This is a genomic window from Stenotrophomonas sp. 01N47 (assembly GCF_056399165.1).
In genome coordinates this window covers 56,996-172,338 of record NZ_JBFTQU010000005.1, presented here as the reverse complement: position 1 = coordinate 172,338, position 115,343 = coordinate 56,996, and the positions used below count along the sequence as shown (strand labels likewise).

Genomic DNA, 115,343 nt, shown 5'->3' with positions numbered 1-115,343 from the left:
ACTTCGATCCCACGCTGGCCTGGGTGCTGGCGTCGGCGCTGCTGGTCAGTGCACTGGGTCAATTCTGGCTGCGGCGGCGGCAGCGGCCATGCTGCGCCGAGCGCTTTCAGCTGCCGACGACGCAGACTGTCGACGCGCGTTTGCTGTTGGGGGCTGCAGTGTTCGGCATCGGCTGGGGCTGGGTCGGCTATTGCCCTGGGCCAGCGCTGGCCGCGTTGGCGGTGGGGGCGCGCGAAGCCCTGTGGTTCGTGCCAGCAATGGCCGCCGGTTTCTGGCTGCATGATCGCTGGTGGCGTTGAGGCTTCACGTTCATCTCACCGTTGCGGGGTTCAGATCACCCTTCCCGGGGAACGGAGCACGACATGGCACGGAAGAAATGGAAAGGCAGCGCGTTGCTGGCGGCGGCGCTGGCGACGGCGGCAATGCCGGCGATGGCCTGCACGCGCGCGGTGTATCTGGGCGACAACGGTGATGTCATCACCGCCCGCTCGATGGACTGGAAAGTGGACGTGGCCACCAATCTCTACGTGTTGCCGCGTGGCATGGCGCGCACCGGAAAGGCGGGGCCGGGGTCGATCGCCTGGACTGCACGCTACGGCAGCGTGGTAGCCACCGGCTATGACATTTCCACCACCGATGGCATGAACGAGAAGGGCCTGGTCGCCAACCTGCTGTGGCTGGTGGAGTCGGAATATCCGGCCCAGCGCAGCGGCAAGCCCGGCCTGTCGATCTCTTTGTGGGCGCAGTACGTGCTGGATAATTTCGCGACGGTGGAAGAGGCGGTGACCGCCCTGCAGCGCGAGCCGTATTCGATCGTCACCGACAAGGTGCCTGGCGAGGACCGCCAGGCAACGCTGCACCTGTCGCTGTCCGATGCGACGGGTGACAGCGCGATCGTCGAATACATCGGCGGGCGCCAGGTGATCCACCACGATCGCCGCTACCAGGTGATGACCAATTCGCCGATCTTCGACCAGCAGTTGGCGTTGAACAGCTACTGGCAGCAGATCGGTGGCACCGTGATGCTGCCGGGCACCAACCGTTCGGCCGACCGCTTCGCGCGCGCGTCGTTCTACATCAACGCGATTCCGAAAGCGGAAGATCCGGTGGAGGCGCTGGCCAGTGTGTTCAGCGTGATCCGCAACGTATCGGTACCGTTCGGCATCACCACGCCGGGCGAGCCCAACATCTCGTCAACCCGCTGGCGCACGGTCGCCGACCACAAGCGGCGCCTGTACTTCTTCGAGTCGGCGCTGACCCCGAACACGTTCTGGGTCGATCTGACCAAGGTCGATTTCGGCGGCAAGGTGCTCAAGCTTGATCTGGGCCGCGACCAGCGCAATACGTTTGCCGGGGATGTGCTGCAGCACTTCGTGCCCAGCGCACCGTTTACCTTCCTCGGCGTGGAGGGTTAGCGCAACATTGCGGCCCGGCAGCGGCGCGCGCACACTGGGCGAATGGGCGCCATTTTCCATCTACGGCACTACGGCCAGGCCACCGGCCTGGATCGCCACGACTATGCGCAGTGGGTGCTGCCACTGCTGGGTGAGCTGCAGTTCGAGACGGAGGGCAGGGGTGGCCGTCTTGACCTTCTGCAGGGGGCATTCGTGGCTGCCGGCGAGGCGCACGACCAGATGGCCGATGGTCCCAACGGTTTCGTGATTGTCGACTGCGGGCCGGGTGTGCTCGATGACGCGACCCAGGAGTATCTGTGCCGGCAGCGCTGGCTGCATCTACCTGCGTCACTGCGGCAGCGGCTTGCCCGGGTGCAGGCAGGGCAGCCGGTGCCTGCGCTGTTGCCGGAACTGCTGAGGACCTTCGCGCCTGCCGGTAGTGGTGCCCGCCTGCAGGGCCTGTGCGCTGCGGTCGAGGCGATGCCGGGTCAGGCGTGGTCGGTAGCGCGCATGGCCGCCTTTGTCGGCATCAGCGAAAGCCGCCTGCATGCGGTGTTCCGGCGTGAGTTCGCGCTCAGCCCGCAGGCGTGGCTCAGTGCCAGCCGGCTGCGCTGGGCCAAGCACCAGTTGCGGGTCAGCCCGGCATCGATCAGCGACATCGCTCTGGCCGCAGGGTATTCCGAGCAGAGTGCACTGACCCGTGCGCTGCGCCGCGAATGCGGGCAGACGCCGGCGGCATGGCGGCGAGCCACGCCCGACGCCGCGGAAGCGAACCGCCAGTAGCCTCGGTCAAGACCGGCGGGCAAGGGGCCGCTTACACTGCGCGGCCCGTTCTTGCTGTGAACCTGCAATGCGCAACAACCCGATTGCCCTGGGCATCGCCAATGGCATCGCCGCCGGTGCGCTGTGGGGCGTGGTCTTCCTCGCGCCCGCCGTGTTGAGCACGTTCAATGCCCTGCAGCTTTCCGCCGGCCGCTATCTGGTCTATGGCCTGATCGCCGTGGTCCTGCTGCTGCCGCGCTGGAAGCGGCTGGCGCCGAAGCTCGGTCGCGCCGAGTGGATCGGCCTGTTGTGGCTGAGCCTGGCCGGCAACCTGGTGTACTTCCTGCTGTTGGCCACGGCGGTGCAGTGGGCCGGTGGCGCCGCTGCTTCGTTGATTGTCGGCCTGATTCCGGTCGTGGTCACCCTGGTGGGCGTGCGCGAGCAGGGTGCGGTGCCGTTGAAGCAGCTGCTGCCGGCGCTGGCGCTGTGCGTGCTCGGCGTAGCGATGGTCGGCTGGGAGGCGCTGATGTCCGAGCATCTGGGCACGCCTTGGCGGCAACGCCTGATCGGCCTGCTGTGCGCGTTCGGTGCGTTGTTCTCGTGGGCGCTGTATTCCATCGGCAACAGCCGCTGGCTGTCGCGGCGGCCCGACCTTTCCAGCCACGACTGGTCGCTGCTGACCGGCGTCACCACCGGCGGGTTGTCGCTGCTGCTGGTGCCGATGGCGTTCAGTGGACACAACGAGGCGCATACGGCTGCGCAATGGGGTGGTTTCTGGGCCATCAGCGCCGGCGTGGCGGTGGTCGCCTCGATCCTCGGCAATGCGTTCTGGAACCGGGCCAGTCGCCTGCTGCCGCTGACCCTGACCGGGCAGATGATCGTGTTCGAGACCCTGTTCGCGCTGCTGTACGCCTTCGCCTGGCAGCGGCGCTGGCCCAGCCTGCTGGAGCTGCTGGCGATCGTGCTGCTGGTGGGCGGGGTGCTGTTGTGCGCGCATGCCCATCGCACGCCGCGCGCAATCACCGAACATGTCGGCTGAATCGACGCACTGAGGCCGACGATCACCTGTTGGTCTCAGTTGCAACCAAATGCCGGCACGTTGGCCGATGATCGCCGCAAAGAAATATTGCGCCGCAACACTTGACAGCGACCATCGCGGCGGTGTTTTCTGTACGCCATGGTCCTTGATGCCGCCACTGCCCGCCTGATCGACTCCGCTGCTGCGGGCCGTTCGACTGCGCCGGTCGCCATCACCACCACCATTACCACCACCACCGTCACCACTGCCCTGGTGCGGCCCGTCGTCTTCGTGTAACTCCCGAAAACAACGGCCCCGCACCATCCAGGTGACGGGGAAACTCGACCACCTGCATGCGACGGGGCCTCCAACCGAGGTCTGCATGTCTTCCATCGCCCCCGCCCATTCGCCTGCCGCGTCCGCACTGGCCGCACCGTCCACTGTCGTGCACAAGTTCGGCGGCACCTCGGTGGCCGACGCCGAGCGCTATCGCCATGTCGCCGGCCTGCTGCTGGCCCGCCCCGAGTCGTTGCAGGTCAGCGTGGTCTCGGCCATGAAGGGGGTTACCGATGCGCTGATTGAACTGGCGCACCTGGCAGCCCAGGGCGATGCCGGCTGGCAGGAGGCGTGGCATGCGCTGCGCGCGCGGCATCGGGGTGCCGCGGTAGCGCTGCTGGGTGAGCAGGTGGGCGATACCGTGGACTGGATCGATGCACGCTTCGATCAGTTGGCCGAGGTGCTGGCCGCGCTGGCGGTGATCGGCGAACTGCCACGCGAGGTGCTCGACCGCGTGCAGGGCCTGGGCGAAGTGTTCTCCGCACAGTTGCTCGGTACCCACCTGCGCGCGCTGGGCGAGGACTGCGCGGTGCTGGATGCACGCGATGTGCTGGTGGTCGGCCACGGCGAACTGGGCGTGGATGTCGACTGGGATGCCAGTGCCGGCCGCCTTGCCGCGTGGCGGCTGCAGCACCCGCAGTCGCGCGTGGTCGCCACCGGTTTCGTCGCCCGCGACCGCCAGGACCGCGTCACCACGCTGGGCCGCAACGGCAGTGACTACTCCGGCGCGATCTTCGCCGCACTGTTCGCCGCCGATGAACTGCATATCTGGACCGACGTCGACGGCGTGCTGTCGGCCGACCCGCGGCTGGTGCCGGAGGCCGTGCAGCTGCACGCGCTGAGCTACGACGAGGCCTGCGAGCTGGCCTATTTCGGGGCGAAAGTGGTGCATCCGCAGACGATGTCACCGGCGATCCGGCTGGGCCTGCCGATCTTCATCCGCAATACCTTCCAGCCCAGCCATCCGGGTACGCGGATCAGCGCCGAGCGCTCGCCACGTGGCCCGGTGAAAGGGCTGACGCTGAGCACGGATCTGGCCCTGCTGAACCTGGAGGGCACCGGCCTGATCGGCGTGCCGGGTACCGCCGAACGCGTGTTCGCCGCGCTGCGCCAGGCGCAGGTCTCGGTAGTGATGATCTCGCAGGGCTCTTCCGAACATTCCATCTGCTGCGTTGTCCGTGCGGGTGAAGCGGCGCGCGGTCGCGATGCGGTGGTGCACGCGTTCTCGCACGAGCTGGCTGCTGGCCAGGTTCAGCGCGTGCAGGTCAGCGAGGGAGTCAGCGTGCTGGCCGCGGTCGGCGATGGCATGGCGGGCCAGCCGGGCGTGGCCGCGCGGCTGTTCGAATCGCTGGGCCGGGCGCAGGTGAATATCCTGGCCATCGCGCAGGGGTCCTCCGAACGCAACATCTCGGTGGCGGTGGCAAGCGCCGACGCGACCCGCGCGCTGCGTGCCGCGCATGCCGGGTTCTGGCTGTCGCCGCAGACGTTCGCGGTGGGGGTGATCGGTCCGGGCAATGTTGGCGCTGCGCTGCTGGACCAGCTGTTGGCGGCGCGCCCGCAGTTGTTGGCCAAGGCCAATGTCGATCTGCGCCTGCGCGCGCTTGCATCCCGCTCGCGCATGCGCCTGGAGGCTGATGGCCTGCATGAAGACTGGCGCCAGGCGCTGCAGGACGTCGGCCAGGCCAGCGATCTGGACCACTTCACCGAGCACCTGTTGGCCGCGCATCTGCCGCACGCGGTGGTGATCGACTGCAGTGGCAGTGCCGAGGTTGCCGAGCGCTATGAAGGCTGGCTGGCCGCCGGCATCCATGTGGTGACCCCGAACAAGCAGGCTGGCGCCGGTCCGCTGGCACGCTACCAGCGCATCCGCGCGGCGGCGGCGGCCAGTGGTGCGCGCTTCCGCTACGAGGCCACGGTGGGTGCCGGCCTGCCGGTGATCACCACGCTGCGTGACCTGGTGGATACCGGAGACGAAGTGCTGGCGATCGAAGGCATCTTCTCGGGCACGCTGGCCTGGCTGTTCAATCGTTTTGACGGCAGCCAGCCGTTCTCGGCACTGGTCACGCAGGCGCGCTCGATGGGCTACACCGAGCCGGATCCGCGCGACGACCTGTCCGGTGTGGATGTTGCGCGCAAGCTGGTGATCCTGGCCCGCGAGGCCGGTCACGCGCTCAGCCTGGAGCAGGTGCAGGTGGAGAGCCTGGTGCCGGCGTTGCTGCGCGAAGGAAGCGTGGATGATTTCATGGCCCGCCTGGGTGCCTCCGATGAGGCGCTGCTGGCCCGGCTGCACGATGCCCGCCAGCGCGGTGCGGTGCTGCGCTATGTCGCGCGGCTGGGGCCGGATGGCGCGTCGGTCGGGCTGCAGGAGCTGCCGGCCGACCACGCGTTCGCCAACCTGCGGCTGACCGACAACGTGGTGCAGTTCCGTACCCGCCGCTACTGCGACAACCCGCTGGTGGTACAGGGCCCGGGCGCGGGCCCGGAAGTCACCGCTGCCGGCGTGTTCGCCGATCTGCTGCGGGTGGCGGCCGGCGAAGGAGCGCGGCTGTGATCGCACGCGCTTTCGCACCCGCATCGGTGGCCAACGTGGCGGTCGGCTTCGACATCCTGGGCCACGCCATCGCCGGTATCGGCGATACGGTGAGCGTGCGCCGCATCGACGAACCGTTGGTGCGCATCGATGCGATCCGTGGCAGTGCGGTCGAACTGCCGCTGGATGCGCCAGGCAATACAGCAGGGGCCGCGCTGATCTCGCTGCGTGCAGCGCTAGGGCTGGGCTTCGGTTTCGCCATCGAGATCGACAAGGGCATTCCGTTCGGCTCCGGCATGGGCGGATCGGCGGCTTCCTGCGTGGCCGCGCTGGTGGCAGCCAATGCACTGCTGGACGCACCACTGCCGCGCGAAGCGCTGTATCCGTTCGCACTGGATGGCGAAGCCGTGGCCAGCGGTGGCCGCCATGGTGACAACGTCGGCCCGCTGCTGCTGGGCGGCGTGGCGCTGTGCACGGCTGATCGCCTGGTGCCGATTCCGGTACCGGCCAGCTGGCACAGCCTGCTGGTGCATCCGCATGCGGTGCTGGAGACCCGGCGGGCACGACAGGCGCTGCAGGGCAGCTATGCGCTGGGCGAATTCGTCGCGCAGAGTGCCCACCTGGCGCTGGTGTTGAGCGGTTGCCATCGCAGCGATGCCGCGCTGGTGCGCGCCGGCCTGCGCGATGTGCTGGTGGAACCGCGGCGGGCGGGCCTGATCGTGGGCTTCGACGCGGCACGCGACGCTGCACTGGCCGCCGGCGCGATGGGCGCAGGCATTTCCGGCGCCGGGCCCAGCGTCTTTGCCTGGTTTGAAGATGCCGACCAGGCGCGCGCGGCAGCGCAGCCGGTGCGTGCGGCGTTTGCCGCTGCCGGCTTCGACAGTGATGCCTGGATCTCGCCGCTGGATGCACCCGGAGCCTGCTTGTGCTGAATCCTTCCTCCCTACCGGATATTGACCTCATGCAATTCGTTTCGACCCGCGGCCAGTCGCCGGCCGTTGGACTCAGTGCGGCCATCGCTGCCGGTCTCGCGCCCGACGGCGGGCTGTACGTTCCGGAGGCGCTGCCGGCGCCGCGGACGCTGCAGGCTGGTGCAGCCCTGGCCGACACCGCCGCTGACCTGCTGGCGCCATTCTTCGCGGGCGATGCGCTGGCCGAGGCCTTGCCATCGATCTGCCGCGAGGCCTTCGATTTCCCCGTGCCATTGCGCGCGCTGCGCAACAGCGGTGACCATGTGCTGGAGCTGTTCCACGGGCCGACGGCGGCGTTCAAGGATATCGGCGCGCGCTTCCTCGCCGGTGTGCTGTCGCGGCTGCAGACCGGCAAGGGACGCGATCTGACCATCGTCGTGGCCACTTCCGGTGACACCGGTGCAGCCGTAGCGGCGGCCTTCCATCGGCAGACCGGTGTACGCGTGGTGGTGCTGTATCCCGATGGGCGGGTGTCGCCGCGACAGGCGCATCAGCTCGGCTGCTTCGGCGACAACATCCAGGCACTGCGGGTGGCCGGTTCGTTCGATGATTGCCAGGCGATGGTGAAGCAGGCGCTGGCCGACCGCGATCTGCAGGCACAGGTGCCGCTGAGCTCCGCCAACAGCATCAGCCTGGGCCGGCTGCTGCCGCAGATGAGCTATTACGCGCACGCGGCGCTGAGCCATCATGCGCAGCATCAGCGGCGCTTGAACCTGGTGGTGCCGACCGGCAACCTCGGCAACGCCATGGCGGCAGTGCTGGCGCGCGCGCTGGGCATGCCGATCGGGCAGATCGTGCTGGCCACCAACGCCAACGCGGTGCTGCCGCGCTATTTCAGTGGCGACCGGTACCAGCCAGCGGCCAGCATTGCGACCGTGGCCAACGCCATGGATGTCGGCGCGCCCAGCAACTTCGAGCGGCTGCGCTGGCTGTACCAGGGCGATGATGCCGAGCTGCGGGCGGCGTTCCGCGCCTTCGCAGTGGATGACGTGACCATCCGCGCGACCATCGCCAGCGCGCATGCCAGCGACGGTGAGCTGTTCTGCCCGCACACGGCCACGGCGGTGAAGGTGCTGCAGGATCTGCGCGCCGGTGGCGCCAAGGGCGACTGGGCGGTGGTTGCTACCGCGCACCCGGCCAAGTTCGAGGCGGTGGTTGAACCGTTGATCGGTGAAGCAGTGGCGGTGCCGCCGGCATTGGATGCATTGCTGCAGCGTCCGGCGCATGCCGAGCCATTGGCGGCGGACTACGCGGCATTGCGTGAGGTGTTGTTGCGTTGATGGAGGGGCTGCGTGGTTGCCGGCCAGCGGCCGGCACTACCCATGATGGGTTGGGGATTTCTGCGGTTGCCGGCCAGCGGCCGGCACTACCCGTGATGCGTGCTTCTGGTAGTGCCGGCCGCTGGCCGGCAACCCCATGACAGGCTGGGCGCTCAGCCCTGCACTTCACCGGCCAGCGAGCGCAGGCCATCCTCGTCGAGGATCTCAACCACGTTCAGATGGGGCAGGGCGATCAACCCCTGCTGGCGCAGCTTGGTGAAGGTGCGGCTGACCGTCTCCATCGTCAGGCCCAGATGATCGGCGATGTCGCCGCGGCCCATCGGCAGCGAAACGCGCAGGCCGTCTCCGCCCAGCTTGGCCTCACGCGCGGCCAGGCGAAGCAGGAAATCAGCGAGTTTTTCCGCCGGTTGCAGGCGTGCCAGCGCCAGCGCGGCATCCTGTGCGGCGTCCAGCTCCTGGCAGGCGCGCTGCAGCAGCTTGCGCTCCAGGTGCGGATAGCGGGCGCGCAGGCCCTTCATCTGCGGCAGGGCAACGCGGCAGACGCGGCTGTCGGCGATGGCCTCGATGTCGTAGCGATGGTGGTCGCTGCCGCTCAGGCCCAGATAATCGCCAGGCAGCACGAAGCCATTGATCTGGCGACGGCCATCGGCAAGCGTGCGTACCAGCCGCAGCGCGCCACCGGTCAATGTATAGACATGCTGGCGCTCTTCGCCGCTGCGGGCGAGGGTACTGCCCATCGTCAACTGCTGCGACACGGTCACCTGTTCCAGCGCCTGCACCTCATCGGGCGACAGTGCAGAGCACACCGCCAGGTGGCGTACCGAGCAGTGCAGGCAGTCCAGCGTGGCGCAGGACGGCGCGGCGGGGTCGTTGGTGGCGGGCGGAGCGCCGGAAGGCCGGGACATGTTGCGTGGGCGTATCGCGGGCGGGGGAGGGCTTTATGATACTTCAAGCGGCCGTTGGACCCCTCATCTGCGGCTGAGCGATGCGGGGCGCTAGAATGTCGCCCCCTCCCACGTCCCCGATTCCGCAGGAGCTCCGCCCGTGATCAAGCCCCGTACCCCGCCCGGCACCCTTGAACTGCTGCCGCGCGAGCAGATTGCGTTCCAGCGCATGCTGGACGTCATCCGCCGCAACTACGAGCGCTTCGGGTTCCTGCCGGTGGAGACGCCGGTGTTCGAGCTGTCCGATGTGCTGCTGACCAAGTCCGGCGGCGAGACCGAGCGCCAGGTGTATTTCGTGCAGTCCACCGGCGCGCTGGCCAACGCTGCTGAGTCCGGCGATCGTTCGCTGCCGGAGATGGCGCTGCGCTTCGACCTGACCGTGCCGCTGGCGCGTTACGTGGCCGAACACGAACACGAGCTGACCTTCCCGTTCCGCCGGTACCAGATGCAGCGCGTGTACCGCGGCGAGCGCGCCCAGCGCGGCCGCTTCCGCGAGTTCTACCAGTGCGACATCGACGTGATCGGCAAGGACAGCCTGAGCGTGCGTTACGACGCCGAAGTGCTGGCGGTCATCCATGCGGTATTTGCCGAACTGCGCATCGGTGACTTCAGCATCCAGTTGAACAACCGCAAGCTGCTGCGCGGCTTCTTCGAAAGCCTGGGCGTGGCCGAGGGCGAACGCCAGCTGGCAGTGCTGCGCGAAGTGGACAAGCTGGACAAGCGTGGCCCCGACTACGTGCGCGAGACGCTGGTGGGCGAGGGCTTCGGCATTCCGGCCGAACAGGTCGAGAAGATCCTGGCCTTCGTCGCCGTGCGTTCGCAGGGTCATGCCGATGCGCTGGCACAGCTGGCAGCGCTGGAAGACGGTGCGGGTTCCTCGGAGATCCTGCGTGCCGGCGTGGCCGAGCTGCGCGAAGTACTGCAGCTGGTGCAGGCACTGGGCGTGCCGGAAAGCGCGTACTGCCTGAATTTCTCCATTGCACGTGGCCTGGATTACTACACCGGCACGGTGTACGAGACCACGCTGACCGACCACCCGCAGATCGGTTCGATCTGTTCCGGTGGCCGTTATGAAGACCTGGCCAGCCACTACAGCAAGTCCAAGCTGCCGGGCGTGGGCATTTCCATCGGCCTGTCGCGCCTGTTCTGGCAGCTGCGCGAGGCTGGCCTGATCGAGGGCATCGAGGCCAGCAGCGTGCAGGCGCTGGTGGCGCTGATGGACGAGCAGGGCATGCCGCAGTCGCTGGACATCGCCCGCCGCCTGCGCGCTGGTGGCATCAACACCGAAGTGCAGATGGAGCCGAAGAAGATCGGCAAGCAGTTCCAGTACGCGGCCAAGGCCGGTATCCGTTTCGTGGTGCTGGCTGGCGAAGACGAGCTGGCGCGCGGCGTGGTGGCGGTCAAGGACCTGCTGCGCGAGCAGCAGTTCGAAATCTCGCGCGACGAACTGGCCAGCACTCTGCAGGTGGAGCTGGAGCAGTCGCGGGTCATGCCGTGAAGTCCGCCGCCGCAGGGGCGCTGATGCTGCTCCTGCTGGCGGGCTGCCAGAGCGATCCGGCGTTGCGCAGTACCCGGATCGGCCCTGCGTATTACCAGCTGGTGGCTGATCGCTGCCATGTGATCGATAGGGCGCAGCTTGAGCAGGACCTGCAGGCCCTTGCCGAGCGGGCGTGCCCGGGCCGGGCAGGGGCGCTGCAGAACCTGCAGTCCCATCCCAGCCGGCAGGGCAGCCTGTTCGGTGAATGCCTGCGGCGCGGCGCGCTGCAGGCAGAGGTCCGCTGCCTGCCCTGATCGGGGCCCTGTCCATCGCCGCATCCGAACGCCCACCGCCCGGTGGGCGTTTTCGTTTCCGCCGCCCGGTTCAGGGGTCAGATGCGTTTTCCCCTGGAAAACGGATCTGACCCCGTGGCCTCACGGTTTGACGCGGTGCGCAAGAATGCGTTAATGTACTAACACGCTATTACATTGATGCAAGAGCCACGCCCGTGAAAGCCCGCCCCGACATCTCCGCCAAAGACCCGCAAGCCGATCTGGACGCTCTGGCCCAGGCCTTTGCCGCGCTGCGCGAGCCGGAGCAGGTGGTCGCCTTCCTGCGTGACCTGTGCACGCCGGCCGAGCTGGAAGCCATGGCCGACCGCTGGAAGGTGGTGCCGCTGCTGCAGCAGGGCGTGCCCTATCGCGAGATCCACGAGCGCACCGGCGTCAGCGTGACCACCACCGGACGGGTGGCACGCACGCTCGAGCATGGCCATCGAGGCTATGCCGCCGCTGTCGACCGCCTTGCTTCGCGCTGATCCGCGCCCCGTTCCAGACTTCGAGACCTCCCCCATGAGTGCAACCCAGGCAGCGCCGGCGCGAGACCGGCTCCGTATCGCCATCCAGAAGAGTGGCCGGCTGGCCGAGCCCGCCCGCAACCTGCTCAGTGCCTGTGGCCTGAGCTGGCGCGAGAGCCGCGACAAGTTGTTCTGCTACGGCGAATCGCTGCCGGTGGACCTGTTGCTGGTGCGCGATGACGACATTCCCGGCCTGATCGCCGATGGCGTCTGCGACCTCGGCATCGTCGGCCGCAACGAACTGGACGAACAGGCGGCCGCGCGTCGCCAGATCGGCCTGGCCGATGCCTACCAGGCATTGCGGGGGCTGGGCTTTGGCCAGTGCCGATTGATGCTGGCGGTGCCGGAAGACTGGCAATGGCAGGGGCCGGCACAACTGGCCGGTACCCGCATCGCCACCAGCTACCCGGCTATCCTCAAGCAGTGGCTGGCCGCGCAGGGCGTGGATGCTCAGGTGGTGGAACTGTCCGGCTCGGTGGAGATCGCGCCGCGCCTGGGCACCGCCGACCTGATCTGCGACCTGGTCTCCAGCGGCGCCACGCTGCGTGCCAACCAGCTCACCCCGGTACACAACCTGCTCGACAGCGAAGCCGTGCTGGCCGGTGCGGTACGCGTTCCCGATGATGCGCGCGGCGCGCTGCGCAGCATGCTGCTGCGCCGCCTGGACGGTGTGGTGCAGCGGCAGGACCGCAAGCTGCTGATGTTCCGCGCCAGCGAGGACCGCGTCGACGCGTTGTCGCAGCTGCTGGCCGATGCCGAACCGTTGGTGCGTTTGCCTGCCGATGGCGGTGCATTGCGCCTGCAGACCATGTGCCCCGGTCCATTGACCTGGCAGCGCATGGAAGAACTGGAGCGCGCCGGCGCCCAGGGCCTGATGGTACTGAGCGTGGAGCGGTCGCTGGCATGAATCGTCTGATCTGGTCGCAACTTGACGAGGCCGCACGCAGCGCGGCGCTGACCCGCCCGGTGCAGACCGTGGCGCAGCAGACCCGTGATGCGGTGGCCGCGCTGATCGCGCAGGTGCGCACGCAGGGCGATGCCGCGCTGCGCGCGATCACCGCGCGCTTCGATGGCGTGGATCTGCAGGATTTCGAAGTTTCCGCAGCCGAGTTCGCAGCTGCCGATGCCGAGGTGCCGGCCGAGCTGCGCCAGGCCATGGTGGAAGCGGCCGAACGCATCACCCGCTTCCACGCGGCCGGCATGGGCCAGGGCTATACGGTGGAAACCGCGCCGGGCGTGGTCTGCGAGCGCATGCTGCGGCCGATCGGCCGGGTTGGCCTGTACGTGCCGGCCGGTAGTGCGCCACTGCCGTCCACCGCGCTGATGCTGGGCGTGCCGGCGCAGTTGGCCGGTTGCCCACAGGTGGTGCTGTGCACCCCGCCGCGTGCCGACGGTACGGCCGATCCTGCGGTGCTGGTGGCCGCGCGCCTGACCGGTGTGCAACGCGTGTTCAAGCTGGGTGGTGCTCAGGCGATCGCGGCGATGGCCTATGGCACCGAAAGCATCCCGGCCAGCGACAAGCTGTTCGGGCCGGGCAACAGTTTCGTCACCGAAGCCAAGCAGCAGGTGGCACAGGACGGTGCCGCCGCCATCGACATGCCGGCCGGTCCCTCGGAAGTGCTGGTGATCGCCGATGCCGGTGCCAACCCTGCATTCGTTGCCGCCGATCTGCTGTCGCAGGCCGAGCACGGCCCGGATTCACAGGTGCTGCTGCTGACCGATGACGCGGCGATGCTGGCCGCCGTCGAGGCCGAAGTTGAACGCCAGGTGGCCTTGCTGCCGCGGCAGGACATCGCCCGCCAGGCGCTGTCGGCATCGCAGTTGATCCAGGTGGACTCGCTGGCCGATGCGTTTGCGATCAGCAACCGCTACGCCCCCGAACACCTGATCCTGGCCTTGCGCGAACCGCGCGCGTGGCTGGACCAGGTGCAGGCGGCCGGTTCGGTGTTCCTCGGCGACTACACGCCGGAAGCACTGGGTGACTACTGCAGCGGCACCAACCACGTGCTGCCCACCGCCGGTGCCGCGCGCGCCTACAGTGGCGTCAGCGTGGCCAGCTTCCAGAACCTGATCAGCGTACAGAGCGCGACCGCCGCTGGCCTGGCCGCGATCGGTGGCTGCGCGCGCATCATCGCCAGCGCCGAAGGACTGGATGCACACGAACGTGCGGTGGCACTGCGCATGGAGGTGGCCGCATGAGCGCGGATATCGACGGCGTGCTGGCCCTGGTACGGCCGGATCTACAGGCCTTTGCCGGCTACAGTTCGGCGCGCAGCAGCGCTGTGCAGGGCGAGGTGTGGTTGAACGCGAACGAATCGGCGTGGGCCAACCCGGCCGACGCCACGGGGGGCAGCCGCCGCTACCCGGAGCCGCAGCCGGCTGCGCTGCGTGATGCGCTGGCGTCGCTGTACGGCGTGCAGCCGCAACAGCTGCTGGTAGGCCGTGGCAGCGACGAGGCGATCGATCTGCTGGTCCGCGCCCTGTGCGTGCCGGGCCGCGATGGCGTGCTGGTGACGCCGCCGGTATTCGGCATGTACGCAGTCTGCGCGCGGTTGCAGGGTGCGCCGTTGATCGAGGTGCCGCTGATTGACGATGGTGAGGGGCTGCGCACGGACCTGGATGCGGTGATTGCCGCTGCGAAGGGGCAGGGCGCCAAGCTCGTTTTCCTGTGCGCGCCGTCCAATCCTGCCGGCAGTGATATCCCGCTGCCCGAGATCGAGCGCGTGGCCCTTGCCCTGCGCGGGCAGGCGCTGGTGGTGGTGGACGAGGCCTATATCGAGTACGCACAGCGCGCTTCGGCGACCACGCTGCTTGCCGCGCACGCCAACCTGGCGGTGCTGCGTACGTTGTCCAAGGCGCACGCACTGGCCGCCGCGCGTATCGGCACCTTGATCGCCGCGCCGGAACTGATTGCCGTGCTGCGCCGATGCCAGGCGCCGTACCCGGTGCCGACGCCGTGCGCCGAGCTGGCCGCGCAGGCGCTGCAGCCGGCCGCGCTTGCGCGCACCGCTGAGCGGGTAGCCACGGTCATCGCCGAGCGCGAGCGCCTGCACCACGGCCTGCAGGGCCTGCCTGGCATCGGCCGGGTATACGCCTCGGCCGGCAACTACCTGCTGGTCCGCTTTGCCGATGCGCAGGCGGCGTTCGACGCGCTGCTTGCTGCCGGCGTGGTGGTGCGCGACCAGCGCGCCGCACCGCAGCTGGGTGACGCACTGCGTATCAGCATCGGCAGCCCCGAAGAGAACGACCGCGTGCTTGCGGCCCTGTCGGCACGGAGGGCCGCGGCATGACGCCGATCCTGTTCATCGACCGCGACGGCACCCTCATCGAGGAGCCGGCGGATTTCCAGATCGACGCCTACGAGAAGCTGCGCTTCGTGCCGCAGGTGATCCCGGCCCTGCTGAAGCTGCGCGATGCCGGCTACCAGTTCGTGATCGTCACCAACCAGGACGGTCTGGGCAGCGAGAGCTACCCGCGCGCCAGCTTCGATGGCCCGAATGACCTGATGCTGCAGATCTTCGAAAGCCAGGGCATCGTTTTCCGTGACGTGCTGGTCGACTGCAGCTGGCCGCACGACAACGCGCCGACGCGCAAGCCGGGCATCGGCCTGATGACGGCCTACCTGCAGGACCGCAGCATCGACTGGGCGCGCTCGGGCATGGTGGGCGACCGCATCACCGACCTGCAGTTCGCCGACAACCTCAACATCCGTGGTTTCCAGCTGCGCACCGAACAGTTCGGCGGCGAGTGGGACTGGCCGGGCATCGCCCACGCACTGGCCGATGCACCACGCACGGCGGTGGTCCAGCGCAATACCAAGGAGACGAAGATCCGCGTCGAACTGGATCTGGACCGTGCCGGCGATGCGCACATCCACACCGGCCTGCCGTTCTTCGACCACATGCTGGAACAGATCGGCAAGCACGGCGGCTTCGCCCTGGACATCCGCGCCGAGGGCGACCTGCACATCGACGAACACCACACCATCGAAGACACCGGCCTTGCGCTGGGCCAGGCCTTGCGCGAGGCGCTGGGCGACAAGCGCGGCATCGGCCGTTACGGCTTCACCCTGCCGATGGATGAAACCCTGGCCAGCGCTGCGCTGGATTTCAGTGGCCGCCCGTATTTCGTGTTCGAAGGCGAGTTCAAGCGCGAGCGCGTGGGCGACATGCCGACCGAGCTGGTCCCGCACTTCTTCCGTTCGCTGTGCGACGCCAGCGGGCTGAACCTCAACCTGCAGGTGCGTGGCGACAACGACCACCACAAGGTTGAAGCCTGCTTCAAGGCCCTGGCACGTGCGCTGCGGCCGGCACTGGCGCGGCAGGGTACCGCCTTGCCGACCACCAAGGGGGCGCTGTGAGCGAGGTCGTGCTGATCGATGCCGGCGGCGCCAATCTGGGTTCGGTGCGCTACGCACTGGAACGGCTCGGTGCCACGGTGCGCCTGGTCCGCGACCCCGCTGGCCTGGCCGGCGCGCAGCGGGTGATCCTGCCCGGCGTGGGTGCGGCCGGCCCCGGCATGCAGCGCCTGCATGCGCAGGGCCTGGTCGAGCCGCTGCGCCAGCTGCAGGTGCCGCTGATGGGTATCTGCCTGGGCATGCAGCTGTTGTTCGATCGCTCCGAAGAGGCCGGCGTGGATACGCTTGGATTGATCCCCGGCGTGGTGCGCAAGCTGGTGCCGGCCTGTGGCATCCGTGTGCCACACATGGGCTGGAACCGACTGCTGCCATTGCGTCCGTCACTGCTGCTGCAGGGGGTTCCCGAGCGCGCCAGTGCGTACTTCGTGCACAGCTACGCCGCGCCGCTGAACAGCCATACCGTTGCCGCCTGCGACCACGGTGGCCTGTTCACCGCCGTGGTCGAGCAGGGCCGCTACTTCGGCGCCCAGTTCCATCCAGAGCGTTCCGGCGATACCGGCTCGCTGATGCTGCGCAATTTCCTTGAGGGCACCGCTGCATGAGTTTCATCGTCTATCCCGCGCTGGATATCCGCGACGGCCGCGTCGTGCGGCTGCGCCAAGGCGACTACGCGCAGGAAACCCACTATGGCGACGACCCGCTGCCGCGTGCGCAGGCATTCGCCACGCAGGGCGCACAGTGGATGCACCTGGTGGATCTGGATGCCGCACGTGCCGGTGGCTACACGTTGGCGCCGCTGTTGGCCGCGATCCGTGCGCAGACCCCGCTGCAGGTGCAGACCGGTGGCGGCGTGCGTGGCCGTGACGACGTGGCACGCATCCTCGATGCGGGTGCCAGCCGCGTGGTGATCGGCTCACTGGCGGTGCGCGAGCCTGCGCAGGTGATCGGCTGGCTGGGCGAGTTCGGCCCGGAGCGGCTGACCATCGCCCTCGATGCACGGCAGGACGCGCAGGGGCAATGGCAGCTGCCGGTGCATGGCTGGACCGAGAACGCGGGGGTGACCCTGGATGCGCTGGCGGAACGCTATGCACAGGCCGGCATGCGTCACCTGTTGTGCACCGACATCGCCCGCGATGGCATGCTGGCCGGGCCCAACATCAGCCTGTACCAGCACCTCGCAGCGTTGCTGCCGGGCGTGGCGGTACAGGCGTCAGGCGGTATCCGCGATGTGGCCGACGTGGCTGCGGCACAGGCCGCCGGTTGTGGCGGCGCGATCCTCGGCAAGGCATTGCTGGAACAGCGCATGGACCTGGCGGAGGCGCTGGCATGCTGAGCCGCCGCATCATTCCGTGCCTGGACGTGCGCGATGGCCGCGTGGTCAAGGGCGTGCGTTTCCGCGATCACGTCGACATGGGGGACATCGCCGAACTGGCGCAGCGCTATCGCGACCAGGGCGCCGACGAGCTGGTGTTCTATGACATCGGCGCCAGCCCGGAGGCACGGTCGGTGGACGTGGCCTGGATCGAGCGCATCGCGCGCCTCATCGATATCCCGTTCTGCGTGGCCGGCGGCATCGACAGCGTAGAGACCGCGCGTCGCGTGCTGTTCGCCGGCGCGGACAAGATCTCGATCAACTCACCCGCGCTGGGCCGCCCGGAACTGATCACCGAACTGGCCGAAGAATTCGGCGTGCAGTGCGTGGTGGTCGGTGTCGACTCGGTACGCGAGGACGACGGCCAGTGGCGCGTGCGCCGTTTCAGCGGCGACCCGGACAAAACCCAGGCAGTGCCGCTGCGCACGCTGGACTGGATCGTCGAGGCGCAGCGCCGGGGTGCCGGCGAGATCGTGCTGAACTGCATGGACAGCGATGGCGTGCGCCGTGGCTATGACGTCGAGCAGCTGCGCCAGGCACGTGCGCTGTGCCAGGTGCCCCTCATCGCATCGGGCGGTGCGGGTACGATGGAGCACTTCGCCCAGGCCTTTGACCAGGCCGACGTTGACGGTGCGCTGGCGGCCAGCGTATTCCACAGTGGCGCCATCGCCATTGCCGACTTGAAGCGCTACCTGCGCGAGCAGCAGATCGAGGTGCGGGATGTCTATTGATGTGCGGCCGTCGCCGCAGGCGCTGGAAACGCTGGACTGGGACAAGGGCGATGGGCTGCTGCCGGCCGTTGTGCAGGACGCCGACACCCTGCAGGTGCTGATGCTGGGTTACGTCAGCGCCGAGTCGCTGGCAGCGACGCTGGCCATCGGCCACATGACCTTCTTCAGCCGCAGCAAGCAGCGTCTTTGGACCAAGGGCGAGCAGTCCGGCAATGTGCTGGCGGTGCAGTCGATCAGCGTCGATTGCGATGCCGATACGCTGCTGGTGCTGGCGCGCCCGGCAGGTCCGACCTGCCACACCGGCGCGGAAAGCTGCTTCGACGGCGCGCCGAAGGACTTCCTCGGTGGCCTGGACCAGCTGGTCGCCGTGCGTGAGGCGCTGCGCCCCTCCGGCAGCTATACGACGTCCCTGTTCGAAGGCGGCATCCGCCGCATCGCGCAGAAGGTGGGCGAGGAAGGCGTGGAGACGGCGCTGGCCGGGGTGGCGCAGGACGATGAGGCCTTGCTGGGCGAGGCGTCGGACCTGCTGTACCACCTGCTGGTGCTGCTGCGCGCGCGCGGGCTGTCGCTGGAAGATGCCCGCGACGTGCTGGAAAAGCGCCATCGTTGAACGAGGTGTGCGGACCAACGGTCCGCACCTACAATATGGGGTCTTCTTTTTCCCGGACCCGCCCCCATGAAACTGCCTGCCGCCTGGCTGTGCTGCCTGTTGCTGACCTCGCCGGCCTGGGCCGCGGACACCGTGGTCAGCGGCAAGGTTTATCTGGAGCGTGACGCCAAGCCAGGCCGCGGTGCGACCGATCCGGGCCTGGCCGGCGTGCAGGTGTCCAATGGCGAAACCATCGTCAAGACCGCTGCCGACGGCAGCTACAGCCTGCCGGTGCGTGACGGCCAGACGGTCTTCGTCATCAAGCCCGATGCCTATACGTTTCCGAAGGCCACCGACGGCCTGCCGTCGTTCTGGCGGCACTACCGGCCGAACGGTTCGCCCGCGCTGAAGTACGGCGGCATCGCGGCCACCAGTGATGTTGCCCGCAACTGGGACTTCGCCCTGCAGAACGACCGGCATGACAGCCGCCGTGGTTTCCAGATGCTGGTGTTCACCGATTCGCAGACCGCCAGCCTGCAGGACATCGGCTACTACCAGCAGTCGATTGTGGCGCCGCTGGTTGGGCAGACCAAGGCGCGCCTGGGTACCACGCTCGGTGACATCGTCAACGATGATCTGACCCTGTACCCGGCGATCAACAAGGTCACCACCGAGCTCGGTGTGCCGTGGTTCCACGTGCCCGGCAACCACGATCTGGACTTCGACGCGGCCAATGACGCGCATTCGCTGGACAGCTGGCGCAACATCTACGGCCCCGATACCTATGCGGTGGAAGAGGGCGGCGCCAGCTTCGTGTTCCTCGACGACGTGGTGTACGACCCCAATGCCAAGCCGAAGTATGTCGGTGGCCTGCGCGAGGATCAGTTCGCCTTCCTGGCTGCGTATCTGAAGGGCCTGCACAAGGACCGCCTGCTGGTGCTGGGCATGCACATCCCGTTGTTCGACGCGGCACCGGGGCGCGAGACCTTCCGCCATGCCGACCGCCAGCGCCTGTTCGACCTGTTGAAGGACTTCCGCAACGTGCTGGTGCTCAGTGGCCACAGCCACACCCAGCAGCACGTCTACCACGGCAAGGCTGATGGCTGGCAGGGCGCCAGGCCGCTGCACGAGTACAACGTCGGTGCCAACTGCGGTGCGTTCTGGTCGGGCGTGAAGAATGCAGCCGGCGTACCGGACAGCACCATGAGCGACGGCACGCCGAAGGGCTATGCGCTGCTGGACGTGGCCGGCAACGGCAGCTACCGCCTGCAGTACCGAGTGGCCGGTGCGGCAGCCAGCGAGCAGATCGGCCTGCATGCACCGAAGGTGCTGCGCAAGGGGGCTTACCCGGCGTGGGGCATCTACGCCAATGTGTACATGGGCGAGGATGCCAGCGTGGTCGAGTACCGCGTCGATGGCGGCGCCTGGCAGCCGATGAAGCAGGTCAGCCAGCCTGATCCGCGCCTGCTGGTGGAGAACGTGGCCGACGACCTGGCCACCACGCTGCGCGGTTACGATCGCTCGCCGGAAGCCACCGCCTCGCCGCACCTGTGGCGTGGCGCGTTGCCGACCGACCTGGCCGTGGGCAGCCACAAGGTCGAAGTGCGCTCCACCCAGCCCGATGGTGCGGTGTTCACCGCCAGCACCAGCTACAGCCTGCAGACCGCGCAGCCCTGAGCGCGGGCCGGGCTTCCATCACCAGCTTCCATCACGAAAGGACGCAGCATGGATATCCGCTTCATGGCCGGCACCACGCCGGTCACCCTCAGCCGCCACTGGTTCACCGGCGCGATGATGCTGCAGAGCGCCAGCGAGAAGGTCTGGGTGCAGCACCCGCTGCATCCGGGCACGCACTTCTCGTTCTCGCTGGTACAGTCGTGGCAGCGCCATATCGCCGGCCATGAAGTGCTGGTGGAGCGGACCCGGCCGCTGCTGTTCGCCGGGTTCCGCCCGCAGCGCCTGCGGGTGCTGGTGGACGGCGTGCAGGTGGCCGAGCAGGAAGGCATGTGACCCCGGACGGCGCTGTCGCCGCGCTAGGCAAAGGCCGTCCAATGCCTGAGAATCGGCACGATTCAATCGATCCAAGCAGGCCAGCGTGAACGTTGCAGCAGTGTCCCAGGCGCCATCCGAGTCCGCCCGCAGCGGCGTCCCCCGCAGCCTGGTCGTCGCCGATGTCGGCGGTACCTTCGCCCGTCTTGCGCTGGCTGAGACCCTGCCGGGGCAGGCGCCGCGGCTGGGCAGCTACCGCACCTACGCCTGTGCCGACCACCCCAGCCTGGCGGCGATCCTGGCCGATTTCACCGCCAGTCTCGGCCAGCCGATGGCCAGTGCGGTGGTCGCCATCGCCGGCCTGCTCGACGGCGATACCCTGATCAATGCCAATCTGCCGTGGACGGTGTCGCTGTCGGCAACACGCCGCGAGTCGGGCCTGCCCGACCTGCAGCTGATCAATGATTTCGAAGCAGTGGCGCTGGCCATTCCCTACCTGCAGGCCGACACGCTGGTGCCGTTGAATGGCGATGCCGATCCGGCCAAGACCTTCCCGGCACTGGTGCTGGGGCCGGGCACCGGCCTGGGCGCCGCGTTGCGCTTCGCCGATGGCGAGCGCCCGGTGCTGGCCAGCGAGATCGGACACGCTGCGTTGGGCGCCGGCAATGCGTTGGAACTGCATGTGCTGGGCCAGCTGCTGCAGCGCTGGCCGCATGTGGACAACGAACGTGTGCTGTCCGGCAGCGGCCTGATGAACCTGTATCCCTGCCTGTGCGAACTGCGCGGCGTGGCTCCGCAATGGACCAGCACCGAAGCGCTGATCGCGGCTGCGCGGCAGGGCGACGACGCGCTGGCAGTGGAAACCCTGCAGGTGTTCTGCGCCTGGCTGGGCAGCCTGGCCGGCGACGCGGCGATCGCCGTGGGCGCGCGCTCGGTGTACCTGGCCGGCGGCATTTCCACCCATGTGCAGGACTTCCTGGCCGACGGCCGTTTCCGTGAGCGCTTCCTCAACAAGGGGGTGCTGACCGACGTGCTGCGCCAGGTGCCGGTGTGGCGGGTCGAACATGGCCAGCTGGGTGTGCTCGGTGCCGCAGCCTGGCACGCAGCGCGGACCCCCGCGCACGATTGATCGGCGCTGCCGGCATCGGGCCGGCGGGCGCAGCATGCAGACGGAGGCGAAGATGGTGGATCGCAGGCAGTTTTTGCAGGCCGGTGCACTGGCCGCAGGCGTGGCAGCGTTGCCGGCGGTGAAGGCGCGTACGCACGGTGGCGCCAAGGTGGTCTCGACCTGGGACTTCGGCGTGCCGGCCAACCAGGCCGCGTGGAAGGTACTGGCGCAGGGCGGCAGTGCGCTGGATGCGGTGGAAGCCGGTGCACGCTGGGCCGAAAGCGAGCTGTGCAATCCCACCGTCGGCCATTGTGGCAACCCGGACCGCGACGGCGTGCTGAGCCTGGACGCCAGCATCATGGATGGTGACGGCCGCTGTGGCGCGGTTGCTGCGCTGGTCGACATCCTGCACCCGGTGTCGGTGGCCCGCAGGGTGATGGAGAACAGCCCGCATGTGCTGCTGGTGGGCGAGGGCGCCCAGCAGTTCGCCGTGCAGCAGGGCTTCCAGCGCCAGCACCTGCTGACGCCGAAGGCCGAAGCGGCCTGGCGTGAGTGGCTGAAGACCGAAAAGTACGCGCCGCAGATCAATGCCGAGCGCCGCGGTCTTCCCGGCAACAGCGACAACCACGACACCATCGGCATGCTGGCACTGGACGCCAAGGGCAACCTGGCCGGTGCCTGCACCACCAGCGGCATGGCCTGGAAACTGCACGGCCGGGTCGGCGACAGCCCGATCATCGGCGCCGGCCTTTACGTGGACAACGAAGTGGGCGCGGCCACCGCCTCGGGTGTGGGCGAAGAAATGATCCGCAACGCGGCCTCGTTCCTGGTGGTCGAGCTGATGCGCCAGGGCCGTTCGCCGGCACAGGCCTGCCGCGAAGCGATCGACCGGGTGGTACGCAAGCGCCCCGAAGCCAGCCGCACGCTGCAGGTCTGCTTCCTTGCCATGAACAAGCAGGGCGAGGTGGGTGCCTATGCACTGCATCGCGGCTTCGTCTATGCGGTGTGCGATGCGCAGCGCCAGGATGACCTGCGCGACTCACCGTCGATCTATACGAGCACGCAGGCGTGAGCGCGCGCCTGACGCTGGAGATCGCCAGCAATTCGGTGGCTTCGGCGTTGGCCGCGCAGGCCGGTGGTGCAGATCGCATCGAACTGTTCGACAACCTTGCCGAAGGCGGTACCACGCCGTCGTTTGCCAGCATCGCCATCGCCCGCGAGCGCCTGGCAGTTCCGTTGTTCGTGCTGGTGCGGCCGCGTCCGGGGGATTTCCACTACGACGCGCTGGAAACCGAGCTGATGCTGCGCGACATCGCCCAGTGCCGCGCGCTGGGCTGCGAGGGCGTGGTGATCGGTGCGCTGGATGCGCAGGGCGATATCGACCTGCCGCTGTGCCGCGAACTGCTGCGCGCGGCCGGCCCGTTGCAGGTGACCTTCCACCGTGCCTTCGATGCCGCGCGCGATCTGCCGGCGGCGCTGGAGCAGGTGATCGGGCTGGGCTGCCAGCGGGTGCTGACGTCCGGCGGCCAGGCCAGCGCCGACGCCGGTGCCGATGTACTGGCCGCGCTGGTCGCGCAGGCGGCCGGCAGGATCAGCGTCATGGCCGGCGCAGGGCTGGGCCCGGGCAACATCGCCGCCGTGGCGCGGAAGACCGGCTGTCTCGAACTGCATGCCTCGGCCAAGGGGCAACGACGTTCGGCCATGCAGTTCCAGAACCCGGCCCTGCGCGGGCTGGACCCGGACTGGAGCCAGACAGACACCGCCACGGTGAGTGCGCTGCGGAAGGCGCTGGACGGCTGAGCGCCGCAGGGGGCGGATCCCTTCGCTGAAGGGCTCCGACCCCGACCAGACGCTATCCGGTCAGAGCGCCTCTGCGAGAGGATCCGACCCGGCTACCAGTTCCCCACGGACAAAACCGTTCTGCGCGCGACTGTCGTGATCGTGTCATTGACATCTGTGCCGCTTCCATAAAGATGTCGTGCAACCCATTGATTCGCTTGGATGCCCTTCGGCGATAACCACGCGCGTCCGCTGGATGCTGCGTCGCCGCATGCTGGGCGTGGTTCAGCTGTGCTTTAGTTTGGATCGATCCACAGGGGAGGGCGGTCGAATCGAGATGGATCGATTCAACGCCCGGGATCGCCATCCGACCGCGCGTCCACCATCCAAGAGCAACCACCCATGGCTCAGTCCGCCCGCAACCGCCGTCATCTGCTGTCCCACGCCCTCGCCCTGGCCCTGCTGCCGTTCGCCGCTGGCGCACAGGAAGCGGCCCCGTCGCCCACCAAGGATCTTGATGCGGTCACCGTCACCGGTTCGCGCATCAAGCGTGCCAGCGTCGAGGGCCCGGCCCCGGTCAACGTGATCAGCGCCGCACAGATCCAGAAGGAAGGCTTCGTCACCGTCTACGACGCACTGAAGACCCTGACCGAGGCGACCGGCACGGTCGAGGCGGCGTCGCAGTGGGGCTCGCACACCCCCAACGCGAGTGGCCTGAACCTGCGCGGCATGGGCCCCAACCGCAGCCTGCTGCTGGTCAATGGCCGCCGCGTGGCCGACTATCCGCTGCCCTATGGCGGCGAGACCAATTTCTCCAACTACAGCAACATTCCGGCGGCGGCGGTCGAGCGCATTGAAGTACTGACTGGCGGCGCCTCGGCGATCTACGGTTCTGACGCCATCGCCGGCGTGGTCAATGTCATCCTCAAGACCAACTACGACGGCGACGAAGTGCGCGTGCGCGGCGGTACCTCCACCGAAGGCGGGCGTGATACCTGGGATCTGTCCTGGGCGGGCGGCAAGACCGGCGACAACTGGAGCGTGACCTACGCCCTGCAGTACACCAAGCGCGATCCGCTGTTCGGCCGTGACCGGCCACAGATGGACGACGCCGACGATGCGCTGTACCCGTCCTGGAACATGGAACAGCGCAAGGTCGGTTTCCGTCCCACCGCTGGTCTGGCGTTGATCGACCCCAGCAACGGCCAGCGCCTGGCGCCGCCGGACGGCACCTGCGAGAAATTCGCTGGCGAGTATTACACCGCCGACCGCCTGGTCTACAACTACAACGCCAATACGGTGAGCAACACCGGCCGCCTCTGCGGCATGAGCGCCGACTACGCCAACTGGCTGTTGACCGGAGGCTCGGAGAACCTGTCGGGCAACCTGTATGCCACCTTCGATTTCGGCAACGATCTGCAGGCCTGGAGCAACCTGGCGGTATACCGTTCCGAAGCGATCTGGGGCACTAATCCGCCGAGCGTGTCGCTGATCGACGATGCCAACGGTTACTACTGGGATGCCAACCGCAATCGACCGGTGCTCGGCGTGCGCCAGTTCACCCCGAACGAAGTCGGTGGCCTGGACACGCTGCGCAATACCAACCGCGAGTTGTCGTGGGATATCAGCGCGGGCCTGCGCGGGCGCCTGGCCGATCGCTTCGACTGGAGCGCCACGGTCGGCCGTTCCTACTACCGCGTCGAGGAGCGGCAGAACGTGGTCGACGAGCAGAAGTCGTACGACTTCTTCCTCGGCCCACGGCTGGGCACCACCGGCGATGGCGAGGCGATCTACGCCTTGAACGAGTCGCGCTGGTGGAACCCGATCACCCCGGACCAGTACTGGCAGATGGGCACGGTAGCGAAGAACCGGGCGTCGTCCTACGTCAACCAGGCCTCGGCCGACATCACCGGTGAACTGTTCCAGGGCTGGGCCGGGCCGATCTCGTTCGCAGCGGTGGCCGAAGTGGCCAAGCAGGGCTATCACCTCAGCCCGGACCCGCGCGCGGGCATCGATTTCGATCTGCAGAACGTCGATCGCGGCGGTGGCGAGCGTACCCGCTACTCGGCCGGTGTCGAATTCAAGATCCCGTTGGCCGACAGCCTGATCGCCACCGCGGCGGCACGCTACGACCGGTACGGCAGCTACAAGGCCGACGGCGGCGGCGAAGCGCTGGATATCGGCAGCCAGAAGGAAACCACCTGGAACGCCGGCCTGGAATGGCGGCCGTTCGAGTCGCTGCTGGTGCGCGGCTCCTACGCGACCAGCTTCCACGCGCCGGACATGCACTACCTGCTGGGCCAGGCCAGCAGTTCCGAAGTGCTGACCTACGATCGCCTGCGCTGCATCGAGAGCGGCGCTTATCTGGTCAACAACTGCGGCGTGGGCAATACCGATGTCTGGTACGCGTTCGATGTGAACCGCCGGGGTACGCCGCTGCTGCGCTCGGAAACCGGCGATTCGTGGACGGTCGGTTTCGTGTGGGACGTGCTGCCGAACCTGTCGATGAGCGCTGACTACTGGGCGATCAAGCTGGAAGACATGATCGTCGACGTCGGTGCGGACGAGGTGCTGGCCAGCGAGGCCGGCTGCCTGACCGGCAAGAACATGGACGGCACGCCGTGGGCGAACCCGGCAGGTGAGGCTTACTGCGCCGGCATCCTGGCCCGGGTGAACCGTGACAGCAGCGGCCGGCTGGTGTCGATCGAGCGCGGGCCGTTCAACCTGGCCAGCCGCGAAGTGCGCGGCATCGACCTGAGCGCGCGCTACCGGCTGGAGACCGCCGCATGGGGCAGCTTCCAGCTGGGGGTGAATTACACCAACCAGATCTCGACGAAGGAGCAGCGCTACGCCAACGACCCGAATCCGGAACGCCGCGATCGTGACCTGCGCAGCAAGCTGCGCGCCAGCCTGGCCTGGCAGGGCGGCAACTGGAATGCGAACGTGTATGCCGACCGCATCGGTTCGGTGCCGGGCGTGCGCTACCACTGGGGCACCGACCGCCTGGACAACCCCGGTGGCTGCCTGCCGTTCGCCGATGGTTACGTGCCCAGCGACAGCCCGTCGCTGAACTGCCTGGAGCCTGCCACGCGCCCGGATGGATCGGCCAATCCGAACCCGAATGCGGGGCAGCAGACGGCGCGCTATTACGGCCGGGTCGGACCGTTCATTACCTGGAACTTCAACGTCGGCTATCAGGTGACCGAGTTCATGAAGGTCAATCTGTACGTGAACAACGCATTCAATGCGACCAGCTGGAACCACAAGGACCCGTACAAGGTCGACTACGATTTCGCCCCGACCCGCCTGCTGGGTGCGGTGGGACGCGAGTTCGCGCTGGAGTATGTGTTCACGTTCTGAGGGAAGGCGGCGCCGGGCATGGCCCGGCGCCAGCCGCGGGTTGACGGGCAGCCACGCATGGCGTGGCTCTACTGCGGCTTTGATGGAACATTGGCGGGAAGGGGTGGATTTGACCTTCCCACGATGGCAAGGTCTAGGCTGGTCACCATCCTCCAGATGGAACCAGGGAAACCAGGCCATGAGCACCTCCAGCCCCACAGCCGTCCACGAGACGGCTTCCACCATCAGCCTGCCGATCGAAGGCATGACTTGCGCCAGCTGTGTTGGCCGCGTTGAAGCGGCCCTGGCCAAGGTCGAGGGGGTCGCCAGCGTGTCGGTCAACCTGGCTACCGAGCGCGCGGACATCCGTTCCTCTGGTCCGGTCGACCGCGATGCGCTGATCCAGGCAGTGGAGAAGGTGGGCTACGAAGTACCCGCCGCGACCACCGAACTGGCCGTGGAAGGGATGACCTGCGCGTCCTGCGTCGGCCGCGTGGAGCGCGCGCTGTTGGCGGTGCCGGGCGTCAGCCACGCCAGCGTCAACCTGGCCACCGAGCGTGCGACCGTGCGCGGCGTTGCCGGCATCGATGCACTGGTGGCGGCGATCGACAAGGTTGGATATGCGGCACGCGCGATCGATGGCGGTACCCAGGTCGACGAGGAAGCGGCGGAAAAGAAGGATGCCGAGCGGGTGGCGCTGAAGCGCGACCTGATCCTGGCCAGCGTGCTGGCGGCCCCGGTGTTCGTATTGGAAATGGGCTCGCACCTGATCCCCGGCATGCACCATTGGGTGATGTCCACGATCGGCATGCAGGCCAGCTGGTACCTGCAGTTCGTGCTGACCACGCTGGTCCTGGCCATTCCCGGCCGGCGTTTCTACCAGAAGGGCTTCCCGGCGCTGCTGCGCCTGGCGCCTGACATGAACTCGCTGGTGGCGGTGGGTACCGCGGCGGCGTTCGGTTATTCGGTGGTGGCCACCTTCATCCCGCGCCTGCTGCCGGCGGGCACGGTGAATGTCTACTACGAAGCGGCGGCGGTGATCGTCGCGCTGATCCTGCTCGGCCGGTTCCTGGAGGTGCGCGCGAAAGGCCGTACCTCGGAGGCGATCAAGCGTCTGGTCAACCTGCAGGCCAAGGTGGCGCACGTCAGTCGCGAAGGGCGCATCGTCGATATCCCGATCAACGAGGTGCTGCTGGGCGACCTGCTGGAAGTGCGTCCGGGCGAGCGCGTGCCGGTGGATGGTGAGGTGACCGACGGTCGCAGCTACGTCGACGAATCGATGATCACTGGCGAGCCGATCCCGGTGGAGAAGTCGGCCGGCAGCAGCGTGGTCGGCGGCACCGTCAACCAGAAGGGCGCGCTGACCCTGCGTGCGACCGCAGTGGGTGGGCAGACCATGCTGGCGCAGATCATCCGTCTGGTTGAACAGGCACAGGGTTCCAAGCTGCCGATCCAGGCCGTGGTCGACAAGGTGACGCTGTGGTTCGTGCCGGCGGTGATGCTGGCGGCCCTGGCCACCTTCCTGGTGTGGCTGATCTTCGGGCCGTCGCCGGCGCTGACCTTCGCGCTGGTCAACGCGGTGGCCGTGCTGATCATCGCCTGCCCATGCGCGATGGGGCTGGCGACGCCGACCTCGATCATGGTCGGCACCGGCCGCGGCGCCGAGATGGGCGTGCTGTTCCGCAAGGGCGAGGCGCTGCAGCTGTTGAAGGACGCCAAGGTGGTGGCGGTGGACAAGACCGGCACCTTGACCGAAGGTCGCCCGCTGCTGACCGACCTGGAAATCGCCGACGGCTTCGATCGTGCGCACGTACTGGCGAGGGTGGCGGCGGTGGAGTCGCGCTCGGAGCATCCGATCGCCCGCGCCATTGTCGAGGCGGCGACGGAGGAGGGCATCGCGTTGCCGGCGATGGTTGATTTCGAGTCGGTGACCGGCATGGGCGTGCGTGCCAGCGTCGACGGTGCGCGGGTGGAAGTGGGTGCCGATCGCTTCATGCGTTCGCTGGGCGTGGACATCGGCATGTTCGCTGCGCTGGCCGACCGCCTCGGCAACGAAGGAAAGTCGCCGCTGTATGCCGCCATCGATGGCCGCCTGGCGGCAATCATCGCCGTCTCAGATCCGATCAAGCCGAGTACGCCGGCCGCCATTGCCGCGCTGCACCAGCTGGGTCTGAAGGTGGCCATGATTACCGGTGACAACGCCGCTACGGCGCAGGCCATCGCCCGCCAGCTCGGCATCGATGAAGTCGTGGCCGAGGTGTTGCCGGAAGGCAAGGTGGAGGCGGTGCGCCGGTTGAAGGCGGCTTACGGGCAGATTGCGTTCGTCGGTGATGGCATCAACGATGCGCCGGCGCTGGCCGAGGCTGATGTGGGCCTGGCGATCGGCACCGGCACCGACGTCGCGGTGGAATCGGCCGACGTGGTGCTGATGTCCGGCAACCTGCAGGGCGTGCCCAATGCCATCGCGCTGTCGAAGGCGACCATCGGCAACATCCGCCAGAACCTGTTCTGGGCCTTCGCCTACAACACCGCGTTGATTCCGGTCGCGGCGGGTGCGCTGTACCCGGTATGGGGCGTGCTGCTGTCGCCGGTGTTCGCCGCCGGTGCCATGGCCCTGTCCAGCGTGTTCGTGCTCGGCAATGCGCTGCGCCTGCGGCGCTTCCAGGTGCCGATGGTCGAGGCGTCCCATGCGGCCCAGTAGTCCCATGCGGCCCAGTAAAGGAGTGATGGCATGAACATCGGTGAAGCATCGAAGGCATCCAGCGTGTCGGCCAAGATGATCCGCTACTACGAGCAGATCGGCCTGATTCCGCCAGCTGACCGTACCGGCGCGGGCTATCGCGCCTATTCGCAGGCCGACGTGCACCGGCTGCGTTTCATCCGTCGCGCGCGTGATCTCGGCTTTTCGGTGGCCGAGATCACCGACCTGCTGGGCCTGTGGAACGACACCTCGCGGCACAGCGCCGACGTCAAGCGCCTGGCCGAGCAGCACATCGATGATCTGGAACAGCGCATCGAGAACATGCGGCAGATGGCCGATACGCTGAAATCACTGATCAGCTGCTGCGCCGGCGATGATCGTCCCGAGTGCCCGATCCTGCAGCGGCTGGGCGAAGGCGAGGAGGGCGCTGCGCCGGTGGCGGCGCCCACCGGGGCGGTACGCAGGCGCGCGCGCAGGACCTGACCAAGACATACGGAAAAGAAAATGCCCGCCCCGGCAGCTGCACGGGGCGGGCATCGTTCATGCAGTGGGTCAGGCGTTCAGACCGGGCGCGGCGGGAAACCTGCTTCGGTCAGCGCTGCAATGATCTGCGCTTCGCTGGCCGAGGTCTGCACCTGCACGCGGCGGCTGGGCGGGTCGGTCGACACCGTCGCCGCCGGGTCGACCAGCTCGATCGCCTTGGTCACGCTGCGCGCGCAGCCGCCGCAGGTCATGCCTTCCACATGGAATTCCATCTGTAGCTCCTTCGATGCACTTGGGGGTGGAGGCAGTGTGCACCTTGCAACGATGGCAGGGTCAAGGGCTCCCTCGGAAGAGGGCCCACGAAAAACGGCAGCCACCTGTACCAGCGCGGCTGCCGTGGAGGAACGTCCCCGCCCGCAGGCGGGGGTAGTGCCTTAGAACTTCCAGTTCACGCCGAAGTACAGCTGGCGCCCGGCATACAGGTTGGACAGCAGTCGGGCCTGGCTGTCGTTGCCGATGTAGCTGCGCAGCTCGGACTTGGTGGCGTTCAGCACTGCCGCGGTCACGGTCCAGTCCGCAGTGATGTTGTAGGCCACGTTCAGATCCAGCTGGCTGTACGGCTTGGTGTAGGTGGTCAGGCCGTTGTTGAGGCCGCCCACCACTTCGCCACGACGGTTGTACGAGGCACGGGCCAGGAACTTCTCGTTCTCGTAGAACACGGTGACGTTGGCCTGGTTCTTGGCGCTGCCGACCAGCGGCGACGAACCGATCTCTTCGCCGTCAAGCACGATCGAGGCCAGGTTGGTGTCGTTGTAGGTGTAGTTGGCCTGGACACCAAAGCCCATGTCGAAGGTGTACTGGCCATACAGCTCCACGCCCTGCGACACGCCGTCGCGGCCGTTGGCTTCGGTGCTGTACTTCTGCACCACCACCGTTTCACCACCGACGGTCATCTGCTGGTCGCGCACGACCGGCACGGTGAAGTTGTCCACGTTCTTGCGGAACAACGCCACGCCTGCAACCGAACCCGGCTTGAAGTACCACTCCAGGCCAAGGTCGAACTGCACCGCCTTGAACGGCTCCAGTGCCTTGTTGCTGCCCGAGCCGTACCAGCCGGGGGTGTCGGTGCCGCCAGCGACCCGACGATCATTGCTGTATTCCTGGCTGATGTACTGCAGGCCGCCCGGATAGGCGATGCTGGTGTAGCCCGGGCGCGCGATTACCTTCGACGCGGCACCGCGCAGCACCAGGTTGTCGGTGATGTCCCAGGCGATGTTGAAGCTCGGGAGGAAGTCCGTATAGGTCTTTTCCAGCGAGCTGAGGGTATAGACCTTGTCGCGCACCTGGTTGTCCGGCAGACGCACGAAGCCGCCCTGGCAACGCAGGTTCGGATCGGCAGCCGGGTCATCGCAGCTCATCGGCGCACCAGCGGCGTTGTCCACGAAGTAGTCGTTGAAACGTTCGACCGAATCGCTGGACTGGGCGAACTGCTTGGTGCGCACCACGCGCACGCCGACGTTGCCACGCACGCGATCAGTGCGGAAGTTGGCCTGGAAGTAACCCGAGTAGATCTTCTCGTTGACGTCGTAGACGAAGTCTTCCTCGGTACGGTTGTGCGAGCCACCGTAGGTCTGGTTGAGGTAGTCGATGTAGGCCGGGTAGTTGATGCCGGGGAACACGTTGGCATTGAAGCCGCCGGCGATGTTGCTGATCGGGTTCGACAGGAAGAAGCCCGGCTGCGCATTGCCTGCGGTCGGATCGCAACCGGCCTGGTAACGATTGTTGTCATAGTCGGCCGGGTCCAGGCCCTGGCAGACCCAGTAGGTGTTGCCGGTATTGCGGTGCACCTGGCCGTCGCGGTACTTGGCGCCGAACTGGATGGAATCCAGCCAGCCGGCTTCGAACATCTTGGTGACGTCGGCCTGGAAGTAGTTCTGCTTGACCTCGGTCTGCATCCACGACGAATCGGTGGAGCCGGTATCGACCTCGGCGATGCCAGCCATCAGCTGCTGCTGGATGTCCGGCGAGACGGTCAGCGACGGCGTGCCGGTCAGGTCCCATGCGGTGTACTGGTTGCCGGCCTGCCACTGGTCACCGACCTTGCGGCGGGGCTTGGCGGACATGCGGAAATTCATCGACGGGCCACCCTTGGACCAGGTGCGGCCGCCGGTGAAGCTGGCCTTCCACAGCGGGCTGATGTCCCAGTCGACGGTCAGGTCGGCCGTCTGCGAAAGCGCCTTTTCCTTGCTGTAGCCACCGGTCAGCTGCGGAGTGGGGATGGTGCAGTCATCCGGACCCCAGCCACCCGGCGGCAGGCCAGCTGCGGCGGCCTGGTCTTCGCTGCAGTAATAGGTCTTGCCGGCAAGCTTCTCGTACTGCGCGCCGGTGACGATGCTGCCACTGGGATCGAAGCTCAGCCCGTTGAGCAGGCGCCCACCGGCCCAGTTGCCATCGCCGTTGTAGCGGGCCAGGTTCCACTCCGGCACCTTCAGCATGTTCTGGGTGTAGTCACCCTGCAGTTCGAAGCGGAAGTAGTTCGCGGTCAGGGTCAGGTTGTCGATCGGCTTGAACTGGAAAGTCAGCTGGCCGCCCTTGCGCTCGCGCTTCTCTTCCTTCACCGCGAAGTTCACCGAGGTCGGCATGAAGAATTCGCTGTAGTTCGTGCCGGTCTGGTTGTTGAAACCGGATTGGCCCCACCAGTAGTGGATGCCATCCTGTTCCAGCAGGTTGCCGTTGGCATCACGGGCGGTGGTGTTGTTGCCGTACCACTGGTAGTCCTCGGTGCTGGTCTCCATGGTGCGGGTGGTGCGCTTCTGCTGGGTCACGCCGACCAGCACGCCGAAGCGCTCGTCCTTGCTGTGCCAGGAATACAGCGCCGACACCTGCGGATCGACGTCGTGGCTGGTATCGGACGAAGTGCCTTCCAGGTTGACGTAGCCGGAATTGGCTTCCATCTCCAGCGGTCGGCGGGTGTGCAGGATGACCGTGCCGCCGATGCCGCCTTCGTCGATGCGCGCCTCCGGCGACTTGAACAGCTCGGCGCTGGACAGCATGTTCGACGGCAGCAGGGTGTAGTTGAACGAGCGGGTAGCTTCGTTGTTGGTTTCCGACGAGGCGACGTAGTTGCCGTTCAACTGGGTCAGGGTCAGGTCGGGCGCGAGGCCGCGCACGCTGACCGACTTGCCTTCGCCACCGCTGCGGGTGATGACCACGCCGGGCACGCGCTGCAGCGCGTCGGCGACGTTCTTGTCGGGGAACTTGCCAACGTCCTCGGCGGTGATCACTTCGACCACGGCGTTGGCGTCGCGCTTCTGCTGCAGGCTCTTTTCGATCGCGTAGCGGTAGCCGGTGACCTGGACGCTGTCCAGGGTGGTGGCGTCCTGCGTGCCGGTCGTTGCTGACGCCTGCTGGGCGGAAGCGCCAAGCGGGGCGACGGCGGCGGCCAGGGCCAGCGCGATGGCCAGCGACAACGCGTCGTGGCCCTGCGTACGTGTTGAATGCTTCATTGCCATCTCTCCCTCTCTCCTGGATTGATCCGGTGACTGACTGACGCGGAAACTTGAATCGATCTAATTCGTGATGCCGATCTTGCCTTCGCCCTGCAGATGCAACGAGCGCCTGGCGGATGGCGCGGCACGTCCTGTCTTGCTCCCCAACTCCCGGGCCATCGCGATGTCGTCTTGGATCGATCTAAGCGATGGGCGGGGCGATTTTTAGCACGCCCAACGCGCCGACGCATGTTGCTGCGCAATATGGCAGCGACGTGTCGTGCAAATGACCCTTCGCGGAAAAATGCTGTAAGCGTTTACATGCGCAGACGGGGTGGGCCGGCCGGGCTGCGCCCTGCGCCCGCAGAGGCCTTCAGGCCAGGGCAACAGCAACAGCGGGAACAACAGCAACATCAAAAAGCTGGCTTTCCATGGGTTGGCGGGGTGGGTCCGATTGCGGGGGACGCCGTAAACCCGTCCTTGGGGGCTTGGCCGCGGCATCCATGCCGCGGACACCCCCGCAACCGGACCCACCCCGCCTTCGACAGMTTCCCGCTGTTGATAGGTGTCGACCTTGGTCGACACGTGGATCCATGCCATGCATGGATGAAATCCAATCGATGATTTCGAAATCGGTAGGAACATCCATCCGCGCACGGCGTGGATCTACCAGATCTCGGGAAACTGTCAGGGGTGGGGCGGTATGGGCAGGCAGGACCGTTGGCGCCATGGATGGCGCCATCGAGCCCCCATGGATGGGTCTACGGCGTGTCCTGCCTGCCCATACCGCCCCGCCCAGCTCGGTAGCCCGCCGTTGCTGTTGCTGTTTTCTTGGCTTGAAGGCCTCTGCGGGTGCCGGGCGCAGCCCGGCCGAAGCCCCCCCGCTCATGCTGCGCCGCAGAATGCATTGGGCGAAATTCCCATGCTCTACTTGAATCGATCTAAATCCGCCGGGGTGCGGATTTGTACCGATGGAAACGAGGGCTCGGCCTGTGCGGCCGGTTCTTCGCTGCCGCCCTGCCGCCAAGGAGTCCTGCCCGTGACCAGGTTGTCCCGCCGTCGTCCCGCCCGCCGCCTGTCGGCATTGTCCCATCGGCCCCTAGCCCGCATCGCCTGCCTGCTGGCACTGGCGGTGACGCCCTGGCTGCAGGCCGCACCGGTCGCGCTGGAACGCGAGGTCAATACCTTCATCGGCAGCAAGGATGACGGCAACACCTTCCCCGGTGCCTCGGCACCGTTCGGCCTGATCCAGGTCAGCCCGATCGGCAGCCACTATTCGGGCTGGCGCTACGACGACGACAAGATCCGCGGCTTCGGCCACTCCTTCCTGTCCGGCGCCGGTTGCTGGGAGCAGGGTGGGCAGGTCTCGGTGCTGCCGGTGACCGGTTCGATCGGCCCGGGCGGCGACTTCGATACCGCCGATGCGAAAGCCTTCAATCACAAGACCTATGCGTCGGCCTACACCCACGACGGTGAGATCGGCCAGGCCGGCTACTACAAGGTGCGCCTGACCAGCTACGGCGGCATCGACGCAGAAGCGACCGCGCGCACCCGCGCAGCTGCCGAGCGTTACACCTTCAGCCAGCGCCAGGGCGACGGCCACGTGCTGGTGAATGTCGGTCAGGCCAACGAGCGCCACTCGGTGATCGGCAGTGTGGTCGATGTGGTGGGTGACCGCGTGGTGGAAGGCAAGCTGGTCACCAAGAGCTTCTGCGGTGGGCACCAGTACACCACCTGGTTCCGCATCGAGTTCGACCGCCCGTTCAAGGCGCATGGCACCTGGGGCGAGGGCGGCGGCCTGCCGGGCGCGCGCCACAGCATGGAAGGCGAGCAGAAGCCGAATGGCGCGTGGCTCAGCTTCGACCTGGCCAAGGGCCAGTCGGTCACCGCCGTCAGCGCGATTTCGCATGTGGATGCCGAAGGTGCGCGCACCAACCTGCGCGCCGAGGGCATGCAGGGCGGGGCGCTGCTGGGCTTCGAACGCATGCGCGCGCTGTCGCAGCAATCGTGGCGGGAGCAGTTGGCACGCGTGCGCGTGCAGGGCGGCAATGGCGATGACCGCACCGTGTTCTACAGCGCGCTGTACCACGCGCTGCTGCAGCCGCTCACCGGCAGCGATGCCGACGGCCGCTACCGCGGCTACGACGATGGCATCCATCGCGCCGATGGCTGGACCTACTACGAGTACTTCTCGCTGTGGGACACCTACCGTGCACAGAACCAGTGGCTGGCACTGACGCGCCCGGACGTGGCGCGCGACATCGGCCGCAGCCTGCTGGCGATCGATGAGCAGGGCGGCTGGCTGCCGCGCTGGGGCTATGCCAACTTCGAGACCAACATCATGACCGGTGACCCGGTCACGCCCTTCATGGTCGACCTGTGGCGCTTCGGTGCACTCAAGGGCCGCGAAGGGCAGGCATGGGATGCGTTGCGCCGCAATGCGTTCGGTACGCCGCCGCTGAACTCGCGTGCTGCCGGTCGCTCCGGCAACCCGACCTATCTGGACAAGGGCTACGTGGTCTACGACCGCGCGTTCCCGTCCAAGGGCATGGACGTCGATCCGCACCACGGCGGTTCGGCCACCTTGGAATACGCGCTGGCCGACTGTGCGCTTTCGCAGATGGCCGATGGCCTCGGCCATGCGCAGGACGCGGCGACGCTGCGCGAGCGCGGCCGCAACTGGCGCAAGGTGTGGGACCCGCAGGTGCGCGACGCCGAGACCGGCTTCACCGGCTTCCCGCGCCCGCGTACCGAAGATGGCCAGTGGTATACCCCGGCTGACGGCCATTACAGCCCGCGTTCGCATCACGGTTTCCATGAAGGCACGGCGTGGCAGTACCAGTGGCTGGCGCAGCAGGACGTGCCGGGCCTGGTCGAAGCGATGGACGGCCGCGAACAGGCCGGCCGCCGCCTGGATGCTTTCTTCGCCATGGACGCTCTGCAGGCCGACCCCCTCAATGCCGCCCGCAAGGAGTGGGTGGTCGGGCCGTACAGCTATTACAACCAGTTCCGCTACAACCCGAACAACGAACCGGACCTGCACTCACCGTGGCTGTACACGCTGATCGGCCAGCCGTGGAAGACCGCCGCCGTGGTGCGCGCCGCGCAGCAGCTGTTCACCAATGCGCCCAACGGCGTGACCGGCAACGATGACCTCGGCACGATGTCGGCCTGGTACCTGTTCAGTGCGATCGGCGTGTACCCGGCGGTGCCGGGCAGCGGCGAGTTCCTGCTGCATACGCCGCGCTTTGCCAAGGTCGAGGTCGAGCTGGGCAATGGCCGCACCCTGCGCATCGAGGCACCTGGCGCCGATGGCCGCCGCCTGCAGTACGTGCAGGGCGTGCAGGTCGACGGCCAGGCACATGCCCCGGTATGGCTGGGCTGGAGCCAGCTGCAGCAGGGCCCGAAGCTGCGCTTCGCGCTTGACGGGCGGGCGCCGACCGAGGGCTGGGGCACGGCGGTCAAGGACCTGCCGGTGTCCTGGTGCGCGGCACCGGGCAGCCAGCTGCACTGAGCCGGGCTGTGCCGTTCGAGGCAACCCAGCGAACGGCACGGCACGACAGGGCCGCGATCCATTAGGCTTGAGCATCCATCGGAGTGCGGGAAGACGATGAACGACAACAGCGACAGTTCCAGCAAGCGTTCCGGCAAGGCGGTGACGGTGACCGACATCGCCCGTGCCATCGGCGTTTCGCGCGCGACCGTGTCGCTGGTGCTGCGTGGCAGTCCGCTGGTCAACGTCGATACCCGCGCCCGGGTCGAGGCTGAGCTGCGCCGCCAGCGTTACGTCTACAACCGCGCTGCAGCGAACCTGCGGCGGCGCACGTCCTCCAGCATCGCCCTGGTCATCAACGATCTGTCCAACCCGTTCTTCGCCGAGTTCGCTTCGGGTGTGGACGAGGCACTGGGCGGGCGCGGCTACGTGACCCTGCTCGGCAGTACCGGCGAGTCGCCCGAGCGGCAGCAGGCGGTGCTGTCCACGCTGATGGAACACACGCCTGCGGGCCTGATCCTGTCGCCGGCCGAGGGCAGCGATGCCACGCTGCTGCGGCAGGTACTGGGCGCCAACGCCAACGTACTGCTGTTCAACCGCGAACTGGAAGGCGCCGACTGGGACTTCCTGACCCTGGACAACCAGCATGGCGCCTACCTGGCCACCCGCCACCTGATCGAGCGCGGCCATCGCCAGATCGCGTTCTTCGGTGGCCACGCGGCATCGAGTTCCTGCCACCAGCGTCGTGCCGGTTTCCAGCAGGCACTGGCCGAAGCCGGGCTGGCATTGCCGCCCGGCTGGATGATCGAATCTGCACCCAACCGCCTGGAAGCGGCCGCGCGTACCGATGAACTGTTCGTCGACGGCCATCGGCCAAGCGCAGCGGTCTGCTACAACGACACCGTCGCGCTGGGCCTGATGCTGGGCCTGAACTCGCGCGGCATCCGTCCCGGCGGTGACTTCGCGGTGACCGGCTTCGACGATATTTCCGAAGCGTCGGTTGCCGTGCCGCCGTTGTCCACCCTGACGGCCGACCCGCGCGAACGCGGGCGGCAGGCGGCCTCGCTGCTGCTGCAGCGGCTGGAGGAGCCGGATGCGCCACCACGGCGCACGGTCGCCCCGGTACAGTTGCGCATCCGCGAAAGCAGCGCCGCACGTCCGAATTGAATTGATGCTTCGCTACTGAACTGATTGCACCCTTCCACGCACCAACGACCTTTCGCGCATCGAGGCGCGTACCGCATGCCGATCTCCGCAACGCCCCGCCCATCGGGTTCCCCGGGCAACCAGCCTGCCGTCACCAATGGCAAAGCGCTGGCCGTGGTCACCACCATCTTCTTCATGTGGGGCTTCCTGACCTGCCTCAACGACATCCTGATTCCGCATCTGAAGGCGGTGTTCGAGCTGAACTACGCCAAGGCAATGCTGGTGCAGTTCACCTTCTTCGGCACCTACTTCCTGATGTCGTTGCCGGCCGGGCGGCTTGTAGCAGCGCTGGGCTACAAGAAGGGCATCGTGGCCGGCCTGGTGATCGCCGGTATCGGCGCGTTGGGCTTCTGGCCGGCCGCTGAGCTGCGCGTCTATGGTGCCTTCCTCGGTGCACTGTTCGTGCTGGCCACCGGCATCACCGTGCTGCAGGTGGCGGCCAACCCGTATGTCGCGCTGCTTGGGCCGGAACAGACCAGTTCCAGCCGCCTGACCCTGGCGCAGGCGCTGAACTCGCTGGGTACGGCCATCGCGCCGATCTTCGGCGGCATGCTGATCCTGTCCAACACGGCCATGAGCGGTGAGCAGATCGCCGCGCTGCCGGCCGCCGAGCAGCTCGCCTACCGTACCGCCGAGGCACACGCGGTGCAGGGCCCCTATGTCGGCCTGGCCGTGGCGCTGGTGCTGCTGGCCCTGTTCGTGTTCCTGTTCCGCCTGCCGGCGTTGAACGACACCACCGAGCAGGCTGACCACGGGCATCAGCACAGCTATCTGGATGCGCTGCGCAAGCGCCACCTGCTGCTGGGCGTGCTCGGCATCTTCTTCTACGTCGGCGCCGAAGTGTCGATCGGCAGCTTCCTGGTCAACTATCTGTCGATGCCCACCATCGGCGGCTTCAGCGAGCAGGAAGCCACCCACTATGTGTCGGCCTACTGGACGATGGCGATGATCGGTCGCTTCGCCGGTTCGGCGCTGCTGGCGCGCTTCTCGCCGAGCCGCCTGCTGGCGATCTTCGCGCTGGTCAACGTGGGCCTGCTGACGCTGACCATGATGACCTCCGGCAATGTCGCGCTGTACTCGGTGGTGGCGATCGGCCTGTTCAATTCGATCATGTTCCCGACCATCTTCGCGCTCAGCATCGAGCGCCTGGGCCCGCTGACCAGCAAGGGTTCGAGCCTGCTGATCATGGCCATCGTCGGTGGCGCCGTGGTGCCTTACCTGCAGGGCGTCCTGGCTGACCACATCGGCGTGCAGGCCAGCTTCATCCTGCCGCTGCTGTGCTACGGCTACATCATTTTCTACGGACTGGTCGGCGCCCGCGCGCCGGCTGCCGGCACGCAGGGAGGCTGAGTCGAAAATGGGTTCCATCGTCTGCTTCGGCGAAATTTTGATCGATCTACTAGCGCAGCCGCCGGCCTCGGCCGATACCCCGCGCGCGTTCCTGCAGTACGCCGGAGGTGCACCGGCCAACGTCGCGGTGGCCGCCGCGCGGCTGGGTGCGAAGACCCAGTTCGTCGGCATGCTCGGCCGCGACATGTTCGGCGACTTCCTGGCGGAGAGCCTGAGCGAACACGGCGTCGGCACCGACTACATCGTGCGTACCGACGCGGCCAAAACCGCGCTGGCCTTCGTTGCACTGGACGCGGGCGGCGAACGCAGCTTCAGCTTCTACCGTCCGCCTGCCGCCGACCTGCTGTTCCGTGACAGCGATTTCCAGGCCGGCTGCTTCGATGGCGCGGAGTGTTTCCACGTCTGTTCCAACAGCCTGACCGAAGCGGACATCGCCGAAGCGACGTTCGCCGGCATGGACCGCGCGCGCGCGGCCGGTGCGGTGGTCAGCCTGGATCTCAACCTGCGTCCGGCGCTGTGGCCGGCCGATGTCGACCCGACACCGCGCCTGTGGCAGGCGCTGGAACGCGCCGACCTGGTCAAGCTGTCGCGCGAGGAACTGGATTATCTGGCCGCCCCGCTGGGGGATGACGGCGAGGCGCTGGTGCTGCGTCGCCTGCTGGCCGCGCAGGCACGCTGGGTGATCATCACCGACGGCGCCGCCACGCTGCATTGGTATACCCGTGAAACGCAGGGCAAGGTCAGCAGTTTCCGCGTCGCCACCGTGGACACCACCGCTGCCGGTGATGCCTTCGTCGGCGGCGTGCTGGTTGGCCTGCTGGAGCGGGGTGGGGCAGGTGCGGGCTTTGCCGCGTTCTGCCAGGACCCGCAGGCGATCACCGCCACGCTGCGCTTCGGCGCCGCTGTTGGCGCAATGGCCGTGACCCGCAAGGGCGCGTTCGCTGCGATGCCCTCGTTCGATGAAGTGCAGCAGCTGCTGCAGGTACAGGATCTCCCCGCATGAGCACCTCGCCCGATTTCCGTTCCCCCGCGTTCCTGCGCGCCCACATCGCCGATACGATGGCGTTCTACCATCCGCGCTGCATCGATCCGAAGGGTGGCTTCTTCCACTACTTCCGTGACGACGGCAGCATCTACGATGCCAGCCATCGTCATCTGGTGAGCAGCACCCGCTTCGTCTTCAACTACGCCATGGCTTACCGCGAGTTCGGCAATGCCGAGTATCGCGATGCGGTCGAGCACGGTGTGCGCTACCTGCGGGAGGTTCACCGCAACCCGGCCACCGGCGGCTACGCTTGGACCCTGCGCGATGGCGTGGTCGAGGACGACATGAACCACTGCTACGGCGTGGCCTTCGTCCTGCTCGCCTACAGCTGTGCGTTGAAAGCGGGCATCGAAGAAGCCCGCACGTGGATGGACGAAACCTGGCAGTTGCTGCAGGCGCGCTTCTGGGAAGCCGAGCATGGCCTGTACAGGGACGAGGCCGACGGCCAGTGGAACTTCACCGGCTACCGCGGCCAGAACGCCAACATGCACATGTGCGAGGCGATGCTGGCCGCGTTCGAGGCCAGTGGCGAGCAGCGCTATGTCGAGCGCGCGCTGCAGCTGGCCGACAACATGACCCGCCGCCAGGCGGCAAAGGCCGGCGGTCTGGTCTGGGAACACTACGACGTCAACTGGAACATCGACTGGGACTACAACCTGGACGATCCCAAGCACCTGTTCCGGCCGTGGGGCTTCCAGCCGGGGCACCAGACCGAGTGGGCCAAGCTGCTGCTGATCCTGGACCGACACGTGCAGGCCGACTGGCTGGTGCCGACCGCGCAGCATCTGTTCGATGTGGCCGTGGAGCGCAGCTGGGACGAGGCGCGAGGCGGCCTGTACTACGGCTTCGCCCCGGAGTCGCGCCGGCAGCCGGGCATGGACGGCGCGCCGATCGGCGGCGACAGCTTCGTCTGCGACGACGACAAGTATTTCTGGGTGCAGGCCGAGACCCTGGCCACCGCCGCGCTGATGGCCGCACGCACCGGCGATGACCGCTATTGGCAGTGGTACGACCGTATCTGGGCGTACTCGTGGGAGCACTTCGTCGACCATCGATACGGCGCATGGTTCCGCATCCTCGACGCCGACAGCCGCAAGTACAGCGATGAGAAGAGCCCGGCCGGCAAGGTGGATTACCACACCATGGGTGCGTGCTACGAAGTGCTGAACGTCGTGAGTTGAGTTCTGCCGCGCTGCGCGCTCGCCGGACGTGGTCCGGCGCTACCGTGGCGTGTGGCATTGGTAGCGCCGGGTCATGCCCGGCGGAAAAACAGGAGTATCACGTGCATCGCATTTCCAACGCTGTCCGTCTGCTGCTGTTGTTGATCGCCCTTGGCGCCTTCCCCGCAGGCGCCGCACCGTTGCAGGCGCAATGGGCGTTCCGGCTGCTGCCCGGCGACGCGCAGGGCGCGGCCCATCCTGGCCTGCAGCAGTGGCGCGCGGCCACGGTGCCAGGCAGTGTGCACACCGATCTGCTGGCGCATGAGCTGATCCGCGATCCCTACGTCGGTGCGCCCGAAGCCGAGCTGCAGTGGATCGGTCTGGCCGACTGGGAGTACCGCGCCCGTTTCGATGTGGACGCTACCAGCTTGGCAAAGGCCCATGCCGAGCTGCGCTTCGACGGCCTGGACACCTATGCCGAGGTGACGCTTAACGGCAAACCGCTGCTGCGCGCCGACAATGCTCACCGCACCTGGCGCGCCCGCGTCGAAGGTCGCCTGCGTGCGAAGGGCAATGAACTGCAGATCGTGTTCCGTTCGCCGATCCGCACACTGCTGCCCGGCGTGCAGGCGATGCCGCACAGGATTGCCGGCAACTATCCTTCGCCCTACGGCGATGAACCCAAGGACGCAATGGTCGGCAACTTCGTGCGCAAGCCGGCATACCACTTCGGGTGGGATTGGGGCCCGCGCTACGTCACTGCCGGCGTCTGGCGGGGCGTGGACCTGCAGGCATGGGATGCGCATCGGTTGACCGACCTGGCCGTACGCACTGATGCGCTTGATGCAGAAAAGGCAAAGCTGGCCGTAGTGCTGCAGGTGGAGCAGGACGCGGTCGCCGGTCCGGTTTCGGTGGACGTTGAAGTGCGGGATCCCGACGGCCGCAGCGTCGCACGGGTGCAGCGCACGGTCGAACTGAAGCCCGGCCGGAACAGCGTGGAGGTGCCGGTTGAACTGGCCAAACCGCGGCGCTGGTGGCCGGTCGGCCATGGTGCGCAGGACCGCTACACCGTGCAGGCGCACCTGGACGGCAGTGCCGATCCGGTGCTGGCACGCGAACAGCGCATTGGCCTGCGCACCGTCGAACTGCGCCGCGAGCAGGACGACAAGGGAGGACAGGGCTTCGCCTTCGTCATCAACGGGGTGCCGATCTTCGCCAAGGGCGCGAACGTGATCCCCTTCGACGCCTTCCCCGCGCGCGTTGATGCTGCGCGCCTGCGCCAGGTACTGGTCGCCGCGCGCGATGCCAACATGAACATGCTGCGCAACTGGGGCGGCGGCTACTACGAAGACGATGCGTTCTTCGACATCGCCGACGAACTGGGCCTGCTGGTCTGGCAGGACTTCATGTTCGGCGGTGGCATGCAACCGGGTTACGACCCGGCATTCCGCGCCAGCGTGGTGGCCGAGGCGCGCGACAACGTGCGCCGGTTGCGCCACCATCCCAGCATCGTGCTGTGGTGTGGCAACAACGAGGAAGAAACGGCGTGGAAGGACTGGGGCCACGGCCGCGACCTGAAGGCAGCTGATCCGGCGTTCGCAGCGAAGGTCTGGCAGGGCTACGTCGACCTGTTCGGCAACGACCTGCGCCAGGTGGTGAGCGAGGATGGGTTGGGCGTGCCGTACTGGTCCAGTTCGCCCAGCAACGACCTGGACGAGAAGGCCAACGACTCCACCCGTGGCGACAAGCATTACTGGCAGGTGTGGGGCAATCCGGCATTGCCTGTGCAGGCGTATCTGCGCGAAACCCCGCGCTTCATGTCCGAGTACGGCCTGCAGGCCTGGCCTGCAGTGGCGACGGTGGACCAGATCGCCACCCGTGCCGAACAGCGCATCGACAGCCCGGTGATCCGCGCGCACCAGAAGTTCATGGCCGGCGAGGGCAATACACGCCTGCTGCATTACATCGAACTGGGCTACGGCACGCCGAAGGACTTCGAGGACTTCGTCTACCTGAGCCAGGTGATGCAGGCCGATGGCATCGCCCTGGCGGCGCTGCACCATCGCGCTTCGCGGCCTTACACGATGGGCTCGCTGTACTGGCAGCTCAACGATGTCTGGCCGGGAGCATCGTGGTCGAGCGTGGACTACTTCGGTCGCTGGAAGGCGCTGCACTATGCCGCGCGGCGCTTTTTCGCGCCGGTTACGGTGGCCGCACTGCGCGATGAAGGCAGTACGCGCGTGCGCCTGGTCAACGATGGTGCCGCGATGGATGCACGTTGGCGCCTGCGGGTGATGGACGTGGAGGGCAAGGTGCTGCGCCGACGCGAGCAGGCGGTGACCCTGGCCGCCACCGGGGTGACGGATATCGGCACCTACGCGGATGCCGAGCTGCTGGCCGGCGCTGATCCGGCGCGGACGGTGGCGGTGTTCGAACTGCTGCAGGATGGCAAGGTGACGGCGCGGCAGGTGGTCGGCTTCGTCGAAGCCAAGGACCAGGTGCTGCCACGCCAGCAGCTGACATCAACCCTGGCGATCGATGGTGACCACTATCGCCTGCGGTTGCACAGCGCTGCGCTGGTGCGCGCAGCCTGGATCGATTTCGGCGCGCTCGACGTGCAGGTGGAAGACAACCTGCTGGACCTGCTGCCGGGCGAAACCCGCGACATCGCCGTGCGTGGCCCGGTGGATCTGGCTGCGCTGCGCGAGGCGTTGAAGGTGAAGACCCTCAACGATCGATGAGCAGCGCCGTCTACCCGCCTTGGTAGGTGCCAACCTTGGTTGGCACAGCAGAATCATGCCAACCAAGGTTGGCATCCACCAAAGCGGATAGGCTTACAGCTGGATCTGCTGGAAGTTCTCGACGCGATCATGGCCGTTGGCGGCGTCGCCGATGCGCGGCATCGGGTAGTCGTCCAGGCGATCGATCAGGCGTGTCTGCAGGCCGGCTTCGCGGGCGGCGTCCAGTTCCTCGACCACGTCGGACAGGAACAGGATCTCGCCAGCGGGGACGCCGATGGCCTGCACGATGTGGCGGTAGCTGTCAGCCTCGCGCTTGCCGCCCACTTCGGTATCGAACCAGCCCGACACCAGCGGACTCAGGTCACCGGCGTCGCTGAAGCCGAAGAACAGCTTCTGCGCCGGTACCGATCCGGAGGAGTACACATACAGCGGCAGGCCCGAGGCGTGCCAACCCTTCAACACCGGCGCTACCTCCGGGTAGAAGTGCGCGGTGTAGTCGCCACGACGGTAGCCCGCGTCCCAGATAAGCCCCTGCAGGGCCTTCAGTGCGGTGTGCTTGCGGTCCTGGTCGATCCAGCCCTGCAGTGTCTCGGCCACCAGGCTGTCCTGGCAGGCGCCGCCGAGCTCGGTGGCAACCGCGTCCAGCCAGCGACGCACCTCCGGCTGCTGGCCATGTTCGGCGACGAAGCCGGGCAGCGCCTGGCGTGCGTACGGGAACAGCACGTTCTTGACGAACGAGATGCTGCTGGTGGTGCCTTCGATGTCGGTCAGGATGACGCGGGGCTGCATTGATCAGGACGCCTGGGTCGGAATGTAACGGGGGAATTTCTGCGCGATGTCGGTGCCGGTGAAGTGACCGACCCAGCCATCCGGCTCGGTGAAGAAGCGGATCGCCACGAAGCTGGGCTCATCGCCCATGTCGAACCAGTGGGTGGTGCCGTCGGGCACGGCAATCAGGTCATCCTTCACGCACTCGATCTCATAGACCTTGTCGCCCACGTGCAGGGTGAACAGGCCCGAGCCGGCGACGAAGAAGCGTACTTCGTCTTCCTTGTGGAAGTGTTCGTCGAGGAATTTCTTCCTCAGCTCGGCGCGGTTCGGGTTGTCCGGGGCGATCGAGGCCACGTCCACGCTCTTGAAGCCGCGTTCGGTAACCAGGCGGTCGATGTCGGCGCGGTAGGCGGCGAACACTTCGTCCTGGCTTGCGCCGGGGGCGACCGGCGCGGTGGCCTGCCAGCGCTCAAAGGTGACGCCGATCTTCTGCAGTTCGGCAGCGATGATCGCGCCGTCCTGGGTGTCCAGCAGCGGCGATTCGGGATGGGTATCGTCGTAGATGCGCAGTCGGCTCATGGCGGCAGCTTGAACGTCTCGGGGAAGGACAGGGTAGCAGGGTGGCATTGATGGCCTGATTCCAGAACGGCATCTGGCCGTGCCGGAAACTTCAGCGGCGCAGCTTGCGCAGCTCCAGCTCGCAGTGCAGCAGGAATTCGAACGCTTCCATGTGCCGCCGTGCCTCGGCCATGTCGCGGCCCCAGGCGTACAGGCCATGGCCGTCGATCAGGTAGCCCCAGAGGGTCTGCGTGTCGAGCAGGGCGTCGACCTGGGCCGACAGCACGTCCATGTCCTGGGTGTTGGCAAACACCGGGATGTCGATGGCCATCTCGTGGGTGCTGTTGCCCGCGAAGGCCTTCAGCAGTTCGTAGCCTTCCACCCGGATATGGCCCTGCGGTGCATACAGGCGCGAGGCGATGGTCTGCACCGGCGAATGGGTATGCAGCACGCAGCCGATCTCCGGGAAGCGGCGATACAGCTGGGTATGCAGCAGGGTTTCGGCAGACGGGCGCAGCGGGCGGCCGACGGCCTTGCCATCGAAGTCCACGACCATGATGTCGTCTTCGATCAGGCGGCCCTTGTCCTTGCCGGAGACGGTGATCGCGGCGTGGCGGTCATCCAGGCGGTGGGAGAAGTTGCTGCTGGTGGCCGGGGTCCAGCCGGCCTGGGCCAGTTCGCGGACGTTGTCGATCAGCAGCTGGGCCAGTTCGCTCAGGCGCGCGGTGTCGTAGGGGAAGGTGGGGGCGTTCATGGGGGCGATTTTACTGGATTCGGCCAACGGCTGAGTCCCTCGTGGCTGGGTGCCAGAAGCAGATTCCGTGGGTTGGCCGGTCGGGTGGGCTGCGCAGGGGACGCCGTGAACCCATCCCTGGGGACTTGGCCGCGGCATCCATGCCGCGGACACCCCTGCACAGTCCACCCGACCGGCCACGGACAGATTCCGTGCGGCCAGCCACGGATTGAAGAAAGAAAGGCAGAAGCGGGTCGCTTCGCTGCGCTCGCTCATGAAGCGGCGTGGACGTTTGGATCGAGGCAGATCTGCCGGCAGATGAACAGGCGATTGGCCTTCATTGGTGAAAGCGGTTCCGGTCGTGGACAAGCCTGATGCATCGCCGCCACGATCGAACCGGCACTGATGAAAGGGGGCTGCCATGGAAAGGAAGGCGATGTGGTGCAGGCGAGTTGCAGGTGCGGCGCTGGTCCTGGTGGTGGTGTCCACCAGTGGCTGTGTGACCGAGTGGGTGCCACGTACGAATGCAGCGGATTACAGCTACTCGACCGACTACTGCTCTACAGAGTCTAGAGGGCAGTGGCCGGTGAAGAACGAAGTGGCAACGCGAACCGTGTACGTGGAGAAGCTGGAGAAGTGCAGGGAAGATGACAAGAGCAAGTGCGACGTGGATGGAAAATACAATCGCGTGCAGCAGCCGGAAATCGAGAGCTATGTGATGGATGTCAACGAGAGCAGCCGCCGCAGCGCCTACACCAGTTGCATGTGGTACTGGGGCTGGTCGGAACAGGAGCGCTGGCTGTGGCAGCGGAAACCAGACACGTCGCATTGACGCCGCTTCATCGCAGGGAAGGGCGCACGCGGATGCCGATGGTGATGCGAATGTAAATGGCTGTGTTGCTGGCTTTGTTGACCGGTAGATGCGCAACCGAATGGGCACGCTTCAGCGACCATGCCGATTCGCTGGATGAGTCGTGTTGGCGCAACAGGGCCGAAGCGAATGAGAAGTGGCCGGAGAATATGGAGATTGCCGACCGCACCGACGAGATCGAGGTGCAGACCGTCTGCAAGGAAGGCGAGACGTGCGACGTGGATGGCAAATGCAAGAAACTGTGGAAGACCGAGCGCTACACCGTAGACATAAACGCCAACAGAACCATGAGCACTTCATGGGCTACACGAGCGGCACTGGTTGGATACAGAAGACCGTCTGGTTCAGCCGCAGGTGACCCCTATCCCATAGCCGACACATCTCAGCTCCGCTGATATCCACGCATGGCGTGGATCTACTGGGCGCGCCAGGACGCTGTCGGGGGCGGGGAGGGGTGAGATTGCGGGGGCGTGAGCCGCATGGATGCGGCGATCGAGCTTACAGGGACGTACTTGCAGCGTCCCCCGCAATCTCACCCCTCCCCGCCGAACCTTCAGACCCGCTGTTGCTGTTGCTGTTGCTGTTGCCCCAGCGGGTGCAGGGCCGCAGGCCCTGCAATGCAGAAAACCTTACTTCCCGCGCAGGCGGCTGTGTTTGAACCCGTAGAAGAAGTAGATCACGAAGCCGAAAAACGTCCACACGCCCATCAGCATCCAGTTGTGCAACGTCATCGCCGACAACAGCGCCAGGCAGCTCAGCACGCCCAGGCTGCAGATCAGCCACGCGCCGCGGATGCGGAACGGACGCGGCAGGTCGGGTTGCGTGCGGCGCAGGATCAGCACGCCGGCACACACGGCCGCGAAGGCGATCAAGGTACCCATCGAGGTCAGTTCACCAAGGATGTCCAGCGGGAACAGCGCCGCCAGCAGGGCGATGCCGATGCCGGTGATGACGGTGTTGATATGCGGCGTGCGGTACTTCGGGTGGATCTTGGTGAACACCGGCGGCAACAGGCCGTCGCGGCCCATGATCATGAAGATGCGCGGCTGGCCGATGATCATCACCAGCACCACCGACGACAGGCCGATCAACGCACCGATTTCCACCACCACCCGCAACCAGCCCAGCTGCGGATGCGCGGCCACGGCGGTCACCACCGGCTCATCGGTGCCCAGCAGTTGGTAAGGCACCAGGCCGGTCATGACTGCAGCCATCGCGATGTACAGCACCGTGCAGATCACCAGCGACAGCATCATGCCGATCGGCATGTCGCGCTGCGGTTTGTGTGATTCCTGCGCGGCCACCGATACCGCTTCGAAGCCAATGTAGGCGAAGAACACCATCGCCGCGCCGCGCAGCACGCCTTCCATGCCGTACTTGCCGGGGCCTTCGTTGGCCGGGATGAACGGGGTCCAGTTGCTGGTGTCCACGTACTTCCAGCCGACCACGATCACCAGCACGATCAGCCCGGTCTTGAGGATGACCATGGCCATGTTCATCGCCGACGATTTGCTGATGCCGACATAGCACAGCCAGGTCAACAGCAGGACCAGGATCGCGGCGGGAATGTTGGCGATGGCGCCGGTGGGCCGCAGTTGCGCATCCAGGGGTGCGCTGACCAGCGCAGCCGGTAGATGGATGTCGAAATGGCTGAGCAGGCTGAGGAAATACCCGGTCCAGCTGACCGCCACGGCCGAGGCGGAGACGCCGTACTCGAGCACCAGCATCCAGCCGATGAACCAGGCCGAGAGTTCGCCGAAGGTGGCGTAGGTGTAGGTATAGGCGCTGCCGGACACTGGCACCATCGCCGCGAACTCGGCATAGGCCAGCGCGCAGAAGGCGCAGCAGATCGCGGCCAGCACGAACGAGAGCATGATGGCCGGACCGGCGTGGTTGGCGGCGGCTTGGCCGGTGATGACGAAGATGCCGCCGCCGATCACGGCGCCGATGCCGAGCGCGGTCAGGCCCCAAGGGCCGAGGTGGCGACGCAGGCTCAGGCCGTTGGCGTCTTCATGGGCGGCATGCGGATGCTTGGTGGCCCACAGTTGCTTGAACATGTGTGGTGGTCTTGTGCGATGCGCCCGTGACCGGGCGCGGGCGGAAATGCTTGCGGATATCGACGGGCCGGCGCAGGGGCCGGCCCGTCGGGAGGATCAGGGCGACTTGGCCAGCTTGCTGTGGCGGATGCCGTAGCCGAAGTAGATCAGCAGGCCCAGCAGCGTCCAGCCCACGAACAGGTGCCAGTGGACCACGAACGCCTGCCAGAACAGGAACAGGCACGACAGCGCGCCCAGCGGGCAGATCACCCACACCAGCGGCACGCGGAATGGGCGGTGCAGCTCCGGGCGGGTGTAGCGCAGGATCAGCACGCCCACGCAGACCGTGGCGAAGGCCAGCAGGGTGCCCATGGACACCAACTCGCCGAGCACGTTCAGCGGCACCAGGCCGGCCAGCGAGGCGGCGATCACGCCGACTACGATCGTGGCCCAGTACGGCGTGCGGAAGCGCTTGTGGACCTTGCCGAACACTTTCGGCAGCAGGCCATCGCGCGAGATGGTGTAGGCGATGCGGGTTTGGCCCATCATCATCACCAGCACCACCGAGGACAGGCCGGCGATCGCGCCGATTTCCACTGCGGTCTTCAGCCAGGACAGGCTCGGGTAGGCTTCCAGCGCGGTGGCCACCGGCTTGTCGGTGCCCAGCAGGTGGTAGGGCAGCATGCCGGTCAGCACCGCGCAGACGATGATGTAGACGATGGTGCACACCGCCAGCGAGCCGAGCAGGCCGATCGGCATGTTGCGCTGCGGGTCCTTGGTTTCACCGGCGGCGGTGGAGACCGCATCGAAGCCGATGTAGGCGAAGAACACGATGGTGGCCGCGCGGAACACGCCACTCCAGCCGAACTCGCCGGACACGCCGGTGTTTTCCGGGATGAACGGGTGCCAGTTGGCCGGGTCCACGTGGGCCGCGCCGATGCCCACGAACAGGCAGATCACGAACACCTTGATGGCCACGATGATCGCGTTGACGAACGCGGACTGGGTCACGCCCACGTACAGCAGGCCGGTCACCGCCGCCACGATCAGCACCGCCGGCAGGTTGAACAGCTTGCCGGAGGCGGCGAACTCGTGCCCGTTCCAGGCGATCGGCGCTGCGCTCAGCGCGTCCGGGAACGGCATGTGCAGCGTGGTGGTGATGAAGCTGATCAGGTACGCCGACCAGCCCACCGCGACCGAGGCCGAGGCGAACAGGTACTCCAGCACCAGGCACCAGCCGATGAACCAGGCCATGCCCTCGCCAAGCGTGGCGTAGGAGTAGGAGTAGGCGCTGCCGGAGACCGGCATCATCGCTGCGAACTCGGCGTAGCACAGGCCGGCCAGCGCGCAGGCGATGCCGGCGAACACGAACGACAGCATGACCGCCGGGCCGGCGTGGTTGGCCGCGGCCTGGCCGGTGAGGACGAAAATACCTGCGCCGATCACCGCACCAATGCCAAGCATGATGAGGTGTTTCGCCGTGAGGGTCCGTTTCAACGTGGCTTCGCCATCCAGGCTGCCTTCGATGGGTTCGCCGGCATCGACGTGCCCGGCCGGTTCGACCGGCTTGACCCTCAACAGAGCTTTCAGCATGCAGTACTTCCTGATGATCGGATTGGGAGGGCCGCCAGTACATTGCCGGCGGCCTGGAATCGTGAAAGCCGTGCGAACGGCCCGCTGTACCTTAGCCAATGCTGAAGGCACCGCACAAGCGCAAACGCAACAATGAACGGCGATAATGGCAGGTATTTTTCCAGGCACCCCGCATTCATGAGCGAAACCACCGAATCCCTTGCCGCACTTGACGATCGCTTGCGCGACCTGCTGCATGACTATGCGCGCAAAGAACCCGCCCACGACGCCCTTGCTGCCGAATTCGGCACATTGATCGACGATGCGGAAGATGCATTCCGCCGCGAACGCCTGGCCGGCCACTTCACCGCCAGCTGCTGGCTGGTCAGCGCCGATGGCCAGCGGCTGCTGCTGACCCACCACCGCAAGCTGCAGCGCTGGCTGCAGCTGGGTGGCCACGCCGACGGCGACCGCGATCTGGCCCGGGTAGCGTTGAAGGAAGCCGAGGAGGAATCGGGCCTGACCGGCCTGGTGCTGGATGATCCGGCCATCTTCGATATCGACAAGCACTGGATTCCCGAGCGCAAGGATGTGCCTGGCCATTGGCACTACGACGTGCGTTTCGTGATCCGTGCGCTGGGCGGAGAGGATTTCGTGCTCAGCGAAGAGTCGCTGGAGCTGGCCTGGCGCCCGGTGGCCGAGGTCGCCAGCGATCCGCAGTCGGAGGAATCGATGCAGCGCATGGCGCGCCGGTGGCTGGAACGCTGATGTTTTCCGAATCCTGCACGGCGTTCATTGCGGCCCATGCCTGCGAGGAGGCGAAGGAGCAGGCTGCGCTCGCGCTGATCAAGGCGACGTTGCCGGTGGTCACCTCCATTGACTGGGGGCGGATTTCACAGCATCTGGAAACGACGGGGGTTGCTCGCGAGCGCTTGGGGCATGAGCTGAGAGCGATGGCAGCGGCCATCGGGCTGGTTCCCAGTGCGGTGTTGACCATCATTCAGGCAGACGACGCGGTTCCTGCGCTGGATGCTTGCCTGGAGGACTGGCTAATACATGCAGACGAGCTGGATTTCGTAGACACCCTTTTTCTGTCTGCCCAGGACAGGATCCTGATTCACTGGGACTTCTACAAGAATCTGCACGCGGCGAGGTTCTGAGAAACCTCATCCACGCATGGCGTGGATCTACCAGGAGATCGCACGCCAAGTAGATCCACGCCATGCGTGGATGGCGCAATGGCAGTAAATCCACGCCATGCGTGGATGGCGTGGTGCCGGATGCATTCCGCCGGGGCCCGCCCGGCGGCGCGCCACTCAATACAGGATGCGCGTTCGCAACGTGCCCGGAATCGCCGCCAGCTCGTCACGCACCGCGCTGGCCTGCTCCTCGCTGGCGGTGATGTCGATCACCACGTAACCCACCTTCGGGTCGGTGCGCAGGAACTGGCCGTCGATGTTGACGTTGTGCCGCGAGAAGATCTCGTTGACCTTGGACAACACGCCCGGCACGTTCTGGTGGATGTGCAGCAGGCGCAGGCTGTCGGCGTGCTCGGGCAGGGTCACTTCCGGGAAGTTGACCGCCGACAGGGTGCTTCCGTTGTCGCTGTAGCGCACCAGCTTGGCCGCCACTTCGATGCCGATGTTGTCCTGCGCTTCCAGCGTGCTGCCGCCCACGTGCGGGGTCAGGATCACGTTGTCGTGGCGGGTCAGCGGCGATTCGAAGATATCGCCGTTGCCCTTCGGCTCGACCGGGAACACATCCAGTGCAGCGCCACCAATGTGGCCGCTGGCCAGTGCTGCATCCAGCGCATCGATGTCGACCACGGTGCCGCGCGCGGCGTTGATCAGGTGCGCGCCGCGGCGCATCTTCGCCAGCTCGGTGCTACCGATCATCCACTGCGTGGAAGGTGTCTCCGGCACGTGCAGGGTCACGATGTCGGCACGCGCCAGCAGGTCGTCCAGGCTGGCCGCCGCACGGGTATTGCCCAGCGACAGCTTGGTTTCCACATCGTGGAAGATCACCTGCATGCCCAGCGATTCGGCCAGTACGCCAACCTGGGTGCCGATGTGCCCGTAGCCGATGATGCCCAGGACCTTGCCGCGCACCTCATGGCTGCCGCTGGCCGACTTCGACCAGCCGCCGCGATGGCATTCGGCGTTCTTCTGCGGGATGCCGCGGGTCAGCATGATCGCTTCGGCGATCACCAGTTCGGCCACGCTGCGGGTATTGGAGTAGGGTGCGTTGAATACCGGAATGCCGGCCAGCTCGGCCGCATCCAGGTCGACCTGGTTCGTGCCGATGCAGAAACAGCCGACCGCGATCAGGCGCTTGGCCTCGGCCAGCACCTCGGCACTGAGCTGGGTGCGCGAGCGGATGCCGACGATGTGGGCCTCGGCGATGCGCGCCTTCAGTTCGTCCTCGGGAAGCGCCTTGGTGTGCGCCTCGATCTGGCTGTAGCCGGCGGCGCTGAACACCTCCACGGCGGTCTGGCTGACCCCCTCCAGCAACAGCACGCGGATATCCTGCTTCGGGAACGAGGTCTTCTTCGGCGACATGGGGCGGCACGGCCAGTGGGACAGGGGCTGACCACTATGCCAGATCGCAACGCCCATGGTGCAGTGCGCAATTGGTTGCAACTGCAGCTATTGAAGGCTCTGCAGGGCTGGACGCTGGGCCCGGCCACTGGCACGCTTGCCCGTTCTTCACGCCCCGCGCTGGACCGTCATGACCGATTCCCGCATCGCCTCGTTGCAGCAGGCCTGTCCCGGCCTGAAGCTGAAGACCGACCCTGCCGACCTGGAGCATTACGGCCGCGACTGGACCCGGCGCTGGACACCGGCGCCGCTGGCGATCGCGTTGCCGGCCACGGTTGAAGAAGTGCAGGCGGTGATGCGCTGGACCGCGGCCGAGGGCGTGGCGGTGGTTCCCTCCGGCGGTCGCACCGGCCTTTCCGGCGGTGCGGTAGCGGCCAATGGCGAGCTGGTGCTGAGCCTGGAGCGGATGAACAAGGCGCTGGACTACGATGCGGTCGCCCGCACCCTGGTGGTCCAGGCCGGCATGCCGCTGGAGGCGCTGCACAACGCGGCGCTTGAACATGGCCTCATCTATCCGGTGGACTTCGCTGCGCGCGGGTCGTGCTTGATCGGCGGCAACATCGCCACCAATGCCGGCGGCATCCGGGTGATCCGCTACGGCAATACCCGTGAATGGATTGCCGGACTGAAAGTGGTCACCGCCACGGGCGAACTGCTCGAACTCAACAAGGGCCTGATCAAGAACTCCAGCGGCTACGATTTCCGCCAGCTGCTGATCGGATCGGAGGGCACGCTGGGTGTGATCGTCGAGGCCACGGTGAAGCTGACCGACCCGCCGCCGGCCAGCAACGTGATGCTGCTGGCGCTGCCCAGCTTCGATGTGCTGATGCAGGTGTTCGCCGCCTTCCGTGCGCGGCTGCAGTTGCAGGCCTTTGAATTCTTTACCGACCGGGCGCTGGAACATGTTCTGGCCCATGGTGCGCAGGCACCGTTCGATGAGGTGCATCCCTATTACGTGGTGACCGAGTTTGCTGCCGGTGACGATGCGCAGGAGGCGGCGGCGATGGCGGCCTTCGAGGACTGCATGGGCAACGGCTGGGTCAGCGACGGCGTGATCAGTGCCAGCGATGCCCAGGCGGCGCAGCTGTGGCGCCTGCGCGAGGGCATCACCGAGGCGCTGGCACGTTACAAGCCCTACAAGAACGATGTCTCGGTGCGGATCTCGTCGATGCCGGCGTTCCTGGCCGAGACCCAGGCGCTGATCGGCGAGGCTTACCCGCACTTCGACGTGGTCTGGTTCGGCCACATCGGCGACGGCAACCTGCACATCAACGTGCTCAAGCCGGACGGCACCAGCGATGCGGACTTCGTAAGCCAGTGCGAGCATGTCACCAAGCTGCTGGCGCAGGTTCTGGCGCGCTTCAATGGCAGCATTTCGGCCGAGCACGGCATCGGCCTGGTCAAGAAGGGCTACCTGGACAGCACCCGTGGACCGGCCGAGATAGCGCTGATGAAGGCGGTCAAGCGCGCGTTCGATCCCGAAGGGCGGCTGAATCCCGGCAAATTGTTCGACCTTTGACACGGGCAAAGTCTTCACCCAGCCGTTACGCTCCACCCACCCAATCGATGAACTCCCTGACCATGATCCGTCCGTTCCTGCTGCTTGCCCTGTTGTCCCTGCCGCTGGCCGGCGTCGCTTCGAGTTTTGCCGGCACCTCGGCCGGTTCGGCGACGGGCGCCTCTTCGGGTTCCTCGGGCAGCAGTTCGGGCGATGACAAGGTGGTGTTGGCTGCCCGCGATGATGCGGCTGCGTTTGTCGCCAGCGATGGCCAGATCCGTGGCGCGCGCCTGCAGGCGGCGCTGGTGCACCTGCGTGAGCAGGATGCAGCTGCACGACAGCAGAGCGATCTGCAGCTGGCTCGCGCCCTGCTGGCGCGTTGATCCGGGCGGCATGACCTCCGCGTCATCGCTTGCTGTAGAGCCGAGCCATGCTCGGCTGAATGCCAAGCGTAGACGGGCGACAACAGCAGCCACGCATGGCGTGGCTCTACTGCTGATAGCTCACGCTACGCATGCGGCTGAGCGCCTGCAGCTGGACCCGGCCGGGCTGAGCCCGGCGCAGCAGCAGGTAGCAATGCAGACACTGGCTGATGTGCAGTCGTTGCTGCCCGACGGCCTGCTGCGTACCTTGCCCGCGCAGGTGCAGGTCGGCTGGCGTGACGACCTGCCCGCCAACGTGCATGGCCGTGCCTTCGCCGGGGGCATCGCGCTGCGCCGCGACCTGCTGGACGACGATGTAGCCGGTGCCCGACGCGCACGGCGCAGTGCGCTGGTGCACGAACTGACCCATGTTGCCGACCGCACGGGAGCGCACTGGTCACGCAGCGCCCGTTGGCGTGACCTTGCAGGTTGGCAGCGCAAGCCCTGGCATCTGGGTCGAGGTGACAACGCCTTCCGCGACCGCAGTCCCGATGCCTACGAACTGACCGACCCGGCCGAGTACCTGGCGGTGAACGCCGAACACTTCGTGCTCGATGCAGAGTTCGCCTGCCGTCGTCCGGCCTTGGCGCAGTGGTACCAGGCGCATTTCGGTACGCCGCCCTCGCTGCCCGCGCCGCACTGTGCGGGCACCGTTCCGCTGCTGCAGGCCGATGCGGAAGAGGGCGCTGCATCGCTGCTCGCACTGGAACCGGCGCGGGTGTATGCCGTGGACTACCTGTTCGCCGAAGGCAGTGCGCAGCCGATGAGCCGCTGGGGCCACAGCATGCTGCGGCTGGTGATCTGCCGTCCCGGCCGCGCACCGGGGCCGGACTGCAGGCTGGACCTGGAGCATCATCGGGTGCTGTCCTTCCGCGCCTTCGTCGGCGATGTGCAGATCTCCAACTGGCGCGGGCTGACCGGTGGTTATCCTTCGCGCCTGTTCGTGTTGCCGCTGCAGCAGGTGGTGGACGAATATACCAAGGTCGAGCTGCGCGGACTGGCCTCGCTGCCGCTGCAGCTGGACCGCAGCGAGATCGCCAGTCTGCTGGAGCGCACCGCCCAGGTGCACTGGAGCTATGACGGTCGCTATTACTTCGTCAGCAACAACTGCGCGGTGGAGACGGCGAAGCTGCTGCAGGCCGGTGTTCCGCGCCTGGGCGAAGCCGGCCTGGCACAGCTGAGCCCGCGCGGGCTGCGGCGACGGCTGGCGCGCCTGCATGCGCTGGACGAGCAGGTGCTGGCTGATCCCGTGCAGGCCCAGGCGCAGGGCTATTACTTTGCTTCCGCGCGTGATCACTACCAGCAGTTGTTCGCAGTCGCCGCCGCGCAGATGGCGCTGCCGGCGCGTGACGTGCGCGCCTGGCTGGCGCTGCCGGCGCAACAGCGCGCGCCATGGTTGCTGCGCGGTGATGTGCGTGCCAGCGCCGGTCTGCTGTTGTTGGAACAGGCGGCGCAGCGGCGCGCGGAGCTGCGTGCACGCGATGCGCTCAAGCGACAGTTGCTGGCCGACCCGGACAGCAGTGCCACCCATTCGCTGCGTGCATTGCTGGAGCAGAGCGGGCAGTGGTTGCGGCCGGGCCAGTTGCTGGCCGACGCTGGCTACGGCCTGCCGCAGGCGGACGAACAGGCGGAGGTGGCACGGGCAGCGGCCGCTGCCAGCGTACAGGCAGTACCCGCCTGGCAGGCACTGCGCGTGCAACTGCGTGCGCAGTTGCCGGAATCGCAGCGACGTGAGCTGGATGAGATCGACCGCAATCTCGCTGCGCTGGGCGCGCGCGTGCGCGAGCAGGCGGCCGCAGTGCCGCCTACTGGCGCGGCAGCTCGATGATGAAACGACTGCCGCCGCTGGTGCCCGGGGTGCAGTAGACCTGGCCGCCGTGCGCATCGGCGATGGCCTTGACCACCGCCAGGCCGAGGCCACTGCCACCGCCCAGGCGCGATCGTGAGCCGTCGCCGCGCATGAATGGATTGAAGATGTCCGCATGCAGGGCCGGGTCGATGCCCGGGCCTTCGTCTTCAATCGCCACCTGCACATGCGCCACGGTGTCATGCACGGCGATGCGTACCTTGCCAGGGTTGGCATAGCGGCGCGCGTTTTCCAGCAAGGCCAGCAGCGCTTGCCGCAACCGCGTCGGGTCGCAATGGGCGGGGTGTTCCTCGCGGCTGGTTTCCAGCTCCAGCACGAAGCCGGCGCTGCGGAACGCGGGATCCACCAGGGTCATCACCGAATGCACCTCGGCCACCACATCGGTACGGGCGCGGCGCACGTCGAGGCGGGCGTTGTCGGCCAGGCTCAACACCCGCAGGTCCTCGATCAGCCGTGACAGGCCCTCGACCTGCGCCAGCAGGCTGCGGAACTGTGACTCATCGGGCTGGAACACGCCTTCGGCCAGGCCCTGCAGGCGGCCGCGCAGGATCGTCACCGGTGTGCGCAGTTCGTGGGCGATGGCCGCGTGCCACATCACCCGTTCGCTTTCCATATGCTGCAGGCGGCGTGCCATTGCGTTGAAATCGTCCACCAGCGCTGCGACCTCGCCGGGCGAGTTGGCCTCGGCCGTGGCGCGCGCCCCGAGATCGCCGCCAGCCAGCGCACGCACGCTGTCCACCAGTGAATTGAGCGGCGACAGGATGCGGTGGGCCAGTCGGAACGAGGCAGCGATCGCCAGCGCCAGCCCGGTCAGGATCACCCCGACCATCCAGGCCAGCTCCGGTCCGCTTGGCAGCCAACCTTCCGGCTCTTCGGCGCTGGCCGGGAAGAACTCGATCAGTACGGCGTACAGCAGCCACGAAGAGAGGATCACCATCACGATGACGCCGACGACCATCAGCGACATCGACACGATGATGTGCCGGCTGAGCCCGGAGCGACGCATCAGCGGTCGGCCATCAGGCGGTAGCCGACACCGCGCACGCTGGCCGGAATCTGGGTGAGGCCCACTTCGTCCAGCTTGCGCCGCAGCTTGCTGACATGGCTGTCCACGGTGCGCTCCAGCGCTTCGCTTTCCGGCAGGCATTCGTGCATCAGCTCGCTGCGGCTGAAGATCCGTGACGGGGCCAATGCCATGCAATGCAGCAGCTTGAACTCGGTGAGGGTGAGCAGCAGCTCGTGGCTGTAGCCGTCGCCCTCCACATGCACCGCGTGGGTGGCGGTGTCGATCAGCAGCGGGCCCACGCGCAGGGCGCTGGGGGCATCCGCCCGCGGGCTGCGCAGCGTACGCCGCAGTACTGCACGCACGCGCGCCGCCACTTCTGCCGGGTTGAACGGCTTGACCACATAGTCATCGGCACCCATCCGCAATGCGGTCAGCTTGTCCAGATCCTGGTCCAGCGCGGTCAGCATGATCACCGGCGTTTCGCCGCGCTGGCGCAGCTGGGTCAGCACGCTCCAGCCATCCAGTCGCGGCAGCTGCACGTCCAGCAGCACAAGGTCCGGGCGCATGCTGCGATGCATGTCCAGGGCGATCTGGCCATCGGCCGCACGCAGGGTGCGCAGGCCCTCGCGTTCAAGGTAGGCGGCAAGGATGTCGGCGATCTCGGCTTCGTCCTCGACGATCAGGACCAGCGCCGCGAGGGCAGGGGAGGCATGCATGGCAAGGCGAGGCCGGAAGGTGCTTGTCCTCCATCGTATCTCCACAGTTCCTCCATCGAAACCCCATCATCGCCACGCACACTGCGCGCTTCATGATTCCTCAGCCGCGTCTGCGGCACTGTGCACAGCAATGAGAACCTTCAGGACTCCGGTCGCGCTGGTCGCGGCCTTCGCCTTGGCCATGACGGCCTGCTCCCGCCCCGAACCCACCGTCGAAGCCGTGCCGCGTGTCAGCGTGGTCACCGTTGGCCCGCAGGTGGTGCAGCGCGATGATGAACTACCCGGTCGGGTGGCGGCGGTGCGCACCGCGCAGATCCGTGCGCAGGTCGGCGGCATCGTGCAGCGCCGGATGTTCGAGCAGGGCGCGGAGGTGCATGCCGGAGAGCCTCTGTTCCAGATCGACCCGGCGGCGTTCCGCGCCGACGTCGATTCGGCGCTGGCTGCCCTGCAGCGCAGCGAGGCGGCACTGGGTCGCAGCCGGGTGCAGTCACAGCGGCTGCAGGCATTGGCGGCCGCACAGGCGGTCAGCCAGCAGCACCGCGACGATGCCAGTGCCGAGCATGAGCAGGCCCGGGCAGCGGTCAACGAGGCGCGCGCGATCCTTGCGCGACGCCAGCTCGACCTGCGCTACGCCACGGTCAGTGCACCGATCGATGGCCGCATCGATCAGGCGCTGGTGACCGAAGGCGCGCTGGTCGGCGTCGCCGATGCCGAGCCGATGGCGGTGGTGCAGCAGATCGACCAGGTCTACGTGGACGTGCGCCAGCCTGCTTCGCAGCTGCAGTCCCTGCAGCGCAGCGCGGTGGACGGCGAGTTGCCGGTGACGATCATCGGCGCGGCGGGTACGCCGCTGCCCGAGCGCGGCCGGCTGCTGTTCTCCGGTGTCAATGTCGATGCTCGCACCGGCGATGTGATCCTGCGCATCCTGGTCGACAACCCGGAGCGGCAGTTGTTGCCGGGCATGTACGTGCGTGCACGGGTGCCGCGTGGTGCGCCGGCCAGCGCGTTGCTGCTGCCGCAGCAGGCAGTGCTGCGCAGCGCCGGTGGCCAGGCCTATGCCTGGGTCATCGCCGCCGATGGCAAGGCGGTGATCCGCACGCTGGAGGTGGACGGCAGCGTCAACCGGCAATGGCTGGTGCGGCACGGCCTGAAGGCCGGCGAGAAGGTGGTGGTGGAAGGCCAGGAGCGCCTGCAGGAAGGCGTACTGGTCGATCCGCGCGACTGGCAGGTACCGGTCGCCAGTGCCAGCGCACCGCAGACATCCGCAAGCCAGGGCTGAGCCCTTCCAGGAACCTACGACATGGCTCGTTTCTTCATCGATCGCCCGGTATTTGCCTGGGTGCTGGCGATCTTCGTCATCCTGGCCGGCGTGCTGGCCATTCCGCGGCTGGCGGTCGAGCGCTACCCGGCGGTCGCACCGCCCAGCGTCAGCATCTATGCCAGCTATCCCGGCGCCAGCCCGCAGACATTGAATGATGCGGTGGTCGGCCTGATCGAGCGCGAGCTGTCCAGCGTCAAACACCTGCTGTACTTCGAATCGTCGGTGGACACGTCCGGTGAAGCGTCGATTACCGCCACCTTCAAACCCGGCACCGATCCTGAGCTGGCGCAGGTGGACGTACAGAACCGGATCAAGGCGATCGAGCCGCGCCTGCCGCGCAGCGTGCGCCAGAACGGCCTGTTCGTGGAGGCGGCCGACTCCGGATTCCTGATGCTGGTGGGCCTGCGCTCACCCGATGGCAGTGTCAACGAAGCGGCGCTGGGCGATTTCATGGCGCGCAACATCATCGAGGAGCTGCGACGCATCGACGGCGTCGGCCGCGTGCAGCTGTTCGGTGCCGAACAGGCGATGCGGATCTGGCTGGACCCGACCCGCCTGACCGGCTACGGCCTGACCATGGGCGATGTCGCCAGCGCGATCGAGCAGCAGAACCTTGAAATCTCGCCGGGCCGCATCGGCGATTCGCCCGGCGTTCCCGGCCAGCGCATCACCGTGCCCTTGAGTGCCGAAGGCCAGCTGTCCACGCCCGAACAGTTCGCGGCGATCGTGCTGCGCGCCGGTGCCGATGGTTCGCGCGTGCTGCTTGGCGATGTCGCCCGGGTCGAACTGGGCGCGCAGAGCTATGCCTGGGGCACGCGCGAAGATGGCTATCCGGCGACGGCCGCCGGCGTGCAGCTGCGCCCAGGTGCGAATGCGGTGCGTACCGCCACGGCGGTGCGCGAACGCATGGCCGACCTGCAGCCGCTGCTGCCGCATGGTGTTGAATCCAGCATTCCGTTCGATACCGCGCCCTTCGTCAAGGTCTCGATCCAAAAGGTGCTGCAGACCCTGATCGAGGCGATGCTGCTGGTGTTTGCGGTGATGTACCTGTTCCTGCAGAACTGGCGCTATACGCTGATCCCCGCCCTGGTCGCGCCGATCGCGCTGCTGGGCACCTTCGCGGTGATGCTGGCGCTGGGTTTCTCGATCAACGTATTGACCATGTTTGGCATGGTGCTGGCGATCGGCATCATTGTTGACGACGCGATCGTGGTGGTCGAGGGCGTGGAGCGAATCATGGCCGAAGAGGGGCTGCCGCCGCGCGAGGCCACGATCAAGGCGATGCGTGAGCTGACCGGTGCGGTGATCGGCATCACCCTGGTGCTGACGGCGGTGTTCATCCCGATGGCGCTGGCCAGTGGTTCGGTTGGCGCGATCTACCGCCAGTTCAGCGTGGCGATGTCGGTGTCCATCCTGTTTTCGGCCCTGCTGGCGCTGAGCCTGACCCCGGCGCTCTGCGCGACCCTGCTGCGGCAGGGCACACGTGGTCACCATGGCCGCGGCGGCGTGTTCGGTGCGTTCAACCGCGGCTTCGAGCGGATGACCGGGCGTTACCAGCAGGGCGTGGCTGCCGTACTGCGGCGCAGTGGCCGGGTGATGGGCCTGTTCGCTGCCTTGCTGGTGGCACTGCTGATCGGCCTGCATTGGTTGCCGGGCGCGTTCCTGCCGGAAGAGGACCAGGGCTATTTCATGACTTCCATCCAGCTGCCGGCCGAAGCAACCGCCGAGCGTACGCTGGCGGTGGTCGAAGCCTACGAACAGCATGTCGCCTCACGGCCGGCGATCGCCTCCAACCAGGCCATCCTTGGCTACAGCTTCTCCGGTTCCGGCCCGAGCGCGGCGCTGACCTACACCATGTTGAAGGACTGGGGTGAGCGCGGCGGCAGCACCGCATCGGACGAGGTGAAGGCGGCGCAGCAGGCCATGGCGACGGTGCCGGAAGGCGAGGTGATGAGCGTGATGCCGCCGGCCATCGACAGCCTTGGCCGTTCCTCCGGATTCTCGTTGGCGCTGCAGGCGCGTACCGGGCAGGGCCAGGCTCAGCTGCGCGCCGCCCTGCAGCAGCTGCTGAAGCTGGCAGAAGCCAGTCCGCTGCTGGCCGAAGTGCACGCCGATGGCCTGCCTGCGGGCAGCAATGTGCGCTTGGACATCGATCGCGCCAAAGCCGAAGCGATGGGCGTGGCGTTCACCGACATCAGTGCCACGTTGTCGGCGGCGATGGGCTCGCAGTACGTCAACGACTTTCCCAATCGCGGGCGCATGCAGCAGGTGATCATGCAGGCCGATGCGCCGCACCGGATGCAGCTGGAGGACGTGCTGAAGCTGTATGTCCGCAACAGCGAAGGCGGCATGGTGGCGCTATCCGAACTGGTCACCCCGCACTGGACCGAGGCGCCGCTGCAGCTGCAACGTTACCTGGGGTTCCCGGCATTGAATCTGTCCGGCGCACCTGCCGGCGGGGTGTCCACCGGCCAGGCGATGGTCGAGATGGAGCGCCTTGCCCAGCAGCTGCCAGCGGGTTTTGCCCTGCAGTGGACCAGCCAGTCGCTGCAGGAGCGTGAGTCCGGCGCACAGGCGCCGTGGTTGCTGCTGCTGTCGATGCTGGTGGTGTTCCTGGTGCTGGCGGCTCTGTACGAGAGCTGGTCGATCCCGCTGGCGGTGATGCTGGTGGTGCCGTTGGGCCTGCTCGGCGCCGTCGCTGCAGTGCTGCTGCGCGAGATGCCCAATGATGTGTTCTTCAAGGTCGGCATGATCACGGTGATAGGTCTTTCGGCGAAGAACGCGATCCTGATCGTCGAATTCGCCCGACAGCTGCAGTTGCAGGGGCGCGGCCTGGTCGAAGCGACCATCGAAGCGGCGCGGCTGCGGCTGCGGCCGATCGTGATGACCTCGCTGGCGTTCGCGCTGGGTGTGGTACCGCTGATGCTGGCGCAGGGGGCTTCAAAGGAAACGCAACAGGCCATTGGTACCGGCGTGTTCGGCGGCATGGTCAGTGCGACCGTGTTGGCCGTGTTCTTCGTGCCGGTGTTCTATGTGGTGGTGCAGGGGGCGCAGCAGTGGCTGGCGCAGCGACTGCGCCGACGCCGGTCGACGCCGGGAGGAAACGTGGATGGAAAGCAGGTGGATGGAAAGCAGGTGGATGGAAAGCAGGAGCCCTGAGGGCCTGTACGAGGCGCAGTTGCGCGTGTTGGAGCAGCAGCTGCGGGATGCGCTGCTGGACGGTGACCATGGTGTGGCAACGGCATTGCTGTCACCGGTATTGTTCATGATGGACGGGCGGGGCGGCCGGATGCTCGACCTGCCCTGGTTGCAGGACTGGCGGCAAGGGCATCTGCAGGTTCACGCGCTGCAGGTGCATGCGGTGGAAACGCTGCTGTGTGGTCGCCTGGCGCTGTTGTCCGGCGATGTTCAGCTGCATGTGCATTGGCGGGGACGCGAACATGTGCAGCGCATGCGCGTGCTGCGTGTCTGGACAAGCTGTTCCGGTGCCAGTGGCGCGCAGCTGCTGTCGATGACGGTGCTGGCAGGCTGAACACGGTCATGCAGCTTTCAGGCCCCGTTTGCGTGCAGATGGTAGGGTCCAAGGTCTCTGTAGTTTCGACAAGGAGTCGAGCCATGCGTGTAATTCCCAGTCTGTTGGCTGCCTCCCTCGGCCTTGCGCTGAGCGCCTGCCAGCCGGCCCAGACGCCCGCCTCCAGTGGCGCAGGTGACGGGGTCGCAACGCCGGCACCGGCACCGGCATCTGTGGCTGCCGCTGTTGATGGCGGCGGCAACGAAACCCTCTATCGCTGCGGCGACCTCGATGTGCGCGCGACCTTCAACGGTGAGGACGCAGCGACGGTTGTGATTGGCGGGCGCAGTTTCGCGATGTCCTCCGAACGTGCAGCCTCCGGTGCGAAGTATGGCGACGGCAAGGGCAACAGCTTCTGGACCCGTGGCAGTGACGACGCGCTGCTCAGCCTGAAGGGCGAGGCGGACCGTGAGTGTGGCGCGGTGGAAGCGACCGAGGGCGATGGCAGTGCCGGCAACGCGGCGTTCCGTGCCACCGGCAACGAGCCGGGCTGGCTTGCCGTCGTCGACGGCGATACGCCGGGCCTGCAGGTGGACGTGGATTACGGCGAGCGCCGTTTCACCGTCGCCAAACCGACCGAGGGTGCGGATGGCTGGGTGGGCAAGGCGGCGGATGGCACCGACATCAAGCTGAGCTTCCAGCGCACCACCTGCCAGGACGGCATGAGTGGCGAGACATTCGAAGCCAAGGCGATGCTGGCCGTGGGCACGCGCCAGTACCACGGCTGCGGCAACTTCGGCGGCAAATAAAAAAAAGGGGACGGAGGGGATGACGTTGTTTGTGCCATGAACGACGTCATCCCCTCCGTCCCCTTTTCTGCGTCAGCCCTCGCAGGGCTTCAGATCCAGAGCGGGGGACAGGTCGTAGCGCAGGTTCACGCCGATCAACGCCTGCCTGATCGCGCAGTCATCGCGATGGCGGGCCACCAGGTCGGCAAAGATCTTCTCTCGATCGTCGCAGAACCTGGCGATGGCGGCCTCCAGCTCGCGACGACGGGCGTTGTCGTAGGGTTCTTCGCCGGCAAAATGCTGGCAGCTGTTCTCCCGTTCGATGAAGGCCTGCACATCGGCCGGCATGCCGCAGTAGATGCGGATGTCCTGCACGAAAGCGACGTCGTCGGGGACGCTGCAACCGGCGGCAGCCCGCGCCTGTTGCTCCTCGTCGGGAGTGTCCGCCAGCGTCGCCACAGCATCTGGTTCATCTGCGGCCGGTGTAACCGCAGCGGCAGCTGTGTCCGCTGCGGGGGGCTGCGTCACCGCGTCCGCCGCGACGTCAGCGGTGCTGTCCGCTGCGCGCGGCGAGCACGCCACGAGCAGGGGCAGGCAGGCGATCAGCGCAGCGCGGTTAATCGGCACGGCCGGCAAATTCGCCGGTGGCGGTGTTCACCAGCACACGCTCGCCGTTGACGATGTACTCCGGCACCATGATCTCGATGCCGGTGTTGAGCTTGGCCGGCTTCGGGCGCTTGGTGGCGGTGCCACCCTTCAGTTCCGGCGGCGTCTCGATCACTTCCAGCACCACCGAGGCCGGCAGCTGGATGGCCACCGGCTGCTCGTCGATCACCTGCACGTAGATGCCGGTCAGGCCGTCGGTGATGTAGCCGGCGTCATCGCCGATCACGTCCGCGTCCAGGGTGTAGGGGGTGTAGTCCTCGTCGTCCAGGAACACGAACGCATCGCCGTCCTTGTACGAATAGGTGGACTGGCGGCGCAGCAGTTCGACTTCGACCAGGTTGTCGTCGGCATCGAAGCTGGCGTCGAGCTTGTTGCCGCCCGGCACGCTGTACATGATGAAGCGGAAGCGGACGTTGCCGCCGCGACCCTGCGGCGAGCTGCGCTCGATGTCGCGGATCTGGTAGACGCCGTTGTTGAACTCGACGACGTTGCCCTTCTTGATGTCGTTGGCTTTCATGATGATGTTGGTCGTTGGGGGAGGGCGCCGTCCCGGCGCCCGGGGGGAATCACTTCGGAGCGAGCCGGGTGGCGCCGTCCAGGCGGATGGTCTCGCCGTTGATGTAGGTGTTGCCGAGGATGTGACCGACCAGGCTGGCGAAGTCCTCCGGCTTGCCCAGGCGCGACGGGAACGGGATCGAGGCGGCCAGCGATTCCTGCACGGCTTCGGGCATGCCATCGACCATCGGCGTCCAGAACACGCCCGGCGCGATGGTATTGACGCGGATGCCGAAGCGCGACAGCTCGCGAGCCATCGGCAGGGTCATCGCCACCACGCCGCCCTTGGAGGCGGAGTAGGCGGCCTGGCCGATCTGGCCTTCGTAGGCGGCAACGCTGGCGGTGTTGATGATGACGCCGCGCTCGCCGTCCACGCCGGCCTCGTTGTGCTGCATGCGGTTGGCTGCGGCCTTGGCGACATTGAAGCTGCCGACCAGGTTGACCATCACCGTGCCCTGGAACCCGGCCAGCGGCATCGGGCCTTCCTTGCCCAGCACGCGGCCAGCGCCGAGGATGCCGGCACAGTTCATGGCGACATTCAGGCCGCCGAGGAAATCGCAGGCCTGGTCGATGGCCGCCGACACGGACGCTTCATCACTGACGTTGACGTTGAAATAGCGGGCGTTGTCCTGCCCCAGCTCGGCAACAGCGGCCGCGCCCTTGGCGTCGTTGAGGTCGAACAGGGCGACCTTGCCGCCCTCGGCAACCAGGTGCTGGGCCACGGCCAGGCCGAGGCCGGAGACGCCGCCAGTGATCACGGCACGTACGGAAGACAGCTGCATTGCACGGTCCTGCAGGTTCAAGAACCGCCGATTCTAACGGAAGCGACGGCAGCCGCCGTTGTGCACTGCGCCGCCGGCCTCAGCCCAGTTCGCGGGCGCGGCGCAGGCGACGCTCGAAGTCGGCGGCGGGCAGGCCATGGGCGAACAGGAAGCCCTGGCCGACGGTCACCCCCAGATCGAGCAGGCATTGCCGTTGTGGCTCGGTTTCCACGCCTTCGGCGACCACGCCCAGGCCCAGGCTGCGCGCGATCGCGCAGACTGCCTCGCAGACCGCCACATCCGAGCGGTTGCGGGGAATGCCTTCGACGAACAACTGGCTCAGTTTCAGCCCATGGATGGGAAGACGGCGCAGGTAGTTAAGGGCGCTGTAGCCTTCGCCGAAGTCATCGATGGTCAGCATCACCCCCATTTCGCGCAGGCGGGCGAAGGTGCGCAGGGTGTCTGGCGCATCCTCGATCAACACCCGCTCGGTGAACTCCAGCTCCAGCACGCTGCCGGGCAGCTCGAACTCATCCAGCACCTGCCGCACCCAGCGGGCGAGATCCTCACCGACGAACTGCCGCCAGGAAACGTTGACGGCCACCCGCACCAGACCGAGCCCGTCGTCCTGCCATTGACGTACCTGCCGGCAGGCTTCGCGCAAGGCCCACTGGCCGATGCGCACGATGTCGCCGGTGTGCTCGGCGTGGCGGATGAACAGGTCCGGGCGCATCTGCCCCAACTGCGTGTTGTGCCAGCGCATCAATGCCTCGCAGGCGATGGTGGCGCCGCTGCGCAGGTTGACCTGTGGCTGGTACACCAGATGGAACTCGTCCCCATCAAGGGCCTTGTGCAGCCGGCTTTCGATCTGCAGGCGGTCATGCTGGCGCTGTGCCAGTTCCGGGGAGAACACCTGCCAACCGTTGCGGGTGCGGCGCTTGCACTCGTACATCGCCGTGTCGGCGTTCTGGATCAGCTGCTGCGGCCGGTTGCCATCGCGCGGTGCGCGGGCGATGCCGATGCTGGCGGTCACCGGGAACTCGTCGCTGCCCAGCTGGAACGGTGCCGAGAACGCCGCAGTGATGCGCTCGGCCAGCTGTTCGGCCTGGTCCGGCTGGTCGCGCAGGTCGCAGATCACCAGGAATTCGTCGCCGCCAAAGCGTGCAAGCAGGCCTTCGGTACCGATCGCGGTGGCGATGCGCCGGGTCGCTTCGATCAACAGTTCATCACCGGCGTTGTGGCCAAGCAGGTCGTTGACTACCTTGAAGCGGTCCAGGTCGATGTACAGCACCGCAACGCGGTCGTGGCTGGGGCTGTCCATGCGCACGCCGAGGTCGCTCAGCACCGCATCGCGGTTCATGATTCCGGTCAGCGGGTCGGTGCGGGCCTGCACGCGCAGGGTTTCCTCGGCCTGCTTGCGCTCGGTGATGTCCTGCACGGTGCCGGTGATGCGTGCGGCATCGACATCGCCGGCCGAGACCTCGCCGATCATCCTGATCCAGAACGAGTGGCCATCGCGGCGCTGGCCCTGCAGCTCCAGGCCGAAGCTGCTGCGGTGTTCGATGGTGTCGGCCAACGCCTGCTGCAGGGCGGCGCGGTCGTCGCTGCGCAGGCAGTCCAGCAGGTCGGGCATGTCCTCCAGGTCGGCCGGCTGGCCGACGATGCGCCGCGCTTCATCGGTGAGGTACAGGCGCTGCAGGCCGCGATCCCACTCCCAACCGCCGATATGGGCCAGTGACTGCGCGCGCGCGAACAGGGTGTTGTTGCGCTTCAGTTCGGTGATGTCACTGAACATCGCATAGACATGGTCGGCCTGGTCGCAGCCGTTGCCGAACACCGGGACGTTGGTGGTGGACAACCACAGCATGCGTCCGCGCGGGCGGTGGTACAGGCCGATGATGGTGCTGCGGATCACCCGCCCGGCCTGGAAACAGCGGCTGGTCGGCCACTGTGACTGGGTCAACGGGTGGCCATGTTCGTCGACGATGATCCACGCTTCGGGATCGAGCATCGCGTTCAAGCCCACGCCGCCACCGGTGAGGCCGAGGATGCGATGCGCTGCAGGGTTGGCCGACAGCACGCGCAGGTCGCGGTCGAACAGGATCACGCCCTTGTCGATCGATTCCATCAACAGGCGATAGCGCGACTCGGCGCGCCAGCGCCCGCTCAGGTCGCGGGCGACGGCGACGATGCAGGGTTGGCCGCGGTCCTGGAAGCCGGCCGAGTGCACCTCCACCGGAAAGCGGCTGCCATCACCGCGCATGTTGGTCACTTCGATGACGTAGGTGTCGCCGCGGTTCAGCGCTTCCCACACCGGTTGCAGATGGTCGCTGGGCAGGTCGGGATTGAGCAGTTCGATCGGCTGGCCGACGATGTCCTCGCGCGGGCGGTCGTAGGCGACGATGCCGGCGCGGTTGACGTCCAGCACTACGCCTTCGGCGCTGAGGATGCTGACCGGGTCGGGCACGGCGTCGAACAACGCGGCATAGCGGGCCTGGGTATCCAGTTCGCGCTGCTGCGCATCGGCCAGCGCCTGCCGTGCCTGGCGCAGCAGCCTGGCCTGGGCCGGCGGCGGCGAAGCAGCCAGCGCCGCGTCCAGAGCGGCCAGCGCGACGTCGGTTGCGGCGGGTGTATCGCCGATGGCCGGACGGTCGCGCGGGCCGCTGTCGTTCATGTCGCTGCCAGCGCCTGCCCGACGCGGCTGGCGGTCGCGCGGCCGAGCAGTCCGGCCAGCCAGCGGCCGGTCTCGGCCAGCGACGGCAGGTCGACCCCGCACTCCAGGCCCAGGCCCTGCAGCAGGTACACCACGTCCTCGCTGGCCACGTTGCCGCTGGCGCCCTTCGCGTACGGGCAGCCGCCGGCACCGGACACCGCACTGTCGACCACGCGCACGCCTTCTTCCAGGCAGGCGGCGATGTTGGCGATGGCCTGGCCGTAGGTATCGTGGAAGTGCACGGCCAGTGCGCTCATCGGGATCTCGGCAGCCACCGACTGCAGCATCGCGCGGGCCTTGCGTGGCGTGCCGACGCCGATGGTGTCGCCCAGAGAGATTTCATAGCACCCCATCTGGTGCAGCGCCCGGGCGACGCGCACTACGTCGGCCAGCGGTACCTCGCCTTGGTACGGGCAGCCGAGCACGGTGGAGACGTAGCCACGCACGCGCACGCCGTCGGCGGCCGCGCGGCGCAGGATCGGCTCGAAGCGGGCCAGCGATTCATCGATGCCGGCGTTGGTGTTGGTGCGGTTGAAGGCTTCCGATGCAGCGGTGAATACCGCGATTTCCTGCACGCCGACGGCGCGCGCACGGTCGTAGCCCTGTTCGTTCGGTACGAGTACTGGATAGGCGATGCCGGGGCGGCGCTGGATGCGCGCATAGACCTCGGCAGCATCGGCCAGTTGCGGGACCCAGCGCGGGCTGACGAAGCTGGTCGCCTCGATGGTGCGCAGGCCGGTGGCCGACAGGCGATCGATCAGGGCGATCTTGTCGGCGGTGGCCACGGCCTGCTTTTCGTTCTGCAGCCCGTCGCGCGGGCCGACCTCGACGATGCGGACGAAATCGCTCATCGCGGCACCCCCATGAAAAGCGGGGCGGGACGGGCAGGGCGGATGGGATCGACTGGGGTCACGGCGGTTCCTGGGAAACGGGGGCGGCCCGGTCTTCGCCAGGCTGCCAGATGAGATACGCAGGCGGGTCGCACAAGCGGCCACGCCTGCGCCTGGTTGTGGCGGAAGGGCCTACCCGGGCAGGTGGCAGACTGCCTCGATGTTGTTGCCATCGGGGTCGATAACGAAGGCGGCGTAGTAGTCCGGGTGGTACCACGGACGCAGGCCGGGCCCGCCATTGTCGCGCCCCCCTGCGGCCAGCGCGGCGGCGTGGAAGGCATCAACCTCGGCGCGTTCGGCGCAGACGAAGGCCACGTGCACGCCCTGGCTGAGCGGCGCCGCATTGCCCAGCCAGAAGAACGGCTTGCCGTGGTTGCCGAAACCCACGTGGTCGTGGGCGCCGGTCTGTGCGGCGCTTACCTCCATCACCACGCCGATCTGCAGCGGTGCCAGCGCTTGCAGGAAGAAGGCCCTGCTGCGCGGCAGGTCGCCGCTGTTCAAGCCGATATGGTCCAGCATGTCAGGCCTCCGTGACCCAGTGCGGCGCGCGTTTGTCGAGGAAGGCACCCAGGCCCTCCTGGCCTTCGGCCGATACCCGCAGGCGGGCGATCAGGGCGGCATTGTCACGGTCCAGGCTGTCGCGGTCATGGGCGTCGCGAACCTGCCGGACCAGCAGCTTGGCCGAAGCCGAGGCGATCGGCCCGGCCTTGTCGAGCAGGGCCAACTGTCGCTGCACCGCCTCGTCCAGGCGTTCGGGCTCCACCAGCTGGTGGATCAGGCCGATACGCAGGGCGGTGTCGGCGTCGAAGTGCTCGCCGGTGGCGAACCAGCGGCGGGACTGGCGGCTGCCGATGGCCTCGATCACATAAGGCGAGATCACTGCCGGCAGCAGGCCCAGACGGCTTTCGGTGAGGCCGAAGCGGGCGGCGCTGGTAGCGATGGCGATATCGCAGCAGGCCACCAGGCCGACGCCGCCACCAAAGGCGGCGCCGTGGACACGGGCGAGGGTGGGCTTGGGCAGTTCGTCCAGGGTGCGCATAAGCCGGGCCAGGGCCAGGGCGTCGTCACGGTTGTCGGCCTCGCTGGCGGAGGCCATGCCGCGCATCCACTGCATGTCGGCACCGGCAGAGAAGGAGGCGCCGTGGCCGGCCACCACCACCGTGCGCACGGTGTCATCGCGGCCGGCCGCTTCCAAGGCTGCGGTCAGCCGGGCGATCAGGCCGGCGTCAAAGGCGTTGTGCAGCTCCGGCCGGTTCAGCCAGAGGGTCAGGACAGCGCCGTTGCGCTCGATCTGCAAAGCATCGTTCATGGGATTCCGGGGGTTGCTCCATACCTGTATGGATCATAGCGGGCCATTGGTCATGGGCCATGACGCGACGCGGGAATGTTAGAATCGAGAACCATTTACATCCAGCAGAGAACACGCTAGATGACGCTGTCCGAACTGCCCCTGCACGCCTCGGCCGTGGTCGATTCCGTGCAGGACCTGCATGCCAACGATGCCATCGCCCGGCGCCTGCGCGAGCTGGGCTTCGTCAAGGGCGAGGAAGTGCGCCTGGTGGCGCGAGGCCCGGTCGGCGGCGAGCCGCTGCTGGTGCAGGTCGGTTTCACCCGTTTCGCGCTGCGTATCAGTGAGGCCCGGCGCGTGGTCATCGACCCGGCCAGCCAGGAGGGACGTGCATGAGCGCCACCGCAACCGCCGCCCCGCTGCGCATCGCGCTGGTCGGCAACCCCAACAGCGGCAAGACCGCGCTGTTCAACCAGCTGACCGGCAGCCGGCAGAAGGTCGCCAATTACACCGGCGTCACCGTTGAGCGCAAGGAAGGCCGCCTGCGTGCGCCGTCCGGCCGCGAGTTCGCCGTGCTCGACCTGCCGGGCGCCTACAGCCTGCAGCCGGCCAGCCTGGACGAGGCGATCACCCGCGACCTGTGCCGGGGGTTCTACCCGGGCGAGGCCGCGCCGGACGTCCTTCTGTGCGTGATCGACGCCACCAACCTGCGCCTGCACCTGCGCTTCGCACTGGAACTGCGCGAGCTGGGCAAGCCGATGATCATCGCCCTGAACATGGTCGACGCCGCGCAGCGCCGCGGCATCCAGATCGATGTAGCCGCGCTGGAGCGCGAGATCGGTGTGCCGGTGGTGGAAACCGTGGCGGTGCGCAAGCAGGGCGCGCGTGCACTGGTGGAACGCCTGGATACGATGGTGCCGCACCTGGATGCGCCGCTGGCCGGCGTTGAGAGCGGTGTGGACTACCACGCGCAGGTGCGCGCGATCCTGGCCGCAGCCGTGCGGATGCCGGCACGGACGGCGAAGATCGACGACACGCTGGACCGCTGGCTGCTGCATCCGGTGTTCGGCCTGATCACGCTGGTGGTGGTGATGTTCCTGATCTTCCAGGCGGTGTTCGCCTGGGCCACGCCGCTGATGGATGGCATCGAGGCGGGCTTCGCTTGGCTGGGCGAACTGGCCGCCAGCGTATTGCCAGCGGGGCCGCTGACCAGCCTGCTGACCGACGGCATCATCGCCGGCCTGGGGGGCGTGGTGGTGTTCCTGCCGCAGATCCTGATCCTGTTCGCCTTCATCCTCGCGCTGGAAGAATCCGGTTACCTGCCACGTGCTGCGTTCCTGCTGGACCGCATGATGGCAGCGGCCGGCCTGTCCGGTCGTTCGTTCATCCCGCTGCTGTCCAGCTTCGCCTGCGCGGTGCCGGGCATCATGGCCACCCGCAGCATCCAGGACCCGCGTGACCGACTGGCCACGATCCTGGTGGCACCGCTGATGACCTGCTCGGCGCGGCTGCCGGTATATGCCCTGTTGATCGGTGCGTTCATTCCGGCCGGCAAGATCGGCATCTTCAACCAGCAGGGTCTGGTGCTGTTCGGCCTGTACGTGGCCGGCATCCTCAGTGCGCTGGTGATGTCGTGGGTGATGAAGAAGTGGCGCCGCGACAAGAGCGAGCACCCGCTGATGCTGGAGCTGCCGTCGTACCGCATTCCGCATCCGCGCGACCTCGCCGTTGGCCTGTATGAGCGCGGCATGATCTTCCTCAAGCGCGTCGGCGGCATCATCCTGGCGCTGACCATCCTGCTGTGGTTCCTGCTGTCGTTCCCGGGTGCGCCCGCCGATGCAACGATGCCGGCCATCGATTACAGCTATGCCGGCCAGATCGGCCATGCGATGACCGCGATCTTCGCGCCGCTTGGCTTCAACTGGCAGATCTGCATCGCGCTGATCCCGGGCCTGGCCGCGCGCGAAGTAGCAGTGTCGTCGCTGGCGACGGTGTATGCGCTGTCGGCTGCCGATGACGATGCGGCGATTTCCGCACTGTCGCCGGTGGTGGCTGATGGCTGGTCGCTGGCCACCGGCCTGGCTTTGCTGGTGTGGTTCATCTACGCGCCGATGTGCATCTCGACGCTGGCCACCATCAAGCGCGAGACCAACTCGTGGAAGACGATGGGCTTCTCGGCGTTCTACCTGTTTGCTGCGGCCTATGTCGCGGCGCTGATCACCTACCAGGTGACCGTGGCGCTGGGAGGCGGCTGATGGACGCCGGCCTGCTGATCCAGTACCTGATCATCGCGGTGGCCGTGCTGGTCAGTGCCTGGGTGGTGCTGAAGAAGCAGGCGCCCGGCACCGTGCGCAAGCTACGTGGCGCGCTGGCACTGGCGCTGCTGAAGCCGGGCCGCGCGGCGTGGCTGCAGGCGCTGGGCCGGAAGATCGCGCCGCCGGCCACTGGCGGTGGCGGGGCTTGCGGTGGCTGCGACAGCTGCGGACCGACACCGCCGAAGCAGCACTAGAGAGGCGTCTGGGCGCTGCCCTGGTGGGTGCGGACCTTCCCTGGTGGGTGCGGACCTTGGTCCGCACTGCCGATTGATCATCCACGCATGGAGTGGATCTACGTTGCAGGCAGGGTGAGGCGACCGGTTCGCGGCTATGCCTCAACCTGCCCGCGTGCCAAGCTCCGCTGCCAGTGCCAACCAGCGTTCGCGCTGTTGCGGCGTGCTGCTGCGCACCGGGCCCAGCCGGCTGACCCGCACCGGGCGGATACCGCAGAACTCAAGGATGGTGGCACGGATCTGGGTGATGCCCGGATCGCGGTAGATCCAGCGGTAGTACCAGGGCGGCGTATCCAGCGTGGTGATGACCCGCGCGCTGCGCCCCGCCAGCAGCCGGTCCCACCACACCGAATCGCGACGGTAGCGGAAGGCGAAGCCTGGCAGCAGCACGCGGTCGAAGAAGCCCTTCAGCAGGGCTGGCATCGCGCCCCACCAGGTCGGGTAGACCAGCACCAGGTGGTCGCAGGCCTGGATCGCGTCTGCTGCATCCTGCAGGTCGGTTTCCAGTGGCTGGATCTGGCGATAACCGTGGCGCAGCACCGGGTCGAACTGCAGTTCACCCAGGGCGATCATGTGCACGCGGTGGCCGGCGTTGCGCGCGGCGGTCGCGTAGCGGTGGGCGAGGGCGCCGCACAGGCTGTCGCGGTCGGGATGGCCAAGCAGGATCAGGATGGAACGGGACACGGCAGTCTCGGAGGCTGGAAGGCGACCGACGTTGCGCTATGCCCCAAGGGCAGAGTCAAACCCCGCCAGGGCAGCCAGCGGGAGCCAGCACGCAGGGACCATCGCCCTGCTGCAGCCATTGCCGCAGCTCGTCACCCACCTGCTGTAGTTCGACCTCGACGCGGGCAAGCCGCTCGCGCTCGGCGGCAATCGCAGTGCGCTGGCGTTCCAGCAGGGCGAGCACGGCTGGCCAGTCCAACTGGCCGTCGCCGCGCTGCAGGCGGGTGATGGCGGCCAAGCCGATGCCCAGCCCCAGTGCCTGCCGGATCAGCTGCACCCAGGCCACGTCCTGCTCGCTGTAGTCGCGATAACGGTTCAGGCGCGGCACTGGCGGCAGCAGGCCGCGTGCCTCGTACAGGCGGATGGCCTTGGCGCTGGCGCCGGTACGGCGGGCGACTTCGGAAATGCGCACCGTTTCAGCCCTGCATCCGCGCAGGCGGCATGATGGCTTGAGCGCTTGGCGCGGGCGGTTTGCAAAGGTGCATGAGGTGCGGGCCAGCGCTTGAAGGGGCACGCAGCGTAGCAGCGACAGTGCTTGCCGGACCATGCGTGCTGCCGCTAGCCTGCGTGCATGAACCAGACTCCCCTGCGATTGCTTATTCACGGCGCCTCCGGGCGCATGGGCCAGGCCCTGTTGCGGCTGGCCGCCGAACATCCTGATTCCCTGCAGATCGTCGCTGCGGTGACCGGCCGTGCGCCGGCGCAGCGGGTGATCGACGGCGTGCCGTTCTTCGCGGCCAGCGAGTTGCCGGGGGCGCCGGTGTTCGATGTGGCGATCGACTTCAGCCTGCCCGAGGGCTTCGATGCGCTGCTGGCACTGTGCGTGGAGCGCGGTGCGGGACTGGTATCGGGCACCACCGGTATTTCCAGTGTGCAGCGCCAGGCACTGGAAGCAGCGGCGGCGAAGATCCCGCTGGTGTGGGCGTCGAACTTCAGCCTGGGCGTGGCGGTGCTCGATGAGCTGGTGGAACGTGCGGCGCAGGCGCTGGCCGGCTGGAACTGCGACATCGTTGAATCGCACCATACGCAGAAGAAGGACGCTCCCTCTGGCACGGCGTTGACCCTGGGTGCCGCGGCGCAGCGGGGCGGGGCCGAGCCGCAGTACGCCAGCCTGCGCGCCGGAGACATCGTCGGCGAGCATCTGGTGCAGTTCACCGGCCTGGGCGAGCGCATCGAACTGGTGCACCGGGCCACCAGCCGCGACATCTTCGCCCGCGGGGCGCTGTTTGCCGCTCGCCAGCTGCAGGGTCGGGCGGCGGGCAGCTACCGGGTGCGGGACCTGCTGGACGGGCCCGGGTAACGGTCCCGGGTCGATGGTAGATGCCAACCTTGGTTGGCAGCCGTTGCTGAACGCGCCAACCAAGGTTGGCGCCTACCGGAGCCGGGCAGGTCGGATGGCAGCGGCCCGGTCATCGGCCTGCATACGCCCCCGGATTGAAATGAATGCGCAATCGCCTGTTCATGAATGGCGATAACCGCTGGCGCGAGCGCCCCGGCACCGCTACAATTCGCACTCGCCGAATCACGAAAGCCGGACCGGTCCCAGACCGTACGTCCGCGCTTTTTTGCAACCGGATTTCCGTGAAGCGCAGGCGTGACTTCGGCACCCCCTCGGTAGCCAAAGTGAGAATTCCGTGACCCAAGCCGCAATCCTCGTCCTCGAAGACGGCACCGTATTCGAGGGCGAATCCGTAGGCGCGCCCGGCCTGTCCGTCGGTGAAGTGGTGTTCAACACCGCCATGACCGGCTACCAGGAAGTGTTGACCGACCCGTCCTACGCCCGGCAGATGGTCACGCTGACCTATCCGCACATTGGCAACACCGGCATGACCGACCAGGACGATGAAGCGTCCAAGGTGTGGTCGGCCGGCCTGATCGTGCGCGACGTACCGCGCCGCCCGAGCAGCTGGCGCAGCCAGGTGTCGCTGCAGGACTGGCTGATCCAGCGTGGCGTGGTCGCCATCGCTGGCATCGACACCCGCAAGCTGACCCGCGTCCTGCGCGAGAAGGGCGCCCAGAACGGCGCGCTGATGGCCGGCGACGGCATCGATGTGGAAAAGGCACTGGAAGCGGCCCGCAAGTTCCCGGGCCTGAAGGGCATGGATCTGGCCAAGGTCGTGACTACCGACAAGACCTACGTCTGGACCGAGGGCCAGCTGGACCTGGACGCCAACGCCTTCGTCAGCGTGCCGGCCCAGTACAAGGTCGTGGCGTACGACTTCGGCGTGAAGACCAACATCCTGCGCATGCTGGCCGAGCGCGGCTGCGAGGTCACCGTGGTGCCGGCGCAGACCCCGGCCGCTGAAGTGCTGGCGCTGAAGCCGGACGGCGTGTTCCTGTCCAACGGCCCGGGTGACCCGGAACCGTGCGACTACGCGATCGCCGCGATCAAGACCTTCATCGACGTGAAGATCCCGACCTTCGGCATCTGCCTGGGCCATCAGCTGCTGGGCCTGGCCTCGGGCGCGAAGACGATCAAGATGGGCCATGGCCACCACGGCGCGAACCATCCGGTGCAGGACCTGGACAGCGGCCGGGTGATGATCACCTCGCAGAACCACGGCTTCGCGGTGGATGAAGCGACCCTGCCGGCCACCCTGCGGGTGACCCACCGTTCGCTGTTCGACGGCACCAACCAGGGCATTGCCCGCACCGACGTGCCGGCCTTCTCGTTCCAGGGCCACCCGGAAGCCTCGCCGGGCCCGACCGACGTCGGTCCGCTGTTCGACCGTTTCGTGACCTTGATGGCCGAGGCCAAGGCTTGATGCGCAGCGTCGCTCTGCTGCTGTCGCTGTGCTGTGCCGCTGGTGTGGCGCAGGCCGCTCCGGCGTCCGACGCCGACGTGGCTGCGGTAGTGAAGACGCTGGGCATGGGCTCGCTGGGCACCACCATGGCCAGCCTGGTGATCGACAGCACGCCGGCGTTGAAGGCGTTGCCGGATGCCGACCAGGCATGCGCGCAGGCACCCGTGCGCGATCTGCTGGATGCGCAGTTCCGCCGTTCGATCATCCAGGGTCTGGGCAGCGATGGCGATGTGGTGATCGCCGAATGGTCGCGCTTCCTGGCCACGCCCGCGGGCCAGGCCCTGTCGACCACGTTCGCCAATTCCACCCCGGAAAACACCGAGGCCAAGGCCGGCGCCGGTCTGGCTGGTGCGGACCGCGCACAGCTTGCCGCCTTCATGGCCAGCCCGACGTACCGACGCATGGTGGCGTCGTTCGAAAGTGGGCCGGCGATTCCAGAGGATCTGGACGCGCAGTTGGCCAAGCCGTTGCAGGACCAGTGCCGGATTGCGCTGAAACCCGAAGAGATTTCCTGATCGACAGCGTGCGATCACTCCCCCTTGTCACGCTGTACTGACTTAGAGAAGAAAATGCCCAAGCGCACTGACCTCAAGACCATCCTCATCATCGGTGCCGGCCCGATCGTCATCGGCCAGGCCTGTGAGTTCGATTACTCCGGCGCCCAGGCCTGCAAGGCCCTGCGTGACGAGGGCTACCGCGTGGTGCTGGTCAACAGCAATCCGGCCACGATCATGACCGACCCGGAGATGGCCGACGCCGTCTACATCGAGCCGATCAACTGGCAGACCGTCGAGAAGATCATCGCCAAGGAGAAGCCCGACGCGCTGCTGCCGACCATGGGTGGCCAGACCGCGCTGAACTGCGCGCTGGACCTGGCCGACAACGGTGTGCTTGAGAAGTACAACGTCGAGCTGATCGGCGCCAAGCGCGAAGCGATCATGATGGCCGAAGACCGCGAGCTGTTCCGCGTGGCGATGAGCGAGATCGGCCTGGAGTGCCCGACCGCTGCCGTTGCCCATACCCTGGACGAAGCGCTGGAGATCCAGACCCGCGTCGGCTATCCGACCATCATCCGCCCCAGCTTCACTTTGGGCGGCAGTGGCGGCGGCATTGCCTACAACCGCGAAGAGCTGATCGAGATCGTCAACCGCGGCCTGGAACTGTCGCCGACCACCGAAGTGCTGGTCGAAGAGTCGGTGCTGGGCTGGAAGGAATTCGAGATGGAAGTGGTCCGCGATACCGCGGACAACTGCATCATCGTCTGCTCGATCGAAAACCTGGACCCGATGGGCGTGCACACCGGTGACTCGATCACCGTGGCCCCGGCGCAGACCCTGACCGACAAGGAATACCAGCGCCTGCGCGATGCCTCCATTGCCGTGCTGCGCAAGATCGGCGTGGATACCGGTGGTTCGAACGTGCAGTTCGGCATCAACCCGGACACCGGCCGCGTAGTGGTGATCGAGATGAACCCGCGCGTGTCGCGTTCCTCGGCGCTGGCTTCCAAGGCCACCGGCTTCCCGATTGCCAAGGTCGCCGCCAAGCTGGCCGTCGGCTACACCCTGGACGAACTGAAGAACGAGATCACCGGCGGCCTGACCCCGGCCTCCTTCGAACCGTCCATCGACTACGTCGTCACCAAGATCCCGCGCTTCGCTTTCGAGAAGTTCCCGGCTGCCGATGCACGCCTGACCACCCAGATGAAGTCGGTGGGCGAGGTGATGGCGATGGGCCGCACCTTCCAGGAATCGATGCAGAAGGCCCTGCGTGGCCTGGAAACCGGCAAGGTCGGCTTCGACCCGACCGGCCTGGACCTGACCAGTGAAGACGATCTGCAGACCCTGCGCCGCGAGCTGAAGGCGCCGGGTCCGGAGCGCCTGTTCTTCGTCGCCGACGCGTTCCGCGCCGGCATGAGTGTGGAGGACATCTTCAAGCTGTCCTACATCGATCCGTGGTTCCTGGACCAGATCGAAGAAATCATCGCCGCCGAGACCCAGGTCGCAGCCGATGGCATCGACGCACTGGATGCGGCGCGCCTGCGCAAGCTCAAGCGTGCCGGCTTCTCCGACGCCCGCCTGGCCCAGCTGACCGGCACCAACGAAGCGGCCGTGCGTGCGCTGCGTCGCGCACACAAGGTGCGCCCGGTGTACAAGCGCGTGGACTCCTGTGCCGCCGAGTTCTCCACCGGCACCGCCTACCTGTACTCGACCTATGAGGACGAGTGTGAAGCCGCGCCGAGCAACCGCGACAAGATCATGATCCTCGGCGGTGGCCCGAACCGCATCGGCCAGGGCATCGAGTTCGACTACTGCTGCGTGCACGCGGCACTGGCGCTGCGCGAGGATGGCTATGAAACCATCATGGTCAACTGCAACCCGGAAACCGTGTCGACCGACTACGACACCTCCGACCGCCTGTACTTCGAGCCGCTGACCCTGGAAGACGTGCTGGAAATCGTCGAGCTGGAGCAGCCGAAGGGCGTGATCGTGCAGTACGGCGGCCAGACCCCGCTGAAGCTGGCACGCGCGCTGGAAGCCAACGGCGTGCCGGTGATCGGCACCTCGCCGGACTCGATCGACCTGGCCGAAGACCGCGAGCGCTTCCAGCAGCTGGTGGACAAGCTGGGCCTGAAGCAGCCGCCGAACCGCATCGCCCGCAACGACCAGGAAGCCCTGCTGCTGGCGCGTGAGATCGGCTACCCGCTGGTGGTGCGCCCGAGCTACGTGCTGGGTGGCCGCGCGATGGAAATCGTCTATGGCGAATCCGACCTGGCCCGCTACGTGCGTGATGCCGTGAAGGTATCCAACGATTCGCCGGTGCTGCTGGACCGCTTCCTCGACAATGCCGTCGAGTGCGACGTGGACATCATCGCCGACGCCCAGGGCAACGTCCTGATCGGTGGCGTGATGGAGCACATCGAAGAGGCCGGCGTGCACTCGGGCGATTCCTCCTGCTCGCTGCCGCCTTACTCGCTGTCGGCTGAAACCCAGGCCGAGCTGCGTCGCCAGGTGGTCGAGCTGGCCAAGGCCCTGAACGTGGTGGGCCTGATGAACACCCAGTTCGCGATCCAGACCGATGAGGAAGGCAACGACACCATCTTCCTGCTGGAAGTGAACCCGCGTGCCTCGCGCACCGTGCCGTTCGTGTCCAAGGCTACCGGCATGCCGCTGGCCAAGATCGCGGCCCGCTGCATGGCGGGCAAGACCCTGGAAGAGCAGGGCGCCACCAAGGAAATCGTGCCGGACTACTACTCGGTGAAGGAAGCGATCTTCCCGTTCGCCAAGTTCCAGGGCGTCGACCCGATCCTCGGGCCGGAGATGCGCTCCACCGGTGAGGTGATGGGCGTGGGCCGCAGCTTCAACGCCGCCTTCGCGCGCGCGCAGGAAGCCGGTGGCATCAAGGCGCCGCCAGTGGGCAAGGCGTTCGTGTCGGTGCGCGACCCGGACAAGAAGCGCGTGCTGCCGGTGGCCAAGGCCCTGCTGGCGCGTGGCTACAGCCTGGTTGCCACCCGTGGTACCGCAGCGTGGCTGCAGCAGCACGGCATGGACTGCGAGATCATCAACAAGGTGGTCGAGGGTCGCCCGCACATCGTCGATTCGATCAAGAACGGCGAGATCGTCTATATCGTCAACACGACCGAAGGTCGTTCGGCGATCAACGATTCGTTCTCGATCCGTCGCGAGGCGCTGCAGCACCGCGTCACCTACTCGACCACCATTGCCGGCGCCAAGGCGCTGGTGGATTCACTGGAATTCCGTGGCACCGGCCCTGTCTGGTCGCTGCAGGAACTGCACAAGGAGTTGAATGCATGAGAGCCCCCATCACGATGAAGGGCGCGCAGCGTCTGCGCGATGAACTGGATCACCTGAAGTCGGTCAAGCGCCCGAAGGTGATCGCCGCGATCGCCGAAGCGCGCGAGCACGGCGACCTGAAGGAGAACGCCGAGTACCACGCCGCGCGCGAGGAACAGGGCTTCATCGAAGGCCGCATCAAGCAGCTGGAAGGCGAGCTGTCGCATGCCGAGATCATCGACGTGAGCAAGCTCAATGCAGGCTCCAAGGTGGTGTTCGGGGCCAGCGTGATCCTGGCCGACGTGGAATCGGACGAAGAGAAGAAGTACCAGATCGTTGGTGATCTGGAAGCGGACATCAAACTCGGCCTGATCGCGATTTCCTCGCCGGTCGCCCGCGCGATGATCGGCAAGCTGGAAGGTGACTCGATCGTGATCGATGCGCCCGCCGGCCAGCGCGAGTACGAGATCGTCAGCGTCAGCTACCAGGACTGATCCGTGGCGACGGCGACCCTGCTGTTGCCGGCACGCAGCCGCTTTGCGGTGGCTGCACTGCCGGATGATGTGGCGCGCGCCCTGGGCCGCGCCACCACCTCGCAGGGCGATGCCGGCGAACGCGCGCAGCTGCTGCGCCACTTCACGGTGGCCGCGCCGCACTGGCCGGTAGCCGCGTTGACCCGCCAGCGTGACGTCGGCGATGCCGCCGGCGCCTGCTGGCTGCGTGCCGATCCGGCCTGCATGGTGCCGGACATGCATGGCGCGCGGATGATGGGCCACGGCGAAACGCTGCGGCCCAGCCTGGCCGATACGCTGGCGTTGCTGCCCGTGCTGCAGCCGCTGTTTGCGGATGCAGGCTTCGTGCTGGATGCACCCGATCCGTCACGCTGGTACCTGCGCCTGCCCATCGGTACTGAACTGCCGGAGTTCGACAGCCCCGACGAGGTGTTGGGTGATGACCTGCTCTCGCACCTGCCGCCGGGCGAGGCGGGCCGTCGCTGGCGCGCACTGATGACCGAAGCACAGGTGCTGCTGCACACCCACTCGTGGAACCAGCAGCGCGCCGCGCAGGGCCAGCAGCCGATCAATTCGCTGTGGTTCTGGGGTGGTGGCGTGATGCCGGTATCGGTGGCTACGCCGCACGCGCAGGTGCGCAGCCGCGATGCGCTGCTGCAGGGCCTGGCCCAGGCCGCAGGTGTCGCGGTGGATGGCGAGCAGTCGGTCGATGCACTGGTCGACCTGCGTCAGCTGCGCTCGCTGCAGCAACTGGGCAACGATGCAATCCGGCCGCTGCTGGCCGCGCTCAAACGTGGCGAACTGCAACGGCTGGTGCTGGATTTCGAGGACGGCCTGCAGTTCCAGCTGGATCGCGGCCAGCGCTGGCAGTTCTGGAAGAAGCCACGGCAGCTTCACGACGCCTGACGGGGTGGTAGCGCCAGGCCATGCCCGGCGGATGCCCTAGCGCAATTCCGTAACGTAGGTCGGCAGTTGCCAGTGGCGCTGACCGGCGCCCAGGCAATGGCGACCGACGAAGGTTGCCGCCAGCGCCAGGCGGGCTCCATCCCAGGCCCAATGCCGGTCTATCCCGCAGCGGTCCGTAGCGCTTGCAAAGCCTTCTTCAAAGAACACGGCATGCGGGTAGAGCGGGAACAGCGTGGATGCGGTGATCAGCACGGGCGCAAAGGGCGTTCGGTCGCGGATCACCCAGCTGCCGGCTGGCCGGATGTAGCGGCCGGTCGTGCAGTTCAACATCGCCAGCACATGCGTTGCATCGATCCGCTCGATGCGCAGGTGGCGGGAAGAGGCTGCAGCGCAACCCGCGCCGGCCTCGGCGCGCGGTAGCAGCGCTTGCAGTAGATCGGCACGTTCGGCCAGCGCGGCATCCTCGTCGTGGGCTTCAACCAGCAGCGGTGGCGGCACCAGGCGAGGTGCCACCCGTGCGGCCGGCACCTGCGATTCCGGCCGCAAACCCTTGCCCACCAACGCCCCTGGGGTGTGCAAGCGGCCCTGTGCCTCGTCCATCTTCAGCAGCAGTGCGGCATTACCGCTCTCTGCCAATGGCCATGCCTGGCCCGCCGTGTCGGTCATCCTGACCGGCCGCCCGCGCACCAGTGCATCCAGCAGCGCCTGCGCATGTGGTGGTGCCAGAGCCAGGCCGGCCTCAAGCGCATCCACCGGCCCGATATCACCCAGGTCCGCGCCATCCACATGCAGCCGCAGCCGGCCCTCTGGATGCACCCGCGGGCTGCGGGGCGCGCCGTCACTGCCATCAGCCAGCGACAATCGCGCCGTCACGGGGGTGTCTGGTCCAGCGGCACGCTCAATGAGCACGCCCAGCATCAACGCGGCCGGTGGGCCGAACGCCACCATCCGGCAGGTGCCTGTGTTATCGCATGCCAGGTGTCCGTTCTGTTCAAGGAACGTGAACTGCGCGGGCGTGCCGGCGAAGCTGACAGGTGCCAGCGTCAGTGACGCCAGCGCCAGTAGAGGAAATCGAAGCGTAGTCATGTTCCAGGTTTCCGGGTCAGCGGACCGTGCTGACAAGCGTCGGCAGCGTCCAGTGCCCGCCCGCCACGCCACGACACAGACCGGTACTGAACGCACTGCTTGGCTGGAATCTGCGGCCATCCCAGGCCCAGTCCCAGCCGGAAACGCAGTCGCCGATGCCGCGGCCCTTGTAGCGCGCGTACAACGTGCGATCGGAGCGCGAGAAGCCTTCTGCCTCCAGCGTGACCGTCTCAGGTGCGAACGGCGGCTGATCGCGCGCGATCCAGAAGCCATTGCTGTAGTTGTACGCGCCCATCTGGCACAACGCCTGCACCAGCACATGGTGGTCGTCCAACCGCTCGATCACCATTTCCGGTGTTCCCTTGTACTCGATCAGGCGCGGACAGTCTTCGTTGTCGCCGAGCGTGGCAATCAGCGCGTCGCGCAGCGCTTCGCTGCTGCCCAGCCCGCTATCGCCGGGGCGGCCGGCCGCCAGCACACCGCGCACGATCACCGGCTTGGCCACTGCGGCGGGCACGCTCGCTTCGGCACGCGTGCCGCGGCGTACCAGCGCACCGGGCGTGCCCACGCGCCCTTGGACCTCGTCCATTTTCAGCAGCACCGCGGCGGCACCACGATCGGAAATCGGCCAGCGCGTGCCCCTGCTGTCGATCACCTCGATACGGGCCTGGCCGGGCAGGGCGGCCAGCAGGCGTTCTACCTGCGCCGGCCGCAGCATCACTGCCTCGTCGGCCCCGGTGTCCTGCACTGGGCCCAGATCACGACCGTTCACGTGCAGGCGCATTGAACCTTCAGGCACTGCACTTTCGCCATCCTCGCCGACCCGCAGCCGCGCCTTCACTGCCGTGCCGGGGCCGCCGGCACGTTCCAGCATCAGGCCCAGCAGGCTGTCCGCCTTTTCAGGGCCGTAGCCGGCTGCACGGCAGGTGCCGGTGTTGTCGCAGGCCAGGAACCAGTCGTGGTGTACGAACTCGATACCGGGGGTTGGCGGCGTGTTTGCGGCCTGGGAAGCAAGTGGCAGCAGGAGGCTGGCAAGCAGTACGGACAGCAGGCGGTACATGGCGAATTCCGTTTCAGAAGCGAACAAGCATGGGCGATCGCCACGCCTGCGCCAAGCCCGCGGAGAGCCTGACAAGCCGAGCGGGGTATCATGCGCGGGTCTTCCGCAACCCGGCGATGCCGATGTCCCTTGCCGCCGATGCTGTGCTGCCGTCTTCCGATACGCCGATGATCCGCCGTCGCGATGCGGTCGTGCCCGGTAGCTGGCCGGAGGGGACGCTGCCGCTGCTGGCCCGACTGTACGCCGCACGCGGTGCGCAGACGCCGGAGCTGGCCCTGCCCAAGCTCGGCAACCTGCATGCGCCGGAACTGCTGACCGGCATCGACGCGGCGGTGGACCTGCTGGTTCAGGCCATCGCCGCCGACAAACGCATCCTGGTAGTCGGTGATTTCGACTGCGACGGCGCCACCGCCTGCGCGGTCGGTGTGCGTGGGCTGCGCATGCTGGGCGCGCAACATGTCTTCCACGCAGTGCCCAACCGCATGGTGCACGGCTATGGTCTGTCGCCGTCACTGGTGGACGAGCTGGCTGCGCTGCAGCCGGATCTGCTGGTCACCGTCGACCACGGCATTGCCTGCCATGCCGGCGTGACCGCGGCCAAGGCGCGTGGCTGGCAGGTGCTGGTGACCGATCACCATCTGCCCGGTCCACAGCTGCCACCGGCCGATGTCATCGTCGACCCCAACCTCGACGGCGACGCCTTCCCCAGCAAGGCGCTGGCCGGTGTCGGCGTGATCTTCTACGTGCTGATGGCGCTGCGCCGGCAGATGCGCGAAGCGGGCGTATTTGCCGATGGCAAAGGGCCGGACCTGACCACGCTGCTGGATCTGGTGGCGGTGGGTACCGTGGCCGATCTGGTGGCGTTGGATGCCAACAATCGCGCCTTGGTCAGCGCGGGATTGCGCCGGCTGCGCAATGGCCAGGGCTGCGTCGGACTGAAGGCGCTGATCGAGGCCAGCGGCCGCGATGCCGCACGCCTGACCGCCACCGACATCGGCTTCGGGCTCGGCCCGCGCTTGAACGCGGCCGGTCGGTTGGAAGACATGGCATTGGGCATTGCCCTGCTGCTCACCGAAGATCCGCGGCAGGCTCGCGACATCGCGCAGACGCTGGAACAGATCAACGCTGAGCGGCGTGCGGTTCAGCAGTCGATGACCGATGACGCCGAACACGCGCTGTCACGGGTGGTGCTCGATACCGCAGGGCAGCGTCCGGTGGCGGCCTGCCTGTTCGATGCTGATTGGCACCCCGGCGTGGTTGGCCTGGTTGCTTCAAAGATGAAGGATCGCCTGCATCGGCCGGTGATTGCGTTCGCGCCGGCCGAGCCGGGCGCCGACACCCTGCGCGGTTCAGCGCGTTCGATTGCGGGCCTGCATATCCGTGATGCGCTGGCGCTGGTCGATGCACGCCATCCCGGCTTGATCGAGCGCTTCGGCGGTCATGCGATGGCCGCCGGGTTGAGCATGCGTCTGGATCATCTGGCTGCCTTCGAAGCCGCGTTCGTCGCCACCGTGCTGGAGATGCTCGACCCGGCTGCACTGCAGCAGCAGGTGCTCAGCGACGGCGAACTGGCCGCGGACGAACTCGATCATCGCCATGCCGATGCACTGCGCCTGGCCGGGCCATGGGGGCAGGGGTTCCCCGAGCCGCTGTTCGACGGCCATTTCGAGGTGGCCAACTGGCGCGTGCTGAAGGAACGGCATCTGAAGCTGGAACTGCGCCTGCCCGGCGTACCGGGCACGATCAATGCGATCCACTTCGGTGGCTGGCACGGCAATGCGCCGGGCAAGCATGTTCATTTGGCCTATCGCCTGGCTTGCGACGACTACCGGGGTGGCGCAGCGATCCAGCTGATCGTCGAGCACTGCCTGCCGGCGTAGTCCATGCCGGGCATGGCCCGGCGCTACCGCTTCGGAAGGGTCAGCGTACGTCGGTCACCCGCGTCGGCAGTTCCCAGGTTCCCCCGGGAACGCCGCGGCACAGGCCGCCACTGATCGCCGAGGTCGCGACGAAGCGGGTGCCATCCCAGGTCCACGTTTCATCCGACACGCAGTCGGCCAGACCGCGGCCCTTGTGCGAGGCGACGATCTGCCCGTCGCCGTAGTCGATCGCGTCGCTGGTCACCCATTGCGGCTGGTAGGGCGCTTTCTCACCGATGACCCAGTAACCATCACCGGTGTTGTAGGCCGCGCGCCAGCAGGGGACGTTGACCAGCAGATGCTTGGCGTCCAGGCGCTGGATCTGCAGTGGTGAATTGCTGATCGGAAGATCCGGGTCGGTGTCGAGCAGACCATCGCAGCTGGGTTCTTCCAGAGTGGCGCGCAGCGCCGCACGCAGCGCCGGCGAGGCGGCCAGCTTGGAAAACGTCGGGTCGTCCGGTGGCGTCGACAGCGTCGGTGCCTTGCGCACCACGGGTTTGGCAACGGCGGCAGGCACGCTGCTTTCGGCGGCGGCTCCCTTGCGCATCACCGCGCCCGGCGTGCCCACGCGGCCCTGGAACTCATCGGTCTTCAACAGCACAGCCGCTGCGCCCTTGTCCGACAGCGGCCACGCGCGGCCGGCGCCATCGACAACCGCGATGCCACCATCGCGCACCAGCGCGGACAGCACTGCGCTGGTCTGTGCCGCGCTGAGCACATGGATACCCGGCTCCGTGGCCGGCGCCAGCACACCGAGGTCACGCTGCTGGATGCGCAGGTGCAGCGCGCCCTTGGGCTGCGGCTGGTCATCGATCGGCTGCAACGACATCCGACCGCTGATGGCCTGATTGGGGCCGCCCGCCCGGGTCAGCAGCACGCTCAGGGTGCTGTCATCGCCACTGGCGTAGCCGGCCGCGCGGCACGTGCGCGTGTTGTCGCAGGCCACGACCCAGTCGTGATGCTGGAAATAGAGGCCTGCAGGCGCATCGACGGCGCTGGCGGCCAACGGCCAGCACAGGGCCAGCAGGGTGGGAAGCAGGGGGGAACGCATGGGCATCCTTGCACGGGATCGGGAAGTCGCACATGGTGCGCCCAGGGGCAGCGAAGAACCAGCATCGAATCACGTTAACCCCGTCCACCCGGTTGGTGCGTTCAAGCAATCACGATCCCACTGGAGTCCTGTCATGGTCTTCGCCCGTTGCTGCACCGTACTGCTGTTGGCCCTGGCAAGCTGGCCGGCACTGCCCCAGGCGTCGCGGCGTCCGGCGCCGCCGATGACGTCCACGCCGCTACTGATCGCGCCCGCCGCCGAACAGCCCGTGCAGCTGCGACATGCCCGCATCGAAGGCGAGGTCCAGGCCGGTATCGCCCAGACCCGTATCACCCTGGAGTTCCACAACCCCAACCAGCGCGTGCTGGAAGGCGAGCTGCAGTTCCCGCTGGCCGAGGGCCAGCAGATCACCGGTTTCGCCCTGGACATCAACGGCGAGTTGCGCGAGGCAGTACCGGTGCCCAAGGACCGCGGTCGTCAGGTGTTCGAGGAGATCGCCCGTCGTGGCGTCGATCCGGGCCTGCTGGAGCAGACCGCCGGCAACCAGTTCCGGCTGCGCGTGTATCCGCTGCCGGCCGGCGGCAGCCGCCGCGTGCAGCTGGTCGTACGCGAGCCGCTGGCATATGCCGGGCAGGGCTGGCGTTGGACACTGCCGCTGCAGTTCGGCGCCGGCGCCGCAGCCGTCGAACTGGATGTGCGGGCACCGAAGGGGGCAGAGGCAGGAAGCGCGCCGTTCCGCATCGCCGATGGCCGCCTGCACTGGCAAGGACGTGGCGCGCAGTTGCCGGCCCAGGTGCAATGGACGCTGCCGGCCGAGCGCAAGGCACAGGTGCAGGTTGCGCGCTGGCAGGACGGTCACTACCTGTTGGCGCAGCTGCCGGTGCCGACGTCGACCACGCCGCGCCGTGTGCCATCGGAGGTGGGGCTGCTTTGGGACGGCTCGGGTTCCGCAGGCCAGCGCGACCGCACCCGCGAGCTCGCGCTGCTGGATCGCTACTTCGCTGCGATGGGCGAGGGCAACGTCGCGCTGACCGTGCTGCGTGATCGCGCCGAGCCTGTGCGTCGTTTCCGTATCCGCAGCGGTGACTGGAGTGAACTGCGGCGTGCGTTGATGGCGGTGCAGCCGGATGGCGCCAGTGCGTTGGCGCAGTGGCAGCCGCAGCCGGGGGTCAAGGAGTACCTGATGGTCAGCGACGGCCTGCTGACCTATGGGCCGGAAGCACTGCCGGTGTTGGCCGCCGATCAGCGCCTGTTTGCGGTCAGCAGTGCCGGCGCACGCACCAATGCCACCCGCCTGCGCGGTTGGAGCGAGGCGCATGCTGGCAGTTTCGTGGCGCTCGGCAGCGATATCGATGCCGCTGCACGGGAGCTGCTGTCGGTACCGCTGGATGTCCAGATCGATGCCGGCCGTGGCGTGCAGGACGTGGTGGTCGACCGCCGCAGTCAGGCCCAGGGCTGGCTGTGGTTGCATGCGCGGTTGGCGGCCGAAGGTGTGCCGATGCGGGTGCGCGTGGGCGGCAGCCAGTGGCAGGCACTCCCCGCGACGCAGAAGAACGAAGACGGTGATCTGCTGGCCGGCCTGTGGGCACAGGCACGCCTGCAGCAGTTGTCGACCGATCGGCGCGGCAATCGCGAGGCGATGCAGCGCCTGTCGCAGCAGTTCAGCCTGGTGGGACCGGACACTTCACTGATCGTGCTGGAAACGCTGGATGACTACCTGCGCTACGCGATCCGTCCGTCGGGCAAGCTGCGCGCCGAGTACGACCAGCGCTTCGCTCGTCAGGTGGCAGACCGCGATGCTGCCGACCGCCAGCGCCTCGACAAGGTGGTGACGCAGTGGCAGCAGCGCCAGCAGTGGTGGAATCGCAGTTGGCCGAAGGGCATGCGCGTGCAGGCGAAGGCGCTGGAAGTGGTCGGTCAGGACGCGTACGCGGCTGCCCCGGTGGCGATGGTCGCCGCGCCTCCTCCCGCGCCAGCGCCGATGGCCGTTGCCGCCGAGCAGCGGGCGGAGTCCAGCAGCGCGCGCGCCCGTCGATCGCCGCCGCGGCAGGCACCTGCGGGCCTGGAGGCCGCGATGGATGCCGTTGCCATCGAACCCACGGCGTCCAATGCACCGGCAGCCGCCAATGACGGTCAGCTGGGAATCCGGTTGGCCGCTTGGCAATCGGATTCGCCGGTCGCCGGCCGCCTGCGCCAGGGGCCGTCGTCGCAGCTGTACGACCGCTATCTGGCCGAGCGCGCTGCGAACGCCAACAGCAGCGCGTTCTTCCTCGACGTGGCCGATCTGTTGATCGAACAGGGGCAGCGCGATCTTGCCCTGCGCGTGCTGTCCAACCTGGCCGAGATGGAGCTGGACAACCGACATCTGCTGCGCGTTCTCGGCTATCGCCTGCTGCAGGCCGATGCACCCGCACTGGCGGTGCCGGTGTTCGAGCAGGTGCTGGCGATGGGGCAGGAGGAACCGCAGAGCTTCCGTGATCTGGGCCTGGCGCTGGCCGCCGCCGGCAAGCCGCAGCAGGCGTTGGCGCCGCTGTACCAGGTTGTCGTGCGGCCGTGGGATGGTCGTTTCGACGGCATCGCGCTGATCGCCCTTGATGAACTGACCAATCTGGCGGCCGGCAACAAGCCGCGCCTGGATACCACCGGCATCGACCCGCGCCTGCTGCAGGCGATGCCACTGGACCTGCGCGTGGTGCTGGCCTGGGATGCCGACAACAGCGACATGGACCTGTGGGTGACCGACCCGAACGGTGAGCGCGCGTACTACGGCAACCGCCTGACCTATCAGGGTGGGCAGATGTCGCAGGACTTCACCGGTGGCTATGGCCCGGAACAGTTCTCGCTGCGCAACGCAAAGCCCGGCAAGTACAAGGTGGAGGCGAACTACTTCGGCAGCCGCCAGCAGCTGGTAACCGGTGCGACGACGCTGATGCTGCGCCTGACCACCCATTGGGGCACGCCGAAGCAGAAGGACCAGATGGTCACGATGCGGCTGAAGGATCGTGCCGAGACGGTGCTGGTCGGCGAATTCGAGGTGAAGTAGAGCCACGCCATGCGTGGCTGTCGCAGCCCTCGCCTTGTGGAGCCGAGCGTACGCTCGGTTCCACGGGGCGCAGGCCTTATTGTGCCGGCACGACGCGCACTGCAGGCGACGATAGCGGTGCGGCACGCAACCCGAACAGCGGCCGCAGCCAGCGCACGCGGCGCACCAGCAGTTCGTGGATCAGCAGGCAGCCGGCGATCGTGCCGATGATCACCAGCGCCGGCTCCAGCCACGCGCCCAGCTGCAAGGGCCGCAACCAGTACAGCAGCACGATCAGCACGGTCTGGTGCAGGATGTACCAGCTGAACACCGCCTCGCGGCAGTAGCGCAGGCCGCGCCATGGCCGCGCCAGCAGGACCTGCGCCCATCCGAAGAGGGCCAGCAGGGAACACCAGGTGTACAACGCTCGGCCAACGCGCTCGGTCTGTGCCCACGGCAGCGCCAGCACCCATTGCGGCAGATCGCCGAGGTCGGGCATCCGCCCCAACGCGCGGATGCCCAGTTCGACAGTCAGCCCGATAACGGCCAGCGCCAGGGTCAACCGACGGCCGCGCACCAGCAGATCCCAGCCGCGCTGCCAGCGCGCGGCGAGGAAGCCGCCGAGGAACAGGGGCAGCGACTCGGCGTGGACGTACAGGTCATCGACCAGCGCGTGGGTTGGCGGGTGGGCGGGCAGGATCACCAGCAGCGCCCACGCCAGCCACAGCACCGGCAGCAGCAGGCCCAGCATGGCCACCCAACGATCGCCCGCAGGCAGGCCCGGCAGCTGGTGACGCAGCGGCCGCGCTACGCGGGCCAACAGGATCGCCAGCAGCGTGTAAGGGATCAGATAGGCCAGGTACCACAGGTGGTTCCAGGTGAATCCATAGGCGGCACCGGTGAAGCTGGCGCCCGGCCACGGCCGGAATTGCCAGTAGCGCCACAGGAATGCGCCGAGCCCTGGCGTGACGTCGCCCTTGTCCACCGCTTCACAGTAGGCCTGCAGCGAAACGACCGCGACGATGCCGAACAACAGCGGCAACAACAGCCGCCCGCCGCGCCGCAACGCGAACCGCCAACGGCCCTGCGGGGGCAGGCACAGGCCCAGTGCAATGCCGGAGATGGCAAACAGCAGCGGCATGCGCCAACGATTCAGCGCGATCATCGGCCATTGCAGCCACTCCGCGGTGTGGATGCTCTTGAGGTGGAAGTCCCATCCGGCCACGTAGGCCATGGCCACGTGGTAGAGGATCAACAGCCCGAAGGCACCGATACGCAGGGTGTCGAGGTCGTGGCGGCGGGTCATGGCGGTATCCGTGTTGGCGTCCTCGCAGAGTGGAAGTCCTTGTGGGCTGTCGCCAGCAGCAAGGGGCGGTTGGATGCCCTGCAGGGCCCAATGGCGGGGCGGAGGGACGAATGGCGTGCGTCAACGGGGCTGTGGTTGGCGATAATCCAGTGATGGATGAGTACAACCAGCAAGACCCGAACGTGCGTGGCGAATCGATGGGCAACGGCAGGCAAGGGCGGCAGGCAGCCGTGTTCTGGGTCGTACTGTTCCTGGGGACGGCGGCGGCCAATGTGCTGGCCAAGGCCATGATGGCGGCGCGCGATGGACTGCCCTCCCAATGGATGGCGGCCACGATTGACGAGTTCAGCAGTGCGCTGGTGTCGCTGCTGCTGCTGGCGGTGCTGATCCGCGCTGCGTCGCGCTGGCCGCTTCACACCGATACCTGGCGACAGCGCTTGGTGCCGTATCTGCTGGGCGCGGTTGCGTGGTGGCTGCTGCATGTGAGTGCGATGGTCCTGCTGCGCAAGGCCGCCCACGCCGTGCTTGGCAGCCACTACACCTTTGGGGACTGGCCGGCGCAATGGTTCTACGAGTTCTTCAAGGACATCCAGACCTATGCGCTGCTGGTCTCGGCAGTCCATGCCCTGGCCTGGTTCGGCCGCCGCCGCCAGGGTGAAGCGACCCTGCTTGCCGCCCCCGATGAGGGCCCGCCGGTCGAACCGGTCGATCGCCCCGACCATTTCCTGGTGCGCAAGCTGGGCAAGGAGTTCCTGGTGGCCACGGCCGACGTCGAGTACGCCCAGGCCGCCGGCAACTACGTGAACCTGCGGGTGCGCGGCCATGACTACCCGCTGCGGATCACAATGGCGGTGCTGGAAGCGCGACTGGACCCGGTCCTGTTCCTGCGCAGCCACCGCAGCTGGCTGGTCAACCGCGGCCAGCTGCGCTCGATCGAGCCGCTGGATGGGGGCGAGGCCTTGCTGCACATGGCGGATGGGGCCCGGGTGCCGTGCAGCCGGCGGCAGCTGCCGCTGCTGCGGCAGGCCTTGGGCGGGTAGGGGCGTGGCAGGGCGGGACCGGCTTCTGCGCCGGTTCACCCCGGCCTGCGGTATCATTTGCAGTCATCTTTTGAATGCATGACCGCCGACATGATCGAACTGAATCCTGTCCGCCAGCGCATCGCCGATCTGACCGATCGCGTGTTGTCGCTCCGGGGGTATCTTTGACTACGACGCCAAGAAAGAGCGTCTTGAGGAAGTAACGCGGGAACTGGAAAGCCCCGACGTCTGGAACAACGCCGAGTACGCCCAGAACCTGGGGCGCGAGCGCTCGACCCTGGAAAAGACCGTGGGCGGCATCGCCGCGGTGCTGGAAGGCCTGAGCGACGCCACCGAACTGCTGGAGCTGGCCGAGTCCGAACAGGACGAGGACACCGCGCTGGCCGTGGTGGCCGACCTGGACAAGCACCAGGCGCACGTGGAGAAGCTGGAGTTCCAGCGCATGTTCTCCGGGCAGATGGACACCGCCCCGGCGTTCGTCGACATCCAGGCCGGTGCCGGTGGTACCGAAGCCCAGGACTGGGCCGAGATCCTGCTGCGCATGTACCTGCGCTGGTGTGAATCGCGTGGCTGGAAGACCGAGCTGATGGAAGTGTCCGGTGGCGACGTCGCGGGCATCAAGTCGGCCACGCTCCGCGTGGAAGGCGACTACGCCTACGGCTGGCTGAAGACCGAGACCGGCGTGCACCGCCTGGTGCGCAAGTCGCCGTTCGACTCGGACAACCGCCGCCATACCAGCTTCACCTCGGTGTTCGTGTCGCCGGAAGTGGACAACAACATCGAAATCGACATCAACCCGGCCGATCTGCGTACCGACGTGTACCGCTCGTCCGGTGCCGGTGGTCAGCACGTCAACAAGACCGAGTCGGCGGTGCGTATCACCCACATCCCGACCAACACGGTCGTGGCCTGCCAGACCGGCCGCAGTCAGCACCAGAACCGCGACAACGCGATGAAAATGCTGGCCGCCAAGCTCTACGAGCTGGAGATCCAGAAGCGCAACGCCGAGCGTGATGCGGTGGAAGCCACCAAGTCCGATATCGGCTGGGGCAGCCAGATCCGCAACTACGTGCTCGACCAGAGCCGTATCAAGGACCTGCGCACCGGCATCGAGCGTTCGGATACGCAGAAGGTGCTCGACGGTGACCTGGACGAGTTCGTCGAGGCCAGCCTGAAGGCCGGCCTGGCGGTCGGCTCCAAGCGCATCGATGCCTGATGCGTGCCCGGCGACAGCGGTACCGTCCGCTGCCCGGGCCCTGCGTTGCGGGACGTCTTCGGCGTCCCGCACCGCCGTTGAAACCTGCAGGGCAGGGCGATGATGCGCAGTGAAGCCGAACGCAAGGAACTGGGAGGCTTTCTCAAGGCCTGCCGTGCGCGGGTCGACCCAGCAACGCTGGGGCTGCCAGCCGGCCGCCGCCGCACGCCGGGCCTGAAGCGCGAGGAAGTTGCGCTTGCGATCGGGGTCAGCGTCAGCTGGTACACCTGGATCGAGCAGGGCCGCGAAGTGCGCGCCTCGCCCGAAGTGCTGGAGCGCCTGGCGCAGGTGCTGCGGTTGAGCGACGACGAGCGCGCGTACGCGTTCGCGCTGTCTGGCTATGGCGTGCCGCTGGAATCGCCCGATGAGACGGTGACTGACGGCCTGCGCCAGCTGGTGGAGGCGATGCAGCCGATCCCGGCCTACGTGCGCAATACCCGATTCGACATCCTGGCCTGGAATCCTGCCATCGCCGATCTGTTTGTTGATTACGGTCAGCTGGCGCCGCACGAACGCAACACGCTGCGGCTGATGTTCCTGTATCCGCCGTACCGCACGTTGATCCTCAACTGGGAAGAAATGACCCGCGGGCTGCTGGCCAGCTTCCGCGCTGCGATGGCGCAGGCACCGGACAAGGCGCCGTTCCTGGCGCTGGCCGAGGACATCGGCGCGCACAGCGAGCAGTTCCGCCAGTGGTGGCCGGAGCACGATGTGCGTCGTTTCGACGAAGGTGCGAAGAAGCTGAACCATCCCACGCGCGGTCTGCTGGACCTGCAGTACGTGGCGCTGGTGCCGGAGAGCCGGCATGACCTGTCACTGGTGACCTACCTGCCGCGCAGGTAAGGGGTTGTTTGGCAGGGCTTGCAGCCCTGCACCTGCGGTAGTGCCGGCCGCTGGCCGGCAACCTCGGTAGCAACAGCAACAGCAGGCTTTCCGTGAGTTGGCGGGGCGGTGTCGGATTGCGGGGGCGCCGTGAACCCATCCCTGGGGGCTTGGCAGCCGCATCCATGCGGCTGACACCCCGCAATCCGACACCGCCCCACCTCTGTCAGATTCCGATGGCTGTCGGTAGGTGTCGACCTTGGTCGACACGGTAGATCCACGCTATGCGTGGATGAAATCTGTCAGATATCGAAATACATCTGGGGTCAGATCCGTTTCCTTCGGAAAGCGGATCTGACCCCAAGAGCCGTTCCAACAGACCGCGGGAATCTGTCGAAGGCGGGGTGGGTCCGGTTGCGGGGGCGTGAGCCGCATGGATGCGGCGACCGAGCTTACATGGACGTACTTGCAGCGTCCTCCGCCACCGGACCCACCCCGCCATCTCACGGAATGCCGCTGTTGCTGTTGCTTCTGCCGTTGCTGTTGCCTCTGCGGGTGCAGGGCGCAGCCCTGCCGGGAAACCAACCCCATTCAGGCAGGTAAGTACAGGTCACAGGATACGCAGACGCCTTGTTGCTGCCATCGATCGGGTCCACATTCGTTGTCAGGAAACGGGCAGCCGCCCGTTGTCGAGACAACAGGAGACCTGCATGTCCGCTTCCCCCGCAGCCCCCGCTGCCATTTCCCGCAATCCGGCGACCGGCCAGCAGATCGCCAGCCACCCCTTCGCCACTGACGCCGAGCTGGAAGCGATCCTTGATCGTGGACAGGCCGGTTTTGCTGCCTGGAGCGCGCAGTCACTGGAACAACGCGCGAGCGTGCTGCGTGCGATGGCTGCTGTGCTGCGCCGTGACCGTGAACCGCTGGCCGCGATGGCCACTGCCGAAATGGGCAAGGTCCACGCCGAGTCGCTGGCCGAGATCGAGAAGTGCGCGGTGCTGTGTGACTGGTACGCCGACAACGGTGCGGCGTTCCTGCGCGATGAACCCACCCCGGTGGCCGACAACAAGGCCTATGTCTCCTACCTGCCGCTGGGCGTTGTGCTGGGCATCATGCCGTGGAATTTCCCGTACTGGCAGGTGATGCGCGCAGCCGTGCCGATCCTCATGGGCGGCAATGGCTTCCTGTTGAAGCCGGCCGAGAACATCGTCGGCACCGCCGGGCTGCTCGCCGCTGCGTGGCGCGATGCGGGTCTGCCGGACGGCACCTTCATCGCCGCCAACATCAGCCGCGAGGGCACCAGTGCCGCCATTGCCGATGACCGCATCGCGGCCGTGACCCTGACCGGCAGCGTCGCCGCGGGGCGCAGCATCGCCGCGCAGGCCGGGCAGGCGCTGAAGAAGGTGGTGCTGGAGCTGGGTGGCTCGGATCCGTTCATCGTGCTGGCCGATGCCGACCTGGAGGCCGCGGTCGATGCTGCGGTGGCCTCGCGTTTCCAGAACACCGGGCAGGTGTGCATTGCCGGCAAGCGCATCATCGTCGAAAACGCCGTGTATGAGCGTTTCGTGGCGCTGTTCTGCGAGCGCGTGCAGGCGCTGACCGTGGGCGATGGCCGCGAGGCCGGCAACCGGATCGGACCGATGGCCCGGCAGGACCTGCTGGAACAGCTTGATGCACAGGTGCGTGCTTCGGTCGAGGCCGGTGCGCAGTTGCTGGTGGGCGGCAAGCAGCTCGATCGCCCCGGCAGTTTCTATGCACCCACCGTGCTGGCTGGCGTCGAGCCGGGCATGCAGGCCTTCGACACCGAGACCTTCGGGCCGGTGGCGTCGATCAGCCGCGCGCGCGACGCCGACCATGCGGTTGAGCTGGCCAACCAGAGCGAGTTCGGCCTGAGCGGCAATCTGTGGACGGGCGACCACGCCCGCGCGATGCAGCTGGCGCGCCGGCTGCAGACCGGTGGCGTGTTCGTCAACGGTTTCTCGGCCTCCGATCCACGCGTGCCGATCGGCGGCGTGAAGAAGAGCGGCTTCGGCCGCGAGCTGTCGCACTTCGGCATCCGCGAATTCGTCAACGCGCAGACGGTGTGGTTCGACCGCCGTTGACGCGGGCCATCCACCGTTCCTGTCAGCATCCCTGCAACGTTCCATCATCACGCACTGCGAGAAGGACGTCATTCCATGTCCAAGGGTTCCGATCTGCTCGTCGCCGCACTCGAAAACGAGGGCGTCGAGCGCATTTTTGGCATTCCTGGTGAAGAGAACCTCGATGTCGTCGAGTCGCTTCGCCACTCCAGCATCGAGCTGGTCATCACCCGCCACGAACAGGCTGCTGTGTTCATGGCCGCCACCTACGGCCGCCTGACCGGCAAGCCCGGCGTGTGCCTCGCCACGCTCGGCCCGGGTGCACTGAACTTCACCACCGGTGCCGCCTACGCACTGCTCGGCGCGTGGCCGGTGATCATGATCACCGGGCAGAAGGGCATCGTGGCCAGCAAGCAGGCGCGCTTCCAGATCGTGGATATCGTCAGCACGATGAAGCCGCTGACCAAGTCGGCGCGGCAGATCGTTTCGGCGCGCACCATCCCCACCATCGTCCGCGAGGCCTTCCGCACGGCGCTGGAAGAGCGCCCCGGGCCGGTGCTGCTGGAACTGCCCGAGGACATCGCGGCGATGGAGGTCGAGGACGTTGCACTGATCCCGCCACACCCGGTGGATCGGCCGATCGCCAGTCCCGAGGCGCTGGACCGTGCGGCGCAGATCATCCGCGATGCAAAGCGGCCGCTGCTGGTGATCGCCTCGGCGGCGTCGCGGCCGCAGTCCAGCGAAGCGCTGTCGGCCTTCGTGCTGCGCGCCGGCATCCCGTTCGTCACCACGCAGATGGGCAAGGGCGCGGTGGCCGGTGGCTCGGGCCTGTACATGGGCACGGCGGCACTGAGCGAGCGCGACTACGTGCACATGGCCATCGATCAGGCCGACGTGATCGTGACCATCGGCCACGAGGTGACGGAGAAGCCGCCCTTCGTGATGCGCCCGGGTGGCCGCACGGTCATCCACATCGGCTATTCGCAGGCCGCGGTGGAGCAGGTGTACTTCCCGCAGGTGGAGGTGATCGGCGATATCGGCCGCTCGCTGACCCTGCTGGCCGACCGTATCGAGGGCAGGGTGGACAACGCCGCTGCACTGCTGCCGCTGCGCGCGACGATCCTGGAGCACATCGCCGACCGCGCCGAAGAGGCCGGTTTCACGCCGCAGCGGCTGGTGCATGACGTGCGCCAGGTGATGCCGCCGGACGGCATCGTGGCGCTGGACAATGGCATGTACAAGATCTGGTTCGCGCGCAACTACCGTACCCAGGTGGCCAATACGCTGCTGCTGGACAACGCATTGGCCACGATGGGCGCGGGGCTGCCGTCGGCGATCATGGCCTCGATCCTGTACCCGCAGCGCCGCGTGCTGGCGGTGTGTGGCGATGGCGGTTTCATGATGAACAGCCAGGAGCTGGAGACAGCACGGCGGCTGGGCCTGAACCTGGTGGTGCTGATCCTCAACGACGGCGCCTACGGGATGATCCGCTGGAAGCAAGCGGTGGATGGTTTCGCCGACTACGGCATGACCTTCGGCAATCCGGATTTCGTCAAGTACGCCGAGGCCTATGGGTGCCAAGGGCATGACGTGACGGCGATCGAGCAGTTCATTCCGACCCTGGAAGCGGCCTTCACCGCGGGCGGCGTGCATCTGGTGTCGGTGCCGGTGGACTATTCGGAGAACCAGCGGGTGCTGGTGGAAGAGCTGCGGCAGGCATTCCCCGGGAACGGGTGAATCCGGGGCATGGCCCAGTAGGTGTCGACCTTGGTCGACACGGTGGGCGCCAACCAAGGTTGGTGGCTACCGGAGCAAGGGCGGCCCGAGGCCGGGCCTGGGCGCGTGCGGAGGCCGGGGCAGGGCGCTTTTGGTATGCTGGGCAACCGGCTGCGCCGGGCGCAAGACTCCCCCTCACTACACGATTCCCGCAGATCCATGAGCGAAGCTACCGATACCCCCCCCGTCGACGAAAACAAGTTGATCGCCGAGCGCCGTGAGAAACTCAAAGCGCTGCGCGGGCAGGGGATCGCGTATCCGAACGACTTCCGTCGCGAGGACTTCGCCGGCAGCCTGCAGGAAGAATTCGCCGATGCGGAGCAGTGGACCGCCGAAACGCTGGAAGGCAACGGCCGCCAGGTGAAGATGGCCGGTCGCCTGATGGCCAAGCGGATCATGGGCAAGGCCAGCTTCGCCCAGATCCAGGACGAATCGGGCCGCATCCAGCTGTTCCTGCAGGGCAGCGTGCTGGGTGATGCCTACACCGCCTTCAAGGGCTGGGACGTGGGCGACATCATTGCTGTCGAAGGTGGCCTGACCCGCACCAAGACCGGCGAGCTGTCGGTCAAGGCCGAGTCGATCCGCCTGCTGACCAAGTCGCTGCGCCCGCTGCCGGACAAGTGGCATGGCCTGGCCGACGTCGAGCAGCGCTACCGCCAGCGTTACGTCGACCTGATCGTGACCCCGGAGTCGCGCGCGGTCTTCATCAAGCGCTCGAAGATCATCCGTGCGATGCGTGCATGGCTGGACAACCGCGACTTCCTCGAAGTCGAAACGCCGATGATGCATTACATCCCCGGCGGCGCGGCGGCCAAGCCGTTCACCACCCACCACAACGCGCTGGACCTTGACCTGTACCTGCGCGTGGCGCCGGAGCTGTACCTCAAGCGCCTGACCGTCGGTGGCCTGGAACGCGTCTACGAAATCAACCGCAACTTCCGCAACGAAGGCGTCAGCACCCGCCACAACCCGGAATTCACCATGATGGAACTGTACGAGGCCTATGCCACGTACAACGAGATCATGGACCTGACCGAAGGCGTGATCCGTGACGTGGCACAGTCGGTGAACGGCACCACCGTGGTTGAGTGGGACGGCGCCAACATCGACCTGGGCCCGGCGTTCCGCCGCTGGCGCATGGACGAAGCGGTGCGCCACCACAACCCGGAAATCTCCGCGGCCGACTGCACCGACCGTGACGCGCTGCTGCGCCATTGCGAGCGCCTGAAGATCCGCGTCAAGCCGTCCTACGGCTGGGGCAAGCTGCTGCTTGAGATCTTCGAAGCCACCGTCGAGCACACCCTGATCCAGCCGACCTTCATCACCGATCACCCGGTGGAGGTCTCGCCGCTGGCCCGCGCCAACGACAACGATCCGGGCTATACCGATCGCTTCGAGCTGTTCGTCAACGGCAAGGAACTGGCCAACGGCTTCTCCGAGCTGAACGACCCGGAAGACCAGGCCCAGCGTTTCCAGGCGCAGGTGGCGGCGAAGGAAGGCGGCGATGACGAGGCCATGCACTACGACGCCGACTACATCCGTGCGCTGGAGTACGGAATGGCGCCGACCGGCGGTCTTGGCATCGGCGTCGATCGCCTGGTGATGCTGCTGACCGGCAGCAGCTCGATCCGCGACGTGCTGCTGTTCCCGTACATGCGTCCTGAGCAGTAACCAGCGTTTTCGGCGTCCGTTTGTGCGCGCCGTCTCGGTTTGAGACGGCGCCATTGACGCAACCCGCACTCGGCGTATCGTTATTGCACAACCTTGACACTGGCTATGGCTTGATGGCGTCAGGGGAGGCCGCAATGTGGAGAATCCGCTTCACATTGTGACGACGATCATGAATCGGGGAGCTTGTGACGGGAGTCGAGCCGATGCAGGGTGCCAGCGTGCACAGCGGCGGGGTATCCTCGCCCGCTGACCTTTCAGCATGGTCGAGAAAGCAGGCAGAGAACGCCTTGAACATCGTCATCGTCGATGACCAGACTTCCGCACGGACGATGCTCCGTCACGTCATCGAGGACATCGCGCCGGAACTGAGCGTGCATGACTTCGGCGATCCGTTGACGGCGTTGGCATGGTGCGAATCGTACCCGGTCGACCTGCTGCTTCTCGATTACCGCATGCCGGAGATGGACGGGCTGGAATTCGCCCGCCGCTTCCGCCGGCTGCCCAAACATCGCGATATTCCGGTGATCCTGATCACCGTGGTGGGTGACGAGCCGATCCGCCAGGCAGCACTGGAAGCCGGCGTGATCGATTTCCTGGTCAAGCCGATCCGCCCGCGCGAACTGCGCGCACGCTGCTACAACCTGTTGCAGCTGCGCCAGCAGACCGAGAACGTGAAGCAGCGCGCGCTGTCGCTGGAGCAGCGGCTGCTGGCCAGCATGCACGAGGTGGAGGAGCGCGAGCGCGAGACGCTTTCGCGGCTGGCGCTTGCGATCGAGTTCCGTGATGCCGGCACCAGTGCCTACCTTGAGCGCATGGCGCGCGTGGCTGGCCTGATCGCCGAGCAGCTGGGCCTGCCGGAAGACGACGTCAAGCTGATCGAGATGGCCGCGCCGCTGCACGACATGGGCAAGATCGCCATTCCCGATGCGGTGCTGCTCAAGCAGGGCAAGCTCAATGATGAGGAGCTGGCGATCATGCGCCGGCATCCGCGGATTGGCCATGAACTGCTCAGTGGCAGCCAGAACCGCTTCATCCAGGTCGGTGCATTGATCGCGCTGCGTCACCATGAGCGCTACGACGGCAGTGGTTATCCCGATGGCCTGGTCGGCGATGCGATTCCGCTGGAGGCACGCATCGTCGCCGTGGCCGACGTGTTCGATGCGCTGATCTCGCCGCGCCCCTACAAGGAAGCGTGGACGATGGAAGCCACCATGGCCTACCTGTATGCCCAGCGCGGGCGCCTGTTCGATCCGCGTTGCGTGGACGCGTTGCTGCGCGGTCGTGAGCAGCTGGAACAGATCTGCGCCGAGCACTCCACCGCCTCTGCACGGCCGGGACTGGGCGCGTGAAACGCCTGCTGTCGCGATTGCGGTTGCGCCTGTCCCAGCGGCAGGACAGCGAGCACGGGCAGCAGATCGTCCGCATCGTCCTGATCAGCCTGATCCTGGCTTACGTGCTGCTGCCTTCGGCTCGGCACGATCTGCCGCACACCCAGTATGTCGGTGTGCTGGCGATCGTGTTGACGGGGCTGAGTCTGTCGCTGCTGTTGTTCGGCTGGCTGCTGTGGCGGCCGCAGCGTTCCGATCCGCGCCGCGTACTGGGCATGCTGGCCGACTACGGCCTGATCGCCGCCGGCATGATCCAGATGGGCGAGCCGCTGTCGTGGGTCTACATCGTGGTGATGTGGGTGACGGTGGGCAACGGCATGCGCTTCGGCAACCACTACCTGTATGTGGCCGTGGCGATGGCGATGGTCAGCTTCGGCAGTACCGCGCTGTCGACCCCCTATTGGCAACAGAACGCACGCCTGGCCATCGGCCTGTGGCTTGGCCTGGCGGCGGTTCCCCTGTATTTTTCCACGCTGCTGCGGCAGTTGACCGAAGCGATGGCCGAGGCGCGGCGCGCCAGCGAAGCCAAGAGTCGATTCCTGGCCAACATGAGCCACGAGTTTCGTACCCCACTCAATGGATTGAATGGCATGACAGAAGTGTTGGCGACCACGCGCCTGGATGACGAGCAGCGTGAGTGCGTGAGTACCATCCAGGCGTCATCGCGCAGCCTGCTGGCGCTGGTCGAGGAAGTGCTGGACATCTCGGCGATCGAGGCCGGCAAGCTGCGCGTGGTCGCCGAGGATTTCGTTCTTTCCGAAGTGATGCAGGCGATCGGCCTGATCCTGTTGCCGCAGGCCAAGGCCAAGCGCCTGGACTACCGGGTGAAGGTGGCCGAGACCGTGCCGCCGACCCTGCGCGGCGACGTCGGGCATCTGCGGCAGATCCTGCTCAACCTGGCCGGCAACGCGGTCAAGTTCACCGATCACGGCCGGGTCGAGATCCGCGTCAGTGTTGTCCACGCCGACACCCAGGGTGGGGTGCGGCTGCGCTTCGACATTCTCGATACCGGTATCGGCGTTGCACCGGCGATGCGTCCGCGTCTGTTCGAGGCCTTCGAGCAGGCCGACGTCAGCATGGCCCGCCGCCATGAGGGTACCGGCCTGGGCACGACCATCGCCAAGGGGCTGGTCGAAGCGATGGACGGCGAGATCGGTTACCTGGACAACCCGCCGCAGGGCAGCCACTTCTGGGTGGAGCTGCCGTTCGCGCCGCCGCAGCCGGTGGTCCCGGGTGCGGTGCCGACCCTCGCTGCTGGCGACGAAACCGGTGCCGGCGGCAACGTCATCGCGTTTGCCGACCCGTTCCTGCGCCATCGCGCGCGGGTGCGCAGCATGCAGATCCTGGTCGCTGACGACCACGAGGCCAACCGCATGGTGCTGCAGCGGCTGCTGCAGAAGGCGGGGCACAAGGTGCTGTGCGTCGATGGTGGCGAGGCGGTGCTCGACGCACTGGCTGAAAGCGAGTTCGATGCGGCCATCGTCGATCTGCACATGCCGGGCATGAGTGGCCTGGACATGCTGAAGGAGCTGCGGGTGATGCAGGCCGGCGGCGGCCCGCGCACGCCGGTGCTGGTGCTCAGCGCCGACGTCACTCCCGAAGCCATCCAGCGCTGTACCCAGGCCGGTGCACATGCGTTCCTGGCCAAGCCCGTGGTGGCCGTGCGACTGCTGGACACCCTGGCCGAGATTGCCAACAACGCACAGCTCAAGGCCAGTGCGCCGCCGATCGTGCGCACCGTCACCAACCTCGATGGCGTGCTCGATACCGGCGTGCTTGATGAGCTGGCCTCGCTGGGAATGGGCGAGGGCTTCGAGCGTGAGTTCATCCGCCAGTGCCTGGACGATGCCGAGTCGTGCCTGCGCAAGGCCGAAGGTGATGGCGAAGCGGCACGCTGGGGCGCTTTCCGCGAACAGTCGCATGCGATCAAGGGCGTGGCAAGCAATCTGGGCCTGGTGCGCGCGTCCAACCGCGCCGGTGAGTTGATGCGGATGGCCGACTGGCAACTCAAGGCCGAATGGCGGCAGCGTCTTGCGGTGCTGCAGGGGGCCATCAAGGAAGGCCGGCAGGCGCTGGATGCGCGCGCCGAACGCAAGGCACGCGGCGTGGCCGACGACGGCGAGCGGTAGAGCCAGGCCTGCGCGGCGGGTTTTCGATGACTGCGCGCCGCATAAAAAAAGCCCGGTGGCCAGCCGGGCTTGAACCCTGCGGGGGAGGGGAACGTATCAGGCCACATCCAGATTGGCGCGTCGGGTCTGCGCTTTGATCAAACGGTCCATGGTGCGCAGCGAACGATCACCCAGGGCCAGTGCCGAATCGACCCAGACCTTGGTGATTTCCAGCAGCTCGTCATAGCTGACCGCCTGCGCCAGGTTGCGCGCGGCGTTCATTGCCAGGTACGACTGCGGCAGGCGCTGCTGCTGGCGGATCATCTCTTCGACCGCGCCGCGGCCTTCTCCTTTCCTGACCAGCACGTCGACCACGCCCATCGCGTGCATCTCCTCGGCGCTGTAGATACGGCCATCGAGGATGATCTTCTCGGCCAGCTGCGGCGCCACCCGGCGGCACAGGAACGAGTAGGCGCCCATGCCCGGGAACAGGCCGAACAGCACTTCGGGCAGGCCCATGCCGCACCCTTCCTCGGCCACGATGGTGTGGCAGGCGAGGGCCATTTCCAGGCCGCCACCCAGCGCATCGCCCTGGATCAGGGCGATCGAGCGGACGTCGCCGCCGAAGCCGGTGTGCAGGTGGTGAACGCCCTCCACGCAGCGTTGGGCGTAGGTCAGCAGCAGGTCACGGTTGCCTTCGCGGATCAGGCGGGTAAACAGGTCCAGGTCGCCGCCCAGGTTGTAGGCGGCGGCGTCGGAGGCCAGCACGAAATGGCGCAGCTGGCCGCTGTGGCGCTGTGCCGGGCCGTGGGTGATGGCGCTCATGTAGCTCCACATTTCGTCCAGCATGTCCTTGCGGCAGCAGGGGCGCACGCCGGTGGAGGCGTCGGCGTGCATGAACAGCCAGTGGGCGGCGCCGTCGGCGCTGTCCTGGGTGCGGATGGTGGCGTAGGGCGAGCCGCTGCTGGGCAGCTTTTCGATGGTACTCATGGAAGGGTCCTCGGCGGTGCGGCCCGCAGATCAAGGTGGTGGCCGGCGGGCCGAACGGTCCACTCACGCGGCGATGCTACACCGGCCCCGGGCCTACGCACGCGAAAAGGCCCGGGTCGTTGCCGACCCGGGCCTGAGCGCGTTCAACTTTCCGGAAACCCTTACGGGGCGGGCGTATCGCGGAGTTCGCGACGCAGGATCTTGCCGACGTTGGTCTTCGGCAGCTCTTTTCGGAATTCAACGATTCTGGGGTGCTTGTAGCCGGTCAGGTTGGCCCGGGCGTGCTCCTTGACCATCTCGGCGGTCAGGTTCGGGTCCTTCTTGACGATGACCACCTTGACCACCTCGCCGGACTTCTCGTCCGGTACACCCACTGCGGCCACTTCCAGCACGCCCGGCATCATCGCGATCACGTCTTCGACTTCATTCGGGTACACGTTGAAGCCGGACACCAGGATCATGTCCTTCTTGCGGTCGACGATGTAGAAGAAGCCGTGTTCGTCCATCTTGGCCATGTCGCCGGTGTGCAGCCAGTCGTCGGCGTCGATGGCCTTGGCGGTTTCCTCGGGACGCTGCCAGTAGCCCTTCATCACCTGCGGGCCGCGGATGCACAGTTCGCCCACTTCACCCAGCGCCAGGATGTTGCCGTTGTCGTCCTTGATGCAGGCATCGGTGGACGGAATCGGCAGGCCGATCGAGCCGTTGTACTCGGCCAGGGTCAGCGGGTTGATGCAGGCCGCCGGTGAGGTCTCGGTCAGGCCATAGGCCTCGACCAGGGTGACGCCGGTGGTCTTCTTCCAACGTTCGGCCACCGCACGCTGCACGGCCATGCCGCCGCCCAGGGTCACCTTCAGCGAGGAGAAATCGACCGTGTCGAAGCCAGGGGTGTTGAGCAGGCCGTTGAACAGCGTGTTGACACCGGTGATCGCGGTGAAGCGCACCGACTTGAGCTCCTTGACGAAGCCCTTCATGTCACGTGGATTCGTGATCAGGTGGTTGCAGCCACCGAACTTCATGAAGACCAGGCCGTTCGCCGTCAGCGCGAAGATGTGGTACAGCGGCAGGGCGGTGATGATCCATTCCTTGCCCATCTCGATGCCCGATGCGCTGATCCAGGCCGAGGCCTGCTGCATGTTGGCGATCAGGTTGCGGTTGGTCAGCATCGCACCCTTGGCCACACCGGTAGTGCCGCCGGTGTACTGCAGGAACGCCACGTCGTCATGGTCGATCTCGACCTTCGGCAGGGTGTGGCGGCTGCCCAGCTTGAGCGCCTGCTTGAAGCGGATCGCGCCCTTCAGGTGGTAGTTGGGCACCATCTTCTTGATGTACTTGAGCACGAAGTTGACGATCGTGCCCTTGGCGCCGAGCAGGTCGCCCAGGCCGGTGGTGATGACCTGCTTGACCTGGGTATCGGCGATGACCTGTTCGACGGTATCGCCGAAGTTGTCCACCACCACCAGCGCGGTCACGCCGGCATCGACCAGCTGATGCTTCAACTCGCGCGCGGTGTACAGCGGGTTGACGTTGACCACGGTCAAGCCGGCACGCAGCACGCCGAAGGTCGCCACCGGGTACTGCAGGCAGTTGGGCATCATCAGGGCGACGCGGTCGCCTTTCTTGAGCTTCAGCTCACCCAGCAGGTAAGCGGCGAACTGCTCGACCAGGGCATCGGTCTCACCGTAGGTGAGGGTCTTGCCGAAACTGGAGTAGGCCGGTCGGTCGCGGTACTTCGCGACGGACGCGTCGAAGACCGAAACTACCGAATGGAACTCGTTGACGTCGATTTCGGCGGGAACGCCTTTCGGATAGCTCTGCAGCCAGGGACGATCCAGACTCATATTCCCCCTCCAGGAATCGTAATGATGGGTGCGGCGCGGACAGTATCCGCCAGAACCGCTCTCCGCAGCATACCGCCCCGTAGGGAAAACGCGAAGAGGCCCCGCAAGGGGCCTCTGCATTTCCTGTGGTGCCGGCCGCTGGCCGGCAATCACGGTGATCGGTGGCGTGGAGAGCGCATGCCCGCAGCCGGCACCAACGACCGTCATGGCAGGCCGCTTGCGTCAGCCCTGCGAGCGCACCGGTGCGCCGTTGGCCTTGTAGTAGGGCGCAGTGCTGCGCGGCAGCGGGGCGCGGCCACGGATTACATCGGCCAGCTTCTCGGCGATCATGATGGTCGGTGCGTTGAGGTTGCCGGTGACCACCTGCGGCATGATCGAGGCATCGACGATGCGCAGGCCTTCCAGGCCGTGCACGCGGCCCTGGCCGTCGACCACTGCCATCGGATCATCGGCGTGGCCCATCTTGTTCGAGCATGACGGGTGGTAGGCAGTCTCGGCATGCTCGCGCACGAACGCATCGATCTGCGCATCGGTCTGCAGGGCACTGCCCGGCGAGATCTCACGGCCGCTGTACGGTGCCAGCGCCGGCTGCGCGAAGATCTCGCGGGTGATCCGGATTGCCGAGCGGAACTCGCGCCAGTCCTGGTCGTGCGACATGTAGTTGAACAGGATGCTGGGATCTTCGCGCGGATCCTTCGAGCGCACGTGGATGCGGCCACGGCTGGGCGAGCGCATCGAGCCGACATGCATCTGGAAGCTGTGTGCCTTGATCGGGTTGGAGCCGTTGTAGTTGATCGCCACCGGCAGGAAGTGATACTGCAAGTTGGGCCAGTCGAATTCGGCATCGCTGCGGATGAAACCGCCAGCCTCGAACTGGTTGCTGGCGCCGATGCCGGTGCCCAGGAACAGCCATTCGGCGCCGATCGCCGGCTGGTTGTACAGCTTCAGTGCCGGGGCCAGCGAGACCGGCTTCTTGCATTCGTACTGCAGGTACATCTCAAGGTGGTCCTGCAGGTTGGCGCCGACGCCGGGCAGGTGGTGCACCAGGTCGATGTCCAGGCTGCGCAGCAGGTCGGCCGGGCCGACGCCGGAGCGCTGCAGGATCTGCGGCGAGGCGATGGCACCACCACACAGCAGCACTTCGCGGCGTGCGGTGGCGCGCTGAGGCTGGTCGTTGTGCAGCCACTGCACGCCCACTGCGCGCTTGCCCGAGAACAGGATGCGGTCGGTCAGCGCGTGGGTGACGATGGTCAGGTTCGGGCGCGGCTTGGCCAGGTCCAGGTAGCCACGGGCGGTGCTGGAACGACGGCCCTTCGGCGTGACCGTGCGGTCCATCGGGCCGAAGCCTTCCTGCTGGTAGCCGTTGAGGTCGTCGGTGCGCGGGTAACCGGCCTGCACGCCGGCCTCGACCATCGCCGCGAACAGTTCGTTGTTGCCGGCCTTGGGCGTGGTCACGCGCAGCGGGCCGTCACCGCCGTGGTAGTCGTTCGGGCCGATGTCACGGGTTTCGGCCTTGCGGAAGTACGGCAGGCAGTCCAGGTAGGTCCAGTCTTCCAGGCCCGGCATGCCGGCCCAGTTGTCGTAGTCCATCGCGTTGCCGCGGATGTAGCACATGCCGTTGATCAGCGACGAACCGCCCAGGCCCTTGCCACGACCGCAATCCATCCGGCGGTTGTTCATGAAGGGCTCGGGATCGGTCTTGTACGCCCAGTTGTAGCGCTTGCCCTGCAGCGGGAAGGCCAGTGCGGCGGGCATCTGGGTGCGGAAATCGAGCCGGTAGTCCGGGCCACCGGCTTCCAGCAGAAGCACGCTGACATCGGCATCTTCGGTGAGGCGGGTGGCCAGCACGTTGCCGGCCGAACCGGCGCCGATGATGATGTAGTCGTACTCGTTATGGGTGCTCATGGTTGCTCTCCTGCAGGCCGGGCGCGCTGCATGCAGGCGTCCCGGCGGAATGTCGGATCGGCGCGGTGGCCGGACGATGGGCGGTGCTCAGGGTGCGCCGGTCAGAACACGCTGGCGTAGTCGCCCAGCTCGACCTGCACCGACTTGATGCGGGTGTAGTGGCCGAGGGTGGAGATACCGTTCTCGCGGCCAACGCCGGACTGCTTGTAGCCACCCACCGGCATTTCGGCCGGCGACTCGCCCCAGGTGTTGATCCAGCAGATGCCAGCTTCCAGGCGATGGATGATGCGGTGGGCGCGGCTGATGTCCTTGCTGACCACGCCTGCGGCCAGGCCGAAGGTGGTGTCGTTGGCGCGACGGATCACTTCGTCCTCGTCGTCGTAGGCAAGGATGCTCATCACCGGTCCGAAGATTTCTTCCCGGACAATCGTCATGTCGTCGCGGCAGTCGGAGAACACCGTCGGCAGCACGTAGGCGCCGTCGGCCAGGGCACCGTCGGTGGCACGACCGCCGCCGGTCAGCAGGCGCGCGCCTTCGCTCTTGCCGCTTTCGATGAAGCGCAGCACGTTTTCCATGTGCGGGAAGCTGGTCAGCGGGCCGAAGTTGGTCTCGGCGGCCATCGGGTCGCCGATGCGGATGCGCTTGACGCGCTCGACCACCGCGGCTTCGAACGCGGCCAGCATGCTGCGCGGCACGAACACGCGGGTGCCGTTGGTGCAGACCTGGCCGGAGCTGAAGAAGTTGGCCATCACCGCGATGTCGGCGGCCCGGTCCAGATCGGCGTCGTCACAGATCACCAGCGGCGACTTGCCGCCCAGTTCCATCGTCACTTCCTTCAGCGACGACGACGCGGCGCTGGCCATGACCTTCTTGCCGGTGGCCACGCCGCCGGTGAAGGAGATCTTCTCGATCACCGGGTGCTCGGTCAGCCAGTTGCCGATCTCGCGGCCCGGGCCCTGCACGACGTTGAACACGCCGTCCGGCACGCCAGCCTCGGTGTAGATCTCGGCCAGCTTGATCGCGGTCAGCGGGGTCACTTCAGACGGCTTGAAGACCATCGCGTTGCCGGCGGCCAGCGCCGGGGCCGACTTCCACATGGCGATCTGGATCGGGTAGTTCCAGGCGCCGATGCCGGCGACCACGCCCAGCGGCTCGCGGCGGGTATAGAAGAAGCTCGATTCGCGCAGCGGCAGCTGGATGCCTTCGATGGCGGTGGCCAGGCCGGCGTAGTACTCCAGCACGTCGGCACCGGTGACGATGTCCACCGTGGTGGTTTCGGCCAGCGCCTTGCCGGTATCCAGGGTTTCCAGGTGGGCCAGCTCATCGTTGCGCTCGCGCAGGATCTCGACGGCACGGCGCAGGATGCGCGAGCGCTCCATGGCGGTCATCGCTGCCCACACCTTCTGGCCTTCGCTGGCGCTTTCAACGGCGCGTTCGACATCGGCCTGGCTGGCGATCTGCACTTCAGCCAGCACCTGGCCATTGGCAGGGTTGACGGTCTGGAAGGTCTTGCCACTGGTGGCGTCGACGCGGCGGCCGTGGATGTAGAGCTGTTGCACGGGCAGGGTGGTCATCGGCTTGCTCCTGGAAGGGGTGGGGCGGGGTCGTGGCGCGCTCAGGGCGCGTTGGCCTGCAATTGGAAATCGATGTAGCCGTAGGCGATGCGGCGGGCCTTGTCGGCGTTGAAGTCACCACCGACCAGGCTGCCGCGCAGCCACAGGCCGTCGATCATCGCGGCCAGTCCGCGTGCGGACAGGCGTGCCTGCGCATGCGGCAACTGGCGGTTGAACTGGTGGCAGAGGTTGGAGAACAGTCGCTGGTCGTTGGCGCGCTGCAGCCGGGTCAGTTCCGGCTGGTGCATGCTCGCGGCCCAGAACGTCAGCCATACACGCATGGCGGTCCCGTTGGTCTGGCTGTCGTCGAAGTTGCCATCGACGATGGCGCGAAGCTGTGAACGTGCGTCGTCTGCGGCGGCGTCGCGATAGCGAGCGACGGCTGCCTTCAGCTCGCGCAGGATCTGCCGCATCGCCGCATTGAGCAGGCCATCCTTGTCGCCGAAGTAGTGGGCGACGATGCCGCTGGACAGGCCGGCCTTCCTTGCGATGGTGGCGACGGTGGCATCGGCCATGCCGATCTCGTCAATGGTCTGAAAAGTGGCCCGGATCAACTGCTCGCGACGGACCGGTTCCACGCCTTTCTTCGGCATTGTCTCTCCACGGATTGCGACCCGGACTGCCGGGCTGGTGAAGATCATACTTTTTATTGATTGAACGTTCAATCAATAAACCCTACGATGCCGGTCGCCCCCCCACGCCATGGGCCCGGTTTCCGGTCCGGCCCCGCCCATGTGCCCCCTTGGACTGATGAGACGACCCCATGTCTTCCCTGGCTCATCCCAAGCGCTCGCCCCTGCGCTTGAACCGTTTCGTGTTCTTCAGTTCGTCGGTCTCCATCGGCATCCTCGGTGCGTTGACCGTCTTTTTCCCGGAGGCCAGCGAGCACTGGCTGCAATGGGCACAGGCCGAGGTCTCGGCGGCGTTCGGCTGGTGGTACATGCTGTTGATCGTGGCCTGCCTGGGTTTCGTACTGTGGCTGGCGTTCTCGCCATATGGGCGCATCCGCCTGGGCCATAACGAGGAATCGCCGGCCTTCGGCTACGTGGCCTGGGTGTCGATGCTGTTCTCGGCCGGCATCGGCATCGCGCTGCTGTACTACGGCGCCTACGAGCCGCTCGATCATTTCCTCAACCCGCCCGGGCAGCCCGGCGGCACCGTCGCCGCTGGCCGCGAAGCGATGGTGCTGACCTTCCTGCACTGGGGCTTGCATGGCTGGGCGCTGTACGCGCTGGTCGGCGTAGCGCTGGGCTACTTCGCCTACCGCCGCAACCTGCCGCTGGCCCTGCGTTCGGCGCTGTACCCGATCTTCGGCGAGCGTATCCATGGCCGCATCGGTGACATGGTGGATGGCTTCGGCATCCTCGCGACGCTGATCTCGATGGTCACCAACCTCGGCATCGGTGCGCTGGTGGTGCAGTCCGGCCTGGTCTACCTGTTCCACATCCCGGATACGCCGCAGGTGCTCGTGGCCATCGTGCTGGTGATGATGGTCGTGGCCACCATCGGCGTGGTTGCCGGCGTGGAGAAGGGCATCGCCTGGCTGTCCAACCTCAACGTGCGCCTGCTGTGCCTGCTGCTGCTGTTCGTTCTGGTGACCGGGCCAACCCTGCACCTGTTCGATGGCTTGGTGCAGAACACCGGCGACTATCTGGGCGCGTTCGTGCGCAAGAGCTTCGACATGTACCTCAACGACCCGAAGGGGCGTGAGTGGATGGGCTCGTGGACGTTGTTCTACTGGGCGTGGTGGATTGCCTGGGCGCCGTTCGTGGGCCTTTTCGTTGCGCGCATCTCGCGCGGCCGCACCATCCGCGAAGTGATCATGGGCGTGCTGTTGATCCCGCTGGGCTTCACCCTGGCCTGGCTGTCGATCTTCGGCAACACCGCGATCGACCTGGTGCTGAACCACGGCCAGGCGGTGCTGGGCCACGTGGCCCAGCACGATGCGGCGATGACCCTGTTCAAGCTGCTGGAGTACTTGCCCGCGGCGCCGTACATCGCTGGTGCGGCAGTGGTCATTGGTTTCGTGTTGTTCCTGACCCCGGTCGATTCGGGCACGCTGATGATCGCCAACCTGTGCACCCGGCGTGTCGATGATGGCGTGGAGGATGGGCATGACGCGCCGATCTGGCTGCGCGTGTTCTGGGCGGCGGGCATTACCGTGGCCAGCGTCGGCCTGCTGCTGGCTGGCAACTTCAGCGCGATGCAGACGGCGGTGGTGCTGTGCGGCCTGCCTTTCTCGTTCATCCTGGCGTTCTACATGTGGGGCCTGCTGAAGGCGCTGCGTACCGACCCGGACGCGCCGCGGCGGTAGGTGGCGCCGGGCCGCCACGCCCGGCGAGCAGCAAAGAAAAGGGCCGGATCTGTGAGGATCCGGCCCTTTTGTCTTGTCGCAGCCAGGCATGGCCTGGCTCTACCTACGCAGTACGCTCGATCAACGTGCAGCCAGCTGGCGCAGCACGTACTGCAGCAGGCCGCCGTGGCGGAAGTACTCCACTTCCTTCGGGGTCAGCAGCATCACCGAGACTTCGAAGGTCTTCTTGGTGCCGTCGGCCTTGGTCGCGGTGACCGTGGCGCGCTTGCTGGCGCCATCCTGCAGGCCGGTGACATCGATCACTTCCGAGCCATCCAGGCCCAGCGACTGTGCGTTTTCGCCGTTGCGGAACTGCAGCGGCAGCACGCCCATGCCGACCAGGTTGGAGCGGTGGATGCGTTCGAAGCTTTCGGCGATGACCGCCTTCACCCCCAGCAGCAGGGTGCCCTTGGCGGCCCAGTCACGCGACGAGCCGGTGCCGTATTCCTTGCCTGCCAGCACCACCAGCGGCACCTTGTCGGCCTTGTACTTCATTGCCGCATCGTAGATCGCCAGCTTTTCCGGCTGGCCGCCGTTGGCCGGGTAGTACAGGGTGTTGCCGCCTTCTTCGCCACCGAACATCAGGTTCTTGATGCGGATGTTGGCGAAGGTGCCGCGGACCATCACGTCATCGTTGCCGCGGCGGCTGCCGTAGCTGTTGAAGTCGGCCGGCTGCACGCCGCGCTCCTGCAGGAAGCGGCCCGCCGGCGAATCCTTCTTGATGTTGCCGGCCGGGGAGATATGGTCGGTGGTGATCGAATCGCCGAACAGGCCCATCACCCGTGCGCCGTGCACATCATCGATGCTGCCGACCTGCATGGTCATGCCATCGAAGTACGGCGGGTTCTTGATGTAGGTGGACGCATCGCTCCACGCGTACAGGTCACCGTCCGGCGAGGCGATGGTGTTCCAACGGGTATCGCCCTTGAACACGTCGGCGTAGTTCTGCTTGAACATCTCCGGGCCGACCGTGGCGGCGATGACGTCGCCGATTTCCTTGTTGCTTGGCCAGATGTCGCGCAGGTACACCGGCTGGCCATCGCTGCCGGTGCCCAGCGGCTCGGTGGTCAGGTCGATGTCGGTGGTGCCGGCGATGGCGTAGGCCACCACCAGCGGCGGGCTGGCCAGGTAGTTCATCTTCACTTCGGGGTGCACGCGGCCCTCGAAGTTGCGGTTGCCCGACAGCACCGAGGTCACCACCAGGTCGCCACTGGCGATGCCGGCGCTGACTTCGGTCGGCAGCGGGCCGGAGTTGCCGATGCAGGTGGTGCAGCCATAGCCCACTACGTAGAAGCCGATCTTCTCCAGCTCGGTGAGAACGCCGGCCTTTTCAAGATAGTCGGTGACCACGCGCGAGCCTGGGCCGAGCGAGGTCTTGACCCACGGCTTGCGGTCCAGTCCCTTGGCGGCCGCGTTGCGGGCCAGCAGGCCGGCGCCGATCATCACTGCCGGGTTGGAGGTGTTGGTGCACGAGGTGATGGCGGCGATGACCACCGCGCCGTCCTTCAGCCGTACCTTCCGGCCGTCCATCTCGATGTCGGCGTAGCCCTTGGCCAGCTGCTCGTTGCCAACTGCCGCGCCGCCGCCTTCATTGACGAAGGTGGAGACATCCTCGCTGCGCTTGTCGCGGTTGGCGGTCATGCCGACCAGCGCGTCGCGGTAGTTCTTTTGCACGTCTTCCAGCAGCACGCGGTCCTGCGGGCGCTTGGGGCCGGCCAGCGAGGGCTTCACCGTGCCCATGTCCAGTTCCAGCGTGGTGCTGTACTGCGCATGCGGGCTGTTGGCGTCGTGCCACAGGCCCTGCGCCTTGGCATAGGCTTCGACCAGGGCGATCTGCTCTTCGCTGCGGCCGGACAGGCGCAGGTAGGTCAGCGATTCGTTGTCGATCGGGAAGATGCCGCAGGTGGCGCCGTATTCGGGGGCCATGTTGCCAATGGTCGCGCGGTCGGCCAGTGGCAGATGCTGCAGGCCGTCGCCGTAGAACTCCACGAACTTGCCGACCACGCCGAGCTTGCGCAGCATCTGGGTGACGGTCAGCACCAGGTCGGTGGCGGTGGCGCCTTCGGGCATGCGGCCGGTCAGCTTGAAGCCGACCACCTGCGGGATCAGCATCGAGGACGGCTGGCCAAGCATGGC

At 66.9% G+C, this 115,343-nt stretch carries 94 protein-coding genes (2 of these 94 running past the window's edge); 64 read left to right on the top strand and 30 right to left on the bottom strand.

Annotation, left to right across the window (positions count from 1 at the left end; genetic code table 11):
• The 8 genes from AC1DKR_RS10555 to thrC all read left to right on the top strand — a co-directional run.
• Window positions 1-299, top strand: partial view of a DUF6691 family protein gene (locus AC1DKR_RS10555; protein WP_478032737.1) — the 3' portion only. 115 nt of this gene lie to the left of the window's left edge; 299 of the gene's 414 nt are visible here — the last part of the coding sequence; its start codon lies beyond the left edge, outside the window; the stop codon is at window positions 297-299.
• A 63-nt stretch (window positions 300-362) separates the two neighbouring features.
• Complete coding sequence (locus AC1DKR_RS10550; RefSeq protein ID WP_478032735.1) at window positions 363-1,415, top strand: linear amide C-N hydrolase; 1,053 nt, start codon at window positions 363-365, stop codon at window positions 1,413-1,415.
• Between the two features lie 42 nt (window positions 1,416-1,457).
• Window positions 1,458-2,177 carry a helix-turn-helix domain-containing protein gene (locus AC1DKR_RS10545; protein WP_478032733.1) on the top strand — a complete coding sequence of 240 codons (720 nt, stop codon included), beginning with the start codon at window positions 1,458-1,460 and terminating at the stop codon, window positions 2,175-2,177.
• Window positions 2,178-2,244: 67 nt separating this feature from the next.
• Entirely contained in the window at window positions 2,245-3,195 is a 951-nt protein-coding gene (locus tag AC1DKR_RS10540; RefSeq protein ID WP_309909018.1) for a DMT family transporter, read from the top strand.
• A gap of 138 nt (window positions 3,196-3,333) precedes the next feature.
• Window positions 3,334-3,471, top strand: a complete 138-nt coding sequence (locus AC1DKR_RS10535) for a hypothetical protein (protein WP_442244783.1) — start codon at window positions 3,334-3,336, stop codon at window positions 3,469-3,471.
• Between the two features lie 85 nt (window positions 3,472-3,556).
• Window positions 3,557-6,061: a bifunctional aspartate kinase/homoserine dehydrogenase I gene (gene thrA, locus AC1DKR_RS10530; RefSeq protein WP_478032731.1), complete on the top strand. Its 2,505-nt coding sequence runs from the start codon at window positions 3,557-3,559 to the stop codon at window positions 6,059-6,061.
• A complete protein-coding gene (locus AC1DKR_RS10525) occupies window positions 6,058-6,972 on the top strand; it encodes a homoserine kinase (protein ID WP_478032729.1) in 915 nt (304 codons plus the stop codon). The genes thrA and AC1DKR_RS10525 overlap by 4 nt, the downstream gene beginning before the upstream one ends.
• A 29-nt stretch (window positions 6,973-7,001) precedes the next feature.
• Window positions 7,002-8,291: a threonine synthase gene (gene thrC / locus AC1DKR_RS10520; RefSeq protein ID WP_478032727.1), complete on the top strand. Its 1,290-nt coding sequence runs from the start codon at window positions 7,002-7,004 to the stop codon at window positions 8,289-8,291.
• Window positions 8,292-8,443: 152 nt separating this feature from the next.
• On the opposite strand, the gene AC1DKR_RS10515 is transcribed toward thrC, so the two are convergent.
• The gene (locus AC1DKR_RS10515; protein ID WP_478032725.1) at window positions 8,444-9,196 is read right to left on the bottom strand and encodes a Crp/Fnr family transcriptional regulator; all 753 of its coding nucleotides are present in this window, start codon (window positions 9,194-9,196) and stop codon (window positions 8,444-8,446) included.
• Between the two features lie 139 nt (window positions 9,197-9,335).
• On the opposite strand from AC1DKR_RS10515, the gene hisS reads away from it, so the two are divergent.
• The 19 genes from hisS to cueR all read left to right on the top strand — a co-directional run bounded on the left by hisS (window position 9,336) and on the right by cueR (window position 30,016).
• Window positions 9,336-10,733, top strand: a complete 1,398-nt coding sequence (gene hisS, locus AC1DKR_RS10510; protein WP_428704268.1) for a histidine--tRNA ligase — start codon at window positions 9,336-9,338, stop codon at window positions 10,731-10,733.
• 23 nt (window positions 10,734-10,756) lie between these two features.
• Window positions 10,757-11,026: a hypothetical protein gene (locus AC1DKR_RS10505; protein WP_363733098.1), complete on the top strand. Its 270-nt coding sequence runs from the start codon at window positions 10,757-10,759 to the stop codon at window positions 11,024-11,026.
• A 194-nt stretch (window positions 11,027-11,220) separates the two neighbouring features.
• The gene (locus AC1DKR_RS10500; RefSeq protein WP_313249509.1) at window positions 11,221-11,529 is read left to right on the top strand and encodes a YerC/YecD family TrpR-related protein; all 309 of its coding nucleotides are present in this window, start codon (window positions 11,221-11,223) and stop codon (window positions 11,527-11,529) included.
• A 34-nt stretch (window positions 11,530-11,563) separates the two neighbouring features.
• Entirely contained in the window at window positions 11,564-12,475 is a 912-nt protein-coding gene (hisG, locus tag AC1DKR_RS10495) for an ATP phosphoribosyltransferase (RefSeq protein WP_033830971.1), read from the top strand.
• Entirely contained in the window at window positions 12,472-13,767 is a 1,296-nt protein-coding gene (gene hisD / locus AC1DKR_RS10490; protein WP_394196335.1) for a histidinol dehydrogenase, read from the top strand. The genes hisG and hisD overlap by 4 nt, the downstream gene beginning before the upstream one ends.
• Window positions 13,764-14,858, top strand: a complete 1,095-nt coding sequence (gene hisC / locus AC1DKR_RS10485) for a histidinol-phosphate transaminase (RefSeq protein WP_478032721.1) — start codon at window positions 13,764-13,766, stop codon at window positions 14,856-14,858. Before hisD ends, hisC begins: the two co-directional genes overlap by 4 nt.
• Window positions 14,855-15,928 carry a bifunctional histidinol-phosphatase/imidazoleglycerol-phosphate dehydratase HisB gene (hisB, locus tag AC1DKR_RS10480; RefSeq protein WP_025874831.1) on the top strand — a complete coding sequence of 358 codons (1,074 nt, stop codon included), beginning with the start codon at window positions 14,855-14,857 and terminating at the stop codon, window positions 15,926-15,928. Before hisC ends, hisB begins: the two co-directional genes overlap by 4 nt.
• Window positions 15,925-16,527, top strand: coding sequence for an imidazole glycerol phosphate synthase subunit HisH (hisH, locus tag AC1DKR_RS10475; RefSeq protein WP_312110295.1), 603 nt, complete (start codon window positions 15,925-15,927; stop codon window positions 16,525-16,527). Before hisB ends, hisH begins: the two co-directional genes overlap by 4 nt.
• Window positions 16,524-17,258, top strand: a complete 735-nt coding sequence (gene hisA, locus AC1DKR_RS10470; protein ID WP_032975531.1) for a 1-(5-phosphoribosyl)-5-[(5-phosphoribosylamino)methylideneamino]imidazole-4-carboxamide isomerase — start codon at window positions 16,524-16,526, stop codon at window positions 17,256-17,258. The genes hisH and hisA overlap by 4 nt, the downstream gene beginning before the upstream one ends.
• Complete coding sequence (hisF, locus tag AC1DKR_RS10465; RefSeq protein ID WP_049464459.1) at window positions 17,252-18,028, top strand: imidazole glycerol phosphate synthase subunit HisF; 777 nt, start codon at window positions 17,252-17,254, stop codon at window positions 18,026-18,028. Before hisA ends, hisF begins: the two co-directional genes overlap by 7 nt.
• Window positions 18,018-18,638 (top strand): bifunctional phosphoribosyl-AMP cyclohydrolase/phosphoribosyl-ATP diphosphatase HisIE, encoded by a 621-nt coding sequence (gene hisIE, locus AC1DKR_RS10460; protein WP_099818309.1) that lies wholly within the window; start codon window positions 18,018-18,020, stop codon window positions 18,636-18,638. The genes hisF and hisIE overlap by 11 nt, the downstream gene beginning before the upstream one ends.
• A 66-nt stretch (window positions 18,639-18,704) precedes the next feature.
• The gene (locus AC1DKR_RS10455) at window positions 18,705-20,294 is read left to right on the top strand and encodes a calcineurin-like phosphoesterase C-terminal domain-containing protein (protein ID WP_478032718.1); all 1,590 of its coding nucleotides are present in this window, start codon (window positions 18,705-18,707) and stop codon (window positions 20,292-20,294) included.
• A gap of 48 nt (window positions 20,295-20,342) precedes the next feature.
• On the top strand, window positions 20,343-20,627 hold the full coding sequence (locus AC1DKR_RS10450; protein WP_025874818.1) for a hypothetical protein: 285 nt from the start codon (window positions 20,343-20,345) through the stop codon (window positions 20,625-20,627).
• A gap of 85 nt (window positions 20,628-20,712) precedes the next feature.
• Window positions 20,713-21,735, top strand: a complete 1,023-nt coding sequence (locus tag AC1DKR_RS10445; RefSeq protein ID WP_478032716.1) for a glucokinase — start codon at window positions 20,713-20,715, stop codon at window positions 21,733-21,735.
• A 52-nt stretch (window positions 21,736-21,787) separates the two neighbouring features.
• A complete protein-coding gene (locus AC1DKR_RS10440; protein WP_180831219.1) occupies window positions 21,788-22,786 on the top strand; it encodes a glycosylasparaginase in 999 nt (332 codons plus the stop codon).
• Window positions 22,783-23,514: a copper homeostasis protein CutC gene (locus tag AC1DKR_RS10435; protein ID WP_478032713.1), complete on the top strand. Its 732-nt coding sequence runs from the start codon at window positions 22,783-22,785 to the stop codon at window positions 23,512-23,514. The genes AC1DKR_RS10440 and AC1DKR_RS10435 overlap by 4 nt, the downstream gene beginning before the upstream one ends.
• 381 nt (window positions 23,515-23,895) lie before the next feature.
• Window positions 23,896-26,853, top strand: a complete 2,958-nt coding sequence (locus tag AC1DKR_RS10430; RefSeq protein WP_478032710.1) for a TonB-dependent receptor plug domain-containing protein — start codon at window positions 23,896-23,898, stop codon at window positions 26,851-26,853.
• Window positions 26,854-27,031: 178 nt separating this feature from the next.
• Complete coding sequence (locus AC1DKR_RS10425; protein ID WP_478032708.1) at window positions 27,032-29,533, top strand: heavy metal translocating P-type ATPase; 2,502 nt, start codon at window positions 27,032-27,034, stop codon at window positions 29,531-29,533.
• 30 nt (window positions 29,534-29,563) lie between these two features.
• On the top strand, window positions 29,564-30,016 hold the full coding sequence (gene cueR, locus AC1DKR_RS10420) for a Cu(I)-responsive transcriptional regulator (RefSeq protein ID WP_025874806.1): 453 nt from the start codon (window positions 29,564-29,566) through the stop codon (window positions 30,014-30,016).
• 77 nt (window positions 30,017-30,093) lie between these two features.
• Here the strand turns inward: cueR and AC1DKR_RS10415 are convergent, their stop codons facing one another.
• Entirely contained in the window at window positions 30,094-30,288 is a 195-nt protein-coding gene (locus tag AC1DKR_RS10415) for a heavy-metal-associated domain-containing protein (protein ID WP_312107275.1), read from the bottom strand.
• A 162-nt stretch (window positions 30,289-30,450) separates the two neighbouring features.
• Entirely contained in the window at window positions 30,451-33,528 is a 3,078-nt protein-coding gene (locus AC1DKR_RS10410) for a TonB-dependent receptor (protein WP_312107277.1), read from the bottom strand.
• Window positions 33,529-34,543: 1,015 nt separating this feature from the next.
• On the opposite strand from AC1DKR_RS10410, the gene AC1DKR_RS10405 reads away from it, so the two are divergent.
• The 6 genes from AC1DKR_RS10405 to AC1DKR_RS10380 all read left to right on the top strand — a co-directional run bounded on the left by AC1DKR_RS10405 (window position 34,544) and on the right by AC1DKR_RS10380 (window position 44,499).
• Window positions 34,544-37,018, top strand: coding sequence for a GH92 family glycosyl hydrolase (locus AC1DKR_RS10405; protein WP_478032705.1), 2,475 nt, complete (start codon window positions 34,544-34,546; stop codon window positions 37,016-37,018).
• Between the two features lie 96 nt (window positions 37,019-37,114).
• On the top strand, window positions 37,115-38,164 hold the full coding sequence (locus AC1DKR_RS10400; RefSeq protein ID WP_478032703.1) for a LacI family DNA-binding transcriptional regulator: 1,050 nt from the start codon (window positions 37,115-37,117) through the stop codon (window positions 38,162-38,164).
• Between the two features lie 75 nt (window positions 38,165-38,239).
• Entirely contained in the window at window positions 38,240-39,553 is a 1,314-nt protein-coding gene (gene fucP, locus AC1DKR_RS10395; protein ID WP_263930344.1) for an L-fucose:H+ symporter permease, read from the top strand.
• Between the two features lie 7 nt (window positions 39,554-39,560).
• On the top strand, window positions 39,561-40,556 hold the full coding sequence (locus tag AC1DKR_RS10390; RefSeq protein WP_478032700.1) for a carbohydrate kinase family protein: 996 nt from the start codon (window positions 39,561-39,563) through the stop codon (window positions 40,554-40,556).
• Complete coding sequence (locus AC1DKR_RS10385; protein WP_478032698.1) at window positions 40,553-41,779, top strand: AGE family epimerase/isomerase; 1,227 nt, start codon at window positions 40,553-40,555, stop codon at window positions 41,777-41,779. Before AC1DKR_RS10390 ends, AC1DKR_RS10385 begins: the two co-directional genes overlap by 4 nt.
• A gap of 101 nt (window positions 41,780-41,880) precedes the next feature.
• Window positions 41,881-44,499, top strand: a complete 2,619-nt coding sequence (locus tag AC1DKR_RS10380; protein WP_478032696.1) for a beta-mannosidase — start codon at window positions 41,881-41,883, stop codon at window positions 44,497-44,499.
• Between the two features lie 93 nt (window positions 44,500-44,592).
• Here the strand turns inward: AC1DKR_RS10380 and mtnC are convergent, their stop codons facing one another.
• The 3 genes from mtnC to AC1DKR_RS10365 all read right to left on the bottom strand — a co-directional run bounded on the left by mtnC (window position 44,593) and on the right by AC1DKR_RS10365 (window position 46,582).
• Window positions 44,593-45,288, bottom strand: a complete 696-nt coding sequence (gene mtnC, locus AC1DKR_RS10375; protein ID WP_447945031.1) for an acireductone synthase — start codon at window positions 45,286-45,288, stop codon at window positions 44,593-44,595.
• 3 nt (window positions 45,289-45,291) lie between these two features.
• Window positions 45,292-45,849: a 1,2-dihydroxy-3-keto-5-methylthiopentene dioxygenase gene (locus AC1DKR_RS10370; protein WP_312786000.1), complete on the bottom strand. Its 558-nt coding sequence runs from the start codon at window positions 45,847-45,849 to the stop codon at window positions 45,292-45,294.
• Between the two features lie 91 nt (window positions 45,850-45,940).
• A complete protein-coding gene (locus AC1DKR_RS10365; protein ID WP_049467062.1) occupies window positions 45,941-46,582 on the bottom strand; it encodes a methylthioribulose 1-phosphate dehydratase in 642 nt (213 codons plus the stop codon).
• Window positions 46,583-46,997: 415 nt separating this feature from the next.
• On the opposite strand from AC1DKR_RS10365, the gene AC1DKR_RS10360 reads away from it, so the two are divergent.
• Together AC1DKR_RS10360 and AC1DKR_RS10355 are read left to right on the top strand one after the other, a co-directional pair.
• On the top strand, window positions 46,998-47,393 hold the full coding sequence (locus AC1DKR_RS10360; protein ID WP_312786001.1) for a hypothetical protein: 396 nt from the start codon (window positions 46,998-47,000) through the stop codon (window positions 47,391-47,393).
• 56 nt (window positions 47,394-47,449) lie between these two features.
• Complete coding sequence (locus tag AC1DKR_RS10355; RefSeq protein ID WP_478032693.1) at window positions 47,450-47,827, top strand: hypothetical protein; 378 nt, start codon at window positions 47,450-47,452, stop codon at window positions 47,825-47,827.
• A 234-nt stretch (window positions 47,828-48,061) separates the two neighbouring features.
• On the opposite strand, the gene AC1DKR_RS10350 is transcribed toward AC1DKR_RS10355, so the two are convergent.
• Together AC1DKR_RS10350 and AC1DKR_RS10345 are read right to left on the bottom strand one after the other, a co-directional pair.
• Entirely contained in the window at window positions 48,062-49,489 is a 1,428-nt protein-coding gene (locus tag AC1DKR_RS10350; protein ID WP_346602996.1) for an amino acid permease, read from the bottom strand.
• A 96-nt stretch (window positions 49,490-49,585) separates the two neighbouring features.
• Entirely contained in the window at window positions 49,586-51,061 is a 1,476-nt protein-coding gene (locus AC1DKR_RS10345; protein WP_089240873.1) for an amino acid permease, read from the bottom strand.
• Between the two features lie 132 nt (window positions 51,062-51,193).
• Here AC1DKR_RS10345 and AC1DKR_RS10340 point away from each other — a divergent pair, with 132 nt between their 5' ends.
• Entirely contained in the window at window positions 51,194-51,808 is a 615-nt protein-coding gene (locus AC1DKR_RS10340) for an NUDIX hydrolase (protein ID WP_478032690.1), read from the top strand.
• Window positions 51,808-52,200, top strand: a complete 393-nt coding sequence (locus AC1DKR_RS10335; RefSeq protein WP_363733121.1) for a hypothetical protein — start codon at window positions 51,808-51,810, stop codon at window positions 52,198-52,200. Before AC1DKR_RS10340 ends, AC1DKR_RS10335 begins: the two co-directional genes overlap by 1 nt.
• A gap of 156 nt (window positions 52,201-52,356) precedes the next feature.
• On the opposite strand, the gene serA is transcribed toward AC1DKR_RS10335, so the two are convergent.
• The gene (serA, locus tag AC1DKR_RS10330) at window positions 52,357-53,598 is read right to left on the bottom strand and encodes a phosphoglycerate dehydrogenase (protein WP_032975510.1); all 1,242 of its coding nucleotides are present in this window, start codon (window positions 53,596-53,598) and stop codon (window positions 52,357-52,359) included.
• Between the two features lie 169 nt (window positions 53,599-53,767).
• Here serA and AC1DKR_RS10325 point away from each other — a divergent pair, with 169 nt between their 5' ends.
• The 3 genes from AC1DKR_RS10325 (at window position 53,768) to AC1DKR_RS10315 (ending at window position 57,385) form a co-directional block, all read left to right on the top strand.
• A complete protein-coding gene (locus AC1DKR_RS10325; RefSeq protein WP_478032688.1) occupies window positions 53,768-55,156 on the top strand; it encodes an FAD-binding oxidoreductase in 1,389 nt (462 codons plus the stop codon).
• Window positions 55,157-55,218: 62 nt separating this feature from the next.
• Entirely contained in the window at window positions 55,219-55,518 is a 300-nt protein-coding gene (locus AC1DKR_RS10320; protein ID WP_312786005.1) for a DUF2388 domain-containing protein, read from the top strand.
• A gap of 10 nt (window positions 55,519-55,528) precedes the next feature.
• Entirely contained in the window at window positions 55,529-57,385 is a 1,857-nt protein-coding gene (locus tag AC1DKR_RS10315) for a DUF7844 domain-containing protein (RefSeq protein ID WP_478032686.1), read from the top strand.
• Here the strand turns inward: AC1DKR_RS10315 and AC1DKR_RS10310 are convergent.
• Together AC1DKR_RS10310 and AC1DKR_RS10305 are read right to left on the bottom strand one after the other, a co-directional pair.
• Window positions 57,363-58,430: an ATP-binding protein gene (locus tag AC1DKR_RS10310; protein WP_025874770.1), complete on the bottom strand. Its 1,068-nt coding sequence runs from the start codon at window positions 58,428-58,430 to the stop codon at window positions 57,363-57,365. The genes AC1DKR_RS10315 and AC1DKR_RS10310 overlap by 23 nt on opposite strands.
• Entirely contained in the window at window positions 58,430-59,146 is a 717-nt protein-coding gene (locus AC1DKR_RS10305; RefSeq protein WP_025874768.1) for a response regulator, read from the bottom strand. The genes AC1DKR_RS10310 and AC1DKR_RS10305 overlap by 1 nt, the downstream gene beginning before the upstream one ends.
• Window positions 59,147-59,276: 130 nt before the next feature.
• On the opposite strand from AC1DKR_RS10305, the gene AC1DKR_RS10300 reads away from it, so the two are divergent.
• From AC1DKR_RS10300 to AC1DKR_RS10285, 4 genes are all read left to right on the top strand, one after another.
• Window positions 59,277-60,425: an efflux RND transporter periplasmic adaptor subunit gene (locus tag AC1DKR_RS10300; RefSeq protein WP_394196310.1), complete on the top strand. Its 1,149-nt coding sequence runs from the start codon at window positions 59,277-59,279 to the stop codon at window positions 60,423-60,425.
• 21 nt (window positions 60,426-60,446) lie between these two features.
• On the top strand, window positions 60,447-63,626 hold the full coding sequence (locus AC1DKR_RS10295; protein ID WP_478032684.1) for a multidrug efflux RND transporter permease subunit: 3,180 nt from the start codon (window positions 60,447-60,449) through the stop codon (window positions 63,624-63,626).
• Window positions 63,607-63,999, top strand: a complete 393-nt coding sequence (locus AC1DKR_RS10290) for a nuclear transport factor 2 family protein (RefSeq protein ID WP_478032681.1) — start codon at window positions 63,607-63,609, stop codon at window positions 63,997-63,999. Before AC1DKR_RS10295 ends, AC1DKR_RS10290 begins: the two co-directional genes overlap by 20 nt.
• 83 nt (window positions 64,000-64,082) lie before the next feature.
• Window positions 64,083-64,787, top strand: coding sequence for a COG3650 family protein (locus AC1DKR_RS10285; RefSeq protein ID WP_478032679.1), 705 nt, complete (start codon window positions 64,083-64,085; stop codon window positions 64,785-64,787).
• Between the two features lie 72 nt (window positions 64,788-64,859).
• On the opposite strand, the gene AC1DKR_RS10280 is transcribed toward AC1DKR_RS10285, so the two are convergent.
• From AC1DKR_RS10280 to AC1DKR_RS10250, 7 genes are all read right to left on the bottom strand, one after another.
• Window positions 64,860-65,393 (bottom strand): hypothetical protein, encoded by a 534-nt coding sequence (locus AC1DKR_RS10280; protein ID WP_478032675.1) that lies wholly within the window; start codon window positions 65,391-65,393, stop codon window positions 64,860-64,862.
• Window positions 65,383-65,949, bottom strand: coding sequence for an elongation factor P-like protein YeiP (yeiP, locus tag AC1DKR_RS10275; protein ID WP_006363947.1), 567 nt, complete (start codon window positions 65,947-65,949; stop codon window positions 65,383-65,385). The genes AC1DKR_RS10280 and yeiP overlap by 11 nt, the downstream gene beginning before the upstream one ends.
• Before the next feature lie 49 nt (window positions 65,950-65,998).
• Entirely contained in the window at window positions 65,999-66,769 is a 771-nt protein-coding gene (locus AC1DKR_RS10270; RefSeq protein WP_033830999.1) for an SDR family NAD(P)-dependent oxidoreductase, read from the bottom strand.
• Between the two features lie 79 nt (window positions 66,770-66,848).
• Window positions 66,849-69,422, bottom strand: a complete 2,574-nt coding sequence (locus tag AC1DKR_RS10265) for a sensor domain-containing protein (protein ID WP_223495012.1) — start codon at window positions 69,420-69,422, stop codon at window positions 66,849-66,851.
• Window positions 69,419-70,312 (bottom strand): hydroxymethylglutaryl-CoA lyase, encoded by an 894-nt coding sequence (locus AC1DKR_RS10260; RefSeq protein ID WP_478032672.1) that lies wholly within the window; start codon window positions 70,310-70,312, stop codon window positions 69,419-69,421. Before AC1DKR_RS10260 ends, AC1DKR_RS10265 begins: the two co-directional genes overlap by 4 nt.
• Window positions 70,313-70,483: 171 nt before the next feature.
• Window positions 70,484-70,870: a VOC family protein gene (locus AC1DKR_RS10255; protein ID WP_478032670.1), complete on the bottom strand. Its 387-nt coding sequence runs from the start codon at window positions 70,868-70,870 to the stop codon at window positions 70,484-70,486.
• A gap of 1 nt (window position 70,871) precedes the next feature.
• Window positions 70,872-71,660, bottom strand: coding sequence for an enoyl-CoA hydratase-related protein (locus tag AC1DKR_RS10250; RefSeq protein ID WP_033831003.1), 789 nt, complete (start codon window positions 71,658-71,660; stop codon window positions 70,872-70,874).
• Window positions 71,661-71,780: 120 nt separating this feature from the next.
• Here AC1DKR_RS10250 and AC1DKR_RS10245 point away from each other — a divergent pair, with 120 nt between their 5' ends.
• The 3 genes from AC1DKR_RS10245 to AC1DKR_RS10235 are packed head-to-tail and all read left to right on the top strand — an operon-like array spanning window position 71,781 to window position 74,148.
• The gene (locus AC1DKR_RS10245; RefSeq protein ID WP_025874743.1) at window positions 71,781-72,035 is read left to right on the top strand and encodes a FeoA family protein; all 255 of its coding nucleotides are present in this window, start codon (window positions 71,781-71,783) and stop codon (window positions 72,033-72,035) included.
• Entirely contained in the window at window positions 72,032-73,894 is a 1,863-nt protein-coding gene (gene feoB, locus AC1DKR_RS10240; protein WP_478032668.1) for a ferrous iron transport protein B, read from the top strand. The genes AC1DKR_RS10245 and feoB overlap by 4 nt, the downstream gene beginning before the upstream one ends.
• Window positions 73,894-74,148, top strand: coding sequence for a DUF6587 family protein (locus AC1DKR_RS10235; protein WP_089240910.1), 255 nt, complete (start codon window positions 73,894-73,896; stop codon window positions 74,146-74,148). The genes feoB and AC1DKR_RS10235 overlap by 1 nt, the downstream gene beginning before the upstream one ends.
• A 141-nt stretch (window positions 74,149-74,289) precedes the next feature.
• Here AC1DKR_RS10235 and AC1DKR_RS10230 read toward each other — a convergent pair whose 3' ends face one another.
• On the bottom strand, window positions 74,290-74,871 hold the full coding sequence (locus tag AC1DKR_RS10230; RefSeq protein ID WP_312786980.1) for an NAD(P)H-dependent oxidoreductase: 582 nt from the start codon (window positions 74,869-74,871) through the stop codon (window positions 74,290-74,292).
• A 55-nt stretch (window positions 74,872-74,926) separates the two neighbouring features.
• Window positions 74,927-75,322, bottom strand: coding sequence for a MerR family transcriptional regulator (locus AC1DKR_RS10225; RefSeq protein ID WP_088100897.1), 396 nt, complete (start codon window positions 75,320-75,322; stop codon window positions 74,927-74,929).
• 159 nt (window positions 75,323-75,481) lie between these two features.
• Here AC1DKR_RS10225 and dapB point away from each other — a divergent pair, with 159 nt between their 5' ends.
• From dapB to AC1DKR_RS10195, 6 genes are all read left to right on the top strand, one after another.
• Window positions 75,482-76,210, top strand: coding sequence for a 4-hydroxy-tetrahydrodipicolinate reductase (gene dapB / locus AC1DKR_RS10220; RefSeq protein WP_312786979.1), 729 nt, complete (start codon window positions 75,482-75,484; stop codon window positions 76,208-76,210).
• Between the two features lie 334 nt (window positions 76,211-76,544).
• Entirely contained in the window at window positions 76,545-77,675 is a 1,131-nt protein-coding gene (gene carA, locus AC1DKR_RS10215) for a glutamine-hydrolyzing carbamoyl-phosphate synthase small subunit (protein ID WP_478032661.1), read from the top strand.
• Window positions 77,675-78,229, top strand: coding sequence for a hypothetical protein (locus AC1DKR_RS10210; protein ID WP_312786977.1), 555 nt, complete (start codon window positions 77,675-77,677; stop codon window positions 78,227-78,229). Before carA ends, AC1DKR_RS10210 begins: the two co-directional genes overlap by 1 nt.
• A 54-nt stretch (window positions 78,230-78,283) precedes the next feature.
• Window positions 78,284-81,526: a carbamoyl-phosphate synthase large subunit gene (gene carB / locus AC1DKR_RS10205; RefSeq protein WP_478032658.1), complete on the top strand. Its 3,243-nt coding sequence runs from the start codon at window positions 78,284-78,286 to the stop codon at window positions 81,524-81,526.
• Window positions 81,527-81,534: 8 nt separating this feature from the next.
• On the top strand, window positions 81,535-81,999 hold the full coding sequence (gene greA, locus AC1DKR_RS10200; RefSeq protein ID WP_025874725.1) for a transcription elongation factor GreA: 465 nt from the start codon (window positions 81,535-81,537) through the stop codon (window positions 81,997-81,999).
• Between the two features lie 3 nt (window positions 82,000-82,002).
• Window positions 82,003-82,923 (top strand): phosphoglycerate mutase, encoded by a 921-nt coding sequence (locus AC1DKR_RS10195; RefSeq protein ID WP_478032656.1) that lies wholly within the window; start codon window positions 82,003-82,005, stop codon window positions 82,921-82,923.
• Between the two features lie 36 nt (window positions 82,924-82,959).
• On the opposite strand, the gene AC1DKR_RS10190 is transcribed toward AC1DKR_RS10195, so the two are convergent.
• Window positions 82,960-84,009 carry a DUF1176 domain-containing protein gene (locus AC1DKR_RS10190; protein ID WP_478032654.1) on the bottom strand — a complete coding sequence of 350 codons (1,050 nt, stop codon included), beginning with the start codon at window positions 84,007-84,009 and terminating at the stop codon, window positions 82,960-82,962.
• A 16-nt stretch (window positions 84,010-84,025) separates the two neighbouring features.
• On the bottom strand, window positions 84,026-85,069 hold the full coding sequence (locus AC1DKR_RS10185) for a DUF1176 domain-containing protein (RefSeq protein ID WP_478032651.1): 1,044 nt from the start codon (window positions 85,067-85,069) through the stop codon (window positions 84,026-84,028).
• A gap of 122 nt (window positions 85,070-85,191) precedes the next feature.
• Between AC1DKR_RS10185 and recJ the strand changes: the two genes are divergently transcribed.
• The gene (recJ, locus tag AC1DKR_RS10180) at window positions 85,192-86,949 is read left to right on the top strand and encodes a single-stranded-DNA-specific exonuclease RecJ (protein ID WP_312787196.1); all 1,758 of its coding nucleotides are present in this window, start codon (window positions 85,192-85,194) and stop codon (window positions 86,947-86,949) included.
• Window positions 86,950-86,989: 40 nt separating this feature from the next.
• Here recJ and AC1DKR_RS10175 read toward each other — a convergent pair whose 3' ends face one another.
• Window positions 86,990-88,039 (bottom strand): DUF1176 domain-containing protein, encoded by a 1,050-nt coding sequence (locus AC1DKR_RS10175; protein WP_478032649.1) that lies wholly within the window; start codon window positions 88,037-88,039, stop codon window positions 86,990-86,992.
• Window positions 88,040-88,172: 133 nt separating this feature from the next.
• Here AC1DKR_RS10175 and AC1DKR_RS10170 point away from each other — a divergent pair, with 133 nt between their 5' ends.
• Window positions 88,173-91,082 carry a VIT domain-containing protein gene (locus AC1DKR_RS10170; RefSeq protein WP_478032648.1) on the top strand — a complete coding sequence of 970 codons (2,910 nt, stop codon included), beginning with the start codon at window positions 88,173-88,175 and terminating at the stop codon, window positions 91,080-91,082.
• Between the two features lie 76 nt (window positions 91,083-91,158).
• Here AC1DKR_RS10170 and AC1DKR_RS10165 read toward each other — a convergent pair whose 3' ends face one another.
• Complete coding sequence (locus AC1DKR_RS10165) at window positions 91,159-92,367, bottom strand: acyltransferase family protein (RefSeq protein ID WP_478032645.1); 1,209 nt, start codon at window positions 92,365-92,367, stop codon at window positions 91,159-91,161.
• Between the two features lie 197 nt (window positions 92,368-92,564).
• Between AC1DKR_RS10165 and AC1DKR_RS10160 the strand changes: the two genes are divergently transcribed.
• The 8 genes from AC1DKR_RS10160 to AC1DKR_RS10125 all read left to right on the top strand — a co-directional run bounded on the left by AC1DKR_RS10160 (window position 92,565) and on the right by AC1DKR_RS10125 (window position 104,529).
• Window positions 92,565-93,407: a LytTR family DNA-binding domain-containing protein gene (locus tag AC1DKR_RS10160; protein ID WP_478033240.1), complete on the top strand. Its 843-nt coding sequence runs from the start codon at window positions 92,565-92,567 to the stop codon at window positions 93,405-93,407.
• Between the two features lie 90 nt (window positions 93,408-93,497).
• A protein-coding gene (gene prfB, locus AC1DKR_RS10155; protein WP_099818762.1) for a peptide chain release factor 2 occupies window positions 93,498-94,623 on the top strand; the annotation gives its coding sequence in 2 pieces (ribosomal slippage) (window positions 93,498-93,572 and window positions 93,574-94,623; 1,125 coding nt in all).
• A gap of 99 nt (window positions 94,624-94,722) precedes the next feature.
• Window positions 94,723-95,505 (top strand): helix-turn-helix transcriptional regulator, encoded by a 783-nt coding sequence (locus AC1DKR_RS10150; protein WP_025874707.1) that lies wholly within the window; start codon window positions 94,723-94,725, stop codon window positions 95,503-95,505.
• Between the two features lie 689 nt (window positions 95,506-96,194).
• Window positions 96,195-97,586 carry an NAD-dependent succinate-semialdehyde dehydrogenase gene (locus AC1DKR_RS10145; RefSeq protein ID WP_478032643.1) on the top strand — a complete coding sequence of 464 codons (1,392 nt, stop codon included), beginning with the start codon at window positions 96,195-96,197 and terminating at the stop codon, window positions 97,584-97,586.
• A 75-nt stretch (window positions 97,587-97,661) separates the two neighbouring features.
• Window positions 97,662-99,302, top strand: a complete 1,641-nt coding sequence (locus tag AC1DKR_RS10140; protein WP_478032640.1) for an acetolactate synthase large subunit — start codon at window positions 97,662-97,664, stop codon at window positions 99,300-99,302.
• A 198-nt stretch (window positions 99,303-99,500) separates the two neighbouring features.
• Entirely contained in the window at window positions 99,501-101,012 is a 1,512-nt protein-coding gene (gene lysS, locus AC1DKR_RS10135) for a lysine--tRNA ligase (RefSeq protein ID WP_478032638.1), read from the top strand.
• A gap of 203 nt (window positions 101,013-101,215) precedes the next feature.
• Window positions 101,216-102,361 (top strand): cyclic di-GMP phosphodiesterase response regulator RpfG, encoded by a 1,146-nt coding sequence (gene rpfG / locus AC1DKR_RS10130; RefSeq protein ID WP_478032636.1) that lies wholly within the window; start codon window positions 101,216-101,218, stop codon window positions 102,359-102,361.
• The gene (locus AC1DKR_RS10125; protein ID WP_032975476.1) at window positions 102,358-104,529 is read left to right on the top strand and encodes a response regulator; all 2,172 of its coding nucleotides are present in this window, start codon (window positions 102,358-102,360) and stop codon (window positions 104,527-104,529) included. Before rpfG ends, AC1DKR_RS10125 begins: the two co-directional genes overlap by 4 nt.
• 96 nt (window positions 104,530-104,625) lie before the next feature.
• On the opposite strand, the gene AC1DKR_RS10120 is transcribed toward AC1DKR_RS10125, so the two are convergent.
• The 5 genes from AC1DKR_RS10120 to betI form a co-directional block, all read right to left on the bottom strand.
• Entirely contained in the window at window positions 104,626-105,498 is an 873-nt protein-coding gene (locus AC1DKR_RS10120; RefSeq protein WP_312106816.1) for a crotonase/enoyl-CoA hydratase family protein, read from the bottom strand.
• A gap of 161 nt (window positions 105,499-105,659) precedes the next feature.
• Window positions 105,660-107,336 (bottom strand): long-chain fatty acid--CoA ligase, encoded by a 1,677-nt coding sequence (locus AC1DKR_RS10115; protein WP_336027938.1) that lies wholly within the window; start codon window positions 107,334-107,336, stop codon window positions 105,660-105,662.
• A gap of 222 nt (window positions 107,337-107,558) precedes the next feature.
• Window positions 107,559-109,241 carry a choline dehydrogenase gene (gene betA / locus AC1DKR_RS10110; protein WP_312785827.1) on the bottom strand — a complete coding sequence of 561 codons (1,683 nt, stop codon included), beginning with the start codon at window positions 109,239-109,241 and terminating at the stop codon, window positions 107,559-107,561.
• A gap of 101 nt (window positions 109,242-109,342) precedes the next feature.
• On the bottom strand, window positions 109,343-110,815 hold the full coding sequence (betB, locus tag AC1DKR_RS10105; RefSeq protein WP_478032632.1) for a betaine-aldehyde dehydrogenase: 1,473 nt from the start codon (window positions 110,813-110,815) through the stop codon (window positions 109,343-109,345).
• 41 nt (window positions 110,816-110,856) lie between these two features.
• A complete protein-coding gene (betI, locus tag AC1DKR_RS10100; protein ID WP_380658121.1) occupies window positions 110,857-111,447 on the bottom strand; it encodes a transcriptional regulator BetI in 591 nt (196 codons plus the stop codon).
• 170 nt (window positions 111,448-111,617) lie between these two features.
• Between betI and AC1DKR_RS10095 the strand changes: the two genes are divergently transcribed.
• Window positions 111,618-113,168, top strand: coding sequence for a BCCT family transporter (locus AC1DKR_RS10095; RefSeq protein ID WP_478032627.1), 1,551 nt, complete (start codon window positions 111,618-111,620; stop codon window positions 113,166-113,168).
• A 120-nt stretch (window positions 113,169-113,288) separates the two neighbouring features.
• Here the strand turns inward: AC1DKR_RS10095 and acnA are convergent, their stop codons facing one another.
• A protein-coding gene (gene acnA / locus AC1DKR_RS10090) for an aconitate hydratase AcnA (RefSeq protein WP_394197734.1) crosses the window boundary here: on the bottom strand, window positions 113,289-115,343 show its 3' portion. It continues 699 nt past the right edge of the window; the window shows 2,055 of its 2,754 coding nt (coding positions 700-2,754); its start codon lies off the right edge, out of view; it ends in the stop codon at window positions 113,289-113,291.

Excerpts from the sequence above, each read along its gene's own strand:
- AC1DKR_RS10550 (WP_478032735.1), top strand. The coding sequence starts at position 363 with ATGGCACGGAAGAAATGGAAAGGCAGCGCGTTGCTGGCGGCGGCGCTG.
- AC1DKR_RS10545 (WP_478032733.1), top strand. The coding sequence starts at position 1,458 with ATGGGCGCCATTTTCCATCTACGGCACTACGGCCAGGCCACCGGCCTG.
- AC1DKR_RS10540 (WP_309909018.1), top strand. The coding sequence starts at position 2,245 with ATGCGCAACAACCCGATTGCCCTGGGCATCGCCAATGGCATCGCCGCC.
- AC1DKR_RS10535 (WP_442244783.1), top strand. The coding sequence starts at position 3,334 with ATGGTCCTTGATGCCGCCACTGCCCGCCTGATCGACTCCGCTGCTGCG.
- thrA (WP_478032731.1), top strand. The coding sequence starts at position 3,557 with ATGTCTTCCATCGCCCCCGCCCATTCGCCTGCCGCGTCCGCACTGGCC.
- thrC (WP_478032727.1), top strand. The coding sequence starts at position 7,002 with ATGCAATTCGTTTCGACCCGCGGCCAGTCGCCGGCCGTTGGACTCAGT.
- AC1DKR_RS10515 (WP_478032725.1), bottom strand. The coding sequence starts at position 9,196 with ATGTCCCGGCCTTCCGGCGCTCCGCCCGCCACCAACGACCCCGCCGCG.
- AC1DKR_RS10505 (WP_363733098.1), top strand. The coding sequence starts at position 10,757 with ATGCTGCTCCTGCTGGCGGGCTGCCAGAGCGATCCGGCGTTGCGCAGT.
- hisG (WP_033830971.1), top strand. The coding sequence starts at position 11,564 with ATGAGTGCAACCCAGGCAGCGCCGGCGCGAGACCGGCTCCGTATCGCC.
- hisD (WP_394196335.1), top strand. The coding sequence starts at position 12,472 with ATGAATCGTCTGATCTGGTCGCAACTTGACGAGGCCGCACGCAGCGCG.
- hisC (WP_478032721.1), top strand. The coding sequence starts at position 13,764 with ATGAGCGCGGATATCGACGGCGTGCTGGCCCTGGTACGGCCGGATCTA.
- hisB (WP_025874831.1), top strand. The coding sequence starts at position 14,855 with ATGACGCCGATCCTGTTCATCGACCGCGACGGCACCCTCATCGAGGAG.
- hisA (WP_032975531.1), top strand. The coding sequence starts at position 16,524 with ATGAGTTTCATCGTCTATCCCGCGCTGGATATCCGCGACGGCCGCGTC.
- hisF (WP_049464459.1), top strand. The coding sequence starts at position 17,252 with ATGCTGAGCCGCCGCATCATTCCGTGCCTGGACGTGCGCGATGGCCGC.
- hisIE (WP_099818309.1), top strand. The coding sequence starts at position 18,018 with ATGTCTATTGATGTGCGGCCGTCGCCGCAGGCGCTGGAAACGCTGGAC.
- AC1DKR_RS10455 (WP_478032718.1), top strand. The coding sequence starts at position 18,705 with ATGAAACTGCCTGCCGCCTGGCTGTGCTGCCTGTTGCTGACCTCGCCG.
- AC1DKR_RS10450 (WP_025874818.1), top strand. The coding sequence starts at position 20,343 with ATGGATATCCGCTTCATGGCCGGCACCACGCCGGTCACCCTCAGCCGC.
- AC1DKR_RS10440 (WP_180831219.1), top strand. The coding sequence starts at position 21,788 with ATGGTGGATCGCAGGCAGTTTTTGCAGGCCGGTGCACTGGCCGCAGGC.
- AC1DKR_RS10430 (WP_478032710.1), top strand. The coding sequence starts at position 23,896 with ATGGCTCAGTCCGCCCGCAACCGCCGTCATCTGCTGTCCCACGCCCTC.
- AC1DKR_RS10425 (WP_478032708.1), top strand. The coding sequence starts at position 27,032 with ATGAGCACCTCCAGCCCCACAGCCGTCCACGAGACGGCTTCCACCATC.
- cueR (WP_025874806.1), top strand. The coding sequence starts at position 29,564 with ATGAACATCGGTGAAGCATCGAAGGCATCCAGCGTGTCGGCCAAGATG.
- AC1DKR_RS10415 (WP_312107275.1), bottom strand. The coding sequence starts at position 30,288 with ATGGAATTCCATGTGGAAGGCATGACCTGCGGCGGCTGCGCGCGCAGC.
- AC1DKR_RS10410 (WP_312107277.1), bottom strand. The coding sequence starts at position 33,528 with ATGGCAATGAAGCATTCAACACGTACGCAGGGCCACGACGCGTTGTCG.
- AC1DKR_RS10400 (WP_478032703.1), top strand. The coding sequence starts at position 37,115 with ATGAACGACAACAGCGACAGTTCCAGCAAGCGTTCCGGCAAGGCGGTG.
- fucP (WP_263930344.1), top strand. The coding sequence starts at position 38,240 with ATGCCGATCTCCGCAACGCCCCGCCCATCGGGTTCCCCGGGCAACCAG.
- AC1DKR_RS10390 (WP_478032700.1), top strand. The coding sequence starts at position 39,561 with ATGGGTTCCATCGTCTGCTTCGGCGAAATTTTGATCGATCTACTAGCG.
- AC1DKR_RS10385 (WP_478032698.1), top strand. The coding sequence starts at position 40,553 with ATGAGCACCTCGCCCGATTTCCGTTCCCCCGCGTTCCTGCGCGCCCAC.
- mtnC (WP_447945031.1), bottom strand. The coding sequence starts at position 45,288 with ATGCAGCCCCGCGTCATCCTGACCGACATCGAAGGCACCACCAGCAGC.
- AC1DKR_RS10370 (WP_312786000.1), bottom strand. The coding sequence starts at position 45,849 with ATGAGCCGACTGCGCATCTACGACGATACCCATCCCGAATCGCCGCTG.
- AC1DKR_RS10365 (WP_049467062.1), bottom strand. The coding sequence starts at position 46,582 with ATGAACGCCCCCACCTTCCCCTACGACACCGCGCGCCTGAGCGAACTG.
- AC1DKR_RS10360 (WP_312786001.1), top strand. The coding sequence starts at position 46,998 with ATGTGGTGCAGGCGAGTTGCAGGTGCGGCGCTGGTCCTGGTGGTGGTG.
- AC1DKR_RS10355 (WP_478032693.1), top strand. The coding sequence starts at position 47,450 with ATGGCTGTGTTGCTGGCTTTGTTGACCGGTAGATGCGCAACCGAATGG.
- AC1DKR_RS10350 (WP_346602996.1), bottom strand. The coding sequence starts at position 49,489 with ATGTTCAAGCAACTGTGGGCCACCAAGCATCCGCATGCCGCCCATGAA.
- AC1DKR_RS10345 (WP_089240873.1), bottom strand. The coding sequence starts at position 51,061 with ATGCTGAAAGCTCTGTTGAGGGTCAAGCCGGTCGAACCGGCCGGGCAC.
- AC1DKR_RS10340 (WP_478032690.1), top strand. The coding sequence starts at position 51,194 with ATGAACGGCGATAATGGCAGGTATTTTTCCAGGCACCCCGCATTCATG.
- AC1DKR_RS10335 (WP_363733121.1), top strand. The coding sequence starts at position 51,808 with ATGTTTTCCGAATCCTGCACGGCGTTCATTGCGGCCCATGCCTGCGAG.
- serA (WP_032975510.1), bottom strand. The coding sequence starts at position 53,598 with ATGTCGCCGAAGAAGACCTCGTTCCCGAAGCAGGATATCCGCGTGCTG.
- AC1DKR_RS10325 (WP_478032688.1), top strand. The coding sequence starts at position 53,768 with ATGACCGATTCCCGCATCGCCTCGTTGCAGCAGGCCTGTCCCGGCCTG.
- AC1DKR_RS10320 (WP_312786005.1), top strand. The coding sequence starts at position 55,219 with ATGATCCGTCCGTTCCTGCTGCTTGCCCTGTTGTCCCTGCCGCTGGCC.
- AC1DKR_RS10315 (WP_478032686.1), top strand. The coding sequence starts at position 55,529 with ATGACCTCCGCGTCATCGCTTGCTGTAGAGCCGAGCCATGCTCGGCTG.
- AC1DKR_RS10310 (WP_025874770.1), bottom strand. The coding sequence starts at position 58,430 with ATGCGTCGCTCCGGGCTCAGCCGGCACATCATCGTGTCGATGTCGCTG.
- AC1DKR_RS10305 (WP_025874768.1), bottom strand. The coding sequence starts at position 59,146 with ATGCATGCCTCCCCTGCCCTCGCGGCGCTGGTCCTGATCGTCGAGGAC.
- AC1DKR_RS10300 (WP_394196310.1), top strand. The coding sequence starts at position 59,277 with ATGAGAACCTTCAGGACTCCGGTCGCGCTGGTCGCGGCCTTCGCCTTG.
- AC1DKR_RS10295 (WP_478032684.1), top strand. The coding sequence starts at position 60,447 with ATGGCTCGTTTCTTCATCGATCGCCCGGTATTTGCCTGGGTGCTGGCG.
- AC1DKR_RS10290 (WP_478032681.1), top strand. The coding sequence starts at position 63,607 with ATGGAAAGCAGGAGCCCTGAGGGCCTGTACGAGGCGCAGTTGCGCGTG.
- AC1DKR_RS10285 (WP_478032679.1), top strand. The coding sequence starts at position 64,083 with ATGCGTGTAATTCCCAGTCTGTTGGCTGCCTCCCTCGGCCTTGCGCTG.
- yeiP (WP_006363947.1), bottom strand. The coding sequence starts at position 65,949 with ATGAAAGCCAACGACATCAAGAAGGGCAACGTCGTCGAGTTCAACAAC.
- AC1DKR_RS10270 (WP_033830999.1), bottom strand. The coding sequence starts at position 66,769 with ATGCAGCTGTCTTCCGTACGTGCCGTGATCACTGGCGGCGTCTCCGGC.
- AC1DKR_RS10265 (WP_223495012.1), bottom strand. The coding sequence starts at position 69,422 with ATGAACGACAGCGGCCCGCGCGACCGTCCGGCCATCGGCGATACACCC.
- AC1DKR_RS10260 (WP_478032672.1), bottom strand. The coding sequence starts at position 70,312 with ATGAGCGATTTCGTCCGCATCGTCGAGGTCGGCCCGCGCGACGGGCTG.
- AC1DKR_RS10255 (WP_478032670.1), bottom strand. The coding sequence starts at position 70,870 with ATGCTGGACCATATCGGCTTGAACAGCGGCGACCTGCCGCGCAGCAGG.
- AC1DKR_RS10250 (WP_033831003.1), bottom strand. The coding sequence starts at position 71,660 with ATGAACGATGCTTTGCAGATCGAGCGCAACGGCGCTGTCCTGACCCTC.
- AC1DKR_RS10245 (WP_025874743.1), top strand. The coding sequence starts at position 71,781 with ATGACGCTGTCCGAACTGCCCCTGCACGCCTCGGCCGTGGTCGATTCC.
- feoB (WP_478032668.1), top strand. The coding sequence starts at position 72,032 with ATGAGCGCCACCGCAACCGCCGCCCCGCTGCGCATCGCGCTGGTCGGC.
- AC1DKR_RS10235 (WP_089240910.1), top strand. The coding sequence starts at position 73,894 with ATGGACGCCGGCCTGCTGATCCAGTACCTGATCATCGCGGTGGCCGTG.
- dapB (WP_312786979.1), top strand. The coding sequence starts at position 75,482 with ATGAACCAGACTCCCCTGCGATTGCTTATTCACGGCGCCTCCGGGCGC.
- AC1DKR_RS10210 (WP_312786977.1), top strand. The coding sequence starts at position 77,675 with ATGCGCAGCGTCGCTCTGCTGCTGTCGCTGTGCTGTGCCGCTGGTGTG.
- carB (WP_478032658.1), top strand. The coding sequence starts at position 78,284 with ATGCCCAAGCGCACTGACCTCAAGACCATCCTCATCATCGGTGCCGGC.
- AC1DKR_RS10190 (WP_478032654.1), bottom strand. The coding sequence starts at position 84,009 with ATGACTACGCTTCGATTTCCTCTACTGGCGCTGGCGTCACTGACGCTG.
- AC1DKR_RS10185 (WP_478032651.1), bottom strand. The coding sequence starts at position 85,069 with ATGTACCGCCTGCTGTCCGTACTGCTTGCCAGCCTCCTGCTGCCACTT.
- recJ (WP_312787196.1), top strand. The coding sequence starts at position 85,192 with ATGTCCCTTGCCGCCGATGCTGTGCTGCCGTCTTCCGATACGCCGATG.
- AC1DKR_RS10175 (WP_478032649.1), bottom strand. The coding sequence starts at position 88,039 with ATGCGTTCCCCCCTGCTTCCCACCCTGCTGGCCCTGTGCTGGCCGTTG.
- AC1DKR_RS10170 (WP_478032648.1), top strand. The coding sequence starts at position 88,173 with ATGGTCTTCGCCCGTTGCTGCACCGTACTGCTGTTGGCCCTGGCAAGC.
- AC1DKR_RS10165 (WP_478032645.1), bottom strand. The coding sequence starts at position 92,367 with ATGACCCGCCGCCACGACCTCGACACCCTGCGTATCGGTGCCTTCGGG.
- AC1DKR_RS10160 (WP_478033240.1), top strand. The coding sequence starts at position 92,565 with ATGGGCAACGGCAGGCAAGGGCGGCAGGCAGCCGTGTTCTGGGTCGTA.
- AC1DKR_RS10150 (WP_025874707.1), top strand. The coding sequence starts at position 94,723 with ATGATGCGCAGTGAAGCCGAACGCAAGGAACTGGGAGGCTTTCTCAAG.
- AC1DKR_RS10145 (WP_478032643.1), top strand. The coding sequence starts at position 96,195 with ATGTCCGCTTCCCCCGCAGCCCCCGCTGCCATTTCCCGCAATCCGGCG.
- AC1DKR_RS10140 (WP_478032640.1), top strand. The coding sequence starts at position 97,662 with ATGTCCAAGGGTTCCGATCTGCTCGTCGCCGCACTCGAAAACGAGGGC.
- lysS (WP_478032638.1), top strand. The coding sequence starts at position 99,501 with ATGAGCGAAGCTACCGATACCCCCCCCGTCGACGAAAACAAGTTGATC.
- rpfG (WP_478032636.1), top strand. The coding sequence starts at position 101,216 with ATGCAGGGTGCCAGCGTGCACAGCGGCGGGGTATCCTCGCCCGCTGAC.
- AC1DKR_RS10120 (WP_312106816.1), bottom strand. The coding sequence starts at position 105,498 with ATGAGTACCATCGAAAAGCTGCCCAGCAGCGGCTCGCCCTACGCCACC.
- AC1DKR_RS10115 (WP_336027938.1), bottom strand. The coding sequence starts at position 107,336 with ATGAGTCTGGATCGTCCCTGGCTGCAGAGCTATCCGAAAGGCGTTCCC.
- betA (WP_312785827.1), bottom strand. The coding sequence starts at position 109,241 with ATGAGCACCCATAACGAGTACGACTACATCATCATCGGCGCCGGTTCG.
- betB (WP_478032632.1), bottom strand. The coding sequence starts at position 110,815 with ATGACCACCCTGCCCGTGCAACAGCTCTACATCCACGGCCGCCGCGTC.
- betI (WP_380658121.1), bottom strand. The coding sequence starts at position 111,447 with ATGCCGAAGAAAGGCGTGGAACCGGTCCGTCGCGAGCAGTTGATCCGG.
- AC1DKR_RS10095 (WP_478032627.1), top strand. The coding sequence starts at position 111,618 with ATGTCTTCCCTGGCTCATCCCAAGCGCTCGCCCCTGCGCTTGAACCGT.